111 protein-coding genes (1 of these 111 cut by a window edge) are annotated in these 103,274 nt (G+C 55.9%); 49 read left to right on the top strand and 62 right to left on the bottom strand.

The features are described from left to right. A partial coding sequence (locus tag QMZ18_RS24205) for a polymorphic toxin-type HINT domain-containing protein (RefSeq protein WP_282608937.1) occupies nucleotides 1-1,686 on the top strand: 1,686 nt, incomplete at its 5' end. A gap of 4 nt (nucleotides 1,687-1,690) precedes the next feature. Next, on the top strand, nucleotides 1,691-2,131 hold the full coding sequence (locus QMZ18_RS24200; protein WP_282608936.1) for a hypothetical protein: 441 nt from the start codon (nucleotides 1,691-1,693) through the stop codon (nucleotides 2,129-2,131). Between the two features lie 159 nt (nucleotides 2,132-2,290). Here the strand turns inward: QMZ18_RS24200 and QMZ18_RS24195 are convergent, their stop codons facing one another. Continuing rightward, nucleotides 2,291-2,746, bottom strand: a complete 456-nt coding sequence (locus tag QMZ18_RS24195) for a hypothetical protein (RefSeq protein ID WP_282608949.1) — start codon at nucleotides 2,744-2,746, stop codon at nucleotides 2,291-2,293. On the opposite strand from QMZ18_RS24195, the gene QMZ18_RS24190 reads away from it, so the two are divergent. Beyond that, entirely contained in the window at nucleotides 2,633-3,397 is a 765-nt protein-coding gene (locus tag QMZ18_RS24190) for a prepilin peptidase (RefSeq protein ID WP_322097269.1), read from the top strand. The genes QMZ18_RS24195 and QMZ18_RS24190 overlap by 114 nt on opposite strands. A 382-nt stretch (nucleotides 3,398-3,779) precedes the next feature. On the opposite strand, the gene phhA is transcribed toward QMZ18_RS24190, so the two are convergent. Together phhA and hppD are read right to left on the bottom strand one after the other, a co-directional pair. Continuing rightward, nucleotides 3,780-4,643, bottom strand: a complete 864-nt coding sequence (gene phhA, locus QMZ18_RS24185; RefSeq protein WP_282608935.1) for a phenylalanine 4-monooxygenase — start codon at nucleotides 4,641-4,643, stop codon at nucleotides 3,780-3,782. 224 nt (nucleotides 4,644-4,867) lie between these two features. Further along, nucleotides 4,868-5,938, bottom strand: coding sequence for a 4-hydroxyphenylpyruvate dioxygenase (hppD, locus tag QMZ18_RS24180; protein WP_282608934.1), 1,071 nt, complete (start codon nucleotides 5,936-5,938; stop codon nucleotides 4,868-4,870). 296 nt (nucleotides 5,939-6,234) lie between these two features. On the opposite strand from hppD, the gene QMZ18_RS24175 reads away from it, so the two are divergent. Both QMZ18_RS24175 and QMZ18_RS24170 read left to right on the top strand, forming a co-directional pair. Next, a complete protein-coding gene (locus QMZ18_RS24175) occupies nucleotides 6,235-6,717 on the top strand; it encodes an Lrp/AsnC family transcriptional regulator (protein ID WP_282608933.1) in 483 nt (160 codons plus the stop codon). A gap of 129 nt (nucleotides 6,718-6,846) precedes the next feature. Further along, nucleotides 6,847-8,862: an acyltransferase family protein gene (locus QMZ18_RS24170; protein ID WP_282608932.1), complete on the top strand. Its 2,016-nt coding sequence runs from the start codon at nucleotides 6,847-6,849 to the stop codon at nucleotides 8,860-8,862. Between the two features lie 28 nt (nucleotides 8,863-8,890). On the opposite strand, the gene QMZ18_RS24165 is transcribed toward QMZ18_RS24170, so the two are convergent. Continuing rightward, the gene (locus tag QMZ18_RS24165; protein WP_282608931.1) at nucleotides 8,891-9,751 is read right to left on the bottom strand and encodes a phytanoyl-CoA dioxygenase family protein; all 861 of its coding nucleotides are present in this window, start codon (nucleotides 9,749-9,751) and stop codon (nucleotides 8,891-8,893) included. Between the two features lie 508 nt (nucleotides 9,752-10,259). On the opposite strand from QMZ18_RS24165, the gene QMZ18_RS24160 reads away from it, so the two are divergent. After that, entirely contained in the window at nucleotides 10,260-11,243 is a 984-nt protein-coding gene (locus QMZ18_RS24160) for an ion transporter (RefSeq protein WP_282608930.1), read from the top strand. A gap of 9 nt (nucleotides 11,244-11,252) precedes the next feature. Here QMZ18_RS24160 and QMZ18_RS24155 read toward each other — a convergent pair whose 3' ends face one another. The 5 genes from QMZ18_RS24155 to QMZ18_RS24135 all read right to left on the bottom strand — a co-directional run bounded on the left by QMZ18_RS24155 (nucleotide 11,253) and on the right by QMZ18_RS24135 (nucleotide 14,891). Next, nucleotides 11,253-11,672 (bottom strand): hypothetical protein, encoded by a 420-nt coding sequence (locus QMZ18_RS24155; RefSeq protein WP_282608929.1) that lies wholly within the window; start codon nucleotides 11,670-11,672, stop codon nucleotides 11,253-11,255. Nucleotides 11,673-11,739: 67 nt separating this feature from the next. Next, complete coding sequence (locus tag QMZ18_RS24150) at nucleotides 11,740-12,543, bottom strand: phytanoyl-CoA dioxygenase family protein (RefSeq protein ID WP_282608928.1); 804 nt, start codon at nucleotides 12,541-12,543, stop codon at nucleotides 11,740-11,742. 121 nt (nucleotides 12,544-12,664) lie between these two features. Beyond that, the gene (locus QMZ18_RS24145) at nucleotides 12,665-13,336 is read right to left on the bottom strand and encodes a dienelactone hydrolase family protein (RefSeq protein ID WP_282608927.1); all 672 of its coding nucleotides are present in this window, start codon (nucleotides 13,334-13,336) and stop codon (nucleotides 12,665-12,667) included. Nucleotides 13,337-13,367: 31 nt separating this feature from the next. After that, complete coding sequence (locus tag QMZ18_RS24140) at nucleotides 13,368-14,258, bottom strand: NAD(P)-dependent oxidoreductase (protein WP_282608926.1); 891 nt, start codon at nucleotides 14,256-14,258, stop codon at nucleotides 13,368-13,370. A gap of 180 nt (nucleotides 14,259-14,438) precedes the next feature. Then, on the bottom strand, nucleotides 14,439-14,891 hold the full coding sequence (locus tag QMZ18_RS24135) for an Lrp/AsnC family transcriptional regulator (protein WP_322097271.1): 453 nt from the start codon (nucleotides 14,889-14,891) through the stop codon (nucleotides 14,439-14,441). 150 nt (nucleotides 14,892-15,041) lie between these two features. Here QMZ18_RS24135 and QMZ18_RS24130 point away from each other — a divergent pair, with 150 nt between their 5' ends. The 3 genes from QMZ18_RS24130 (at nucleotide 15,042) to QMZ18_RS24120 (ending at nucleotide 17,126) form a co-directional block, all read left to right on the top strand. After that, a complete protein-coding gene (locus tag QMZ18_RS24130; RefSeq protein ID WP_282608924.1) occupies nucleotides 15,042-15,308 on the top strand; it encodes a DUF6356 family protein in 267 nt (88 codons plus the stop codon). 180 nt (nucleotides 15,309-15,488) lie between these two features. Next, nucleotides 15,489-16,253: a class II glutamine amidotransferase gene (locus QMZ18_RS24125; RefSeq protein ID WP_282608923.1), complete on the top strand. Its 765-nt coding sequence runs from the start codon at nucleotides 15,489-15,491 to the stop codon at nucleotides 16,251-16,253. 111 nt (nucleotides 16,254-16,364) lie between these two features. Further along, nucleotides 16,365-17,126 (top strand): SDR family NAD(P)-dependent oxidoreductase, encoded by a 762-nt coding sequence (locus tag QMZ18_RS24120; RefSeq protein ID WP_282608922.1) that lies wholly within the window; start codon nucleotides 16,365-16,367, stop codon nucleotides 17,124-17,126. Nucleotides 17,127-17,138: 12 nt separating this feature from the next. Here QMZ18_RS24120 and QMZ18_RS24115 read toward each other — a convergent pair whose 3' ends face one another. From QMZ18_RS24115 to QMZ18_RS24090, 6 genes are all read right to left on the bottom strand, one after another. After that, nucleotides 17,139-18,215: a hypothetical protein gene (locus QMZ18_RS24115; protein WP_282608921.1), complete on the bottom strand. Its 1,077-nt coding sequence runs from the start codon at nucleotides 18,213-18,215 to the stop codon at nucleotides 17,139-17,141. Then, a complete protein-coding gene (locus QMZ18_RS24110; RefSeq protein ID WP_282608920.1) occupies nucleotides 18,212-18,802 on the bottom strand; it encodes an XRE family transcriptional regulator in 591 nt (196 codons plus the stop codon). The genes QMZ18_RS24115 and QMZ18_RS24110 overlap by 4 nt, the downstream gene beginning before the upstream one ends. A 5-nt stretch (nucleotides 18,803-18,807) precedes the next feature. Continuing rightward, the gene (locus QMZ18_RS24105) at nucleotides 18,808-19,773 is read right to left on the bottom strand and encodes an isopenicillin N synthase family oxygenase (protein WP_282608919.1); all 966 of its coding nucleotides are present in this window, start codon (nucleotides 19,771-19,773) and stop codon (nucleotides 18,808-18,810) included. A 62-nt stretch (nucleotides 19,774-19,835) separates the two neighbouring features. Continuing rightward, nucleotides 19,836-20,414, bottom strand: a complete 579-nt coding sequence (locus QMZ18_RS24100) for a carboxymuconolactone decarboxylase family protein (RefSeq protein ID WP_282608918.1) — start codon at nucleotides 20,412-20,414, stop codon at nucleotides 19,836-19,838. A 57-nt stretch (nucleotides 20,415-20,471) separates the two neighbouring features. After that, nucleotides 20,472-21,212, bottom strand: a complete 741-nt coding sequence (locus QMZ18_RS24095) for an amino acid ABC transporter permease (protein WP_282608917.1) — start codon at nucleotides 21,210-21,212, stop codon at nucleotides 20,472-20,474. 11 nt (nucleotides 21,213-21,223) lie between these two features. Further along, a complete protein-coding gene (locus tag QMZ18_RS24090) occupies nucleotides 21,224-21,973 on the bottom strand; it encodes an amino acid ABC transporter ATP-binding protein (RefSeq protein WP_282608916.1) in 750 nt (249 codons plus the stop codon). Between the two features lie 281 nt (nucleotides 21,974-22,254). Between QMZ18_RS24090 and QMZ18_RS24085 the strand changes: the two genes are divergently transcribed. The 4 genes from QMZ18_RS24085 to QMZ18_RS24070 all read left to right on the top strand — a co-directional run bounded on the left by QMZ18_RS24085 (nucleotide 22,255) and on the right by QMZ18_RS24070 (nucleotide 25,175). Next, a complete protein-coding gene (locus tag QMZ18_RS24085) occupies nucleotides 22,255-23,031 on the top strand; it encodes an ABC transporter substrate-binding protein (RefSeq protein WP_282608915.1) in 777 nt (258 codons plus the stop codon). Nucleotides 23,032-23,066: 35 nt separating this feature from the next. Beyond that, the gene (locus tag QMZ18_RS24080; protein WP_282608914.1) at nucleotides 23,067-23,714 is read left to right on the top strand and encodes a glutathione S-transferase family protein; all 648 of its coding nucleotides are present in this window, start codon (nucleotides 23,067-23,069) and stop codon (nucleotides 23,712-23,714) included. Next, nucleotides 23,711-24,448 (top strand): creatininase family protein, encoded by a 738-nt coding sequence (locus QMZ18_RS24075; protein WP_282608913.1) that lies wholly within the window; start codon nucleotides 23,711-23,713, stop codon nucleotides 24,446-24,448. The genes QMZ18_RS24080 and QMZ18_RS24075 overlap by 4 nt, the downstream gene beginning before the upstream one ends. A gap of 151 nt (nucleotides 24,449-24,599) precedes the next feature. Further along, nucleotides 24,600-25,175, top strand: coding sequence for a TlpA disulfide reductase family protein (locus QMZ18_RS24070; RefSeq protein ID WP_282608912.1), 576 nt, complete (start codon nucleotides 24,600-24,602; stop codon nucleotides 25,173-25,175). 244 nt (nucleotides 25,176-25,419) lie between these two features. Here the strand turns inward: QMZ18_RS24070 and QMZ18_RS37105 are convergent, their stop codons facing one another. After that, nucleotides 25,420-25,695 carry a nuclear transport factor 2 family protein gene (locus QMZ18_RS37105; protein ID WP_367575958.1) on the bottom strand — a complete coding sequence of 92 codons (276 nt, stop codon included), beginning with the start codon at nucleotides 25,693-25,695 and terminating at the stop codon, nucleotides 25,420-25,422. A 130-nt stretch (nucleotides 25,696-25,825) separates the two neighbouring features. After that, nucleotides 25,826-26,302 carry a PAS domain-containing protein gene (locus tag QMZ18_RS24065; protein ID WP_282608911.1) on the bottom strand — a complete coding sequence of 159 codons (477 nt, stop codon included), beginning with the start codon at nucleotides 26,300-26,302 and terminating at the stop codon, nucleotides 25,826-25,828. A 378-nt stretch (nucleotides 26,303-26,680) separates the two neighbouring features. Between QMZ18_RS24065 and QMZ18_RS24060 the strand changes: the two genes are divergently transcribed. Further along, nucleotides 26,681-27,883 (top strand): multidrug effflux MFS transporter, encoded by a 1,203-nt coding sequence (locus tag QMZ18_RS24060; protein WP_282608910.1) that lies wholly within the window; start codon nucleotides 26,681-26,683, stop codon nucleotides 27,881-27,883. Between the two features lie 50 nt (nucleotides 27,884-27,933). Here the strand turns inward: QMZ18_RS24060 and QMZ18_RS24055 are convergent, their stop codons facing one another. Beyond that, nucleotides 27,934-28,236, bottom strand: a complete 303-nt coding sequence (locus QMZ18_RS24055; protein WP_282608909.1) for a hypothetical protein — start codon at nucleotides 28,234-28,236, stop codon at nucleotides 27,934-27,936. 492 nt (nucleotides 28,237-28,728) lie between these two features. Here QMZ18_RS24055 and QMZ18_RS24050 point away from each other — a divergent pair, with 492 nt between their 5' ends. The 4 genes from QMZ18_RS24050 to QMZ18_RS24035 all read left to right on the top strand — a co-directional run bounded on the left by QMZ18_RS24050 (nucleotide 28,729) and on the right by QMZ18_RS24035 (nucleotide 33,010). Further along, on the top strand, nucleotides 28,729-29,997 hold the full coding sequence (locus QMZ18_RS24050; RefSeq protein ID WP_282608908.1) for a TIGR03862 family flavoprotein: 1,269 nt from the start codon (nucleotides 28,729-28,731) through the stop codon (nucleotides 29,995-29,997). Between the two features lie 204 nt (nucleotides 29,998-30,201). Next, the gene (locus QMZ18_RS24045) at nucleotides 30,202-30,444 is read left to right on the top strand and encodes a hypothetical protein (protein WP_282608907.1); all 243 of its coding nucleotides are present in this window, start codon (nucleotides 30,202-30,204) and stop codon (nucleotides 30,442-30,444) included. Between the two features lie 455 nt (nucleotides 30,445-30,899). Beyond that, a complete protein-coding gene (locus tag QMZ18_RS24040) occupies nucleotides 30,900-31,199 on the top strand; it encodes a hypothetical protein (RefSeq protein WP_282608906.1) in 300 nt (99 codons plus the stop codon). A gap of 182 nt (nucleotides 31,200-31,381) precedes the next feature. Continuing rightward, a complete protein-coding gene (locus QMZ18_RS24035) occupies nucleotides 31,382-33,010 on the top strand; it encodes a 3-(methylthio)propionyl-CoA ligase (protein WP_282608905.1) in 1,629 nt (542 codons plus the stop codon). A gap of 43 nt (nucleotides 33,011-33,053) precedes the next feature. On the opposite strand, the gene QMZ18_RS24030 is transcribed toward QMZ18_RS24035, so the two are convergent. The 8 genes from QMZ18_RS24030 to QMZ18_RS23995 form a co-directional block, all read right to left on the bottom strand. Next, nucleotides 33,054-33,854 carry a cyclic nucleotide-binding domain-containing protein gene (locus tag QMZ18_RS24030; protein WP_282608904.1) on the bottom strand — a complete coding sequence of 267 codons (801 nt, stop codon included), beginning with the start codon at nucleotides 33,852-33,854 and terminating at the stop codon, nucleotides 33,054-33,056. Nucleotides 33,855-33,979: 125 nt separating this feature from the next. Further along, nucleotides 33,980-34,552, bottom strand: coding sequence for a hypothetical protein (locus tag QMZ18_RS24025; protein WP_282608903.1), 573 nt, complete (start codon nucleotides 34,550-34,552; stop codon nucleotides 33,980-33,982). 34 nt (nucleotides 34,553-34,586) lie between these two features. Further along, complete coding sequence (locus QMZ18_RS24020; RefSeq protein ID WP_282608902.1) at nucleotides 34,587-35,195, bottom strand: hypothetical protein; 609 nt, start codon at nucleotides 35,193-35,195, stop codon at nucleotides 34,587-34,589. 102 nt (nucleotides 35,196-35,297) lie between these two features. After that, complete coding sequence (locus QMZ18_RS24015; RefSeq protein WP_282608901.1) at nucleotides 35,298-36,008, bottom strand: tetratricopeptide repeat protein; 711 nt, start codon at nucleotides 36,006-36,008, stop codon at nucleotides 35,298-35,300. Nucleotides 36,009-36,051: 43 nt separating this feature from the next. After that, nucleotides 36,052-36,519: a hypothetical protein gene (locus QMZ18_RS24010; protein ID WP_282608900.1), complete on the bottom strand. Its 468-nt coding sequence runs from the start codon at nucleotides 36,517-36,519 to the stop codon at nucleotides 36,052-36,054. A gap of 118 nt (nucleotides 36,520-36,637) precedes the next feature. Continuing rightward, nucleotides 36,638-37,240, bottom strand: coding sequence for a hypothetical protein (locus QMZ18_RS24005; RefSeq protein ID WP_282608899.1), 603 nt, complete (start codon nucleotides 37,238-37,240; stop codon nucleotides 36,638-36,640). A gap of 52 nt (nucleotides 37,241-37,292) precedes the next feature. Further along, nucleotides 37,293-37,715, bottom strand: a complete 423-nt coding sequence (locus tag QMZ18_RS24000) for a helix-turn-helix domain-containing protein (protein WP_282608898.1) — start codon at nucleotides 37,713-37,715, stop codon at nucleotides 37,293-37,295. Continuing rightward, on the bottom strand, nucleotides 37,712-38,083 hold the full coding sequence (locus QMZ18_RS23995; RefSeq protein ID WP_282608897.1) for a hypothetical protein: 372 nt from the start codon (nucleotides 38,081-38,083) through the stop codon (nucleotides 37,712-37,714). Before QMZ18_RS23995 ends, QMZ18_RS24000 begins: the two co-directional genes overlap by 4 nt. Before the next feature lie 242 nt (nucleotides 38,084-38,325). Here QMZ18_RS23995 and QMZ18_RS23990 point away from each other — a divergent pair, with 242 nt between their 5' ends. Further along, nucleotides 38,326-39,120 carry a helix-turn-helix domain-containing protein gene (locus QMZ18_RS23990; protein ID WP_282608896.1) on the top strand — a complete coding sequence of 265 codons (795 nt, stop codon included), beginning with the start codon at nucleotides 38,326-38,328 and terminating at the stop codon, nucleotides 39,118-39,120. Nucleotides 39,121-39,193: 73 nt separating this feature from the next. Then, nucleotides 39,194-39,658 carry a hypothetical protein gene (locus QMZ18_RS23985; protein WP_282608895.1) on the top strand — a complete coding sequence of 155 codons (465 nt, stop codon included), beginning with the start codon at nucleotides 39,194-39,196 and terminating at the stop codon, nucleotides 39,656-39,658. Between the two features lie 124 nt (nucleotides 39,659-39,782). Here QMZ18_RS23985 and QMZ18_RS23980 read toward each other — a convergent pair whose 3' ends face one another. Continuing rightward, a complete protein-coding gene (locus tag QMZ18_RS23980; RefSeq protein WP_282608894.1) occupies nucleotides 39,783-40,139 on the bottom strand; it encodes a hypothetical protein in 357 nt (118 codons plus the stop codon). A gap of 227 nt (nucleotides 40,140-40,366) precedes the next feature. Here QMZ18_RS23980 and QMZ18_RS23975 point away from each other — a divergent pair, with 227 nt between their 5' ends. Then, nucleotides 40,367-41,743 (top strand): MATE family efflux transporter, encoded by a 1,377-nt coding sequence (locus tag QMZ18_RS23975; protein WP_282608893.1) that lies wholly within the window; start codon nucleotides 40,367-40,369, stop codon nucleotides 41,741-41,743. A 148-nt stretch (nucleotides 41,744-41,891) separates the two neighbouring features. Further along, nucleotides 41,892-42,542, top strand: a complete 651-nt coding sequence (locus QMZ18_RS23970; protein WP_282608892.1) for a protocatechuate 3,4-dioxygenase — start codon at nucleotides 41,892-41,894, stop codon at nucleotides 42,540-42,542. A 172-nt stretch (nucleotides 42,543-42,714) separates the two neighbouring features. Here QMZ18_RS23970 and QMZ18_RS23965 read toward each other — a convergent pair whose 3' ends face one another. Both QMZ18_RS23965 and QMZ18_RS23960 read right to left on the bottom strand, forming a co-directional pair. Continuing rightward, nucleotides 42,715-42,987 carry a Usg family protein gene (locus QMZ18_RS23965; RefSeq protein WP_322097268.1) on the bottom strand — a complete coding sequence of 91 codons (273 nt, stop codon included), beginning with the start codon at nucleotides 42,985-42,987 and terminating at the stop codon, nucleotides 42,715-42,717. Between the two features lie 302 nt (nucleotides 42,988-43,289). Continuing rightward, complete coding sequence (locus tag QMZ18_RS23960; RefSeq protein WP_282608891.1) at nucleotides 43,290-43,502, bottom strand: hypothetical protein; 213 nt, start codon at nucleotides 43,500-43,502, stop codon at nucleotides 43,290-43,292. 427 nt (nucleotides 43,503-43,929) lie between these two features. On the opposite strand from QMZ18_RS23960, the gene QMZ18_RS23955 reads away from it, so the two are divergent. Continuing rightward, the gene (locus tag QMZ18_RS23955) at nucleotides 43,930-44,478 is read left to right on the top strand and encodes a hypothetical protein (protein ID WP_282608890.1); all 549 of its coding nucleotides are present in this window, start codon (nucleotides 43,930-43,932) and stop codon (nucleotides 44,476-44,478) included. A 93-nt stretch (nucleotides 44,479-44,571) separates the two neighbouring features. On the opposite strand, the gene QMZ18_RS23950 is transcribed toward QMZ18_RS23955, so the two are convergent. The 3 genes from QMZ18_RS23950 to QMZ18_RS23940 all read right to left on the bottom strand — a co-directional run bounded on the left by QMZ18_RS23950 (nucleotide 44,572) and on the right by QMZ18_RS23940 (nucleotide 47,707). Then, entirely contained in the window at nucleotides 44,572-45,039 is a 468-nt protein-coding gene (locus QMZ18_RS23950; protein ID WP_282608889.1) for a cell wall hydrolase, read from the bottom strand. A 563-nt stretch (nucleotides 45,040-45,602) separates the two neighbouring features. Beyond that, complete coding sequence (locus QMZ18_RS23945; RefSeq protein ID WP_282608888.1) at nucleotides 45,603-47,222, bottom strand: hypothetical protein; 1,620 nt, start codon at nucleotides 47,220-47,222, stop codon at nucleotides 45,603-45,605. Between the two features lie 314 nt (nucleotides 47,223-47,536). Further along, nucleotides 47,537-47,707: a hypothetical protein gene (locus QMZ18_RS23940; protein ID WP_282608887.1), complete on the bottom strand. Its 171-nt coding sequence runs from the start codon at nucleotides 47,705-47,707 to the stop codon at nucleotides 47,537-47,539. Nucleotides 47,708-47,910: 203 nt separating this feature from the next. Between QMZ18_RS23940 and QMZ18_RS23935 the strand changes: the two genes are divergently transcribed. After that, nucleotides 47,911-48,084, top strand: a complete 174-nt coding sequence (locus QMZ18_RS23935; RefSeq protein ID WP_282608886.1) for a hypothetical protein — start codon at nucleotides 47,911-47,913, stop codon at nucleotides 48,082-48,084. 4 nt (nucleotides 48,085-48,088) lie between these two features. On the opposite strand, the gene QMZ18_RS23930 is transcribed toward QMZ18_RS23935, so the two are convergent. From QMZ18_RS23930 to QMZ18_RS23920, 3 genes are all read right to left on the bottom strand, one after another. Further along, on the bottom strand, nucleotides 48,089-49,210 hold the full coding sequence (locus tag QMZ18_RS23930) for a S1C family serine protease (RefSeq protein WP_282608885.1): 1,122 nt from the start codon (nucleotides 49,208-49,210) through the stop codon (nucleotides 48,089-48,091). A gap of 230 nt (nucleotides 49,211-49,440) precedes the next feature. After that, nucleotides 49,441-50,136, bottom strand: coding sequence for a glutathione S-transferase family protein (locus QMZ18_RS23925; protein ID WP_282608884.1), 696 nt, complete (start codon nucleotides 50,134-50,136; stop codon nucleotides 49,441-49,443). A gap of 43 nt (nucleotides 50,137-50,179) precedes the next feature. Then, nucleotides 50,180-50,938, bottom strand: coding sequence for a sulfite exporter TauE/SafE family protein (locus QMZ18_RS23920; protein WP_282608883.1), 759 nt, complete (start codon nucleotides 50,936-50,938; stop codon nucleotides 50,180-50,182). Nucleotides 50,939-51,476: 538 nt separating this feature from the next. Here QMZ18_RS23920 and QMZ18_RS23915 point away from each other — a divergent pair. Beyond that, nucleotides 51,477-52,208 carry a PhoH family protein gene (locus QMZ18_RS23915; RefSeq protein WP_282608882.1) on the top strand — a complete coding sequence of 244 codons (732 nt, stop codon included), beginning with the start codon at nucleotides 51,477-51,479 and terminating at the stop codon, nucleotides 52,206-52,208. A gap of 5 nt (nucleotides 52,209-52,213) precedes the next feature. Here the strand turns inward: QMZ18_RS23915 and QMZ18_RS23910 are convergent, their stop codons facing one another. From QMZ18_RS23910 to QMZ18_RS23885, 6 genes are all read right to left on the bottom strand, one after another. Beyond that, nucleotides 52,214-53,074: an ABC transporter ATP-binding protein gene (locus tag QMZ18_RS23910; protein WP_282608881.1), complete on the bottom strand. Its 861-nt coding sequence runs from the start codon at nucleotides 53,072-53,074 to the stop codon at nucleotides 52,214-52,216. Continuing rightward, on the bottom strand, nucleotides 53,074-54,057 hold the full coding sequence (locus QMZ18_RS23905) for an ABC transporter ATP-binding protein (RefSeq protein ID WP_282608880.1): 984 nt from the start codon (nucleotides 54,055-54,057) through the stop codon (nucleotides 53,074-53,076). Before QMZ18_RS23905 ends, QMZ18_RS23910 begins: the two co-directional genes overlap by 1 nt. 2 nt (nucleotides 54,058-54,059) lie before the next feature. Next, entirely contained in the window at nucleotides 54,060-54,908 is an 849-nt protein-coding gene (locus QMZ18_RS23900; protein ID WP_282608879.1) for an ABC transporter permease, read from the bottom strand. Next, on the bottom strand, nucleotides 54,901-55,857 hold the full coding sequence (locus tag QMZ18_RS23895; RefSeq protein WP_282608878.1) for an ABC transporter permease: 957 nt from the start codon (nucleotides 55,855-55,857) through the stop codon (nucleotides 54,901-54,903). Before QMZ18_RS23895 ends, QMZ18_RS23900 begins: the two co-directional genes overlap by 8 nt. A gap of 65 nt (nucleotides 55,858-55,922) precedes the next feature. Next, on the bottom strand, nucleotides 55,923-57,401 hold the full coding sequence (locus QMZ18_RS23890; RefSeq protein ID WP_322097267.1) for an ABC transporter substrate-binding protein: 1,479 nt from the start codon (nucleotides 57,399-57,401) through the stop codon (nucleotides 55,923-55,925). A gap of 218 nt (nucleotides 57,402-57,619) precedes the next feature. Beyond that, complete coding sequence (locus QMZ18_RS23885; RefSeq protein WP_282608877.1) at nucleotides 57,620-58,720, bottom strand: ABC transporter ATP-binding protein; 1,101 nt, start codon at nucleotides 58,718-58,720, stop codon at nucleotides 57,620-57,622. A gap of 345 nt (nucleotides 58,721-59,065) precedes the next feature. Here QMZ18_RS23885 and QMZ18_RS23880 point away from each other — a divergent pair, with 345 nt between their 5' ends. The 3 genes from QMZ18_RS23880 to QMZ18_RS23870 are packed head-to-tail and all read left to right on the top strand — an operon-like array spanning nucleotide 59,066 to nucleotide 62,966. Next, on the top strand, nucleotides 59,066-59,944 hold the full coding sequence (locus QMZ18_RS23880; RefSeq protein WP_282608876.1) for a carbohydrate ABC transporter permease: 879 nt from the start codon (nucleotides 59,066-59,068) through the stop codon (nucleotides 59,942-59,944). Nucleotides 59,945-59,948: 4 nt separating this feature from the next. Continuing rightward, a complete protein-coding gene (locus tag QMZ18_RS23875; protein ID WP_282608875.1) occupies nucleotides 59,949-60,800 on the top strand; it encodes a carbohydrate ABC transporter permease in 852 nt (283 codons plus the stop codon). 9 nt (nucleotides 60,801-60,809) lie between these two features. Further along, nucleotides 60,810-62,966, top strand: coding sequence for an alpha-galactosidase (locus QMZ18_RS23870; protein WP_282608874.1), 2,157 nt, complete (start codon nucleotides 60,810-60,812; stop codon nucleotides 62,964-62,966). Nucleotides 62,967-62,976: 10 nt separating this feature from the next. On the opposite strand, the gene QMZ18_RS23865 is transcribed toward QMZ18_RS23870, so the two are convergent. Further along, nucleotides 62,977-63,885: an aldose 1-epimerase gene (locus QMZ18_RS23865; RefSeq protein ID WP_282608873.1), complete on the bottom strand. Its 909-nt coding sequence runs from the start codon at nucleotides 63,883-63,885 to the stop codon at nucleotides 62,977-62,979. A gap of 87 nt (nucleotides 63,886-63,972) precedes the next feature. Here QMZ18_RS23865 and QMZ18_RS23860 point away from each other — a divergent pair, with 87 nt between their 5' ends. The 7 genes from QMZ18_RS23860 to QMZ18_RS23830 all read left to right on the top strand — a co-directional run bounded on the left by QMZ18_RS23860 (nucleotide 63,973) and on the right by QMZ18_RS23830 (nucleotide 71,279). After that, a complete protein-coding gene (locus QMZ18_RS23860) occupies nucleotides 63,973-64,749 on the top strand; it encodes a DeoR/GlpR family DNA-binding transcription regulator (RefSeq protein WP_282608872.1) in 777 nt (258 codons plus the stop codon). Between the two features lie 60 nt (nucleotides 64,750-64,809). Next, nucleotides 64,810-66,765 carry a beta-galactosidase gene (locus tag QMZ18_RS23855; protein ID WP_282608871.1) on the top strand — a complete coding sequence of 652 codons (1,956 nt, stop codon included), beginning with the start codon at nucleotides 64,810-64,812 and terminating at the stop codon, nucleotides 66,763-66,765. Nucleotides 66,766-66,828: 63 nt separating this feature from the next. Next, a complete protein-coding gene (gene galK, locus QMZ18_RS23850) occupies nucleotides 66,829-67,968 on the top strand; it encodes a galactokinase (RefSeq protein WP_282608870.1) in 1,140 nt (379 codons plus the stop codon). Nucleotides 67,969-68,164: 196 nt separating this feature from the next. Continuing rightward, complete coding sequence (locus QMZ18_RS23845; protein ID WP_282608869.1) at nucleotides 68,165-69,394, top strand: ABC transporter substrate-binding protein; 1,230 nt, start codon at nucleotides 68,165-68,167, stop codon at nucleotides 69,392-69,394. 45 nt (nucleotides 69,395-69,439) lie between these two features. Then, complete coding sequence (locus QMZ18_RS23840; RefSeq protein ID WP_282608868.1) at nucleotides 69,440-69,685, top strand: hypothetical protein; 246 nt, start codon at nucleotides 69,440-69,442, stop codon at nucleotides 69,683-69,685. A gap of 9 nt (nucleotides 69,686-69,694) precedes the next feature. Then, nucleotides 69,695-70,267 (top strand): tautomerase family protein, encoded by a 573-nt coding sequence (locus QMZ18_RS23835; protein ID WP_282608867.1) that lies wholly within the window; start codon nucleotides 69,695-69,697, stop codon nucleotides 70,265-70,267. A gap of 388 nt (nucleotides 70,268-70,655) precedes the next feature. Next, nucleotides 70,656-71,279 (top strand): hypothetical protein, encoded by a 624-nt coding sequence (locus tag QMZ18_RS23830; RefSeq protein ID WP_282608866.1) that lies wholly within the window; start codon nucleotides 70,656-70,658, stop codon nucleotides 71,277-71,279. 117 nt (nucleotides 71,280-71,396) lie between these two features. On the opposite strand, the gene QMZ18_RS23825 is transcribed toward QMZ18_RS23830, so the two are convergent. After that, a complete protein-coding gene (locus QMZ18_RS23825; RefSeq protein ID WP_282608945.1) occupies nucleotides 71,397-72,479 on the bottom strand; it encodes a class I SAM-dependent methyltransferase in 1,083 nt (360 codons plus the stop codon). Nucleotides 72,480-72,617: 138 nt separating this feature from the next. Between QMZ18_RS23825 and QMZ18_RS23820 the strand changes: the two genes are divergently transcribed. Next, nucleotides 72,618-73,691, top strand: a complete 1,074-nt coding sequence (locus QMZ18_RS23820; protein WP_282608865.1) for a GlxA family transcriptional regulator — start codon at nucleotides 72,618-72,620, stop codon at nucleotides 73,689-73,691. Nucleotides 73,692-74,108: 417 nt separating this feature from the next. Here QMZ18_RS23820 and QMZ18_RS23815 read toward each other — a convergent pair whose 3' ends face one another. Then, the gene (locus QMZ18_RS23815) at nucleotides 74,109-75,641 is read right to left on the bottom strand and encodes a PAS domain-containing sensor histidine kinase (RefSeq protein WP_282608864.1); all 1,533 of its coding nucleotides are present in this window, start codon (nucleotides 75,639-75,641) and stop codon (nucleotides 74,109-74,111) included. A 124-nt stretch (nucleotides 75,642-75,765) separates the two neighbouring features. Between QMZ18_RS23815 and QMZ18_RS23810 the strand changes: the two genes are divergently transcribed. Then, nucleotides 75,766-76,017, top strand: coding sequence for a hypothetical protein (locus QMZ18_RS23810; RefSeq protein WP_282608863.1), 252 nt, complete (start codon nucleotides 75,766-75,768; stop codon nucleotides 76,015-76,017). A 134-nt stretch (nucleotides 76,018-76,151) separates the two neighbouring features. Here QMZ18_RS23810 and QMZ18_RS23805 read toward each other — a convergent pair whose 3' ends face one another. Next, complete coding sequence (locus QMZ18_RS23805) at nucleotides 76,152-76,286, bottom strand: hypothetical protein (RefSeq protein ID WP_282608862.1); 135 nt, start codon at nucleotides 76,284-76,286, stop codon at nucleotides 76,152-76,154. 212 nt (nucleotides 76,287-76,498) lie between these two features. Between QMZ18_RS23805 and QMZ18_RS23800 the strand changes: the two genes are divergently transcribed. Further along, nucleotides 76,499-77,641, top strand: coding sequence for a HEAT repeat domain-containing protein (locus QMZ18_RS23800; protein WP_282608861.1), 1,143 nt, complete (start codon nucleotides 76,499-76,501; stop codon nucleotides 77,639-77,641). A gap of 94 nt (nucleotides 77,642-77,735) precedes the next feature. On the opposite strand, the gene QMZ18_RS23795 is transcribed toward QMZ18_RS23800, so the two are convergent. Together QMZ18_RS23795 and QMZ18_RS23790 are read right to left on the bottom strand one after the other, a co-directional pair. Then, entirely contained in the window at nucleotides 77,736-78,782 is a 1,047-nt protein-coding gene (locus QMZ18_RS23795; protein WP_282608860.1) for a histone deacetylase family protein, read from the bottom strand. A gap of 200 nt (nucleotides 78,783-78,982) precedes the next feature. Beyond that, nucleotides 78,983-79,879: a LysR family transcriptional regulator gene (locus QMZ18_RS23790; protein ID WP_282608859.1), complete on the bottom strand. Its 897-nt coding sequence runs from the start codon at nucleotides 79,877-79,879 to the stop codon at nucleotides 78,983-78,985. 156 nt (nucleotides 79,880-80,035) lie between these two features. On the opposite strand from QMZ18_RS23790, the gene QMZ18_RS23785 reads away from it, so the two are divergent. Both QMZ18_RS23785 and QMZ18_RS23780 read left to right on the top strand, forming a co-directional pair. Continuing rightward, nucleotides 80,036-80,887: a hypothetical protein gene (locus QMZ18_RS23785; protein ID WP_282608858.1), complete on the top strand. Its 852-nt coding sequence runs from the start codon at nucleotides 80,036-80,038 to the stop codon at nucleotides 80,885-80,887. A gap of 32 nt (nucleotides 80,888-80,919) precedes the next feature. Further along, a complete protein-coding gene (locus QMZ18_RS23780) occupies nucleotides 80,920-81,468 on the top strand; it encodes a cysteine hydrolase family protein (protein WP_282608857.1) in 549 nt (182 codons plus the stop codon). Between the two features lie 73 nt (nucleotides 81,469-81,541). Here QMZ18_RS23780 and QMZ18_RS23775 read toward each other — a convergent pair whose 3' ends face one another. From QMZ18_RS23775 to QMZ18_RS23750, 6 genes are all read right to left on the bottom strand, one after another. Next, nucleotides 81,542-82,105 (bottom strand): ankyrin repeat domain-containing protein, encoded by a 564-nt coding sequence (locus tag QMZ18_RS23775; RefSeq protein ID WP_282608856.1) that lies wholly within the window; start codon nucleotides 82,103-82,105, stop codon nucleotides 81,542-81,544. A 194-nt stretch (nucleotides 82,106-82,299) separates the two neighbouring features. Next, on the bottom strand, nucleotides 82,300-82,692 hold the full coding sequence (locus QMZ18_RS23770) for a GFA family protein (RefSeq protein WP_282608855.1): 393 nt from the start codon (nucleotides 82,690-82,692) through the stop codon (nucleotides 82,300-82,302). Between the two features lie 189 nt (nucleotides 82,693-82,881). Beyond that, entirely contained in the window at nucleotides 82,882-83,457 is a 576-nt protein-coding gene (locus QMZ18_RS23765) for a DUF2269 family protein (RefSeq protein ID WP_282608854.1), read from the bottom strand. A 10-nt stretch (nucleotides 83,458-83,467) separates the two neighbouring features. Further along, a complete protein-coding gene (locus QMZ18_RS23760) occupies nucleotides 83,468-83,956 on the bottom strand; it encodes a DUF2269 family protein (RefSeq protein ID WP_282608853.1) in 489 nt (162 codons plus the stop codon). Between the two features lie 62 nt (nucleotides 83,957-84,018). Further along, on the bottom strand, nucleotides 84,019-84,558 hold the full coding sequence (locus QMZ18_RS23755) for a cytochrome b/b6 domain-containing protein (protein ID WP_322097266.1): 540 nt from the start codon (nucleotides 84,556-84,558) through the stop codon (nucleotides 84,019-84,021). Between the two features lie 29 nt (nucleotides 84,559-84,587). Further along, nucleotides 84,588-85,037 (bottom strand): MarR family winged helix-turn-helix transcriptional regulator, encoded by a 450-nt coding sequence (locus QMZ18_RS23750; RefSeq protein ID WP_282608852.1) that lies wholly within the window; start codon nucleotides 85,035-85,037, stop codon nucleotides 84,588-84,590. Nucleotides 85,038-85,360: 323 nt separating this feature from the next. On the opposite strand from QMZ18_RS23750, the gene QMZ18_RS23745 reads away from it, so the two are divergent. The 3 genes from QMZ18_RS23745 (at nucleotide 85,361) to QMZ18_RS23735 (ending at nucleotide 88,567) form a co-directional block, all read left to right on the top strand. After that, nucleotides 85,361-86,068 (top strand): response regulator transcription factor, encoded by a 708-nt coding sequence (locus QMZ18_RS23745; protein ID WP_282608851.1) that lies wholly within the window; start codon nucleotides 85,361-85,363, stop codon nucleotides 86,066-86,068. After that, a complete protein-coding gene (locus tag QMZ18_RS23740; protein ID WP_282608850.1) occupies nucleotides 86,065-87,576 on the top strand; it encodes a cell wall metabolism sensor histidine kinase WalK in 1,512 nt (503 codons plus the stop codon). Before QMZ18_RS23745 ends, QMZ18_RS23740 begins: the two co-directional genes overlap by 4 nt. A 295-nt stretch (nucleotides 87,577-87,871) precedes the next feature. After that, on the top strand, nucleotides 87,872-88,567 hold the full coding sequence (locus tag QMZ18_RS23735; RefSeq protein WP_282608849.1) for a response regulator transcription factor: 696 nt from the start codon (nucleotides 87,872-87,874) through the stop codon (nucleotides 88,565-88,567). Between the two features lie 464 nt (nucleotides 88,568-89,031). Here QMZ18_RS23735 and QMZ18_RS23730 read toward each other — a convergent pair whose 3' ends face one another. From QMZ18_RS23730 to QMZ18_RS23705, 6 genes are all read right to left on the bottom strand, one after another. Then, on the bottom strand, nucleotides 89,032-89,697 hold the full coding sequence (locus QMZ18_RS23730) for a GntR family transcriptional regulator (RefSeq protein ID WP_282608848.1): 666 nt from the start codon (nucleotides 89,695-89,697) through the stop codon (nucleotides 89,032-89,034). A gap of 5 nt (nucleotides 89,698-89,702) precedes the next feature. Continuing rightward, nucleotides 89,703-90,638 (bottom strand): aminotransferase class IV, encoded by a 936-nt coding sequence (locus tag QMZ18_RS23725; RefSeq protein WP_282608847.1) that lies wholly within the window; start codon nucleotides 90,636-90,638, stop codon nucleotides 89,703-89,705. 85 nt (nucleotides 90,639-90,723) lie between these two features. Next, entirely contained in the window at nucleotides 90,724-91,569 is an 846-nt protein-coding gene (locus QMZ18_RS23720; RefSeq protein WP_282608846.1) for a transporter substrate-binding domain-containing protein, read from the bottom strand. A gap of 37 nt (nucleotides 91,570-91,606) precedes the next feature. After that, nucleotides 91,607-92,380, bottom strand: coding sequence for an amino acid ABC transporter ATP-binding protein (locus QMZ18_RS23715; RefSeq protein WP_282608845.1), 774 nt, complete (start codon nucleotides 92,378-92,380; stop codon nucleotides 91,607-91,609). Between the two features lie 9 nt (nucleotides 92,381-92,389). Continuing rightward, on the bottom strand, nucleotides 92,390-93,055 hold the full coding sequence (locus QMZ18_RS23710; RefSeq protein WP_282608844.1) for an amino acid ABC transporter permease: 666 nt from the start codon (nucleotides 93,053-93,055) through the stop codon (nucleotides 92,390-92,392). Nucleotide 93,056: 1 nt separating this feature from the next. Further along, nucleotides 93,057-93,734 (bottom strand): amino acid ABC transporter permease, encoded by a 678-nt coding sequence (locus QMZ18_RS23705; RefSeq protein WP_282608843.1) that lies wholly within the window; start codon nucleotides 93,732-93,734, stop codon nucleotides 93,057-93,059. 251 nt (nucleotides 93,735-93,985) lie between these two features. Between QMZ18_RS23705 and betC the strand changes: the two genes are divergently transcribed. Together betC and QMZ18_RS23695 are read left to right on the top strand one after the other, a co-directional pair. Further along, nucleotides 93,986-95,500 carry a choline-sulfatase gene (betC, locus tag QMZ18_RS23700; protein WP_282608842.1) on the top strand — a complete coding sequence of 505 codons (1,515 nt, stop codon included), beginning with the start codon at nucleotides 93,986-93,988 and terminating at the stop codon, nucleotides 95,498-95,500. Between the two features lie 74 nt (nucleotides 95,501-95,574). Next, entirely contained in the window at nucleotides 95,575-96,042 is a 468-nt protein-coding gene (locus tag QMZ18_RS23695) for a DUF3592 domain-containing protein (protein ID WP_282608841.1), read from the top strand. Between the two features lie 100 nt (nucleotides 96,043-96,142). Here the strand turns inward: QMZ18_RS23695 and QMZ18_RS23690 are convergent, their stop codons facing one another. The 3 genes from QMZ18_RS23690 to QMZ18_RS23680 all read right to left on the bottom strand — a co-directional run bounded on the left by QMZ18_RS23690 (nucleotide 96,143) and on the right by QMZ18_RS23680 (nucleotide 97,954). After that, the gene (locus QMZ18_RS23690) at nucleotides 96,143-96,796 is read right to left on the bottom strand and encodes a peroxiredoxin (RefSeq protein ID WP_282608840.1); all 654 of its coding nucleotides are present in this window, start codon (nucleotides 96,794-96,796) and stop codon (nucleotides 96,143-96,145) included. A 223-nt stretch (nucleotides 96,797-97,019) separates the two neighbouring features. After that, a complete protein-coding gene (locus QMZ18_RS23685; protein WP_282608839.1) occupies nucleotides 97,020-97,325 on the bottom strand; it encodes an anti-sigma factor in 306 nt (101 codons plus the stop codon). Then, a complete protein-coding gene (locus QMZ18_RS23680; protein WP_282608838.1) occupies nucleotides 97,322-97,954 on the bottom strand; it encodes a sigma-70 family RNA polymerase sigma factor in 633 nt (210 codons plus the stop codon). Before QMZ18_RS23680 ends, QMZ18_RS23685 begins: the two co-directional genes overlap by 4 nt. A 179-nt stretch (nucleotides 97,955-98,133) precedes the next feature. Here QMZ18_RS23680 and QMZ18_RS23675 point away from each other — a divergent pair, with 179 nt between their 5' ends. The 4 genes in view from QMZ18_RS23675 to QMZ18_RS23660 are tightly spaced (at most 45 nt apart) and all read left to right on the top strand, a layout consistent with a single transcriptional unit that may run on beyond the window. Beyond that, entirely contained in the window at nucleotides 98,134-99,384 is a 1,251-nt protein-coding gene (locus QMZ18_RS23675; protein ID WP_282608837.1) for a sodium:proton antiporter, read from the top strand. A 45-nt stretch (nucleotides 99,385-99,429) separates the two neighbouring features. Further along, nucleotides 99,430-101,040: a glutamate synthase-related protein gene (locus QMZ18_RS23670; protein ID WP_282608836.1), complete on the top strand. Its 1,611-nt coding sequence runs from the start codon at nucleotides 99,430-99,432 to the stop codon at nucleotides 101,038-101,040. Between the two features lie 35 nt (nucleotides 101,041-101,075). Beyond that, nucleotides 101,076-103,052: a thiamine pyrophosphate-binding protein gene (locus QMZ18_RS23665; RefSeq protein ID WP_282608835.1), complete on the top strand. Its 1,977-nt coding sequence runs from the start codon at nucleotides 101,076-101,078 to the stop codon at nucleotides 103,050-103,052. A 39-nt stretch (nucleotides 103,053-103,091) separates the two neighbouring features. After that, on the top strand, nucleotides 103,092-103,274 hold the beginning of the coding sequence (locus QMZ18_RS23660; protein WP_282608834.1) for a hypothetical protein. 669 nt of this gene lie beyond the right edge of the window; 183 of the gene's 852 nt are visible here — the first part of the coding sequence; it begins with the start codon at nucleotides 103,092-103,094; the stop codon falls past the right edge of the window.

The following is a 103,274-nucleotide window of genomic DNA, read 5'->3' as shown; positions in this document are numbered from 1 at the left end:
ATGAACGGCCGAGTCTACGACCCGACCCTGGGACGTTTCCTCTCGGCCGATCCCAATGTGCAGGCGCCGGACGATACGCAATCCTTCAACCGCTACTCCTACGTCAAGAACAACCCGCTCAGCTATACCGATCCATCAGGGTTCTTCTTTAAGAAGATCTTCAAAAAGATCGCGAGCGTCTTTAAGAAGGCTTTCAAGGCGGTCAAGTCCTTCGTCAAGAAGGCCTTGCAGAACCAGTACGTCACAACGGCCATTCAGATCGGAATCAACTTTGTTCCTGGCTTGCAAGGTTGGGGGGCGGTGCTCGTATCGGCGGCCTTCTCGGGCCTTGTTTCGCTCGCCAATGGCGGCGATCTCGGTCAGGCGCTGATGTCGGCTGGGATAGCCGTGGCATCTGCAGCGGCCTTTAGTGCCGTCGGGGATCTACTCGGCCATGCAACGCCAAAATTCCTCTCCCCCCGACATATCGCTAAAATCGTTGCACATGGCGCTGTTGGTGGAGCCATCAGTAAGCTGCGTGGCGGCGAGTTCAAAAGCGGATTTCTGGCGGGCGCCTTTACGCAGTTTGCGGCACCCGGTTTGGCTTATGCCGATCAATATACACATCCAGCTGTTGGAGTCGCAGCCGCCGCAGTTGCTGGCGGCGTCGGTGAGGAGCTCGGTGGCGGAAAGTTCGCCAATGGAGCCATTACTGGCGCATTCTCGAGACTTTATAACGATCAGGAAAAGCTGGGCGACGAAGGCGAACCCGATAGCGGCGGTTGGCTAGACGGCTTTCAGCTCGGCCTGGATGTTGTTGGACTGATCCCCGTCGTCGGTAACGCCGCCGATGTACTCAACGGCATTATTTACACAGCCAGAGGAGACGCTGTTAACGCAGGTCTTAGCTTCGGTGCTGCGTTGCCAGGTGCCGGGCAAGGTGTCACTCTCGCTAAACTTGGACGCCGGGCACTTAGTAAGGTTTGCAGCTTTAAAGCCGGGACATTGGTTCACACCAAGGGTGGTCTGAAACCAATCGAAGCAATTCGAGTCGGAGATCTGGTTGCTTCAAAGGATGAGAAGACCGGTGAGCGTGGTTGGAAGCCGGTTCTTCATCTCTTCCAGAGCAAGGACAAGCCAATTCTGGATCTGACCTTGGTCGGTCCGGATGGTGAAGTAGACGTTATTGAAACAACCGCCGAGCATCCTTTCTGGGTGGAAGGTAAAGGTTGGGTTCAGACAAGCGCCCTCGCAGCCAATGACAAGATCGAGAGCCTTGAGGGCGACGACCTTGTCGTGCAGTCCATGTCGCTACGTGCAGGTACGTTCTCGGCCTATAATTTCGAAGTCGCCGACTTCCATACCTATTTTGTTGGTGATGACGGCGCTTGGGTGCACAATGATTGTTGGACAAGTGTTAGCTTTAAAGGTTTAGCCAAGAACCGAGCCCTAGGAAGCCTTACCGACGCCGAACTGAACAAAGCTTTTAACGGTACTGGCTATTCACTATCTGGCCACGCACTAAAACGACTAAGGGACCCAAGGTTGCAAGGATATGGATTTAATACCCTCTCGGATGTTAGCCAAGTTTTCAACAAAGGGGCCCCTTACGCTGCAGAACGTGGAGCTGTTGGAAGAGTCTACCGTGGTATTGCGGTTGTAATGGATCCAAAGACGAAGCGTATCATTACCATACGTCCAGAGTGAAGTTATGGTGCTACGGTTTAATTCTTCAAACGGAACTGTTGATCTCAATGTGGAAAGGTATGAATTCCAATCTGCGGAAGATCGGTTTGATGCGAACTGGCTTCAGGTATCTGCAAGGTACAGAACAAAGTTTGGGCAAGCGACGGTGTCGAGTGCATGCCTGTTAGCTTGGGAGTTAAAAGAAATTCGTAGTAATCTTGTCGAAAATCGATTTGGTGAGTTTTCATTGAGGTTCATGGAGCCAGAGATTTCATTCTATCGGAAAAATAATTTCGAAAAGTGCATCATTCTTTTGCGATTTAACCTAGTCGCACCATGGTTTGATGTTGAGGAGAGAAGAGCCGGGATCGAGTTTTTCTTAGAACCGTCGCAAGAAGAATGGATAAGACAACATCTGACGACTTTAGATAATTTATGTGCCAGATATCCAGAAAGGGTATTTTAGTCGTGTGATTGAGGGGCAGCCCCGATGCATGGTCGGCATCTGACTGTACGTCATCAATCTTCAAGCGCTATGGGCGGCTTTAGGCATCCACCACGTTGGTCAGGGGTCCTCCAACAAAAAACCGCCCCGGAGGGCGGCTTGTACTTGCTGGCTTAGTCCTTATTCCGGTCTTCGCATCGGTTCTGGATCTTGTGCCAGCGGATTGTACTGGTAGTCATTCCCGTACTGGTCTTTCGCCGTGATATCAGGCCCGAAGCTCAGGCCGTTATCGGTGATGATCTGGCGCAAGCCCGCAGTCTGCTGTTTGAGCTGCTTCACCATGGTTTCGTGCTGCACGTAGTCACGTGAAAGCTCCTCATAGAGGGTCTTATAGTCCGGCTCATCCTGAGCAACTGCATCTACAGGAAACAGCAACACGCCATGACAAGATAAGATAAGATTAATCAGATCCTTATCACAAAAGGCTGGCCCGAGGTTCGGTCCGGCAAGTAACCTCTCTGCGTGCCACACCAGAATATCTTCCTCCTCATTTTTGCGCCCTTCGTAGGCAGCTTTCTCGCTTTGCTGGTCGTGCGCTTGCCTGCTGGCCGAAGTGTGGTTTTCGGTCGCTCGCAATGTGACAGCTGCGGGATGCAGCTTGCGGCGTGGGATATGGTTCCTCTCGTGAGCTGGCTGTTTCTCAAAGGAGGTTGCCGCTACTGTGGAGCCCGGATCGGGATATTGGCACCCGGGGTCGAGCTCTCGGCTCTGGGAATAGCGTTTTGGGCTGTCCTGGTACTGCCGTCCGGCGGCGCACTGCCCTGGATAGGCGCGGCGCTGGGATGGACGTTGCTCACTCTGGCCTTGATCGACGCACGGCATTTCCTCTTGCCGGACGCGCTTACGCTCCCGCTGATCCCGGCTGGGTTGCTGGTCACATGGTGGGGCGATCAGAGCACGGCAGGCCCTGGTTTGTTGCTGCATCATCTGCCGGGCGCGGTGATCGGCTTCGGTGGACTCTACGGCATCGGCTGGCTCTATAAGCGCCTGCGTAACCGCGAGGGCCTGGGGCTCGGTGATGCCAAGCTGATGGCGGCGGCTGGGGCCTGGGTTGGCTGGGCCGGATTGGGCAGTGTTCTGCTTTGGGCGGCGCTGCCTGCGCTGGTTGCCGCGGTGATCTGGGGCCGGATGCGCGGGACGCTCTCGGCGAGCATGGCAGTGCCCTTCGGGACATTTCTGGCCTTCGGCTTCTGGTTGACCTGGCTTTACGGCCCGCTCGGTTTTTAGTCTTATGAGAACTCCCGTTTCCGCGGAATTTTTTACCTCTAAACGCGGCTGCGACTGGATCCATCATCGTCAAGCGGGGATGCGTCTTGAGCCGCAGCGGCTTGTCTTTATCCTCTCTCGGCGTTTGCTGCGCAATCGCCTGCCGGGCAATGATCGAATTGGCCGTCGCCAAGCTCAATGCACATCTGAGACGTATCAGAGCAGGGTCTCTCGAAACCCTTATGGCAACCGTCGGAAATGTCTGCCATCTCTTTTCAGAAAATCTGAATACCCAAACGACTTCAATGCCACCGGATATCTCGCAGATTAAATGGCAGCTGCTCTAGTGAACCTGCTCTTGCTATTCGACGTCGGCGGGGGGACGCTGAATTCCGATCAGACTCTATCGGTGATAGCTTCCGTCCCCACGACTTAGCACGTCATCGCTTTCGAGCAGCACACCCGGATCGTAGTCGGCACGCGCGTCGAGGCGTTGATAGATCGGGGCGAAGTCCTGGGCGGTAGAGTCAAACAAGTGCTTGAAGCTCTTGATTACGAAATAGCTTTCCTGAAAGTCATCGATGCGGTAGCGCGTCGACATGACCCGTTCCAGATCAAAAAGGATGCGGTTGGGCGAAGATGACTCCAGGGCGAAAATGCTTTCGCTTTTCGAAGAGACGATACCCGCACCGTAGATCCGCAATCCCTCCGGCGTCTGGATCAGACCGAACTCGACGCTGTACCAATAGAGCCGCGCCAGATATTGCAGCGCGCCCTTCCCCGAGGCCCGAAGACCACCCTTGCCATAGGCCTGCATGTAGTCGGCAAAAACCGGGTTGGCGAGCAACGGCACATGCCCGAAAACATCGTGAAACAGATCCGGTTCTTCCAGGTAGTCGAGCTGTGCGCGGCTGCGGATCCAGTTGGTCGCCGGGAAGCGGCGGTTGGCGAGATGCTCGAAGAAAACCTCGTCCGGTACCAGCCCGGGCACGGCGACGATCCGCCAACCCGTGGCCTTGCCGAGGAGCTCGTTCAGACGGTTGAAATCCGGAATGCCGTCCGCTGCGACCGAGAGAAACTCCAGCCCTTCCAGAAACTCCGGCACGACACGCCCCGGCAGCAGCTTTGCCTGCCGGTCAAAAAGCTCGCGCCAGATCGCATGATCTTCGGCGCTGTAGCCTTCCCAGCCCTGGTCGACCGTATAGTCGGCCCGAACGTTGGCCGCGGCCGCAATTACTGCTTCTGAACTACTCGGTGCTGGGAGCATGGTATCCTCCGGATCGCTTTCTGGCGTCCCCGTTCCCCACACCCCCGGTATCCGCTTGTGACACCGCGCGGGATCTATTGTCCCGCTTCCGGCTTATACCAAGGAGCATTGATAATGACCCATAGAGACGTCTTTGCACGGCTTTCGGACAGGAGCGTGCGGCGCAGCGATGTGGGGCATTATCAACGCTCCTTGGTATTACCTGTCCGTTAACGGCACGGCCGTCAGGCGACGTCGAGAACACCGCGGCGGATCTGGTCCTGTTCGATCGAATCAAACAGAGCCTTGAAGTTTCCTTCGCCAAAGCCTTCATCGCCTTTGCGCTGGATCAGCTCGAAGAACACCGGCCCGATGACGGTCTTGGTAAAGATCTGCAGCAAGCGCCCGCCGTCCTCGGTCGGTGCGCCGTCGATCAGAATGCGGTTGGCCATCAGGCGCTCGACATCCTCGCCGTGGCCGGGCAGCCGCTCGTCGATGTTGTCGTAGTAGGTCTCGGGCACATCGCGCTGAAAGTCGATGCCGCACTCGGTCAGGTGTTCGACCGACGCATAGATGTCGTCCGTGCCCAGGGCGATATGCTGGATGCCTTCGCCGTTATACTGCTCCAGATATTCTGCAATCTGCGACTTGTCGTCGGAGCTCTCGTTAATCGGGATCCGGATCTTGCCGCAGGGCGAGGTCATGGCGCGGGATTTCAGCCCGGTCAGCTTACCCTCGATATCGAAGTAGCGGATTTCACGGAAGTTGAAGAGGCGTTCGTAAAAGGACCCCCATTCATCCATGCGGCCGCGGTGCACGTTGTGGGTCAGATGGTCGATATAGGTCAGACCGGCGCCCTTGGGGTGCTGATCGACGCCCTTGATGGGCACGAAGTCGACATCATAGATCGAGCCATTGTCGCCGTAACGGTCAACCAGATAGATCAGGGAATCGCCGATGCCCTTTACGGAGGGGATGTTCAACTCCATGGGGCCAGCCTTGCTTTCGACGACCCAGCCACCCAGTTCGGTCGCCCGGTTGCAGGCTGCGGCTGCGTCCTTCACGCGAAAGGCGATAGCACAAACCGAAGGGCCGTGCAGCTGGCTGAACGCCCGCGGGAAACCTTCGCGCTCGGCGTTGATGATGAAGTTGACGTCGCCTTGCCGGTAGAGCGTGACATCCTTGGAACGATGGCGGGCAATTGCAGTGAAACCCAAGGTCTCAAACAGTGCCCCGAGCGCAACGGGATCGGGTGACGCATATTCAATGAATTCGAAGCCATCGGTGCCCATCGGGTTTTCCCAAACGTCGCTCATCGCTCTCTCCTCGAATTGGCGGGTCATCGCCAGGTGTTTCTGTTTGTTTCGGCATCGGCCGGCATCAGCCGCCTGCCGCGTTCGGCATCTTTTCGGCGCAGCAGCCGATTTTTCTGTTTGGCCATCAACTCAGTCGTCAAGCGGTCAAGCTGACGCCACGCAGCCGGTACGTGCCGAAGCCTTCGCCGACCCAGGAATTATGCCCAAAAAGGGGTGCAAGGTCCTTGCGAATTGCGGGTGGCAAATGCTAAGAAATGCATGATCCTTGCGCAAATCAGTCAAAGAAGGGGGATTTCATGCACGTTGATGCTATGGACGTTAAAATACTTTCGAGTCTCCAGTCCAACGCACGCCTCTCAAACGTCGAATTATCCGAAAAAGTAAATCTCTCCGCCTCTCAATGCTATCGTAGATTGAAACGCATGGAAGACGGCGGGATTATCCGCGGATATACGGCTCTTCTGGAGCCGGAAGCGCTCGGCTTTGGGGTTATGGCGCACGTCAACGTCTCCCTCGAGAAACATGGCGACAACCCGGTCCAGGCCTTCAGCGCGGCAATTCACGAGTATCCCGAAGTTCTGGAGTGCCATGCGGTGTCGGGCGACGCCGACTATGTGCTGCGCGTCGTCGCGCCCGATCTAAAGGCTTTCTCCGACTTTCTCATGCACCGCTTATTAATCCTGCCGTTCATCGCCACTGTCCGTTCCAGTATCTTTCTCGACGAATTGAAGAACACGACGACACTGCCGCTTCAGAGCGTCACGCCACAAACCCAGTAAAGCGCCCGTTTTCCCAGTCATGGAAATTTCACAGTGCATTACGGCTAATGTCTGTAGTCTTCAGTGCAAATCGCACGGCTATGCCGCGCGACAGCAGGAAGTTCGCCCAAATTCAGCCAGGTCATTCGAGTGCAGAAATACAGATCTGACATAGACGGCCTGCGCGCCCTCGCGGTGCTTCCGGTGGTCCTGTATCACGCTGGGTTTGAGGCCTTTTCGGGCGGCTTCATTGGCGTCGATGTCTTTTTCGTCATCTCCGGCTACTTGATCACTTCCATACTGATCTTCGAGCGCGAAGACGGACGCTTCTCGATCGTAGAGTTCTATGAGCGCCGCATCAGGAGGATCTTTCCGGCCCTCTTTACGGTCATCGCGTTCTGCGCGCTGGCCAGTCCCTTTCTTCTGTTTCCGAACGATCTGAAGGATTTCGGGCAGAGCGTCGTCGCAACGACCGGCTTTTCGTCGAACTTCCTGTTCTGGCTCGAAAGCGGATATTTCGACGCGCCGGCGGAACAGAAACCCCTCCTGCATACCTGGTCTCTGGCCGTCGAAGAACAGTTCTACATTTTCTTCCCGCTCTTGATCCTTCTAGTGGCGAAGTTCGCGAAGCGCCGCTATCTGCCCTACTTCGCCGGCACTGCCGTCCTGTCCTTTGCTGCCAGCCTCTACGGTGTCGCCTACGCGCCGGAAGCAACCTTCTATCTGCTGCCGACACGTGCCTGGGAACTTTTGATCGGCGCCATTCTGGCCTGTGGTGCCCTGCCGGTCACCAGCAACACCGCAGCGCGAAACCTTATAGCCCTCGCGGGTCTCCTGTTGATTACCTATGCGGTTTTCGGTTTTTCGGAAGTAACGCCATTTCCCGGTGCAAATGCACTGTTCCCCTGCCTCGGAACGGCCTTCATCATCTATGCGGGAAACACAACATCGGCCCCGGGCAGTCCGCTTCCTTTGGTCAATCGTGTCATGAGCCTGCAGGCCCTTGTCTTTCTGGGCCTCGTCTCCTACTCGCTCTACCTGTGGCATTGGCCGTTGCTGGTTTTCGCCAGGCTATTCGCATTGCGGCAGTTAACCGTGCCGGAAGCCTGGGGTGTGATCGCGGCAAGCCTGCTCCTGGCGATCCTCTCATGGCGCTACGTCGAACGACCATTCCGAGGCCGCAGCACCGCCATTGCCCGCCTCCCTCTGTTCGCGGGCGCCGGAAGCGTCATGGCAGCCTCCATCGCGTTCGGACTTGCTATTCACGTCAGCGGCGGCTTGCCGGGCCGAGTCCCCAAAGATCTGCTGGAGATCGCAAAGGTCGGCAGTGAAGTCAGTCCCTTTTACAAAGACTGCAGCTACATCACGCCGGAAGAAGTGAGGGCCGGCGCTCTCTGCAAGGTCGGAGCTTCGCAAGCGGCCCCGCCGTCGTTCGTGGTTTGGGGCGATTCTCATGCACTCGCGGCCGTTTACGGGGTCGACCAGCAGGCCAGCCGGGAAATGCAGTCAGGCCTCTTTGCCTATTACATCGGGTGTCCGCCGCTCACCGGTGTCAGTCGCCTCGACAAATCTGAAAGTCACTGGTGCCGCGACTTCAACGATGCAGTCATGGAGCAGGTCGAAACAATCGAAACAATCGAAAGCGTCGTGCTGGTTGCCCGATGGGCACTTTACAGCGAGGGCACAGGATACGGTTACGTCACCGGCAGATCCTACCTCGGGGATGACGACAGCGAAGATGACGGCACGGCTGATAATAAACCCGTATTCAGGCGCAGTCTGGAGCGGACCATTGAGCAGTTGCATGGATTGGGGAAGCGCGTTTTCATTCTGGCCCAGGTCCCCGAGGTCAAGTGGCTGGTTCCGGAAGTGATGTCACGCGGGGTCTACTACGACCGACCAATCGACATACGGCCCCAGTTCGATGCCTATGTCGAACGGCAGGCATTTGCGACAGAGACTTTCAACGCCATCGCGCAAAAATTTCCGATCGAAATTCTCCGTCCGGCTGACGTTCTCTGTGACCGGAGCCATTGTAAAATCGCGATCGATGGGCAACCGCTCTATCGGGATGACGATCATCTGTCGAGCTTAGGCTCGGAAACAGTATCCAGAGTCTTTGTGCCGGTCTTCGAAGACCGGGCAGAAACCTCGCGAAGCAATTAGCGTCTGATCGCCGTTTGCAGTTCGTCGTTTACCCGGCAGCCTGCTGGGCAAAGAACGAAGTGTCCTTCGGCACTTCCGGGATTTCCATTTCATAGGACGAACAGCGGATCCGGCCTGAGTCTTCGCCGCGCACCAGTTCATGGGTGAGAGCACTCGGCAAGGCATTCGGGCTGAGTTCCTTTGCATCCTCGGCATAATAGGTCGCGATGTAGAGCGTCCTCGATCTGTCTGACAGGTTGGGTGCCGAACCGTGCAAAAGGCACGAATGCATCAGGCAGACCGACCCTGCTTTACCGGTGCATTTAATAATATTGGCGCGGTGTTCTTCGAAAACTTCGTCGGCGACAGCGCCCGTAAAGACACCCTTGTGCCAAAGAGAATAGAGTGGGCCCTTGTGGGTAGCCGGGACAACTTCAAGCGGGCCATTTTCCAGCGTCACGTCGTCGACAAAAAGCAGAGCGGTGATCATGTCGTCGTTGGTCATGGGCTGAAAGGTAAAGTCCTGGTGAAATTTGACTTTCGTGGCCGCACCCGGAAGTTTGGAGTTGACCTTCCCGTGATGGAATCTCAACGACGGCCCAATTAAGTCGGATACGAAGTCCACCATCCCGGAATTGCGCATGACATTGCGGTAAACCTGTGAGATTTCTTCGGGCGACTGAACCCGGCGCAGAGCCGGTACAGTTGCGGTATGCCCTGGTTCCAAGTCAAACCGGGCGCGGCCATCCAGGGTTTCCCCATAGTCTTGCCCGTGTGCTTTGCTTTCGTCGACCCATTCCAAAAAGGCTTCACGCAAAGCCGCGAGCTCGGCGGATGTGACGGCTTCTTCGACAACGAGAACTCCGTCCCGCCAGAATTGATCCTTTTGCCTTTGCGAAAGTGCCGACATCTCAGTTAGTCCCTTTTGCGTGACATTGCCAATCTCTTTTGATCGGCTGTGCCAAGTGTTGAACCTGCCTTTAATTCAAGACAACCACCGCCCGGATTGCTCCCATATTTTGTGAACCTATTGCCCTGGCGCACCTATAGAAACTTCAAAGCGGAAACTCCAGATCCCCAGCCCCGATCCTGAGACCGCCAGCGTGACAAGCCCATTCCGGGAACGTCCATGCTTAGTCCCACGGCGACATTGCAGACCTGGAAATCCGTTGCATCCAATTTGGTTTGTCGGCGCCAAAGTTGCTGAATAGACCTTGTCCGGCTGCGAGCGATCCCCGACAGAGTTTCTTAGCCTGTTACACCGCCCCTGGCGTATGGTCTTAAGATAATAAACTGAGGGCAAAAGAGGTCACAGATCGCGGGCACATCACAATCATTTTTTCGACTAGAGTACGGTACCTGTCCTCGATTGTTTACCGAGAGAGCAAACGCACTCCCGACGCCCGATGGAGAGCAATATGGCCGAGCGAGAAAATACTGGATTGCGGCGGCGTATCTACGAAATTTTAGAGGTAGCGGAGTCTGGCGATAAGGCCAGTCGTTGGTGCGACTACGCACTGATTGTTTTAATCCTGATAAATATCATTGCAGTCATCCTGGAGACCGTACCACCGATACAACAGGCTTACGACGACGTGTTCGACAAGCTCGAACTGATCTCGGTCGGGATCTTCACAATCGAATATGGGTTGCGCGTATGGACCGCAGTTGAGCGTGTCGGGCAGCGTAGAGTACCTGCGTTAAAAAGCAGGTTTCGCTATCTGATGAGCCCGGTGGCGATCATCGATCTTCTGGCCATCCTGCCGTTCTACCTTTCCTTCATTATTGCCGTCGACCTGAGGTTCCTGCGTGTGCTGCGGTTGCTCAGAGTCTTCAAACTGACCCGCTACTCGGCAGCTATGACAATGCTGCTTAACGTTTTTCGCGAAGAAGCCAGCTCTTTCTACGCCGCATTTTTCGTTCTTATTATCGTCCTTATTTTAGCCTCCAGTGGAATCTACCTCTTTGAGCAGGACGCACAGCCGGAAGCCTTTGGTTCGATACCCCATGCGATGTGGTGGGCGATGGCAACGCTAACCACCGTCGGCTATGGAGATGTCACGCCAATCACGCCGTTCGGGAAACTCTTCGGTGCCTGCATCACGATCGTCGGCATCGGCATGGTCGCTCTGCCTGCCGGCATCCTGGCATCGGGTTTCGCCGATCAACTTCGGCGCCGCCGAGAGGCGCTCGAGCGCGAGTTCCAGATCGCACTTGAAGACGGAATCATCGATGAGGACGAAGAACGGGCGTTGGAAGTCCGACGTCAGGAACTAGGTGTCAGCAGCGATGCAGCAGAAGATATTCGCCGCTCGGCGACCAAAAGGAGTGGCACGCCGAACACTTCGAATTCCTGCCCTCACTGCGGTAGATCGATCTCACGCCGAGCGATGGACTCATAGAAGATGGGCTCATAAACAAGAGTTCAGTTGTTGTTCGCTGAGCTCCTCCTGCCTTTTCTCAACCTGTTTCCAGATCAGGTGCAAGGTCAGCCCGGCGACGGCCCCGATCGGGAAGATCCACCACCACATTAAAGCTATTGCAGCTAAGCAAATCATGACCAACATGGCTATCAGGTCGAATATCCCGTGGGGGATTGGATTAGAAATTGCAATGAGTATTGAGCCAAGCATCACGATCGGCAGTGACAAGAGCGCACAGAAAGCGCCGCATGCCGCCGCGATCAGGCTATTTGATTTTCGGCCGACAGCATCGGCCTGCAAGACCCACCCGAATGAACCGCCCGCAAAAACAGGCGGGAGCAGAAGGGCAATCGTAGGCCCATCCGAAAGCAGAATGGGCAAATCGGCGATACAGGCGAAGGCCGCCATCCAGGCTGCGGAAAGACCGCGTTTCGATGCTATTGGCGCCGGTTGAAACAACACGCGATCAATGGCGTCACGTCGTGCCCTGCGCGCGTCCAGTGCCCTGGGTCGCACGGTAGCTGGGCGCAAAGACTTTGCTATAGATCGTTGCTGGGTTCAGCCCGCTGTGCTTGATCCGATAGGGCATGAGTTCCGTCAACTTCCAGGGGTCAAAACTCCGCGCCATGCAATGGGCGCGCACGACACGACGGGTCGTTCCCGGCTTTAGAACCCCACCGGCATGCAGACCATCGGTGTCGAACACAATCAGCGTTCCTGCCTTCGCTTCGATGGAGGTGACGCGGGCGCGATGTTCGTCCGGCAGCGCGTTAGGAATGAGGCTCGGCACGCCGCCAAGCCGGGCAAACCACTTGCGATAGGCGTGGGTTTTCCTATGCGAGCCGGGGATAAAGCTGAATGCACCATTGGCAGCCGTGGTGTCGTCCAGATAAATCATGAACTTCAGGCATTGCAGAGTATCGAAATGCACTTCGGTCACCGGCATCGCGCGAAACTCGTTGGTCCCGAGAAGGCCATTGCAAAAGGGCGCGCCAGGCAGGTAAGCGGACGCCAGCTCTTTCATAGGGTCGTTAAAGAATGCGGAGGCAATGCAGGACTTCTTCAGATTTAATTCCCGAAGCGAAGGATCATCAAGAACGATGCGAAATGCCTTGCCGGGCGTATGCTCAACGTGCATCACACCCTCTTCCTCCTGGGCAAGATAACGCTCGAATTCTTCGCTGAGCTCGTCCAGCAGACCGCCCGCAATATAACCTTCGTGCACCGAGATACCATCCCGGCGAAGGTCCGCAAGTACGTGATCCGTGTTCAGGTCCATGACCTTGCCTCAAAACTCTGTTGTCACGCCTGCGTCCGCGGCAACAAGCAGAAAAACGATTCCGCAGGCACAGCCCAAAGGTGCCTGCTTCTGCTATATGCGGTTGTAAACGTGACTCTTTCTAAGCGAGATGTCGACCCAGAAACGACAAAGTGCGACTCTGGGCAAGCGCAGTGCTGTCGGCGTCAAAACCACCGCGTTCATCGCAGCTAAAACCGTGGCCGGCATCATAGAGATGAACCTCCACCGGCGCATCTGCCTGCGCCTGCTGAATGGACTCGACGTGCTCCGGCAGGATCATCGGGTCCGTGCGGCCGAAGTGCATCTGTACGGGGCAGTTCGGCATCTCATCCCTGAAATCGGCGATCTGTCCGCCGTAGTAACAGACACTTGCGGCCGGACGCAGCCGTGTTGCTCCGAGCCACGCCACGGATCCGCCATAGCAGTAGCCGACAACGCCAATCTTGCCGCTTCCCGACAGGTTGGACATGGCGGCATCGATATCTTTGACCGCATCGTCCCAGGGAATTTCGAGCTTCAGTTGACGTCCTCGCGCCGTTCCCTCCTCGTCATAGCCGAGTTCAAGGCCCGTCTCGATCCGGTCAAACAGTGCAGGTGCCAACGCCACATAACCTTCTGCCGCAAAGGCATCACAGAGGTTCCGGAAATGTCCGTTGACGCCGAAGATTTCCTGAACGACCACCAGCCCGCCCTTTGGCGTGCCGGCGGCTTCGGCACGGTAGCCCGACAGCTTGTGGCCGTCGGAAGCCATCAGTTCAACCACTTCGCCCATAATCTCTCTACCTCCCAGAAACCCGGTCTCATTAACCCTTATACTTCAATCCCAACTGCCGCAGGCGGCGGATCAGGCTGGAGGTATCCCAACGGCCGCCGCCAAGCACCTGGACATCGCCGTAAAATTGGTCGACCAGCGCCGTGACCGGCAGGCTGGTGCCCAAACGGTCTGCTTCCACCAGTGCGATACCCAAATCCTTGCGCATCCAGTCCACCGCGAAACCGAATTCAAACTTGTCGTCGACCATGGTGTCGAAGCGGTTTTCCATCTGCCACGACTGCGCGGCCCCCTTTGAAATAACTTCGGCCACCTGCTTGGCGTCCAAGCCGGCCTTCTGCGCGAAGTGCAGGCCCTCGGACAAACCTTGTACCACTCCGGCGATACAGATCTGATTGACCATCTTGGTCAATTGACCGGCCCCTACCGGCCCAAGCAGCGCTACCGCCCGCGCGTAAGAATCAATCGCCCCTTTTACTGAATCGAAGGTCGCCGCATCACCACCGCACATGACCGTCAAAATACCGTTTTCGGCACCCGCCTGCCCGCCCGAGACCGGCGCATCGATGAAACCAATACCGAGCCCTTCGCCGGCAGCAGCCAGTTCGCGAGCAACGTCGGCCGACGCAGTGGTGTGGTCGACGAACACGGTGCCCCCACCCATGCCGCTGAACGCACCGTCATCGCCGAGTACAACCGAACGCAGATCGTCGTCATTCCCAACACAAGCCATCACGATCTCCGCTTCCAGCGCGGCTTCGCGCGGCGTCGCGGCGGTCTTTCCCTTGTACTTTTCTGCCCAGGCCTGCGACTTGGCGGCGGTGCGGTTGTAAACGGTGACATCATAACCGTCGTTGGCAAGGTGCCCCGCCATAGGAAAACCCATCACACCGAGGCCGAGAAAAGCGACTTTCTTACTCATGAATAACTCCCACGGCGCGACGAAATCCCATGCCTTCAGCTTCGGACGCGCCTATATCTTTCGTTGAGATTGAATATTCCAGCAAACGAGCCGAAACCGAAGCTTCACCCATCCATCTGGAAGAGATCGTTGAATGATGCCGTATTACTACCGGACAGAACTGCCTGACCGCAAGCGCGCCTAACCAGCGTAGCCGAGCGGTAACGCTGTCGTGTATTTGATCTCTTCCATGGCAAAACTCGAGCTGACGTCGGTGAGATCGATTCGTTGGATCAAGCGCTGATAGAACGCGTCGTAGGCGGCAATATCGGGAACCACGACGCGCAGCATGTAGTCAACTTCGCCGCTCATGCGATAGAACTCAACAACTTCGGGGAAATTCACAACCGCTTTCGCAAATGTTTCCAACCACTTGACATCATGTTTGCTGGTTTTGACCCCGACAAAGACAGTCACACCCAGGTTCAGTTTATCGCGATCCAGCAAGGCAACCCGCCGCCGGATCATACCGCTTTCCTCCAGTTGACGGATCCTCCGCCAACAGGGGGTCTTGGATAATCCCACCCGCTCCGCTATCTCGGCCACGGCCAGGCCGGCATCCTCCTGGAGGCACTCCAGAATTTTTCGATCCATGGAATTCAAGGAACATAATTCCTTTTATTTTATTTTTTTTAGCACATTGTGACTACTTAATAGTCATAATAGCGCACAAAAAGAACCATTTTTCAAGAAGAACGCATTATCGTTTTGATATCGAACTGATAACGCAGGTTTCCCGTCGCTATGAAAACGCTTTTTACCGACCATCCCAATTCCGTCAACGAGACTTACGGCGAGCACATGGCCATGAGTGCCTCTTTCGGCTTTGCCATGCTTTGCGGTGCTTTCGCCGCGATGGTTCACGCCGTCTTTCCCTTTCTGTTCGAGAGGACAGGCAGCGCAATCATAACCCGCCTTCACGACCGCATGGTGACGAACCGCATTCGCGTATCTCCCCAAAGCAGCCCTCAGGCGGGACCATCCGCAGTCCATCCCGCAGCGGCCGAATAGCGATAAGCCGGCTTCCACCGGCCTGCGCGTTTCGCCCACTATGAGCGACAGGCCGGAATTACGGACACAGACGCTTGTGAACGGGTTCTGCCTCTCAATGCGGTTCGAATTAACCAAAACACCATAACTTCCCGCTGTAATGCAGCGGCTACAACGCCTTGGCGCGCAAGGACATCCGACATGTGCAGATGGCTGGCCTACAGCGGTTCTCCGATTTTTCCCGAGGACCTGATTTTCGAACCCGACAATTCTCTGGCAGCGCAGAGCCTGCATTCCTGTAAAGCCAAAGTTGCCGTCAACGGCGACGGCTTCGGTATCGGTTGGTACGGCGAACGTGAAATCCCAGGCGTTTACCGAGAGGTTCTACCCGCCTGGAGCGACTGCAATCTGCGCAGTCTCGCGGCAAACATCCGCACACATCATTTTTTTGCCCATATCCGCGCCTCAACAGGCACCGCAACCTCGCGCCCCAATTGCCATCCCTTTACGCACGGCAAATGGCTGTTCATGCACAACGGACAGATCGGCGATTACGACCGGCATCGCCGCCGGCTCGAGGCCCTCATTCCAGACGACCTCTACGCCTGCCGCCAGGGCTCGACCGACAGCGAACTGATCTTTTATCTGTTGTTCCACTTCGGCCTGGAAGACGATCCGCTGAAAGCCCTGCGCGCGACACTTAAGGAAGTGGCCAGAACTTCCGAGCATGGAGGAAAGGGCAAGGCCTTTCGCTGTACGGCGGCCCTCACCGACGGACAGACAACCTACGCAATCCGCTTCTCGACCGACAACCATCCACCGAGTCTTTACTGGCAAGAGACCTCCGGCCATACGCTCATCGTCTCGGAGCCTCTGGATACAGCGCTCGGTGAATGGCAACCGGTACCTCCGTCGACCATCCTGGTGACCGAGGGCGGCAACAGGATCTCAACCGAAGCCCTGTAAACGCCTCCTCCCGCATTCCTTAGCCAGCCGCCTTGCCCCGCCTGTGAGCTTGGACGACAATCGTCCACGGCCACACAGAACACCAAGTCGAAGGTAAGGGAAAGATCATCTATGCAAGAACTGTCGGGACAGGTTGCCATTGTCACCGGGGCTAGCCGTGGAATCGGAGAAGCGGCTGCGAAGACCCTCGGCGCCCTGGGCGTGAAGGTTGTGCTCGCGGCGCGGCGCGTAGAACTCTGCCAAGCCATTGCCAAGGACATTGAAGCTTCAGGAGGTCAGGCCATCGCAGTCGCCTGTGACGTTTCGGATTTTTCCGCCGTCACGGACCTTGCAGTTCAAACCCGGGAACGCTTTGGGCCACCCGGAATCCTGATCAACAACGCCGGCGTGATCGAGCCGATCGGCGGCATCCTGGACAGCCACCCTGACGAATGGGCAGCAAATGTCAGCATTAATCTGCTTGGCGTTTACCACTGCATCCGCGCGGTACTGCCGGGTCTCCTGGAAGCATGCGGCGTGGTGATCAACATCAGTTCCGGCGCCGCCCACACGCCGCTGGAAGGCTGGAGCGCCTATTGCTCGAGCAAAGCCGGCGTAGCGATGCTAACCCAGGCAACGGCCCTGGAATACGCCGGCCGCGGACTGCGGGTTTTCGGTTTCGCACCGGGCACGGTGGATACGGATATGCAGGTCAAGATCAAAGCGTCAGGGATTAATCCTGTCAGTCAGATGGCTCGGGAAGATCACGCTGCACCGGAAGTCCCCGCTCAGGTCATTGCCTATCTCTGCTCATCGGCCGCGTCCGACCTTGCCGGCAAGGAACTCACGATAAGGGATCCCATATTGCGCCAGCGTGCCGGTCTGCCCGACTAAAGCTGCGAAGCTTTAGATCCCGATGAGCGGCGACGGATTCTCGAAGATCGGGCGCAATTCAGGCCATTGATCCAGGCAACTGCTTGTTTGAGCGAACCTTTCTGGATGTATGGCCCCGTCTTCCCACAGCGCAACACCATCGATGCGCACTGTATGATCCATCAGCATCCAGCAGATTTCACCCGGTGCGTAGGCGCCGCAGGTGTGAAAGTGCAAAATCCGCGGATTGGTGAATACCGTATTCGACCAGCGGTCCGGATCGTCACCGGCCGCCTGGTCATACGAAGATCCGGGGTGGATACCCGCGTGCCAGGAATGTACGACCTGCGGGTCGATCCCAAACTGGTTCGAGACGCGTTCGTAATGTCTTTCGACCAGCCGAATGGTCTCGGTGTCACCAGAGAAAAATTCGATACGGCCTTGAGCAACATGGGCAAACGCCGTCGCGCCAATCTTTAAAAACGGCGGGTCGTAGACCCGTGACCCGGTCGGCGTCAGGTATCGCGACAATGCGACTCTGCCGCCAAATTCCAGAGCCTCGATAGGCTGTGGCACGCCCATAGGAAAGCGGCGAACGGAAACATCAGTGTCCGAGCTACGCGCAGCATCCGAGATCACGCCCGTAAGGTAGCTACCGAGCGGGCAGGTGATTTCGATCCGGTCCGCGTTCCTCAAGATTGCGTCAATGGCTTTCTTCAAAACCAGCATGGCTTCGTGGTTTGTGCGGCCGAATTCCGAAGCCAGCATCTCCGCGCTTCGGATATAGCTCATGACTTTCGTCTTGCCAGCTGGCACTTCGGCGAAGCGATCCTGGTCGCCAATGCGGGAAAAGAAGATGCAGTTATCGTATTGTTCGATCAGCGCCGTGGTCTCAGGCGCGAGGCGATCGGACGGCGCCCCCACTTTCACCAGCCTCGGCTTCAAACCGAGAGCTTCGGCTTCGGCCGCAACCGCCAGCGGCGCGGCGTTGTCGTACCAGCCAAACGCGGGATCTTCATGCACGATCAGGATCTCGCTCCCCGCAGTAAAGTCACCGCAATGCTGCAACAGATTGCGTGCTCCTTCGGAAAGATCGCTTCGACTGGTCATCGTCGCCGCTCTGCCTGAACCGTCAGAAAGGTGAATTTCTCTGTCAGCACCTTCCTGAACCCGTGGCTTAATTCAGAATCGAGACTTAGGCTGTCGCCCGACTTCAACGTCATTTCACGGTCGCCATAGCCATAAACGGCTTCACCTTCCATAACGTACACGAACACAACACCGTATCCGACGTAGACCGGCGGACGCGCATCCTGGCGGTGCAGCGTGACCAGCCGGGCTTCAAACTGCAGATCACGGCGAATATGAAAGGACAGATTGACGTACTCGTGTGAGTGTTCGCCGACGATCCGTGTCGAGCGCAATCCTTCGCCCTTTTTCACATGCGTGAAATCGGTGTGGTCCGACGCCGTTTCGCGGAACAGGCTTACAAGGGGGACGTTGAGCGTTCGGCTTAAGGCATTCAGTGTTGAAATCGAGGGTGAAACCTGACCGCTTTCAATACGGCTGACCATTGAGGCGGAGACGCCCGATTCCAGAGCAAGGTTTCGGGCCGACAGTCCCTGCTCTTCACGCAACGCCCGGAGCGCAATTCCGATCGCCAGGTCGGTCTCATCACTCGGTGAAACTTCCTTCATCCCAGTCAGGCCTTTCGATAGGAAAAGGCCTTTGCGAACCGCCAGACAAGATAGTCGCCACAGGTTGTGGGTTCCTCTTTCGCCTGATGTTCGCGGCCATAGATTTCCCGGGCATCGATCATGGTCTCCGGATCGGGGTCGAATGCGAGCACCAGCGAAAGGCGCTCCTTGCCGGAACTGTTGACGACGCGATGCGGGGTCGAGTTGTAGGCATGGTCGGTCCAGCGGGCCAGCAGATCACCGACATTGACGATCAAGGTTCCTTCAATCGGTGGCGCCTCGATCCAGTCCCCATTGACGTCCTGCACCTGCAGCCCGCCGACCGAATCCTGACAGAGAACTGTGAGCACTCCGAAATCGGTGTGAGGCCCGACGCCGAACTGTTCGCTGCCCATGTCCTCAGATTGGGGCGGGTAGTAGACGAAAGACGCGCGGCTCAGCGGCTGCGCGCAACTGCGCAAAAAGAAATCCTGCTCCAGGCCCAGCCCCAAAGCAAAGCCCCTCATCAGATGATGCGCGACGTCGTGTGCTCCATCAAAATAGGCCATTGCGCTCGCCTGCATGCCGGGCAGGAAATCGGGCCAGAGGTTCGGACCACGCAACGCATGATCCTCAGGTACGCAGCCCTCGGTATCCTGGTAACCCCAGATGAAGCTCTCCTTGAGATCGCTCTTGGCGTCGTCCTGCATCTTCGCGCCGCCCTGCGCCAGCCAGCCACGGTGCCGGGCAGATATTTTAACGCTGTCCTTTAACGAGGGGTCACTGCGAAAAAACGCGAGGGCCGTTTCGCGGGCGGCTTCGATCGCCTCGTCCGCAATGCCATGCCCTTTGATATAGATGAACCCAAGGCCCGTGCTGGCGGCATGGAGCGCCTCCCCCACCGCGACCGGGTCACTGCCGTCGCGCAGCGGCGAAATGTCGATGACGGGAATGAGGTCATCAGCATATCGCTTGGCCCGGGCGTAGTTCATAAGTGGTCTCCTGGAAATTGGTCGTTGCTTATAAATAAACTACTTGCCTTTTACGCAACATGTCAAGTTTCCGCGTAATAGCCGACGATATCGCCCGCTGTGGTGACGCCAAGCCCGTTCAACAATCGGTTCACGTAATTGAAATAGCCGACAATCTGGTTAGCTTCGAGGATCTCTCCGTCATCTACGCCCTGGGCGCGTAGAGCGGCTACATCGCTCTCAAGCATATTTCCGGGATCCAGCGTCAGCTTTGCGGCATATTGCAAAAGCACCAGTTCTCGTCCGTCGAACACCTCTTCCGGCCGACGGGCGTGTAGAGCAGCCTCAATGGCATCAGCGCGCTGCGCATCGCCGATCAGGTGCCGGGCATTGGACCAGTGATTGGCGAGCGAGTATTCGCAATTGTTGAGGATTGAGACGTAGGAGCTGATGGTCTCTTGCAACCACATGGGTAGGGTGTTGGCATCGTCATGCAAAGCCGCGCGATAGAGAATGACATGCCCGCGCATGGTATTGGGCCTGAGCGAATGCACACGCATGACGTTGTCGACGGTGCCGTGCGGGGTCCGCGCGAGCTTGAGCACCTCGAGCAGTTCGTCGTCGGCCTCCTGATCGGAAATCATGTTTATCCAGGCGGACATAAAGTGCTCCTCGGGGTCTAAAGGGTCTCATTCAATGAATTGGAATTGGGTCTCATCCTAGTTGCGTTCATCAGACTGCATACGCCGTTCCAGCCAGCGCACCCCTGCCGATACGATCAGAATCAGCACCAGATATTCGAGAACCAATATGGTGTAGATTTCGAGCGGACGGTATTCGCTGACCACAAGCTCGTTCGCCTTACGGGTCAGTTCCTGCATGCCGATCACGGACACCAGCGAAGACATCTTGAGCATATAGACCAGCTGATTGCCCAGTGCCGGCAGAATACGCCGGATCGCCTGCGGCAAGATCACAAAGCGCATGGTGTCGGCGTAGGACAGAGAAATCGAATGCGCCGCTTCGTACTGTCCCTTCGCAATAGACTGAATGCCCGCCCGAAAGATCTCGGCCTCGAAGGCGCTATCCGACAATGCCAGGGCAATCACACCGGCCCAGAACACTGTGATGGTCAGTCCCGACAACTGTGGCAGACCGTAGTAGACCCAGAGGATCAGCACGAGTATGGGGACCGCCCGGACGACTTCGACATAAGTGCGGCTGAACATGCGTAGCGGCCGCTTCGAAGATAACCCCGGCAGGGCAACGAGCAAACCGACAACGACTGAAATTACAATTGCAGTGACCGACAGCAGGATCGTGTAGTAAAGGCCGCTGATAAGAAAATTGAGATTTACTGCCCCTGAAGTCGTCGTTGGGTTAACGACGTACCAGCCCCATTTGTCCGAACAGCCGGACACCAGGGTCATCAGCAAAAGGCAGAGCGCTACTCTAAACATCTTCACTCTCCTCAGTGCTGAAGGATTTGCTGAAGGAAATCCTGGCATCTCTGGCTTTTCGGCGTGTTGAAAAAAGTCTCGGGGTCAGCCACTTCGACAATCTCGCCGTGATCCATGAACACCATTTTGTCCGCGACGCGCCGGGCAAATCCCATCTCGTGCGTCACACAGATCATGGTCATGCCGCTTTCGGCCAACTCCACCATGACATCGAGCACTTCGTTGATCATCTCGGGGTCAAGCGCCGAAGTCGGTTCGTCGAACAGCATGATCTTCGGTTCCATGCACAGCGACCGCGCAATTGCCACACGCTGTTGCTGCCCGCCCGAAAGCTGTCGCGGATATTTATCGGCCTGTTCAGGAATGCGGACCCGTTCCAGATAGCGAAGCGCGAGTTCGCGCGCCTCCTCTTTCGGGAGCTTCCGCGCGCGGGTCGGCCCGAGCATCAGGTTCTCAATGACGGTGAGATGTGGAAACAGATTGAACTGCTGAAACACCATACCGACACGTGAACGGATCTCATCGAGACCTTTCCGGCCGTCCTCATGGGTGACCCCTTCGACGGACAAGGTGCCGCCCTGATGCTGTTCCAACCCGTTGATGCAACGAATCAGTGTCGATTTACCTGAACCGGACGGCCCGCAAATCACAACACGTTCGCCAAGACTGACATCTAACGAAATATTCTTGAGCACCTGAAAACTGCCAAAGAACTTCTCGACGCCGGCAAAGCGGATAATCGGTTCCGCGACATCTCCCATCGACTGTCTCCCACCTTCTTCACGCCGTTCTGGCGAGAATTTTTCTTGGTAAAAGTCTATTCACATCATAACACCACATGCAATAAATTCATTTTCTTGCAATTTTTTTGCATCCATCTGATGATGTATGCTCAAACTCCTGGTGTGCTGCGGACCCGTTTTTGCTGCATAGTGTTCGGCAAATTTGCGGAGCTGAAGTACAGTTGGGTTTCAACGATGCGTGCCCTGAACCTAGGGTTCGCTTTGCCGAACCTTAGGTTCAGGGCAACAGGGAGAGAAAAATGAAACTGATTAAAATGGCTTCTACGGCCTTCGTGCTGTGTCTGGCAACGACGCAGGTCTATGCTCAATCAGCGCTCAAAGACATTCTGAGCGAGGGAGTGTTGAAGGTCGGGACGACGGGCGACTGGAATCCCATGACGATGAAAGACCCAGCGAGCAACAGCTACACCGGTTACGACATCGACGTCATGACCCAGCTTGCAACAGACCTCGGGGTCACCGTCGAATTCGTACCGACTGACTGGAAAACCCTGGTCAGCGGCGTAACAGCGGGCAAATACCACATCACCGGATCCGCATCGGTTTCGCCGGCCAGAGCCAAGGCTGCCGGTTATTCCTCCAGCTACTTCGCGCTTGCCACTGTGCCCCTCGTGAATGCAAAAAGCGGCGATAAGTACAAAGATTGGGCCGACCTGGATGTCGATGGCGTAACCGTTGCCGCAACACTCGGCACCACTCAGGAAAAGCAGGTAAAGCAGTTTTTCCCGAATGCCAATCACAGGATCGTAGAGGCTCCTGCCCGCGATTTTCAGGAGGTTCTCTCCGGCCGCGCGGACGCACACATCACGTCGAATGTTGAAGCTTTCAAACTGATCGAGAAGTATTCCGACCTTAAGATCGTACCGGTTTCGGCACCTCGGGCCCGCACGCCAATCGCGATGCTCCTGCCTCAGGACGATCAGGTCTGGATCAATTATGTAAACACCTGGATCACGCTGAAAAAGGAATCCGGGTTCTTCGATGAACTTGGCAAAAAGTGGCGTTTAACTGAGTAAACGGATAAAGGGGGCCTCGGCCCCCTTTTTTGCTCATGCTGACAATCTACTCCGTCCCGACAAGCCTCTACTGTGCCAAGCTGCGTGTGTTGCTTCGGCACAAAAGACTCGACTGGCGGGAGCTAGCGCCACCGGGCGGCTACGGGTCCGACGCCTATAAGCAGTTTGTCCCATCCGGAAACCTTCCGGCACTGGTTTACGACGACCTGCTTCTGACGGATTCCGAGGCCATTGCCGAATACCTGAACGAAAAACATCCCGAGCCACCGATGCTGCCCGGCCCTATTTCTGAGCGCGCCCGCATCCGCGAACGCAGCCGATTTCACGATACCCGTCTTGAGCCTGCTGTGCGCAGGCTGTTTTCCTACCTGGATGGGAAACTGCATCCACCAGAGACGTTCAGTGCGCTTGCAGACGATATCTCGACAAGGCTGACCCAGCTCGCTCAACTCCTCAAGCTCTCACCGCCCAGCAATGTCCTCACGCTTGGGGATTGCGGTTATCCGATTACCTTTGCCTGGATCGAGGCACTCATTCCCATTTTGGAACTGGAAATCTCCTGGCCTCCATCAGTCAGCCAGTGGTCGGTATCTTTAAGAGAACATCCCGCCGTTGCGGAAGAGCTGGTGAGCTATCGCCCAACAGTTACCGACTGGCTGAACAACAGCGGCGCCTGCGCATGAAGCTGCAGATGGCGACCTGGCTGGAAGTGGAGGAATACCTCAAGACCTCGCGCGGCATTATTATTCCCGTCGGCTCAACCGAACAACATGGGCCGATCGGGTTGATCGGAACAGATGCCTTTTGCGCCGAGAAGATCGCGGAGGACGCAGCCGAACAGGCAGGTGCAATCGTCGCCCCGACCCTGGCCCTGACGCCGGCACCATTCAATATGGATTTCCCAGGCACCATCTCCCTCTCCGAAGGACTCTTTAAGAGCCTCGTGAGCGAAGTGGTCGACGGCTTGATGCACCACGGCTTCGAGCAACTCTATTTTCTGAACGCGCACGGCGCGAACCTCGCCCCGTTGTCGGAGGTGGCGGCGGATCGAGCCGAAACCAAAATACGAGTTCGAAGTTGGTGGGATTTTGAGAACGTCAACAGCTTGCGCAATGAATATTACGGTCGCTGGGAAGGTATGCATGCCACGCCCTCTGAAGTCGCCATAACTCAGGCGGCGTTTCGACTGGTACCGCCCCATCCGCTTGCCGAAACACCACCGGAACTGCTGTCTGCGGAATACCTGCAGGCGCATTCAGGCGATCGGCACGGCCCGCCAGCGGAACATCGTGAGCGCTTTCCGGATGGCCGTGTCGGTGCACACTCGGCCATGGCGAAGCCGTCGCATGGCGAGCAGTTGTTAAAGGCGGCATCGAAAGCCGTCGCCAGGGACTATCAGAGCTTTCTCGGGATTTAAACCGGCTTAATCGACCCGTCCGCTTAAGACGATTTCACTACGTTTCCGGCGGTTTCCCGCAATAAACTCTGTGTGAACATAGCCTGTCGAGTGTTGACCTGAGTTCACGGGGCGACCATGTCTCACAGGAAGTCACGTGAGGACTGAATTTATGTCGCAAACCTATGGACGCAAGCTCCGCGCAGGATTGACTGTTCTTTTTGCCGCTGGGTTGTTTGCCGTCGCTTCCGCCGCATCGGCGGTCCGGGCTGAAACAGTAAACCTTGATGCAGTACAGCGAGAGGCGATCGCTGGCTTGCCTTCCTTAAGGGGCGAATCGCTCAATGCCGCGGACCTAGAAGGCCGCATAGTTGTCGTGGCCTTTTTCGCCAGCTGGTGCCCTCCCTGCAATCCCGAATTCGATCACCTAGAGGCCGTCCGGAGCAAGTACCCGGCCTCGCAGGTCGAAATCCTTGCCGTGAACATATTCGAGTCTTTCTCGGGATTGGGTAGCGACGATCGCCTGAAGGGCTTTCTAAAACTGAAGAACCCGAGTTTTGTGACACTGGGCAACGGAGAGATCATTTCCGAGGCCTTCGGAACAGTCAAACGGATCCCATCCGTTTACGTTTTCGACTCACGCGGACAACTCGCCTTCGACTTCATACATGGCGAAGGCGCGAAGAAAACCCATGTCGAAGAGGACGAACTGACTGAGGTCATAGAAAAGCTGCTCGCCAGCGGGTGACCCGACGGAGCGAATACCATGGGATCAGGAAGTATTCATCAGAAAAACACAATCCCGGCTTAAAGCGGACTGTGGACGATTTCGCAAAGTCACTTCCGAGAATAGGCGGGAAGCAGAACCTTTAAGGCAGCAGTGACCACCGCTACAGGCGGTAGGCATCCGCGATGGCAGCGGTATCCGTGAACTCGCGAAACCTGGCAATCTTTCCATCAATAACTGTGTGAACTTGAACCCAATATGTGGCTCACTCTTGGTGTGTCGCTTTTACGGCGAAGCGTTCTCTTCCCAGTGTTATCGCCGTCTCATTCTCGACGAATATTCTCTCGACAGCGAACTCTCTGACGTAAACAGAACTACCCACCGCGACAAAGAAATCTCGCACGGTGCCCAGGCCTTCAAAGAGACCTGAAAACGGTACTATTGCGGGAGCAGGAAACTCCCAAATCACGTCTTCAGCTATAGTTTGCAGGATGCCGGTCAGGTCTCTTCGCTTGATTGCTTCGTAGTGTGCCTGGACCACCCGTATTGTGTCGACTTGATGCAAAGCGTCTTAAGCTTGTTTTCCCGATTTTACCTTCGTCGCACGTCGGGACCGAAACAAGGGAAACGATACATCGACGGCTTTCGCAGTAAAAAGTCGCTTCCGTGCGCTAGACGTTTTCGAAAAACAAGGCGCCGAGGATCATGTCGACACGGCTACCGCTTTCCGATAGCGGCAGAAGCAAGCGCGCCAGTCTCACATAATCCTTGTCCGAGAATGGCGCAGTCGAATTATTTACGAAAGGCTCTCCGCTCCGGGTGACCTCGTTGTAGATCTCTGTCATCGGTCCGAGATTTGCTTCGTCGTAAAACGCCGAGAAGCTCCGGCCCGTCGGATCGGACCCTACGACTTCCGTAATTTTGCTCCCAACCAGACGAAAGCGAAACTCTGGTTCGTCGCCGCTTTCAATAACATCGATAAGGAAAATAATCGAAAGCAGGTCTGGTACATCGAGCGGATCGATCTGTGCACGGCTGGGTATCCGTCCTTGCGCCGACTTTGACAACCAGTAGTCATAAAGCCTTATTAGAGGCTCAGGTTTTATGGTGTCTCGAAAAGCAATAGACGATTGTTTGACATCAAACATAGAAATTCTTTATGGGAAACCGCAAGCGTGTTCGGCTATACACTTTGACAAATGGAAAGAAAAGAAAATTTGATTCCTATTGTATTTAATTTCTTTTCTAGTGATTAAATAAATAATCCCCGCGAGCATTTTTGCTCTTACCGGCACTCAAAAGTTTGTTTCCTAAGAACATACGCAAACAACGCAGGATTTCATCAAAGCGATGCTATGAGGTTCGAGCCGCAAGTCCTTTCGCAGAGCATAGCCGAGGGAAAGTCGTAAGTTTGGGGCGACAGGGCCGGGCACGGAATGTAGTGTCAGTATTCTGCGACCGTGAAAAAACCCACCGATAGCTGCGATCGACCAATCCACCTTTTGCCAAGGAGGCCCTCTCGCGACGTGACGACTGACTCCCCTCGTCCATCAATTATAAATCTGATTGCCGTAGCAGCGGTCGGCCCCTTGGCGCTGAATATTTTCACGCCCTCGATGCCTGGCATGCAAAGCGTTTTCAACGTCAGTTACGGTACAATCCAGCTGACGGTTACGCTGTATCTTATTGGCATGGCCATCGCGCAACTGCTGTACGGCCCACTCTCCGACCGATTCGGCAGGCGTCCGGTTCTCTTGGCAGGACTTTGTCTGTTTCTTATAGGAAGCATCGCGTCCGCGTTTGCAACTTCGATTTTTTGGCTGCTCCTCGGCAGAACCGTTCAAGCCGTTGGCGGTTGCGCCGGAATGGTTCTCAGCCGTGCCATCGTGCGCGATATGCACAGCCGCGAAAAGTCGGCAAGCATGATCGGTTACATCACGGTCGGCATGGTGGTCGTGCCCATGATCGCACCCTTGATAGGTGGTTTTCTGGACGAATGGTTCAGTTGGCGCGCAGGGTTTCTTTTTGTCGCCGTTGCAGGCTTCATTGTATTGCTTGCCACCTCATTAAAGCTTCCCGAAACCAACTTCGATCTTCGCCCAATACCTGGTCTTATGGGCATGGCATCCAGTTACGACAATCTGTTGAGATCGCGGAATTTCCGAAACTATGCCCTCAACGCAACCTTCACATCAGCCACATTTTTCGCGTTTTTGTCGGGCGGCCCTTTCGTCGCCATTGAGTTAATGGAGCAAACGAAGTCCACTTTCGGCATTTGTTTCATGGCCGTCGCGTTTGGATATATGTCTGGGAATTTTGTCACTGGGCGCGTTGCAGAGCGCGTAGGTACGGATCGCATGATTACGATCGGCTCCAGCGTTTCTCTCGTTGGCGCCTCGTCGATGTGTATCTTTGCGCTCTCGGATCACATAAACCTGATTACCATTTTCGGGCCAATGGCTATCATAACGTTCGGCAATGGATTGAGCTTGCCCAGTGCCACAGCGGGTGGCGTAAGCGTCAACCCCAGGATCGCAGGCGCCGCGGCCGGACTCTCGGGCTTCCTGCAGATGACGGTAGCGGCTGCCGTCTCGCTTTTGGTGGGTTATCTGCAGAGCGATAGTGCATTTCCAATGATATTCACGATTTTGATCACCAGTTTTACCGCTGTCGCAATTCACGCCCATGCAAGCTACAGGAAAGCGAATTCGCTACCTTCGACGTCCTGAGTGACCTCAAGCGAAGTCGGCCCCTTATCTCGCCATGTTGGCATCTACGATCACGCAGACGGCCGATTACGGCGGTTATGATCGGGAAGATACTCCTCCAGAACTGATGCAAGATTGGTCAAGACATTCCCTTCATCCGCCTGATGGGCACGACCGTCACGCGGATCTTCGATGATGTACCGTCCCAGGCTGTCGAGGTAGCGGATCGTGATACTGCGGCCTAATTCTTCGAACGCCAGAAAGACCTGCAACTCTTCGGCCTGGCCATTCATTTCGTTAGGTCCGACGTAGCGGAATGTCAAATCCGCATGGGTGTTGTGGAGCGATTCCAGGTACCGGAGTACAGGCAGCATTTTGCGATGAATTCGAGGCCGCAAGATCTCAGGTCGAGCAGCAAATTCATCCAACGCTTCTGATCGAAGCTCTGGCTGCTTTCTCCACCATTTCATGAGAAATCGCATGAGCCTTATGACCATCCCAAAATATCCGACCACAAAATAAGGTGTATACTAACATCTTTTCCGAGTAGAACGCACCTGCATCTAACCCAAATAGCTGTGACAAACGGGTGGCTATTTGTAGATTCCTCTCATCAAACCCCTCATCTGATCGATTGTCGCGGGGCTTGGAGCCCGAAAACTTGCATCCTGGTCGCGAGGGCGTGTAACAAGGCGCGGCAGCGCGCGCGGCAAAATACCTTGGACGTGATCGTTTCGCTTTCACGCGAAATGACGCCTTTCCAAGCTTCTCGTTCCGCAGATTGGAAGGTGTTTTGAGTTTTTGATTGATCCCAACAAGAACGCACGCGCTCGAGCACAACCGGATTGGTCTTGGAGGTCGTTTTAGTGGATGCTGCCGTTCCGAGAATTGCCATTGTCGGCGGCGGTCCAGCGGGCCTGATGGCGGCGCAGATTCTCTCTAGGAAAAACTTTACGGTCACGCTGTACGAAGCAAAAGCTTCGTTCGGTCGTAAATTTCTATTGGCGGGCCGCGGCGGGCTCAATCTGACTCATTCCGAGACCATTGAACAATTTTTAAAGCGTTATGGCCCGAATTTAGATTTCTTTCGCGGCAAAATTTCGCACTTCTCTCCAAACGACCTCCGAGCCTGGAGCGACGACCTTGGTGTCCCTACTTTCGTCGGCTCCAGTGGTCGTGTCTTCCCAACCTCACTCAAGGCCTCACCGTTGCTTCGCGCCTGGCTGGTGCGATTGCGCGACCAGGGCGTGGTTCTCAAGCCTGAGCATCGACTGACGAAGCTTGCTATCTCACGGGGACAAAGCCCCTCCCGATCAATCACTCTGGATTTGCTAGACCAGAATGGCGCCAGGCTGGAGGACGCGGCCGACGCAGTTCTCTTGGCATTGGGTGGCGCCAGCTGGCCGCGGATGGGGTCCGACGGGCGATGGTTGGAACATCTCAAGGCAATGGGTGTCGCGTGCGCTGATTTTCAGCCCAGCAACTGCGGCTTCGACGTGCAATGGAGTGAGATTTTTGCGCAACGTCATGCGGGTACAGCGTTGAAAAACCTGTTGTTGAAGACTGATGCCGCACAAGCTCGCGGTGAAATCATGATCGCCCGGTATGGTGTCGAGGGCGGCGGTATCTACGCCCTGGGCCGGACCTTAAGGGAAGAACTGAAGGCGGATGGCACGGCTCGTGTCGTGCTCGACCTCAAGCCCGATCTCGAGCAGGCAAAGATTGCGCAGCGATTAGCTACCCAACGTCCGAAGGACAGTCTCTCGAGCCGATTGAGGAAATCCATCAAGCTCTCACCAGCCGCAACCGCTCTGATACGGGAGTGCGTTCCTGCCGACTCCCTGACAACGCCCGATCTGATCGCACAGGCGGTTAAAGCCGTACCGCTTACGCTGACCGCCTCTCAATCGCTCGAGCGCGCGATTTCATCAACCGGCGGGGTTCAAATCGAAGGCTTGAGCCAGGATCTCATGATCAAGTCGCTGCCCGGTGTTTTCGCCGCGGGAGAAATGCTGGATTGGGATGCGCCAACGGGCGGATACCTATTGCAGGGAACCATCGCCACGGCTGTTTGTGCCGCCGAGGGCGTCGAACGCTGGATGTTGAGAAATTCCAATGGCAGCCTCAACTCCTGACGCACGAGAGTATGGGTTCGGCGGTGAACTGTGGAACAAACGGCCACGCCGATGTCACAGGATTTTTCTGTAGCTGCCATCGTATGGTCACAAATGAACCCTAATGTTCCGCCGCATACGATGGATCTCGTCCATTGTTCTGTGTAACTCAACTTTAGCGTTTCGCTCACGAAGCACTGAGCATGGCAGGGGGGACTGGCGACAATGCCCACTCTACAAGGTGCTGATCTGAATCACTTTAAACCAGCTGCGGAAGCGCCGGTTCATCTGTCTCACACGACTCAACCGGCTGAAGTTGACGCGCAGACAGAGATCGCCGTCAAAACCAAAAAGCTGCGCGGTTATTTTGCACTGATCACACTGTTTATGATTTCGGGGTCCGGCTACGTTCTTCTCTTCAAACTCCTTGATTACGTGATTTCAAGCGACCTCAATCTAGGCGGATGACGACACCTCTGCCGACTCGACCATATTGAATTCAACATTTTGAGACAGACCGATTCGGGTGAATCTGATGAACGGCATTCGCCGCATGAGTTATGTCGTGTATATGGCTCTAACTAACGAGAATCGATAATTTTTTCCGCTTGGCGATCAATCGTTCCTGCTCGTTTCGGTCGTAATTTCAGCCCATAATTGGTGATTGAATAAGCTTGCAACCTATTGATTTCGCGTTGTTAACCCTCGTCGATCCAGACTGTGTTATATTGTAGACTGTCTTTGTGTGAAGCGGTGAGGACGCGGGTTCGATCGGCGTGACAGAATCAGCGGGTAGTAGTTTCGGAATCGGCGGTGGGCAACTCATTTGCCCTGGCGTGCTTCTTTAAACGTCGTTCCACAAGCCTTTTGCTTTGTCACCGGCCCCCTCCCACGTTTCGCGTGAGCCTATCGCTGGGGGAACGATGAAATCAGGACAGCTGCCAAAAGAACTTGCCCGTATATGGGCGCGCCAGCTTAAACCTATGGCTTGGGAAAAACGCGTTCTCCTGATCAACGATTTTCACGAAAATCTCCAGGAAATGATTCCCGACTTTGAGGAGTTTTGCGATGTCTTTCCCGCGATCGTGATGGAAACGTTAAACCTGATCAGCGAAGACGAGATCACATGCGATGCCCAGGCGCATATCTTCGCGAATTCGGCCGACCAGGGTCACCGGCTCGTGGCCGGTGCCTGGTTCCGGTCACACGGCGGCGGCCACTAATCGCCCTCACTCTATCCTCCCCGTTGCCGGCGACGATTGCCGCAGGTTTGACGCTTTCGACCGTCTCACAATTCTACGAAGCTTGAAGCAAACGCGCGTTCCGTGTTCAAGTGAATGGACCCGGCACAAGACCGGTAGCAGGCTCGATCACGAGCAAAAAACAATGAGCGGGAGGCTAGGACATGCTCGGCTTGATGATGGGGAAACCCCTTCTGATCTCGTCGTTGTTGCGACACGGCGCTGAGGTTTATGCGGAGCAGGAAATTGTTTCCCGCAGGGTCGAGGGCGATCTTCATCGCTATAGTTACGCCGAAGCGCATCAACGTGCTCAACGGCTGGCCAATGTCTTGAACAAATTTGGGATCGAACGCGGCGACCGGATCGCGACCCTGGCCTGGAACGGCTATCGACACTTCGAAATCTACTACGGTGTTTCGGGCTTCGGGGCAGTCTGCCACACAGTCAATCCTCGCCTGCATCCGTCCCAGATTGCCTATATCCTGAACCATGCAGAAGACCGCTATCTGTTCGTCGACCTCACTTTTATGCCCCTGATCGAGGCCGTTCACGGGCAACTTGAAACGGTCCGCGGCATCGTGGTCTTGACCGATCGCGCCCATATGCCCGACAGCAAGATTCCGGGCTTGCTGTGCTACGAAGAACTGCTCGAACAGGTGTCCGAGACTTTCGATTGGCCGGAATTCGACGAGAACACAGCCTCTTCTCTCTGCTACACCTCCGGCACGACGGGAAATCCCAAGGGCGTACTCTACAGCCATCGATCAACCGTTCTCCACTCGCTCATCATTGCGCTTCCCGAAGTCATGAATTTTTCGGAAAAAGCCGCGGTGCTGCCCGTCGTTCCGATGTTCCATGTCAATGCCTGGGGCATCCCCTACGCAACGCCTTTCACCGGAACCAAGCTGGTCAACCCGGGCCCCAAACTCGACGGCGACAGCCTGTGGGATCTTATGGAATCCGAAGGCGTGACCGCGTCTGCCGGCGTCCCAACCATCTGGCTCGATCTCTTGCGGGCGATGCGTGATCACGGACGCGCTCCGAAAAAGCTGGAGTTCGTCGTCATCGGTGGCGCGGCAGTTCCGAAGTCGATGGTCGAAGCCTTCGAAAAGGACTTTGGCGTCGAAGTCCGGCAAGGCTGGGGTATGACCGAAACAAGCCCGGTCGGGACAATAAACGTCGTCAAACAGCGCCAGCGCAGCCTGCCCGACGACGATCGTTACGAACTGCAGACCAAACAGGGGCGCAAGCTTTTCGGTGTGGATCTCAAAATCGTCGACGAAGACGGCACTGCCCTGCCCCACGACGGCGAGGCACAGGGCGAGCTGAAAATCAGCGGGCCTTGGGTTTGCAAAGCTTACTTCAAACAGGACGACGACAACGCTCACCGAGAAGACGGCTGGTTCTCGACCGGGGACGTCGCGACAATCGACCCGAACGGCTACATGCAGATTACCGACCGGGTGAAGGATATGATCAAATCCGGCGGTGAATGGATCAGTTCGATCGATCTCGAAAATGCAGCGACGGGGCATCCTTCAGTCGCCATGGCCGCCGTCATTGGTGTGGCGCATCAAAAATGGGATGAACGGCCTCTATTGCTTGTCGTGCCAAGGCCCGAGGCAGAACCGGACAGCGAATCGATCCGCGCGTATCTAAGCGACCAGGTTGCGAAGTGGTGGCTTCCAGATGACATTATTTTTGTGGAATCCCTGCCACTTGGCGCCACAGGAAAAATTCTCAAGAACCGCCTGCGCGAAGAATACAAAAATCATCTATTGGACGATTCTTAAAACAAAGCCATCGACAATCATAATCCGGCTCGCCGGGCGTCCGTCACGTCCGGTGTGCTTCCTCAACCACAATGCGGAACCGGAAGGGTGAATCGTCACCACCGGCGATAACGCTGTTGGCGCCGGACTGCAGCAAAGTCACGTCTCGGGAAAAGTGCTCACCCAATGACACCGCATTGACTCGGGTTCCCAATTCAGTTCGAAAATCCCGAATGGCAAAACCCTTCGCCGTCTTGGCAATGGAGAAGTGGACCTTTGCCAGGCGGTAGGGCTCACTGTCGTGGAGTGGAAGATCGATTGTGATCGGCGGCAACGCCTCGTCGTCAACCGGATGCCGCCCGACGAAGAACGGCAGAATCTGTGGCGACAAGCCCTCGACAGGCAGCACTTTCGTAACGGCATCTGAATCAGCGAGAATTCTAATCTGCCCCGAACTCGGACGATCGCTGGGGGCTTCCTCAACAACCGGATCGGTCTTGCGGCGTCCGCCGACCACGACCGATGCCGCAAAGGCGTCGTCAAGCGTGTGCAGCCGCTCGCTTAGGCGCTGCATCAGCTCGAACGCCGTATCCGCATCCTCGCTGACACGCCGAAGAAAATCGTCGCGTTGTATGGTTTCGACTTCCAGCGCCACAACCGCTTTGACTGTCGCACTGCGCGGCCGCCCTTCAATGACACCCATTTCACCGAAATACTCACTGGGACCGACCCGCCCCAGAATCACATCCCTGCCACGCAGTTCCTTAATAATCTCGACTTCGCCGGAAATCAGACGAAAGACGCTGTCGCTCAGGTCGCCTTCGCGAAATACAATGTCTCCCTGCTCAAACCGTTGCCTATTCATGCAGCACTTCCCTCGTGACCCCCGATAACACTCACAATAAGTCTATGCCGATGCCCCTGACCGGCGCATACACTTTGTCGTTATAAATAACTATAGCCCGAAACATACCGTGCGCGCGGACTTCGTTATCCAGAAGCTCCAGCTTCCTTCAGCGCTGTCACACCGGTCTCGTCCCTTGCTTTTTTCTCCTTAACGAGGTTTCGGTAATCGCTCAATACACTCTCGGAAATTTCCAATCCTGCCGCAATCGCCCGGCGGATCGAGATACGATACGCGGACTTGCGCGCGATCACGCCGATAGGCGTGCAGGCCGGCAATCGTCCTACGCGTCCGCCACGCACAGAAAATCCGAAAATCTGCAGCTCGGTTGATAGCAAGGCGCCCCGATGCGGACGCCCAAGAAACAACAGGTTCTCGGAAAAAATGCCCGCAATCTCCCAAGCCGCCTGCGTATCGGCCGGCGGACTCCCCCTTCGGCCACTCCGGGCGAGCAGAAAAGCAGTGGCAAACCAGTCAGCGGCCAAAGCGTAACGACCATCACGCCCCGGCACGGGCGACAAAGTGTCCGGCCGCCATTGATCGGCATATGCCAATCGCAAGGCGCCCATATCCTGCTCTGCCGGACTTTCGGCCTGTTGCCGTCCCGCGTTATTCAGCGACAGAAATTCGTCGAGGGTCAATTCGTGAATGGCAGTCATGACGCTAAGGAACAAAATACGATGGGCACGGCCGTCACGCGACGTTTCGCATCTTTAGCTTCATTCCAACGATTTGATAGACATCAAGGCCCGTAATATTGGCAACCTCACGAAACGGCAAGGAGGTTTCACGCAAAAGAACGGCAGCATGACGATGTGGGTTCATACGTGCCTTTTTGTTTGAGCGATTAACGTGTATTTGTCTGCTCCTGCGCTCCGCAGCTCTACGTTCTTCTGCATCCAGGCCGCGATCCCTCGCCGCTTTCAATGCCGCTTCCCGCCGCGCCTTTTCCCGCCGGATCTCCTGATCCATCAGATGGGTTGCAGTGGCAAAGCGGCTATTGAATTCCTTCTCCCGCTCGGTCTCCGCGCGAGGGCTTTCCGGCTGGGGCTTTGCGGATGCAGCCTGAGTCCGCATCGCCGCTGCCTCGTCCAGCGTCAGCCCCTTACGATCGGCCATGCGTTTTGCCGCAGCCAAGGCATTGTTCCGCTCGCCCTCGAAGGGGCTTTCCGCGGCAAGCATCAGCAGGTTGTGGAACCGCTCACGCTCGGCATCTGTGAAGGTCTCAGGAATGACTGTCTCGCTGCTTCTCGGGTAATACTCAGGGTCAATGATGTACGCGCCGCCCTGACTGCAATCCACACCACTATACCATTGGCAGCGCAGCACTGCCTACAGTCGTTACAAAGAAAATCGCCAGATATCATATGCCTACATGGTATTTCTGGCGATAAGCCCGATACTCTATATGTTATTTTTCAGCCAGGATTCCGCCTGTTCGCGCGCCAGTATCAAATCATCTCTCGAAAGAACGTTTTCGATCCTCCCGAGAGGCTGGGCAACCTGACGCGCAAAGGTCTCATCCCTTTGGCTCACGATGTAGTACCAGGTATAGGCGTCAACCGGATTCGCCTGACCGCCCTGCCCCTTTTCATAGCGTTCGGCGACAGTGATCTGTGCAAAGACATGTCCTTGATCGGCGGCTGCTCGAAACCAGCGGGTGGCAAGCATCTGGTCCTGGCGAACACCTGCACCGCTGGCATAGCGTTCCGCCAACTCGAATTGGGCCCGGACCTCTCCGTTTTCCGCCGCAGCACGAAACCATTTTATGGCTTCCGCAAGATCTCTCTCGACTCCAAGTCCAGTGGCGTAGCTCGACGCCAAGCTGTACTGAGCGTCGGCATTCCCATTTTGAGCGGCCTTCAAATACCAGTCGGAAGCCAGGCGATGATTGACTGCAACATGCAAACCGCTGGAATAAGCGTTGCCTAGCGCGGTCTGAGCCCGCGTATCACCTGCGTTCGCCGAAGAACGCCACTCAGAGACGGCCAGAGCAAGATCTCCGCCGTCATAGGCTGCCAAACCAGCAGCGTAATCCGCCTGCGCCGCTCTGCCTGTCAACGCCAAAGATGCAGCCACAAGCAAAGTCACTGCGAGAATGCTTCTGCACTTCATCTTCCGTGATCCACTCCGATGCCCAAAACAGTTACTGAAGCACTCAGTGTTTGGTCACGCCTTCGCTATCCAGATCGAAAAAAGCGTCTTCAACGGTTTCGTCGTCATCGTCGAAAGTGATAACACCGCCCTCATCCGAAGCATGGCGCCGTTCCAACTCGCCGATCATTCCTTTGGCCTGTACCGCCGCCCACTCCATCTTGGCCGCTGCATTGAAATAACCACCAGTCGTGGCCTGTTCCGACATCACACGCATCCCAGCCTCCAGCATCGTAAAGGCGTAGCTGAGCGGAAGCGCCTGCTCATGGTCGAATTCGAACCCATTAGTGGTTTCGAAAGCATCCGCGAGTTCCGAGAAAACCCGCAACATCTGGTCGATATCGTCCGGCCCTTCTTCGACGTCCATCTTCGACAAATGATCGGCTACGCCGCGAATAATCCTTGCAAACACAACGCCTTCGCGATCCGTCTCGATCTCGGTCAAGCCGTCAGGCTCATCTTCGTTCGACATCGTCTTACCCTTTGAAACTATACATCGGCTTCCGGTCGCAATGTTATCAGCATTTCGTGAAGCGCTGCGACCTTTTCTCTTCGCCATGCCATAGAACTAAGCAGAAAGGGAAGATCACTCAAACAAAACCTCTGAGCTTCGCCAAAGCACTCAACCCATCATTCAGGGTCCTGCGAGAAGCCGGCATTTGATCATCGCAGCACAGTTTGCGCAGTGAGGCCCAATGTCCGCCCAAACTAAGCATCGTGTCGCGCAGAACGCGGAGATTCCAGGCTAACTCATCCGACATTTCTGGACCAAAACTTGACCGACCGCCATCCCGGTCAAAACCCAAATCGCCGTAGCGTGAAACACCTTCGCTAACTCGAGTACGCAGATAAAGTGATCGAAGCCACACACCCGCATCGTAAAGCTCAGGCTTAATGACTTCCTGATCCAGCAATTGGTCAAGCAAACACTCGTACCTGGCTTTAGCGCCGACCATGACGACGTTGCCCTGTACAGAGACTGAACGGGCCTCGACGAGAATACCGCCGTTGTGGCGTGCCCGGGCACTAACCCCCATATCACTTGCTGTGAGATCGCCATTGTGAAGCCTGCCACCCGCCAAACTCGGCGCCGCTGAAGCTCTCTGTGCGGACCGGCCCCCACTTTCTACCCCACCGGTAACAACCGGCTGCAAATCCGAGACCGTCAAGCGTTTCCGCCCAATTTTCTTCATAGCCAACTCTTATGCTCACTTTCGGAGTAAAAAAGGCCATCTAGACGCAGGGTCATAAGCCTTCGCAGTAGAGCCGATCAAACACGCGCTGTTGCAGGCCCTGAAGATCACGGTCACGGGTTAGCAGGTAATCCATGAGATCGCAGGCATGCATGACCGTCTTATGATCCCGCCCACCCACGTTTGCGCCGATTTTGGCGAGAGAAAGCTCAAAGCAAAGCTTTCGCATCAGGTACATTGCAAGCTGACGCGGACGCGCAATCTTACGATCACGCCGGGCACAAAGGAGCAGAGCCAGGGAAATCCCGCTTTCTTCCGCCACGGCATGCAAAATATCTTGAGGCGTGGCGGAACCCAAGGACCCGTTCCTGGGGGCCGAGAGATCGTGAGAGCGTGATGCCTCATCATCTTGCACTCGGACGCTTGAGCCCTCTGTACCTGACGCGTTCCGACGTTCCTCTTCACGGTAGCTCATACCTTGTCTCCTCGTGCTTTCTGATATTGCGTGTTAGGGGCTTGTGTCCGGCTATCTCGTGTGTTTCCGGCGCCGGTCTTGTGCCGCCGGTTAAGGAGATGCTGCGCTCTCCTGCGGGCGAAAGGCTTGCGCCTGCCTTGCAGGTGCGGCCAGCTCTCAGCGTTGGGTGTTTGTCCGCTCGTCTCCTGACCTGCCTTGCAGCCAGCCCCCTGCGCGGATATCAGTCCAAGAGCGACCGCATCGGCCGCGGAGAGCTGCAGCAATCTCCGAATGGCTGTTTCACTCATGCCGCGGTTCCGGCATTCAAGAACAAAGGCCTCGGTCTTCGTCAGAAAGAAAACCGGATAACGCTCGGTCCCATCATCCACTGAAATGCCCTCCTGTCGCGGCTGTGGCCCCTCTTTGACCACCAGCACTGCGGGCCTGGCAGATCAGTAATCTCGGTTGCATCAACGAAGGGCTGCAAAACAAAAAATCGACCACATTTCGACCTTCTTTTTTTCTACACATGATAGTAAAATTTTGTACCCATTACGTGGTCAGCAAGCAAGCTATAATTGTGCCCAATTTACACATTGTACCCAGTTTGGTGATACGATATATTCGCTTCATGACCAACCGCATCAAAGAACTGCGACGCCGACAAGGCTTGACCCAGGATGGCTTGGGAAAGCTTGTGGGCACCGGACGTTCGCAAATCGTCAAGCTGGAACGAGGCGAACGGCGTTTGACCGTGGAATGGATGCGCCGCCTGGCGCGCGCGTTGGAGTGTCATCCCGCAGAATTGATTGATACCGACGTCGGGACCGAAGATTTCGACGACACGGGAGACAGCGTTTCGGCCTCGACCGGCTATCCGAATCAAGTAGAGAACCGTATTTCCCGGCAACGCTACGACGCCTTGGCATCCGGCTTTGACGCACCTGAAAGCGATTTTGCACCCCGGTCCGGCGAGGCCGCCCCAGCATCGGTCGCGGTGCCCGCAACTGCCAACCTTCTACGCGATGTGGAGGTGCGTGGTGTTGCCGTGGGTGGGAACGAAAGCTGCTTTGAATTCAACGGCGAAGTCGTTGATCGTGTTCGTCGGCCGCCGGGTATCGCCGGCGCCTCGAACGTCTTTGCCATCTACGTCGTCGGGCAATCCATGTCGCCACGTTTCGAGGAAGGCGAAATTGTCTTTGTTCATCCCGGCCGGCCGGCAACCAGCGGCTGCGACGTAATCGTTGAATTGCATGGTCACGATGGTGATCCAGGTCAATGCTATATTAAGCGACTGGTTAAAAAGACGCCGACGCGAACAGTGTTGCAGCAGTTTAATCCCGCGCGGGACGACATCGCGTTTGATAACGATAATATCCGGGCGATGTATCGGATCCTGACGGCTTCGGAGTTACTCGGCGTGTAAGACGGCATGGCTGAGGTGGTGTTAGCTGCGGGAGCACCTCTGTAACACTCCCATTTCGGCTGCTATTCAATTTATGAAATATACATTTGTACCCATTTGGGTACTTTTTGTTGAATTACGTCCATTGATGGCCCAGTATTCCCCTCACGCACATCGCCCAAAGATTGCATACCTTGCATTCGTAGAAGCCATGAATACCAAGCAAAAGAGGAGTCTCATCATCGACGAACTTGAAACAACGGAAGCGCGCTATGACGCCATGCCGCCGGAAGTCGCTAGACAGATGTCCCGAACCTGCGGGGATCCGCTCACGAGCCGCCACCACTCCCTGAAAACTGAAGTGGCCTTCGCCCGGCGTATGTTTCGGGTCAACCGCCGGGCCTGCAAGAGCCAACGGCGGCAGGAAATGACAACTCGCAGACAGTATCGGGAGGATTGTCGTCACTGGTGGCATCGCTATCGCAAGGCGCAGGCCTCTGCGGCCGAAATCCGCGGATTGTTAGCCTTACGCAGCCTGAGCCGATCGATCATCGACTAAAGGCGTTGTGGCCGGAAAGGACTAGAGCACGCCAGTTCCCGGTCAAGCAGCCACAAGACTGACCCTACCCTAGTTACCTGATAAGATTATGCTTTTCCCTTACCCTGGGAAAGACAAGCAGATGCTAGCTGGGGATTTCCGACAACTCGGGATGCGGACCAAAGACATAGGGGAATACTGCCAGGACATCGTCCAAGGTTTCACCATGGCCCAGAACGCGGGAATCTGCATCGATCGCGCAGTAAATGGCGCCGATTTTGCCGAACGCGCAGAGAATGCGTTCGCCCTCGCAGTCCAGGACAGCGACAACCTGCTCTCCTGCGTCGGTCGCCAAAGGCACACAGTGACCTGCAAGTCCGAGCGCAATCATCTTTTCGCCCATGACCATCAAGCGCTGCACCTCATCTTCAGAGAGAACGGCGGGTTCAGCCGGCAATACTGGCGGTTGTTCCGGCAAAGGGCTTTTAAGCATTACTGACATCAACATTTTCCTGCGATACCGCATTGGTACAGCAAGTCTGACAGCGATCTATGACCGAAAGGTAAACGGGATTTTATATAAATTTCTGCTAATTCTTTCGAATCCCGACGAACCGGAGCCCGGTTGAAGTCATAAAAACCCGCAGTTGCTCGCGCAGCGTCGTCCTTTTACCTTGCCTTGAGCAAAGACAAACCGGGGAAAATCATGTTGCGTGTGGCGGATATTAAGTGACGGAATCAGGCGCACCTGCGAACAGCGGTCCTCAAACAACCGCCCGCCTGACCCAGGGCCCAACATTCCGCCACATCCTGGGTCTGACTCTGCCCATGGTATGGGGACTGTTCGCGACAATCGGCTTCAACGTGGCCGACACTTTCTTTGTAGCGCAGCTCGGCACCACCCAGCTCGCCGCCATCAGCTTCACCTTTCCCGTTGTCATGGTGCTCATCAGTCTGGCAATCGGTCTCGGTGCAGGTGCATCGGCTGTTGTCGCCCGTGCAATCGGTCAGAACGATCGCGGAAAAGTCGAAGAACTGGCAACCGACAGCCTGCTTCTCGCCGCTGCCGTCGTCAGCGTTTTCGTTGTCGTGGGCCTTTTGACCATTGATCCTCTGTTCCGTCTCTTAGGAGCAGAAGAGGCGTTACTGCCGCTGATCCGTGACTATATGGAAATCTGGTACCTCGGGATCGCCTTTTTGGTTATTCCGATGGTCGGAAACAACGTCATCCGAGCAAGCGGCGATGCCAGGTTTCCCAGCCTGATCATGGTAATCGCCGCATTGGTCAACATTGCCCTGGATCCTTTGTTGATCTTCGGTCTCGCCGGCTTTCCACGGCTCGAGCTGCAGGGCGCCGCCATCGCCACAGTGATTAGCCGCGCGATTACCTTTTTTGCCGCGATTGCGGTGCTGCATTATCGCGAGCGACTGATTCGCTGGTCGAAACCAGAGATGTCCAAAGTTCTCGCATCCTGGCGCAGTATCCTGCATGTCGGGCTACCGGCCGCGGGCACGCAGATGATCAACCCAATGGCTGTTGCCGTCATTACCCGCTTTGTCGCGGCTTACGGTTCCACGGCGGTCGCCGGTTTTGGACTGGCAACCCGGTTAGAAGCGCTCAGCCTTGTGTTCCTCTTCGCGCTTTCGTCGAGCACGGGTCCCATCGTCGGTCAAAATCTGGGCGCCGGGCTTGTCGATCGAATCAGATCGACATTGCGGGAAAGTTATCTTCTAAGTTTTGGATGGGGTGCAGTCGCTGCTGTTATTCTCGGCTTTTACGGTCCGGCACTTGCCGGCCTGTTCGATGACGATCCATCCGTAATCGCTATTGCCCGTGACTATCTCATCATCGTGCCGGTCAGCTATGGCTGTTACGGCGCCGTGATGGTTGCCGGCGCCGGGTTCAACGCGCTTGGCCGCCCCTTGAGCTCCACCATCCTGACGCTCTTGCGCATGATCGTACTCTACATTCCAGTCGCCTTTGTTGCGGGTGAGCTTTACGGGATCGTTGGAATATTCGTGGCTGCAGCCTTCGCGAACCTGACGACCGGCATCGTCTCATGTTTTTGGACTTCCCGGGCCTGTAACAACTGCCGGCAGGAATAAGTCTAGAATCGCCATCTGTTGAGCCTTCTATCCGACATACCCTGGGCGAACCGGTCTCAATTGAATTCCGGATGCCCATAACCCATGTGAATGCATAGGCATTGGTTGCGTCCAGGCCGAGAAAACGTCCCAACTGGGAGCTGGAATGATGTCCGGACTTGTAACAAGACGCCATATACTTCGGCGAACGGCCGGCTTTACGGCCGGGTCGGTAATTTCATTCACTGGATTATCAGCCTCTGCAACGACGCCAAATCTGACTCCGCGGCAGCCTCTGGGGCCCTTTTACCCTGATAAACTCCCCCTGGATCGCGACAACGATCTATTGAGCGTCAATGGCCGAACCGGTCGGGCCTTTGGTCAACCTACCGACATCTATGGTCAGGTTCGAGGACTGGATGGAAAACCACTAGGCGGCGTAACGGTCGAGATTTGGCAGTGTGATGCCTTCGGGCGCTATCTTCACAGCCGGGACGCCGGACGCGGACGGAGTGACAAGAATTTTCAAGGTTACGGACGGGCAGTTTCTGATAACGAAGGGCTCTATCGCTTTCGTACCATCAAACCGGTCGCTTATCCCGGTCGAACGCCACACATCCATTTCCTGGTAAATGGCGACGGCATTCAGCGCTTCGTCACTCAGATGTATGTCGAGGGCGAGCCCCAGAACCTCAGGGATGGCTTGCTGAACCAGGTTTCAGACCCTGAACAACGCAAGTCGCTAATCGTGCCCCTTACGCCCAGTCCGGAACTCGGAGAGAGCGCACTCAGCGGGCGTTTCGACATTACAGTGGGATAACACCTACATCGCCGGGGCATGTCCCCTTGCGTATGACCGCTCTTGGCGGGAATATTCAAGTTCCCGCATCACCCTCTGATACCAAGGAGCGTAAGGTGAAGGTTGAATCACCTTTGTCGCTAAATGACGACCAGCCACTACGTGCTTCCGGAAGCCAACTGCTTTATCATAATCAATGCAGAGTTAGCACGGCCTCTGCATTACGCCATTCACCCCGTTTGAACAGCTCTCGAGAGCCAACAGTCACTGAAACAAGCGGTCCATCCAGATTGTCGGTCCAAAAACGGAGAAAGCGCTGAAGCTCGGGATATTCCGGAACCAGGTCATATTCTTGCCAGATGTAGCTTTGGAGCAAATCCAAATGATCCGGCATGCGGTAGATAATTTCTGCCGTGGCCAATTTATAACCGGCAAGTTGACGTTCCATAATCGTCGGCTTTAACACAATGCGAAACCTCCTCGATTGCGAACATTCTGACCGTAAGAGGCTAAATCATAAATTTATCTAAACATAGAGAATTTTCATTACTTATATTTATTAGCAGCACAACCATACAAGTGCTAATAATATGTAGATTATTATAGCATATGCTTGGATAATGCACACGCAATAAACATTGAACAGCATTCAATGTTATAGTGATGTGAATTTAGCGCTGGAAAACGAGAAACAAGGAGGGAATTTGGACCAGCGAGGGCTTAACTGAGCCTGGGGCGCAATACACGCCCTTCAACTGCCAAATCTTGTCAGGCTGCTCTATCGCAGCTTGTGCTTTGGTCTATGTACTCGAGAATACGGTCGAGGCGTACTTCGAGAGCCCGGTGTTGATGAGATGTGTCATCGTGAATGGCCCGCAAACGCGTGCTCACGCGTTCCAGGCGTTTCTCCAAGCGGTCGATGCGCCACCACATCACTGCGATGATCGCGGCGAAACCCCCAAGCAAAATCCAATCCAACATATTCGGCTCCAAAACAAATATCCGACGCCACTCAGACTTCTACGGGCATCGTAAAAGCTCGCCGAGAAACACATTCAACTGCATAAATAAGTAAGCAACTCGCGTGCCAAACTCTTTTTGTGTTGAAATTCAGCGGGTTATATTTTTTTCATACTAATACTAACAAATTTTTGTAAACTTTGTCGACAAAGAAACGATGCGTTGTGTGGCTATTTTTTGTGATATTTTTCAGTCTGTTAAGGCCCTTCAATATCTTCAAAACCCAAAGACTCATGTAAAGATCGTCGACGGCGGCCCCTCACTGCATTCTGTGAACAGCGGGACGATTCAGCGGGATAATGTTCTTTCTGTGAGCCCAATGATGATGTAGCCAGTTTCAACAGTTAGCTGATGTATCCTTATTCGAGCCAAGGCACCGCAAAACGCAATGAATCTTTACCTAAAAGCCTTCCTCGCCATGTCGATCCCTTTCGCAGCTATGACCGGTTTCATCATTGCTGGCGACCAAGGCGTCGCCAATGGCATCGCGACGGGCGTTGCCGCAGGTGTCGCTTTCGGCGCCCTGGCGGCAATTATTCTCGTCACTCTCCACAATAAAGCCATCGCACGCCTGCCCTATCCCGAAGACGCCAAATCCAATGCCGTCAAGCAGGCAAAAAGTATCTTCGTCGACTGGGATTACGACACGGCTTTTACACGCTGCGCCCAGGCCATCAGCGAATACGGTTGCCGTCAGATCCAACCGGACCCGCTTCACGGGACGATCGTTTCCAAGTCAAAGCTGGATATCTTCTCAGCCCTGCAATCTATTGGTATGCGGGTCATAGAGCTTGAGCCGGGCCATTGCGAAATTCAGATCATCAGCCGCCCCAAGATGCCAACGACCCTGCTGGACTACGGCAGAAACCTGAAAAATGTCGAGGAACTTGCCAGGAATTTGCTGCGTTACAACGACCCCGAAGAAGAACAGGAATAACGCCTGAAACTTTATCGATCAGACAAAGCGCACCTCGAGAATCAGGCACGCCAGCTTCTGCCTTACACCCAGTCCCTCATCGCAACGGAAGCCTTAACGGTAGTAGATATGCCGGCCGATCTGCACGGTGCGCTCGCGTTTGCTGCGCCAGGGAACGGCGATATTAGAGGCGTGAAAGAACAGTCCACCCTGTGTCGGGTCTGATGGCCGCTCGGACAGCATGGCCGGCGCGAGTTCGCGGGCGGTTGCCCAAGCTTCGGCCTCACGCGGTTCGTCGCTTTTGCCATCGCACCACCAGGAAAACTGGCAGGGGGGTTTTTCACCGCCCTGCGTCACGACCGCACAGACGCTTCCCGGAAACTCTGCATGTTCAACGCGGTTAAGAACAACGGCTCCGACCGCCATCATACCCTCCGCTCCCTCTGCTTTCGCTTCCCAGTACATCGCCAGTGCGAGGCAACGTTCCTGCTTCGTCAAATCAGACGCCGCCATCACCGGTGCGCCTGACGACATAACAAATGCGGCAACCAAACAGGTTGCCGCGACAAACATCCGAGCCATATCGCTTCCCCTCCCAGAGCACAATCGTTCCTGATTTAAGCGATCAAGAACGTGAACTGTTCTCCAACTTAATGACCTAGAGGCTGATTCGGGATTATCTTTGAATCAAAGAAAAACGATCAGACTCTAGCGTCGGCGCATCCGGCCCGGGTTCCCTCAAGTGCGAAGGCGCCAAAGGGAGTTTTTCCTGAAAACGAACGTTACCGACACACGATCATGGCGTTGATATGCGAGCTCGACAGCGGTCCCTGAACTTGGCAGTTATTGATCGCCTGACGAATCTCGCGGCGATCAAACCCCGACTCGGAATACACCGGACTCGGCGAGAAAATTTGACCGAGAGCCAGAACCCAAATGCCAAGTGCAAGTACAGCTAGCAGAACACGATCCAAAGCCTTCATAACAGGATACCTTTCTCTTGGACGGAATTCATAGAAGAAAGAGCGCCGACAGTCCGCCGCAGCACTTCAACGCGACCCACTCCGCGCAAGCGGTCAGCTCGCCATGCACGCTTCGCCGTGTCGATCGCCTGCTTGATTAGGTTGGAAAGAACTCTCGCAGGATCAAGAGGGTGTGGTGCGTTTTCGCGCCCGGATAAGCCGTACGAAACGCGTCAGAGACGCCTCCGCCGGCGCATTCTCATAGGACTTTTTGGTCCGCCCACTGTTGGCTTCAGCGGGCGCATCCTCGATCTCACCGGGTTCGCAAGACAAGCGCAGATCCTTATAGGCCCGTAAATCCACCTCACGCCGGTCGGACTCCGTCACCTTCGCCCCCTCCGCTGGCCCGTGCTGACGCGAAAGCTTATGCGCCCCCCTATTAAGCCCCTGACTATCGTCACTCTTTTCGTCGTCGGGTCCGGTCAGGTCGATCATTTCTTCCAGGGAATCCGGTTCCGTCCGCCAGTCGGCAGGCTCCGTAAGCAATGCATCTTCGACGTCGGCACTTTCCGCATCATCAGCGGATAGCGTCTCTTCTGAAGCACGTGCTTCTTCGCTTTCCCGGTCTTCATCCGGCAACGCCGCAACCTCTGGTCGCGCGTTCATTGCCAGCATTTCGCGCCGCAGGTCCTGGCTGATCGGCCCCGTTATCTGAGATTCTGGCGTATCGGAATCTGACGTATCCAATTCTGCCCCGTCCGATCCTGCCGCGTCGGATTCAGCGGTCTCTTCAATTGGATCCGGGTCGTTTTCCGACCTCTGGAACGCAGGAAAATCACCAGTGACAACATTCCGTGTTGCCTCCGCTGTGGCTTTATCCTGACTACTGGGCATTGCTTGCGCTGAATCAGCCTCTTTATCAGCCCCCGGAACGATGGCTGGCGCAATGTTGGATGGGGCAATATCAACACGTGATACCTGCTCCAAACGTAGATCGTCGACGGCACGCTTAAGCCCGGCGATCTCACTAGCCCATTCAGCGGTCAGTCGGCCAACATGGGAATCCACGAGTCCGCGTAGCAGCGTCAGAGTCTGCCCCTGCATATCCTCCTGTTGGACCAACAGGTTCTGCATGGACTTCCCGACCTCGATAAGGCGGGTGTCGAGCAACGCTTTCGCATCCTTACGCTCGACCTCCAAAAACTCCTGTGTGCTCGACAGAACCTTTCCGTTCTCCTGCTTCATCTCCTGCACCAAGCCTTGAAGCTCAGCAGTCAAATCGGCGGTCAGCTCAGAAGAAAGGTTACTCGATTCAGGGCTTTCGGCAATCTGGTCCAGGCGCTTTTCCAGGCCCAGAACCATGCCGGATACCCGCTCCAGTTCTTCGCCCAACGGCGCAATCATCTTCCAAGTCGCGTTCGCGAATTCTTCGGAATTTATAGGACCTTGAGGACTTTCGTCACTGCCTCCACCGGCGAGTGCGGTCATACGCGCTTGAAGTTCGTCCATCTTTGACGATAGCCGGTCTTCCAGACCACTGCCCAAGTCTTTTACGACGTCCTGAAGGCCTTCGCGCAGGTTCGAAGTTTCGTCATCGCCGTCGGCACCGGTTGCCGCAGTCGCGTGCTCCACGAGGGACAGCTTCATCTGCTGAAGCTCGGTCTCAAGGGTCTTGCGGTGCTGCTGTTCACTCTCCTGGGAAGCGATAAGCCGCTCTACCAGTTCATAGAGGCGCCGCTTCTCGTCACGTAATGTTTCAACTTCAGGATTCTCGTCACTCTTGTCCGTAACGTCGTTATCCAATTGCCCATACCCCACATCTGGTCGCTACGGTATCATTACAGGCCCCAGTCATACGCTGCCGTGACGGGAACTCCGAGAGTCAAAATAATGGCCCGACACGTCTCTCGGCGCAATCTGTTGCCAAATTTATCGCAGGTTGTGCAACAGACGTCCGACCTTGGTGCCGAACCAATGAAAGCCGCATAAACCTTTATGCCAAGCGCTGTAACAGGACAATTCTGATCCTGCGGCCCCTATACTACACCGGACCGGGCTTCAATTCGAGCCCCAGCCCTATGAACTTGCTATCACCCCCTCAAGCGCGTTCGCTACTCTCAATCGGCGCCTTGCGGCAGGAACCGATCTGCAACCGCCCAATCGTGATCAGGGTAGCGTTGCCGGAGACGTTGAGTGAATTTCGCAAGGACAGATGGTGGCAGCATGATTAGCTTGCTGGGTTCGCCGTCGCAACGGATGACAAACTCATGGTTTTTCTCGGCAGCCATTGTAACCTCCATGAACAAGAGCGTCATAGAGAATGAAAAGCAACATTCGCGCCAACTCTGTTATTTAAACTATATCAATAACTTGCAGAGTTCACGGAATACCGAAACCGGACGGCTGTAAGGTATTTCGACGGATAATGGTGGTTACTGGCAACATCTGTAATAAATTTCGACAGTACACGAATGATTAACAGGATTGCTTAATGCGCATTGGGCGCCTCTACGCAGGTTGCAGTGCAACGTTATGCCAAGCCTGGGTCGAAGACGACACCTACTGCAACCGTGACTTCACACACACCAGCGGACCACCAAGGCCCCACGCTATACCAACCTTTACCGTCGACCGGCATCCGCAGGACGACCAGAGTACTTCGTGATGACTTACTGTGATCTTTGTTCCAACCGGAGGTACTGGTAACGGTCACCCGAGGTAATCTCCACGCCAACCACCTTGGTGCCGCGGAGGATTTTCAAAGAAATGGTGGCTCCCGGATTCCCTTGGCTCCAAACCGTCCGGAAGAGTTTAGCCATGCTCGGCACCTCCTCTCCGTTCACCTCCAGCAAAACATCTCCAGGCACGACCCCAGCCTGAGCCGACGGCCCCTCAGGCGTCACGCTGGTTACAATAACCCGACCATAAGTTTCGGCCGTGAACATACCCAGCCAGGGTTTACGTGGGGCCGATGACCGGCCGGAATCCAAGAGGTCTGCGAAAATCGGCTTCAAGAGGTTGATTGGAACGAACATATTGCCGGGAAGTGCGCCATTTGCGTCCGCAGCGTCGTTGACGATCAGCGATCCAATCCCAACCAGTTCTCCGGAGGGGTTGACCAACGCGGCACCTCCCCAATTCGGATGAGGCGGAACCGTGTAAATCGCATTGTCGAGCAGATACTCCCAATAACCAGCAAACTCCCGACGAGATGCGATAACTGCGGCAAGCGTGCTAGAGATGCCGCCGTGACCGATGACCAGAACGCGATCATGCTCAGCCAATGCAGCGGAATCGCCCAATGCAACATATCCGCCGCCGAGCGGGCCGGATGCCCGCAGCAGTCCAAATCCGCTCTCGTGGTCGTAGGCCAGGATTTTCGCCGCAATCTCCTCACCATCCACAGCAAACAGCGAGACCGATTGTGCTTCTAGGATCAGGTATCCGATGGTCAACACGAGACCATGATCGTCAATAACGACGGCATTACCCTCGCGGACCTGTCCCAGCGACGCCGCGGTACGTGCATCGCGCGGTACTTCGGCACGCAGACGCACCACCGACGACAACACCTTTTCCATCCGCTGTTGTGCAATGGCCTCGATAGAGGGCAAAGCCATGAGAAAAGTAAGCAAAAGGGTCAGCGCGAAGCTTCGGCAAAAAGCCCAAGCACCGATTTTCTCTGCAGGTGTTACATTAAAGCGAGAGAACGAGCCGCCCCCAAAATCGAGCCAGTTGGGGCGCAAGGCCTTCGGCCCCGAGGGACAGGCCTCTCTACAATAAGGTCGCATCGCTCAGTCTCCTCTTTGGCTTTCTGCCCAAGACCTGGCGAACCTCCCAACATCAATCGTGGCGTATGCGTTCCGTTTCGCAGCCCTTCCCGAACCAATTACGGTTGCTCAGGAACGCATTTTCCAGACCGCGCGGCCCAGGCCTCCTGCCCTTTCAGTCTACCAGAGTCGCCAACTCAATGGTACAGGCGTTCAATCACCGCGCGGTTCTCAGTCCTACCGGCGACCAATCATGCAGCAGGCCGTTTGGCATTTGCGGCCATGCCGTCGTGCATTTCCAACAGGCGTTGCCGCCAGGCTTTTACTGAATCATCTTTCACCAGAACCTCGGTTGCCGAAGAGCAGCGTGCCCACTGGAACGCTCCAAAAACGATGTAGTCTGCGAAACTTGGGGAGCTTCCACCAAGAAAAGGTTGCGCATCCAGCGTCGCACGCAAAGGAGCAAGGCCTTTACCCAGGGTTTCGAGATGTGTCTCGCGATCCTCGCAAACAGCCTCCAGGCTCGTCCCGAGCATCTTTTCCCGGCTTGTGCGGAAATAATCTTTGTCTTTTTCATGCAGGCCATCATGAACATCGGTCAGGATCAACCGCATTAACAGGGGGTGGAGAACCCGCTCCGTCCAGAACTTTAAGAACAGCGTCGCTGCCTTCGCTTCCTCATTGGGGAACAAGGCGGGACCATCCTGATAGGTTTCATCGAGGTAGTTTGCGATCTCCCAAGAATCGTGTAATGAGCGATCATTATCCTCCATCACCGGTACAGAGCCCTGCCCGGAAGCGGCGATCCGATCCTTTTCGGTAAAGCGCCAGGGAAGCGTCTCAAAAGCAATGCCCTTGTGTGCCAGAGCCATCTTGACCCGCCAGCAATAGGGACTGAAACGATGATCGTCCTCGGCACCTGCAAGATCGTAAAGTTTTATCGCCATAAGTAGCCAGTTCCTTATCGTAAGTTTTATCGTGTCGTTCGCATTACAAAATCCCTGAAACCCCGTCGTAGAGCAGCTTCAAGCCGGTCAGAAACAGAAAACCGTAGCAGAGACTGTAAAAGAGTTTTTCCGGCACCCGGCTGTGCAGCCAGATACCGCTGACGATGCCAACAATCGCCAACGGAAGGATGGCAAGCGATGTCATCAGATTTTCAGAGGATAGCTGACCGAGCCATGCATAGGGAATCAACTTCACGTAATTGATCACCATGAAGAAAATCACCGTTGTCGCCTGAAAAACTGTCTTGTGAAGCTTCAGCGGCAGGAGATAGACATTCAGCGGCGCACCACCGGCGTGCGCCGCGAAGCTCGTAAAACCTGCGATCAGCGACCAGAAACCGCCGCGCAGGACACTGGATGTGAGAGCTTCATCGTCCTTGCTGCGCCGCCGCAGCCAGTAATTACCGCTGAAACCGAGCGCGACCACGCTGATCAATACCTTGATCATGTGTTCATCGAGGTATTTGAAGCTCGCCGTGCCGATCGCGATGCCCACGACTGCGCCACATATTATGATCTTCGTGTTGGCCTTGTCCCACTTGCCGCGAAACGACCAGAAACCGAAAAGGTCCATAAAACAGAGAATTGGCAACATGACCGCAGCCGCTTGCACGGGCGATATGGCGAGTGACAACAGCGGTACTGCGGCCACGCCCAGCCCGCCACCGAAACCACCTTTGGAGATACCCATGATCAGGAGCGCCGGCACGGCGAGTAAATAGAACAGCGGATCTTCAATCATGCACAGAAACAATCAAAAGCAAGGCCCATGCAGGAGGGAACTTTTATCAGCGGCATCAATTTAATTGTCGCAATCTGAGGACAGATACTGGGAAGATGAAAGCCTCCGTTGACCGGGTGCTTTCCCTTATCTTGTATGATTGTTTCGTGAAAGACACAAAAAGTAGAAGCGTCCGGGAACGAATCGCGCTAGCCTTCGCTTTGTAAAGTACCGCAGTCCAAGGGAGATCGCATCATCCTATGACCGCGCCATTGGCGAATAGGACCAGCCGATCGGGTGATCGGCTCAGTCCGGCGAACATGGGAAGTCCCGGTACTTTTCAGGCCGTGCAAACCTCGACGAACAGTCCGGGTTTGCGGCCAATGACGGACAAGATGTCGGACACCCGGCGGTCCGTCCGGACGAACCTTCCAAGCAAAACGCCTCCTTTCGCGGAGGCGTTTGTCGTTTCAGCACTTGGTGATCCGATCCCGGACTATCCCTTTTTACGGATCAGGATGAACGGCTCACCACTTTGTTCAAGAAATCGGAGGCCTTTATGGCAAAGCGTTCCTCGCGCAGAGCGTCCCGCAGCGACAGCAACATACGTCCTCTCTATCCCGAGCAAGACGCATGGTCACCGCTGGACGAACCGCGAAGAGACAAGAGCTATCTACGCAAGGTTCGTCCCTATAACGACAATCAGGCCGCGCTGCTCGATGCCATCGACAGCCGTAACATGGTTCTCGCACTTGGCCCTGCCGGTACCGGAAAAACCTATCTCGCGATCGCCAAGGCCGTCGAAGCACTGGAAAAGGGAACTGTCGGTAAAATCATGCTCTCACGGCCCGCGGTGGAAGCGGGTGAAAGCCTGGGCTACCTGCCTGGCGATCTGGAGGACAAGCTTGCTCCCTATCTGCGCCCGCTCTATGACGCGCTGAACGACCGGCTGGGAGCAAAGCAACTCAAATCACTGCTGAGTGACGGCTCGATTGAGATCGCGCCGGTCGCGTACATGCGTGGCCGCACCCTGAACAACGCTTTTGTAGTGATCGACGAGGCACAGAACTGCACCTTCGGGCAGATCAAGATGCTGTTGACCCGGCTGGGTTGGCATTCGACGATGGTTTTGACCGGTGACCCGGATCAGAGCGATCTTTTGCCTGGCATCTCCGGCCTCTCTGAAATCGCCAACAGACTAGATCCGCTTGACGACATTTCGGTGGTTCGCCTGCGCGACGAAGACATCGTGCGCCATCCTCTCGTCGCCAGCATGCTCTCAGTTCTTTAGCGGCTTTATCCAATTCCCCCGGCTGGTTGCGAGGCACGGCGAAGCCTCCGGCTACGCCGGGGGTCCGGGTGAGGCACAGCGTCGATAAGGGATCTCGTATAGCTGTGCTGGGGATCTGCAAAAACTTTGTGCGTCGGACCCGTCTCGACGATTTCACCTGCGTACATGACCGCAACTTCGTCGGTGATATGCCGGACAACCGAAAGATCGTGACTGATAAACAAAAAGGTCAGACCGCGGCGTTCCTGTAGCTCCATAATAAGATTGAGCACCTGCGCCTGGACAGAGACATCGAGCGCAGAGACCGGCTCGTCAGCCACGATCAACTCGGGCTCGGTGATCAAAGCCCGAGCAATAGCAATTCTTTGGCGCTGCCCCCCCGAAAATTCATGAGGATAGCGATCCGCATCGACGGGCTTGAGGCCAACCGAATCCAGGGTCTCTCCAACTCTCTCTCTTCGCTCGCGCCGGTTCAAACCCGGCAACAGGACTTCGAGCGGTTCGGCGATGACCCGTTCCACCTTGAAACGCGGATCGAGCGATCCGTAGGGGTCTTGAAACACCATCTGGAACTTTTGCCGCAAACGCCTCAAAGCAAGCGCCGGCAAAGCAAATAGATCCTGCCCATCCAGCAGGACACGCCCGGAGACAGGCGTCTCCAGCCCCATAACCGTACGCGCCAATGTCGACTTTCCGCAGCCGGATTCCCCAACAATCCCGAAACTCTTGCCACGATCCACGCTAAAGCTAACACCGTTTACCGCCCGAACACTCTCGGGCCGGCCAAACAGGCTTTTCCGTGGGAGCCGGTAATCACGCACAAGGTCTTCGACCTGCAGCAGCGGCTTTGAATCCGCACCTGTCATCACAGCCCCTCGACACGCGAGAGATTGAAACAAGACGCACTATGCCGATGCGCAAGCCTCTCCAGGGGTGGTGGCGCATCGCTGCATTGATCCGTCGCGAAGCTGCAGCGCGCGACGAAAGGGCATCCGGATGGTCGTGATGAAGCGTCCGGCACCCGGCCGGGGATTGTCGTCAGCCTTTTGCGTGTGGCATCAAGGTCTGACGAATGGCTTGGCATAGCAGCGAAAAGCCCTCTGGTGTAGGGATGAGCCATCCGCTGGAACACTTCATCCGTCGGACCGTCCTCGACCACCTTGCCTGCATACATCACCGACATGGTGTCCGTTGATTCAGCCACAACTCCCAGGTCATGAGTGATCAGAACGAGCCCCATGTCGAACTCCTCGACCAGTTCGGCGATCAGATCCAGGATCTGAGCCTGCACCGTTACGTCAAGCGCGGTAGTTGGTTCGTCCGCGACCAACAGATCGGGCCCGCAAGTCAAAGCCATGGCGATGACCACCCGCTGCCGCTGGCCACCGGAAAGCTGATGTGGAAACAAGCCGAGCGGAAAGCGTTCAACCGGCAAACCGACCCTCGCCAGCATCTTTCCAGCACGCAACTCGGCTTCGTGCCGCGTCAGTCCGAGGTGCAACCGCAAACCCTCGGCCACCTGCCGGCCGATCGGGACGACTGGATTCAGTGCCGTCATCGGCTCCTGGAAAACCATCGCCATCTTTCGTCCGCGCAAACCGCAAAGCCGGTCCTCGCCGATCGAAAGCAGATCCTCCCCCTCCAGAAGAATGCGCCCGCTTGCCCGCATACCACGCGGCAGGAGTCCCATGATCGCCAGCGCCGTCATGGATTTCCCGCAGCCCGACTCGCCAACAAGACCGAGACACCGCCCCTTCGAAAGGAACAAGTTAACGTCGTCGAGCAAGCGCAAAGTTCCGTCCGGCCCGTCCAATTCCACGCAGAGGTTTTCAATCGCGAGCAGCGTCATGACTACCTCTCGCGCCGCAAACGGGGATCGAGCACGTCGCGCAGACCATCGCCGAAGAGGTTCAGGCCCAGCACCGTCAGCGCAATTGCCATGCCGGGAAAGATCGCCAGCTGAGGTGCCAGAAACATCAGTGTCTGCGCTTCATTCAGCATCTTGCCCCAGCTTGGCTGAGGGGGCTGGGTGCCGAGCCCAAGATAACTCAATCCGGCTTCGGCAAGGATCGCGAGCGCGAACTGAATTGTTGCCTGAACAATCAGCACTGAAGCAATGTTCGGCAAAACATGTTCGACGGATATGCGAAGCGGCCCCTTCCCAGAAACTCGCGCTGCAAGAATGAACTCGCGCTTCCAGACCACCAGCGCAGCGCCGCGGGTCAGGCGGGCGAACACGGGAATATTAAAAATACCGATAGCGATGATCGAGTTGACTGCGCCCGGCCCCGCCAATGCCGTGATCATCACCGCCGACAGGAGTGCCGGGAAAGCAAAAGCAAAATCATTGGCACGCATCACGATCTCATCGAGCCATCCCTGGCGTGCGGCAGCCAATGCCCCTAGCGGCACACCTATCCCCATACCGAGGCCGACCGCGACAATGGCCACGGCAACCGAGTTGACTGCGCCCGCCATCAACAACGACACAAGGTCTCGGCCAAATTGATCCGTTCCCAGCCAATGCGCCGCGGATATCCCCTGAAAGCGCCGGCTCACAACAATCTCGGCCACCGGGTAAGGTGTCCAGATCAGTGCAGAAACCGCGATCAGGATAAAGATCAGGGTAACGACACCGCCAATCACGAAACCCCGGCTGCGCAGTCCCATTCGCCAGACTTCAGCCCAACCTTCAGACATGCCCACCCCCGCTGCGCAAGCGTGGATCCAGCACCGCATAACCCAGATCGACAACGAAATTGACCACGACCACAGTTCCTGCCAGCAGAACCACCAGATCCTTGACCACGATCAGATCGCGCTGCGCGATGGCTTGAAACAGCAAACGGCCGAGACCAGGGAGGTAGAAGACGTTCTCTATGATGATCGTTCCAGCCAGCAGAAAAGAGAACTGTAGGCCCAGGATCGTAATCACCGGGATCAGGGCATTACGCACCGCATGCCGCCAGAGCGCGGCGCGCCTTGACAAACCCTTGGCGCGCGCGGTCCTGACGAAGTCTTCTTGGAGCACCTCCAGCACCGACGAGCGAGTCACGCGCGTCAGGATCGCCGCTTGCGGCAGAGCCAAGGCGATAGCAGGCAGCAGCAGCGACTGAATGGCCGGCCAGAAGCCGGCATCCCAACCGGCAAAGCCACCAGCAGGGACCCAGCGCAGTGTGACTGAAAACAGGAGTATCAAAAGGATCGCAAACCAGAAATTCGAAATGGCGATGCCGATCTGCGCCGCTCCCGTCAAGGCAATGTCGGTCGTACGATTATGGCGGGAGGCCGCAATCACCCCAAGAGGAATCGCTATTACGGTTGATAGTGTCAGAGCCATCACAGCGAGTGGCAGGCTGACCACCACCCGCTCGCCAATCAATTCGGAAACCGGCACGTCATAGGTATAGCTGCGACCAAGCTCACCGGTAACCACGCCGCCGATCCAGTTTGTAAAACGCTGCCACGCCGGCAGGTCGAGCCCCATCTCTGCACGCAACGCCGCCAGGGTATCAGCTTGCGCTGAGACTCCGAGCATGACCAGAGCCGGGTCGCCCGGCAGGATTTCCAGAACAAAGAAGACCACGACGGCGGCGACCAGTAACGTCGCCGCCAGCATGATCAGGCGTTTGACGAGAAACAGCGTCATGAGCCGTCAGCAAAACCCGTTACTAAACACCGCGAGATCCGACATGAGCGCATTGTCAGAGCGGATCATTTTTCCCATGAAACCGCAGTCAGATCGTTGGCTTGAACAGGGCTGTTTTCCCACAAGCCTTTTACCTTCGCATTCCAGACACCGTGCTTCGCAAGCTGAAACAGGAATCCGTTCACCGCATCCTCAGCGAGCCTTTTCTGCGCGTCGGCCATCACCGCGTAGCGCGCCTTTTCGTCGACTTCGGCAGCCAGCTTGTCCATCAGTCCGTTGAAGGCTCCACTGTGGTAGTCGAAGTAATAGCTGTCGCGGGCGTATATGCCGATATCCATCGGCTCCGTGTGGGAGACGATCGTAAGATCGAAATCCTTGCCTCGAAACGCCTGCTCCAGCCACTGCGCCCACTCTACGGGGATAATCTCCAGTTCGATCCCGATCTCTTGCAGTTGAGATGCGATGATCTCACCACCGCGCCGCGCATAGCTCGGAGGCGGCAGTTTCAGCGTCGCCTTGAAACCACCCGCGTGACCGGCTTCGGCCAACAGTGCTTTGGCTTTCTCCAAATCGAGCGGATAGCGGTTCGTCAGATCAACATAGGCCGGGTGATGTGGCGCAAAGTGGCTGCCGATCGGCGTGCCGTAGCCGAACATGGCACCGTCGATGATAGCCTTGCGGTCGATCGCATGAGCGATCGCCTGGCGGACCCGAATATCGTCAAACGGCGGCCGTCCGTTATTGGTCGAGAGAATGGTTTCACCCTCTGTGCTGCCGATGAAGACCGTAAAACGCGGGTCGGCTTCGAACTGCACCATGCTCTCGGGCGCGGGAAAGTTCGCGAAGGCATCGACATCTCCGGCCATCATCGCTGAAACAGCAGCGGCAGGATCCGGAATGAACCGGAAAGTCGCTGTCGCCAGCTGCGCCGGTTCACCCCAATAGGCGTCATTGCGCTGCAGTTCGACCCGATCGCCTTTGACCCAACGCTTGAAGGCAAAAGGTCCGGTACCGGTCGGATTGACTTTGTTTCCGGCCGCAGATTCCTCGTCAACCACGATTGCATCGCCCCAGCCAAGGTTGAACAGGAAATGCCCGGTCGGGCGTTTCAGCGTGACAATGACCGTCCCAGCGCCCTCAGCTGCGACGGATTCAATGGGCTCGAATAAAGCCTTCTGCGCGTTCACACTGTCTTCGGCGATGGCGCGCTGGATCGAGAAGATCACATCCGACGAATCCATCGACGTGCCATCGTGGAACGTCACGCCTTCACGCAGCGTAAAGCGATAGATCTTGCCATCGTCAGAGACTTCCCAGCTCGAAGCCAAACCGGGCTTAACTTCGCCGTTGCGGTCGATACGGGTCAAGCCTTCAAAGACATTGGCATAGACCACTTCATCAATTGCCGCCGCCGCCCCCGCGGTAGGATCGAGATGAGGCGGCTCCAACACCATGCCCATATTGAGGTGATCGCCCGCTGCCTGAAGCTGGAGCGGGATCAACCCAGCTAAACTGGCTGCCAAGAACAGGAATATCCGCTTCATGTCACACTCTCCACTGCCTGTGTTCCGGCGAAGGCCGCCGGAGGAACGCATCGTCCGCAAGGTTAAAACCTGTAAAAGACGCCGCGCTTTATGATTTATGGAGAGACTTTATACCTGAAGGCGCGAGATGGCTACGCTTCCCGCACAGCGGAAAGAAGAGCGGAATAAAGCCATCGGGTTTCCGATTTCAGCGGTTCACTGCCAAAGAACGGCTCACTCTATTCAGCCCATTGAAGGCGTTTGAAGGCCTTACCTTCATCGTCAAAGAGGTGGCAGTAGCTGGGCGGCAGCGCCAAAGAGAGAGCTTCGCCGGGTTTTGCACGGTTTGAGCCGGAAGCCTCGACAACCATCGGCTCTCCGCCACCTGCACGTCCGTAGAGAAAGGACGTGCCGCCAAGATGCTCGGCTACTTCAACGTTGAACTCCATGCGCGGATTGCCATCGGCCTGTTCGGAAAAGTGTTCTGGGCGAATTCCCAGTTTGACCTTCTGCCCGATTTCAGCGCCATTCATCGCAACCGGCAAATCCGCCTTGTCGCCACCTGGAAGTGCAACGGTTACGGCGGCTTCATTCTTGGCAACGATTTCACTCGCAACGAAGTTCATTTTCGGCGACCCGATAAAACCGGCCACGAACTCGTTGCAGGGGTGATGATAGAGCTCCAGCGGCGCCCCGACCTGCTCGACATACCCACCGCGCAGCACGACAATCTTGTCCGCCATGGTCATCGCCTCGACCTGATCATGGGTCACGTAGATCATGGTGGCGTCCAGCTGCTGATGAAGTTTTGCGATCTCGACACGCATCTGAACCCGCAGTTCGGCATCCAAGTTTGAAAGCGGTTCATCAAACAAAAAGACTTTTGGATTGCGCACAATCGCCCGGCCGATGGCCACACGCTGACGCTGTCCCCCTGACAAAGCCTTTGGCCGCCGCTCCAACAGCGGATCCAGCTGAAGAATGCGCGACGCCTCGCCTACCTTCTCGTCGATTTCAGCTTTCGGTCGGTTCGACATGCGCAGACCGAAGCCCATGTTCTCGGCCACTGTCATATGGGGATAAAGCGCGTAGGACTGAAACACCATTGCGATGCCGCGGTCCACAGCCTCGACATTGGTGACGTCGTTGTCGTCGATGAAAATCTGGCCTTCGGTAATATCTTCCAGCCCGGCAACCAGGCGCAGGAGAGTCGATTTGCCGCAGCCCGACGGTCCGACAAAGACGACGAACTCCCGATGCTTCAATTCCAGATCGACACCGTGGATAATCTCCACATCGCCAAAGCGCTTGACGACAGATTTCAGTCGTACGTCGGCCATTCGTCCAACCCTCCCTAGGGACCAACAGGGTCTTGTCGTATTCTTATTATTGGCTGCATGGCGCGCTCAGTCGAGCCCGCCGCAGTCTCCAGACAGTCTGATCAGAGCTTTTGCCTTCGTCAAGCAACCTCTTTCTTTTTTTTTCGATTCCTTTCTTTCCGTTTGACAAGATCAGAGCTCTGGCGAAATACTCAACGCTATCGGTTTTAAAGGCCGTTTGTTGCAATCGAACCAGGTGAATGAAAGACCCTCTCTAAAATTTCACCTGGAATGCACGGCAAATCGGCTCTCTATCGAAATTAAAAGAAAGTCGACCGTCAGGGCATCACAAAAGGGGAAAGGTTCATGTCGCAATACTGGCGCAAGAACCAAGTCAAGATCGCGCCGTGGCTGTTTCTCGCACCGGCCTTTCTGGTGTTCGCCCTCTATGTTCTGAATCCGATCGCGCAAAGCGTTTGGATCAGCTTTCATGAATGGGATGGTCTCGGCGAAAAAACCTTCATTGGATTAGCCAACTACGAGGAGCTGTTCGAAGACGAGCAGTTCTGGATCTCGCTTGAGAACAACGTCTACTGGCTGGTGCTCTACATGCTGGCGCCACCGATCGGCCTGGCCATTGCTCTCTTCCTGAACCAGAACGTTCCGGGAATCCGGCTGGTCAAGTCGCTGTTCTTTTTCCCCTTCGTCATCTCCCAGGTCGTGGTAGGCCTGATCTTCGCGTGGTTCTACGATCCCCACAACGGCTTGCTGACACTTCTACTGGGCAGCATCGGTATCGAACCGATCGCGATCCTTTCCGATGAAGACCTTGTGACTTACGGCATTATTGCCGCCGGCCTCTGGCCGCAAGTCGCCTACTGCATGATCCTTTATCTCACCGGGCTTAACTCCCTGAGCCCGGACCAGATCGAGGCTGCGCGCCTCGACGGTGCGAAAGGTCTTCGTATGCTCTGGCACGTCATCCTGCCACAGCTGATGCCGGCCACTTTCATTGCCATCGTCGTCACCGTCATCGGGGCTCTGCGCAGTTTCGATCTGGTCGCCATCATGACCGACGGCGGTCCTTACGGCAGTTCCAGCGTGCTGGCCTACTTCATGTACGAGCAGTCCATGTTCAATTACCGCATGGGTTACGGTGCCGCGATTGCGACCGTCCTGTTTCTGATCATGGACATCTATATCGCCTTCTTCCTGTGGCGCATGATTCGCGCTGAGCGGAGCTGAAGCTATGTTTCCAAGACCAATTGAAAAAGCCCCCCGCTCCAGGCAGATCGCTTACAAGACACTGTTGCCAATCGCGCTTATTGCCTGGCTGTTGCCGCTGGTTGCCGTGATGATGACCTCGGCACGTTCGATTGACGACCTCAACAAAGGCAACTACTGGGGCTTGCCCGAAAAGTGGATGCTGATCGAAAATTATGCCGAGATCTTCCGGGTAACGCCGATGGCGACCTACATGTTGAACTCTGTGATCATCACGCTGCCGACGGTGATCGTATCGGTCGCCTTCGCGACCATGGCAGGGTTTGCACTGGCAAAGTACAACATCCGTTTCCGGATCCTGCTGTTCGCGATTTTTGTCGGCGGAAACTTCATTCCCTTCCAGATCTTGATGATTCCGGTTCGCACCTTGACCATAGATCTCGGTTTCTACGATACGCCCTGGGCCTTGATTGTATTTCACACCGCGTTCCAGACCGGTTTCTGCACGCTCTTCATGCGGAACTTCATCGCCGCCCTGCCCAACGAACTGATCGAGGCGGCGCGGGTCGAGGGTGTCAGCGAATGGAAGATCTTCCGGCACATCATCGTGCCCCTGGTCCGCCCTGCCCTTGCGGCACTCTCGGTCTTGATCTTCACCTTCGTGTGGAACGACTACTTCTGGTCCCTGGTTCTGGTTCAGAGTGACGAAGTCCGGCCGATTACCGCCGGCCTTAACGCACTCAAAGGCCAGTGGCTCGCATCCTGGCAACTGATATCCGCCGGCTCCATCATTGCGGCCCTGCCCCCGGTTGCCCTGTTTTTCCTTATGCAGCGCCACTTCATTGCGGGCCTTACGCTCGGGGCGACCAAAGGGTAAAATCGATAAATGACGAGTAGCTATCGACGGCTGGACTCCAGCTGCAGCACGGTCTTGCTCGAGGTTCCGGGGCAAGAACCGCCGAGCGGATTGCCGCGTATTCTCTACTGGGGCGCCAGTCTGGCCGAAAACGAGCAGCCGGAGAATCTGGCGCGCGCACTGAACCGGCCCGCGTTACAGGGCGGACTGGATGACGCGGTACCGCTGACGCTGAGCCCGTCGCTCGCCAACGGGTTTCCCGGCCAACCAGCGTTGATCGGTCACAGAAAAGGCCGCGACGCACTGCCCGGCTTCCATGAGGTAGACCTCATCGAGACCGGCAACAGCTGGAAGATCGAGGCGAAGGATGCGAAGGCCGGCTTGTCACTCGACATCGTCATTTCGCTGACGGGCGACAGCAACGTACTGACAATGACTACACGCCTCTCCAACATCGGCGCGACGGATTACGATCTGCAGTGGTGCGCTGCTGCGACCCTGCCCGTTCCCGCCAGCTACCAGGAAATTCTTAGCTTCAACGGCCGCTGGTGCGGAGAGTTTCAGACCGCGCGGCGCAAGGTACCTATGGGTACGCTAATGCGCGAGAACCGGCGCGGCCGGACCTCTCACGACAGCTTTCCGGCCATGATCCTGGGTACCGAAGGTTTCGACGAGGTCTGTGGTGCGGTGTTGGGTGCCCACCTAGCCTGGAGCGGCAATCACCGCGTCCTGCATGAACGCTTGCCGGACGGCACGCGTCAGCTGCAGATGGGCGAGCTCTTGCTTCCCGGTGAAGTCATATTGGCCCCAGGCGAGACCTACAGTTCACCCGAAGTCTGTTTCAGCTTCAGCGAGGAAGGCCTGGGAGGTCTTTCCCACAATTTTCACAGTTTTCTGCGGTCCGAGGTTCTGCCCGAGCAAACGCGCAGCCCAAGACCGGTGACCCTCAACACCTGGGAAGCCGTCTACTTCGACCACGCGCCCGAAAAACTTGCCCGCCTTGCAGACCTGGCAGCACAGGTCGGTGTGGAACGCTTCGTGCTCGACGACGGCTGGTTCAAGGATCGCAATAGCGAACGCACGGCACTTGGCGACTGGGTTCTCGACGAACAAAAGTACCCGCAAGGTCTGGACCCCCTGATCGCGCAGGTGGAAGGTTTGGGTATGGAGTTCGGGCTCTGGGTCGAACCTGAAATGGTCAGCCCGGACAGTGATCTCTTCCGGGCACACCCGGACTGGATTCTCCATCTGGAAGCTCTTCAGGAGCCGACAGGCCGTTACCAGCATGTCCTCAATCTCACCAAACCGGAAGCTGCGAACTACCTGTTCGATAGCCTCGATACACTATTGAAGAGGTATCCTATCCGTTATCTCAAGTGGGACATGAACCGGGATCTCAGCCACCAAGCAGATGGACGCAGTTTCGTCACCGGACAACAGACCAAAGCGCTCTATGCATTAATCGACCGCCTGCGCGCCCGTCACCCGCTTGTCGAAATCGAAAGCTGTGCTTCGGGTGGCGGACGTGCCGATTTCGGCATCCTACGCAGGACCCACCGAATCTGGGCATCTGATTCCAACGACGCCCATGACCGACAGTCCATTCAGCAGGGCTTCAGCCTGTTCTTTCCGCCCGAAATCATGGGCGCCCACATCGGTCCCATGCATTGCCATACTACGGGACGCCGACTCGACCTCGATTTCCGGGCCATCACAGCCTTTTTCGGTCATTTCGGCCTGGAAGCCGATCTCACCCAGTTGACGGCAGACGAGCTCGATAAAGTGGCCAACTATATCGCGCTGCATAAAGACTGCCGGCCGATTCTGCATGGCGGCAAGGTTCTCCGGCAGGTGTTGGAAGGTGGCCGCGTGCTAGTCTTCGGCGCGATTTCCAATGACCGCACGGAAGCTATGGTCAGTTACGCTGTCCTGGAACAGACCCGCGACGGCCTCACTGCGCCACTACGTCTCACGGGCCTAAGGTCGGGTGCCACCTATCGGGTTCGCGCCATTAATCGTCCGCGCGATCCAGGGCGCAGGATGAAAAACATGCCCGATGCACTCTTCAATGGCGAGTTGCTGATGTCCGGCAGCGCGCTTGCCTCCGCTGGATTACAGATCCCCGTTCTCGACCCCGATACGGCCCTGTTGCTGCAAGTCTCAATAGCTGCCACAAAGAAGCAATAAAGACAAACCGTTAGGGCTCGACCTTAAATGGCTGAAACAGCACAGAAGCCGCAAGAGTTTCAGAGGGTGCGAGATGGACAAGTCCCGTTTCCCCCCAATCGCTCCCCTCAAGGTTCACGGCATTGATACAATGACTGACGGGTTCCACGCAGAAGAAATCTTCTCCTGGGGGCGTAAAGACCACAAGATGCTTCAGTTCGCGGCTTGCAGTTATCCGCAGGCCGCACGCCTCTTCAGGCCATAGAATTTCGGCACACCCGTCCCATCCGCCGAAACACAGATCAAGGTCTTCAGGCAAATTCCCTCCCTCTCGCAGAGGACCGATCGCGTCATGAACGCAACTCTGCCCAACCGGCAAGAGGGTCTCGTCACTCAGATGGGCAGCGGCAACCGTCGCCAGAACGCAGACTTCTCCATTTAAGGGAAAATGCGGGTGTAATCCGAAACCAGCAGGCATAGCCATATCGCTGAGGTTGGACAGGGTCATTTCGACCTTCAGCCCCTTTTCATCAAGCGAGAAACGCTGACTTGCCTCATAGCTCCAAGGCCAGCTGTCAGCGGTATGCCGATACCGCAACGTAATCGCTGCGGCGGAATGCTCACTCACCTGCCAGACAGCCCGCCAGCCATGGCCGTGAATAGCATGAGGCGGCAACAGAGGATCCGGTGGCAATACGACATCCTGCCCGCCATAGGTAAAGCGCCCGTAGGCTATCCGGTTTGAAAAGGGCACAAGAGGATAGCAGGCGGCGGCGAAGGCACTCTCGCGCCGCAGTGCGTCAAGCGAAACCTCACGCATCCAGTGCCTGACCTTGCCACCTTCTTGAGAGAGGAAACCGGTCATCACGCCGCCGGCTTCCGGTGCCAAGCGAACCTGGCACCCACCGAACTGTATGACTTCTATTTGCGGGTCATCCATAACGGCACTCTCCAAAAGGCTTCATCTTTTCTTTCTATCACTGTAGTTTGGCTTAGCAACGCAAGAAAAGGAAAGAGAACGAAGATTATGCTCCCGTCACTTGATGCCCAGCTCAGGCATGAGCATATCCGTTCGCGGCTCTTAAAGGACGGCAACGTCCGGGTCACCGAATTGGCCGACGACCTAAGTGTGTCGGTGGTAACCATTAGAGCTGATTTGGGTTATCTGGAAGAACGAAGCGAATTGAGACGTAATCGCGGCGGTGCTGTTCAGATGCCACCGAACCGTTACGAACAGGCGGTGGAGGTCACCAGCCTCGCCTGCCACGACGAAAAAGAAAGAATTGCGAAACGGGCAGTGCGGCTGATCGAAGACAACGACACCGTCATTATCGATGTCGGCAGTACGTTGACAGCCCTCGCCAAGGCGTTCTCGCCGGATCTGCGCAACGTTGTGGTCATCACCAATGCTCTGAACATTGCCATGATTCTGGAGACCCATCCAGGTGTGACGGTTATCGTAACCGGAGGAACACTAAGGCCGCTGCAGCATTCTCTCGTGAATCCTCTAGGTGGCGGACTGCTCTCGCACATCAACGCTGACAAGGCTTTTATCGGCTGTAACGGCGTTCACCCGGAAAAAGGGTTCACCAACTCCAATCTTCAGGAAGCAGAAATCAAGCAGGCCATGCTGGCCGCGAGCACCCGGGTCTACTTCCTGGCCGACCACACAAAACTCAACGCGGTCTCGACGGCGGCCATTGCCCCCTTGAGCTGCGCCGAGATGCTAATCACTGACAACGCTGCGGCCCGGGAACACATAAAGCTTTTGAAAAGCAACGGCCTTGCCGTAGACGTCGCCTGACAGCAGGTACATAAAATCAACCTATTCAACCAAGTTATCTCGTGATCGAAAGTATCCGTCGTGGCGAAACTGGGCGTCTGCTACTACCCTGAACATTGGCCACAAAACCGCTGGCGCGAGGATGCCGCGGCTATGGTCGATCTTGGCCTCAGTATCGTTCGCATCGGCGAATTCGCCTGGTCACGACTTGAACCCAGCGCAGGCAACTATCACTGGGATTGGCTGGATAGCGCAGTCACCACCTTGGGCGAAGCAGGCTTGCAGGTTGTACTGGGAACGCCAACGGCAACGCCGCCGCACTGGCTGGTCAAGCAGCACCCGGAAATCCTGGCAGTGGACGCGGACGGGCAGCCGCGCAAGTTCGGCTCGCGTCGTCACTATTGCTTTTCCAGCCAAGTGTATCGCGATCTTGCCTGTAGTTTTGTCGAGCGCATGGCGCAGCGCTACGGTGAAAATCCGCATGTCGCCGCGTGGCAGATCGACAACGAATACGGCTGCCACGACACGACACTCAGTTATTCTCCGGCAGCGGCGGCGGCCTTTAGACTTTGGCTGGCCAAACATTACGGGACGATTGAGAAGCTGAATCAAGCCTGGGGAACGGTTTTCTGGAGCCAGGAATACGGTGAATTCGGCGACATCGATCCGCCCAACCTGACGGTGACGGAAGCGAACCCGTCACACCAACTGGACTATCGGCGCTTTTCCTCGGATCAGGTCGTCGCCTTCAACTACGCCCAGGCGCAAATCTTGAAGCGCCTTTCACCAGGGCGAGACCTGATACACAACTTCATGGGCTTCGAAACCAGCTTCGATCACTTCGATGTCTCCGCCGATCTGGACGTCGCGAGTTGGGACAGTTATCCGCTCGGGTTCTTGGATCGAAGCTGGTTCGATCATGAAGCCAAAACACGCTATCAACGCCAGGGTCATCCGGATTTCGCCGCCTTTCATCACGACCTCTACAATGCCTGCGGGCAAGGCCGCTTCTGGGTCATGGAGCAGCAACCGGGACCAGTCAACTGGGCGCCTCATAACCCCGCCCCGCTGGATGGGATGCTGCGCCTTTGGGCCTGGGAGTGTTTTGCCCACGGCGGCGAAGTTTCCTCCTTCTTTCGTTGGCGGCAGGCTCCTTTTGCGCAGGAACAAATGCACGCCGGCCTCTTAAGGCCGGATGGCAAACAGGATGTCGGCGCCGCCGAAGTGGCTCAGGTTGCAGCGGAACTCGCCAGTGTCGAGCTTTCGGACCCTGTGCAGAGCGATATCGCCTTGATGCTCGACTACGACGCGATCTGGAACCTCGAGATCCAGCCGCAAGGTCGCGAGTTTTCTGCGCTGCGCTGGCTTTTCGAAATCTATCAGTCCCTGCGCGAACGTGGTCTTAACGTTGATATCGTTCCGCCAACGCATCCTCTGGCAGGTTACAAGGCGCTAATCCTTCCCTGCCAACCCTTTGTAAGCGAAGAACTCGCCCAGCACCTAAGTGCTTTTCCGGGAAAAGTTCTGATTGGTCCACGCAGCGGCAGCAAGACTCAAGACTTCGCAATCCCTGCAAAGTTGGCCCCCGGCCCCCTGCGCGACCTTCTCGGCATCACGGTGGTTCGAGTCGAATCCCTCGCGCCCGAAAACCTAGAGCCTGTGCAGCTAGGTAACGGGCTCTTTGAAGCCGCACTCTGGCGAGAGGAACTCGAAACTGAAAATCGGGTTCTGGCAAGCTTCGCCGGTGATTTTCGTCCTGGCGCCCCAGCACTGGTGGAACGGGGGAACTTCCGCTACCTCGCCTGCTTGGCGACAAAGCCGCTTCTCGATAAACTCACCTCCGACTTTTGCAATTGGTCGGGGATCGAGATGGCTTCCCCCCTTGGCGATGTCAGGTTGCGCAGGCGTGGCGAACTTCAGTTTGCGTTTAACTACGGGAGCGCTCCAGCCGACTCACCAGCGCCGGCAGATGCTGAATTCGTCTTGGGAAGCCGTAGGCTTTCGACCGCTGGTGTTGCCGCCTGGATCGTCCGCTGAGCGCTGAAACACTGGCTCGATTTGCACCGGGCCAACGCATAGGACGTTAGAGGGCTAGAGAACATGACAGTCCCCAGCGGCGCGACCGGATCTGACTATTACGCCCAAGTCTTTTCGGACTCCCCGACCGTCGTCGCCAGTGCCCTGTCCAGGGTCGATATTATTGGCGGACACACCGACTACAATCAGGGTTTCGTTCTTGCAGCGCCCATGCCCCTGGCCACTACCGTCGAACTGTCGGCCGTTCAGGACGACGTCGAACGCAGCAACGGAAGGATCCGGATCGAAGGGTTTTCGACAATGACCGGGGACCGGGTCGCCCGTAGTGTCCCGTCCAGCCCAGACCTTTCCAGTCACGACCGCCGAGGTGATTGGCTGGACTACGTGGTTGGTGCTGTTAGAGAACTGCAGACAGCGGGCGCAACGGTCACGTCATTCCGGCTCGCGGTTTCCGGCAATGTTCCGATTGGCGCCGGACTGGCCAGTTCCGCCTCTTTATCCGTCGCATTGCTTCGTGGGCTGGGCCAACTCTTCAGCCATATGCTTGAAGGCGAAATCCTCGCCAAGACCGCACAGCGGATTGAACGCATCCATGTCGGCGTCAACTGCGGCATCATGGACCCGCTGATCCTGGCCGACGGTTCATTGGAAAACGCTCTCTATATCGACACCCTGAGTCTGGAGCGCCATGCCGTCCGCCTTGACCCCGACTATAGTCTGGAGGTGATTGACTCCGGGGAACGCCGGCGCCTTGCCGAAGTCGGCTATAACCTGCGGCGCGATGAATGCCAGCGTGCCGCGCGGGCACTTGGCGTCAATAGCCTGCGCGAACTCAAGGGCGACGAACAGGATCTGAGCGACCTTCCGCCCCCGCTCGACCGAAGGGTGCGGCACATCCTCAATGAAAATCTCAGAGTTCAGCAGGCACGCAGAGCCCTCGAAGCCGGAAACTACCAGATGCTTGGGCGCCTCATGCACGACTCACATCTTTCGCTGCGCGACCATTACGAGGTTTCGGTTCCCGCATTGGACCGTCTGGTCGATGAATGTCTCTCCAGCGGCGCACTTGGCGCAAGGTTGGCGGGGGCAGGTTTTGGCGGTTGCGTTGTGGCGCTGGTCGAAAGGTCTGAAAGAGGCGCCTGGTGCGCCCGAATCGCCAGCCTGAACGCCAAGGCGCACATTTTCGATTCCTGTTCAAATTAACCCCTTTCGAAAGAAAGGATAATCATTGACAACAAATCGAAACCTCCGGACAATCTCTGAAATTCGGACGTAATACTGCGGTTCTACAACCACACAAAGGCGTTCGATTTCTGGGGAGGTACGGGTCAGGACGGCGAGAGATCGTTCAATTCGATCAAAAGAGCCTTCGATGGCCGAACAAGGGAGAAATACCACCATGTCCTTTTTCCGCAGCCTAATGAGTGGAATTGCAGTTTCTGCAATGATGTCGGCTTCGGCACTTGCCGGAACGCTGGTCATCAACTCGGATCAGGCCGACCCGGCCCCGAAACGCGCTTTCGAGGAAGTGATCGAGCAATTCAAGAAAGACAATCCTGATATCGAGATTCAATTCAATACTTTCGAAAAAGAAGGTTACAAAACCGCCATCCGCAACTGGCTGACCAGCGAGCCACCGGATGTGGTTTTCTGGTATGCCGGAAACCGCATGAAGACCTTTGTCGATCGCGGACTGCTCGAAGATGTCAGCGACCTTTGGTCAGAGCACGGACTGCATGAAAAGCTGTCGCCTGCACGCAGTTCTATGACCATCGACGAAAAACAGTGGGGTATCCCCTACACCTACTATCAGTGGGGCGTTTACTACCGAAAAGACGTCTTCGAAAAAGCGGGCCTGAAAGAACCCAAAACCTGGGACGAGTTTCTAGCAGTTTGCGCCAAACTCAAGGCGGATGGGATCGCGCCCATCGCGATCGGGACCAAATACCTCTGGACCGCCGCCGGTTGGTTCGACTACCTGAACATGCGAGTCAACGGCCTCGATTTCCATATCGAGCTGATGGATGGCAAAGTTCCCTACACCGATCCGCGGGTTCGCGAAGTCTTCGACGTCTGGAAACAGCTTGTCGAGCCCGGTTATTACCTGGAAAACCACGCGTCCTATTCATGGCAGGAAGCACAGCCGTTTCTCTACAACGGTAAGGCGGCCATGTACTTGATCGGCAACTTCATTACGCCGAACTTTCCGGACGAGATCAGGGATCAAATGGGGTTCTTCCAGTTCCCAATCATTAAGGAAGGCGTTGGGATCGGCGAAGACGCACCAACCGACACGGTGCATATTCCCGCGAAGGCAAAAAACAAGGAAGACGCCCGTAAATTTCTGGCTTACCTGTCGGAAAAAGACGTTCAGCAAAAGATCAACGAAACCATTCTCCAGCTTCCGGTCAATGTCGACGCCAAAGCCAAGGATGATCCTTTTCTGAACATCGGCGCCGAAATGCTCTCGACAGCCGGCACCGCCCAGTTCTACGACCGCGATACTACGCCGGAGATGGCAAAGGTTGGGATGAAAGGCTTCCAGGAGTTCATGGTCAAACCTGATCGTGTAGACAAGATCCTTAAGCGCATCGAAAAAGCACGGAAACGGATTTTTAAGGTCAAGTGACGTTTCGCAGGAGCACTTACGCGCCGGGACTTTTCCCAAGCGTAAATGTTGGCTAGTTTTAGGGCGGCGGGAATTCCAGCCGCCCTATTTTTTTCTTGCCATCCCGTACGCTTGTTCAGCAGCGTAGATCACATAGACGCCTATCTCTCCGGTCTGATTGAACATGTTCCTGTTGTGCCCATAGATCTGATCCGCACCGCCACACCTGCGGGTATTGACTATGTAGTATCGGTAAGCCTACGTGAAGGTCATGTCAGCCTGACCGGTGGTGTCGTTCTAACTTCTGCCTGAGAGATATTCATGCCTGTTATCACCGTCACATTGATCGAAGGTTATGATGAAGCGACCCGCGAGCGCCTCGCTAAAGGGCTCACCCAGGTCGCACAGACAGTCATCGGCGCGCCCCTGGACGGCGTTACGGTCGCACTGCACGAATTGAAACCGGCAAACTACATGCGCGGCGGACGCCAGCGCACTCCGGGCAAAGCCCCGACGCCGCCGAGCACCATCGTCCAGTCGTATCTTACTGCGATGGAAGCACGGGATCTGAAAGCAGCAAGTCAGTGGCTCGCCAAAGACGCCTGCCTGACTTTCCCCGGCGGCAAGACTTTTACCACTCTGGATACGATGATTGCATGGGCGCAAACCCGCTACCGGCATATCGCAAAAAGCTATGAGCGTTTCGACGAAGCCGGCACAGAAGACGGGGCTGTCGTGATTTGCCAAGGGACGCTTCATGGAGAATGGCTGAACGGGGTCGGCTTTGACGGCATACGCTTCGTTGACTGGTTCCTGATTCGTGACGAAATGATCATGGAGCAGAAGGTATGGAATGATCTAGCTGAGACGATACTCAATCCAGCAAAAGGATAGTCCACTTGGAGCAGTTAGAGTGCTCAGAACGGCTGCCCTGATCCGTTTGTCGTGACCGTAACATTGCGACCTGTACGTCGCGCCCCCCTCTGATTATGCCTCTGTATGGCGCGAACTCTCTTCATCAAGTAGAGGGTGACGCACCTTTGAATGGACACAAAATGTAACAATTCGACACTAGCACTAAGTCAAATTTATCCAAATAGTCGAAGCAACATCCAGAAAAACACACCAAAAAGAAGCATTTAACATGTAGATTTATTGGTTCGGTTTTTTGACATATTCATTAACGATCATCATATGATTAAATTGTGACTGAGAAAATTATGCCTATATGAAAGGAAAACACGGTCTTTTATTTTCAAATATTGGTTTGATGAAATGAGCAATGATTGACAATGTAAACTCCTCGATGGATCGCGCGAAATCGGCAGGCTTCGTTTTCGGGAAAAATCGATCTGTCGAGGCTGAGACATGGGCCGGAACCGCAACGGCCTGGTGTCTCCTCTCTGAATCCTATGAGCGCCCCCCCGATGGGGATGGTCCGCTGTTACGGCCACAATTTCTCAAAATGCATGAATATCTGCAAAGCGTGGCTCCGGCCGGCAGCCTCCCCGGACGGCAGCACATCGATCCGCTGGATTTTCACGATGTCCTGACCTTCATAAACTTGGTCGATGTCGAACGGGACCGAGGCTATCCGAGGTTCCGGTTTCGCCTTGTCGGCACGACACAAACCATAATGGCCAAACGCGACATCTGCGGTCTCTATGTCGAAGACGCTGTACTTCCACACTTCGCGGGACGGATCATCGGTAACCTCAACAGGGTCGTGGACAGTGCATCGCCGCTTTACGATCGCTTTTCCATGCCTCACCCCAACAGAGAATTCATAGATTCTGAGCGTGTTTACTTTCCGCTCGCAGGCGATGGAGCTCTTGTAGACATGATCCTGATTTTGAACGGCTATTACGGCGTCAGTGGTCTCGACCCATTCGACAAGAAAAAGTGACCTCCCAAGGACTGGTTCTTATTGAGCAGGTGTGAACGGTCAGAACCGTTTCCGTCAAAAACCGATCACACACCAGGCCTGGTTTGGGAACTAAATTCACCGACAGAAGAATTTCCGCTAACCGTTTTTCCGCGAGACAAACCAGACATTCATGGGATCATGGGGCAGAACATGCCGCTCGGGTTCGGAAAAGCCTGCGATCTTAAGCATCTCTTCTGCGGTTTCCCAACCCCACATAGTTCCTAATCCCTGCCCCCCTTGCCCGATCGAAACCGGCATGCAGTGCATGCAGGAGATCATGTAGAGGAACGAAGCCATAGGGAAATCCATGTTCTTTTCCAAATGCGCCGAGCCGCCAATGTCCTGCATCAGATAAACACCATCCTGCCGCAATGACTTGTACAGACCGGTTAAGAGCGACTGGGGATCCTTCTGGTCATGCACGGCATCGAAGGAGGTCACAAAGTCAAAACTATTCGGGCTGTCAAAATCCGTCAGGTCCCTGACTTCGAAGGTCGTGTTATGCAAGCCGGCCGCGCTTGCCGACCGCTTCGCCGACTCGATGGCATCTTTGGAAAGATCGTAGCCAGTGAAATGGCTGGCGGAATAGCGCGCCGCCAGCGCCACCAGCGCCCGGCCCGACCCACAGCCTGCATCCAAAACATCGATCCCCTGCTCCAGGCGATCTTGCAGCTCGGGGACCAGCGGCAGAATGATATCAAACAGCTGCGCGACCACCGTCTGTGCTGAATCCTCAGCCATCATGTGATGGAAACAGGGGTAGTCTCCGTATTGCGTTCCTTCGCCGGTTTCGAAACAGGAGAGAATTCTGTCCTCGACCCCACCCACCAAAGGGATCGCCAAGGCCGCGACAGAAAAATTACCGAGCGGCGCACCGCGCGTCAGACAAGCGGCATGTTCAGGCGGAAAGTGGTAACTCCCGGTTTCAGGGTCATAATTGACGATGCCGCCAGTGACCATCACTGCGAGCCACTCACGGACGTAACGTTCGGTGAGTTGTGCCGCCTCAGCGATCTGTCCGGAACGGCTCGGTTTCAAGCCGGCCATAACGTCGAACAAACCGGTTCTGTGGCCGACGGATATCATGATGGCAACAGCCGCCGCGTCTATGGTCTCGGCGACTGTTGCCGAAAAGGCTTCGGCCGTGTTCTCGTCAAAGGGCGGCAGAGCCGCAGACATATCATTCACTTTGCATCTCCAATTACTCTTGAATCAGGCCAAAGGCTGCGTTGCCTATATGCAGCCCCTCGATTGAAGCGAACTTGCGCCAAACAGATCAAAAGCGTAAGAGGTGGAAAGGTCAAAAAAGAGGCTTTTATGCCAACATCAATCAATGCGACCACCTCTGATACGCGTCCTCTCCGCATCGGCCTGCTTGCCCTTCCGGAGAGTTCGGCATCTGTTCTTTACGGCCTTTACGACGTACTCCGCTCGGTGGGAGACCTCTGGTCAGAACTGACCGGTGACCCGCCTGCGAAGAACGGATTCGAGGTCAGCATACTGTCACCTTCCAAAGAGGGCTTTCACTGTTGGGGCGGCGTACCGGTCTCGCCACACACGAATTTGGGTGAGGCGGGCACCTGCGATATCGTCATCGTCTCCGACCTGGCCATTTCCGTCGAGTTGGATCCACGCGGCAGGTGGCCTGAAATCACTGAATGGCTCTGTACTCAACAAAAGGATGGCGCCCTGATTTGCGCTGTGTGCACGGGAAGCGTCCTACTTGCGGAGAGCGGTCTGCTCGATGGCAGGGAAGCCACGACCCATTGGGCCATTCAAACGCTGTTTGCCAGCCACTATCCAAGTGTCAAGCTACGAATGGAGCAGGTTTTGGTGACCGACGGCCCCGATCACCAGATCATCACCGCCGGCGGTGCAAGTTCCTGGGAAGATCTCGCGCTGTACCTTATCAACCGCTTTCTCGGGAGAGCTGAGACGATCAGGACTGCCAAGATTTTCCTTCTGGGGGATCGGAGCGACGGGCAATTGCCCTATGCCGCCATTTCAAAGCCTAAGCCTCACAGTGATGCCGCGATCTCCGAGTGCCAGACTTGGATCGCCGACCACTATCCCAACCCAAAGCCGGTCGCTCATATGGCAGAACGCGCCAATATGACAGAGCGAACCTTCAAGCGCCGCTTCAGAGCCGCCACTGGTTATACGCCAGTTACCTACGTCCAAACCTTACGTGTGGAGGAAGCCAAACAGCTTTTGGAGACCACGGCCGCACCGAGCGATGAGATTGCAGCCAGCGTCGGTTATGAAGATCCAGCTTTCTTTCGCCGTTTGTTTAAGCGGCAAACAGGTCTCACACCAGGCCGCTATCGCCAGCGGTTTCAATCTCTTGGCCGATCCCCCACCGAGAGGTCGCAAGATAATCCGAATGTCTGAAAGTCTGAATTGAATAACCTACCTTCAGTTCACGGCGCAAAGGTCTGTTATTAAAAATTAATTACACGTGACGCAAAGGCGCCATCGGCCAATTTCTGTTGAGAGGGTCCAGCTTGATCTAGCGGGCGCGAAGCGCTTTGGCTATGATGCAGCATGGCATTCCTTCTTCGACATATTGTGCGTTACGCAGCACAAAAAATCGCTTCGGACCCTCAGGCTAGGGAAAAAGCAGCCAGGGCGGCGCGAGTCGTGGTTAACGAAGCTAAGCAGATTGCGCGCGAGGAAGATCGCGCGGAGGCTGCCGGGCGAGCCTTCAGACGGGCGCTCAACAAGCTGCAAGGCGACGACCGTTAAGCGGCCGAGCAGATCTAAATTTATCGAGAAGCTGCCGCCCACGACCAAGATGAAGCTCCAACGTCAGGCGACGACGGTGCGCTCCAACGGGAATTGCAGAGTGACCGTGGTACCCGCCCCCACTTCGCTCTCGATGCTCAAGGTCCCGCCGTGTAATTCAGTTAACATCTTGCTGAGGGACAATCCGAGGCCAGTGCCTGCATGGGCCTGATGCGCGCCTGAACGAACCTGCCCAAAAGGTTCCAGAACCTTCGGAATATCCTCAGCAGCGATGCCGCAACCACGGTCCGCAACTTCCAGAACAACCCGTCCCCCCTCATCCAGCGTTACCGAGACCTCAATAGCCTTTTCGGCGGGCGTAAACTTGGTTGCGTTGGACAGCAGATTGAGAATGACCTGCTTAACAATCCGTTCGTCACCGTTGAACTGGCGTACATTTGCCACAGCTTTGAAGTCAATCCGGTCTTCGGGCTCACCGGCCTGTCCCGTGACCATCTCGATACAAGACGCAATGGCGTCCAGGAGGTCAAAGGTCGTCTCTTCCAGCGTGATCTCGCCTGATTCGACTTTGGAGATATCCAGAATGTCGGTTATCAGATCGAGCAGATGCTGACCTGAATGGTTCACGTTCACTGCATAGTCGAGATATTTGGCATCACCGAGAGGACCGAAGACCTGTTCCTTCATAACCTGGGTGAATCCCAATATGGAATTGAGTGGCGTCCGCAGCTCATGACTCATGTGGGCCAGAAACTCCGATTTGGCGCGATTAGCCGTCAGCGCTTCATCCTTGGCCGCCGAAATCGCAGCTTCCGCTCGTTTGAGTTCGGTAATATCGCTCTGGATGCTAACGATGCCGCCCCTGTCGGTCTTACGGTCGCTCAGCAGCAATATCCGTCCGTCCTTCAATTTGACCACAAAGGATTCAGGCGGCCCTGCCAACATGTCTTCGCGGCGATTGACATAATCCTGCGCCAGCTCCTCCTCAACGATGACCGCGTTGCGTTCGATATCGAGAAGACCGAGATCACGCCGATGGGCACCTGGCACGGCTTCGTCGTCGCTGTAGCCGTAGAACTCCTTAAACTTGGAATTGCAGATGATCAGGCGGCCGTCCGGGTCGTAAAGAACAAACCCCTCGTTAATGGATTCAAGAGCGTCAATCAACAGAGCCCTGGAGGTCCGCACGGCCTGTTCCGCACTGCTGTCGTTTGTCACTTCGTATGCGGTGAAAAGGAGCAAGTCTTCGTCGCGGACACGAAGCAGGCGAAGCGTCGCGGTACAGTCGTGCAACCGGCCGTCTTTCCCGCGCAGTGCCGTATCAAAGTTCTCGACAACCTTCTCGTCTTTCAGTTGACGCATGACCTTAGTGCGGACAGCCGGTTCAACCCAAACCGCGAGCTCCTCTGCGGTCTTCCCGACAACCTCATCGAGCTCGAACCCAAGCACCTCCAGCCAAACTGCGTTGACCGCCAGGCAGCGACCGTCATCAAGTGTACTGACCGACATAAGGTCACGGCCGGCATCAAAGACGGCCCGGAAAAGTTCTGTAGAATCCAACAGAGAGTCTGTAGCTAAAGTTTTCAAAAAGTTCATTAAAACCAATCCAACATCACGCAAAGCTATCGAAGGAATCCGGTCTGCGACGATAGCCTTGGACTGACGCCAAAAAACCGCAGACACACTCCAGATAGTTCAGAACTTCAACAAACAGGATTGCATGTTTTGGGCAGGTATTCCATCGCCGCGCGCCTTCAAAGGTTATCGCAGCCAAGGTGCCTTGGTCTCTACGGCACGTCATTCCCGCAAATCGGTAGCACTGACTTTGTTTTTTCAATCTTTAGTCCATCTCATTGATTTTTTCTCACGCGTGTTCGAAACCCGTCAAAGCGTTGACGGCAATTATACCGATTTCCGAGGCGGCATAACCGTCTTCCATGATGAAAAAGTACAGGCACCCCCGATAGCTTGATGGCCGTGTCGATCAGCGCACCATGTTCGGCGAAGCCGTCACTTCCCAGCTGAAAAGCTTATGTGATTTTGCTCGAAGACTGTGACGCTCAGAGCGATCACTAGCAGGCCGAGTTGGGAACCGACAAAACCGCATCAGGGCACCAACGAGCGCATCACGCCGGCGGGATAGCCGGTGCCCGGCAACAGGCGAAAGTTGAGATTGAAGCCCTTGCCCGCATCCTCGCTAAATTCGCAGGTATGACTGAGGCGGACGTCAAGGACCTTCATGGGGATGGCCGTAAAGCGAGACGTGGCGGGGCGAGGCGTTCATGCATCGCCGACTTTTGCGGATTGTACAGCTTCTTCAAACCTCAGTAGGTTTGAATGTGCGAGCAGTTCATGCCAGTTGTGTCGTATGCACGGAAGCATAATTGAATGATGCCCGCCAATGTATTACACCAAGCGTCAAATAATAAATTTGGATTGAAGGATTATGTTTTGTGAAAAAAGCAGCATTAATATTGATCTCTTCTTTGGTTGCCGCATGTGGGCCTGAAAAAAATTTAGCGCCGCACCAGGCGCCTATCCAATCCAGCACCGAAACAGCCGCCAAATCAGACAAGAACGCCGATCTTCGTTGGCAGGAACATAAGTGGAAGTCTGCAAAAAACCGCTTTCTGGAAAAACGGCTCCGCGACCACGGTTCGCTTATAGCATTTATTCGGGATTACCCCGACAGCAAGCATGTTCCGGATGCACGGGCGCTGCTGGAAAGCTCAAAGATCAAATATCCTGCAACGCTTCCACCCAATCAACCAGGCTGCCTAGCGCAAATTCAGCGCTACGCGGAAAATCATGTAAAAAAAACTAACGACTATAGAACGAAACGCCATCAGGAGAATGGCGCCGAACTCTTACAATACGACTTCAACATGCCGGAAAATCCATTTTCGAGTTCATCGACAATGGAGCTTCTTCCGCGAAACAGCGTTGCTTCCGAGGTCAAGACAGAAGATCGGTTACATTTTGACCTGATCGGGCGCTTCAACTACGACCAATCTGGCAATTTCGAGAAATCCTGTAGTCTCACCTATAGATTCAGCGGCTATGGACAGGGGCTCCCCCAATGCACCTGCGATCTCGCTTATGCCGTGACTGAAAAGAGCAAACTCCTGAGTAAGCTCGGCAGCCAGCACAAAACACTCAGAGACAACACGGTACGTGAACTCATCGATACGAACGCATCCGATTCGAATCTGGTATTGGCCGAAATCTTAAGAGAGGGTCATGGCTTCCAGGTTTCTCATGGCGCTGCGAAAGTTCTGTCCGAAGTCAAGGACACCGCCACGGCCGAACTCTTGATTGATACGCTGAGATCCGGGGCGACGAACGATAAATCACAAGCGGCGATGGTTTTAGGCGCATTGCAGGACAGGCGTGCCGTCGAACCAATGCTTTCGATCCTTGCGGAGAAGGACGACAGCATGCTGCACAACGGCCTGAAAATGTCGGTCAACAGAGCATTAGCCAAGATAAAGGACCCAAGGGCGCTTCCTGTGCTGCAAGAACTGGCCGATAACCACGATAATCAAGAGGTTCGCTCCACTGCAGCCTTCGCTATCAAGGCCATTAATGAAGGTTGAGCGACAGTCTGGATCGGGGCGCGCAAAGAGAGCCCGATCAATCTGGGGTGCAATCGGAAGAGATCGATAGAGGCAACACGTGCGGTGCTTGCTTCTACACGCCCCCGAAACCGCTCAACACGTTCACCGTATTGACCCCGATTTCTGAGACAGCGTAACCGCCCTCCATGACGAAAAGCACGGGCATGCCGCCCCCCTTCGCGGCGGCACCGATGCGCGCGCCGTAGTCGGCAAAGTTGTCGCTCTTCAGCTTGAAGAAGCTGATGGGATCCTCCTCGAAGGTATCCACACCCAGGGAGACCACCAGCAGGCCCGGTCTGAAGGCGAGAATGCGCTCCAGGGCTTCATCGAGGGCGTCGCGCCAGCGGAGATAGTCAGTGCCCGGCGGCAAGGGAAAGTTGAGATTGAAGCCCTCGCCAGCTCCCTCACCAAATTCGTCAGCATGGCCGAGGAAGTGGGGAAAGGCCTCCATGGGATCGCCGTGCAACGAGGCGAAGAAAACATCGTCACGGCGATAGAAGATGTTCTGCGTACCGTTGCCGTGGTGAAAATCGACATCCAGTACTGCAACCCGCCCAATGCCATTATCCCGTGCGAACTGAGCCGCGATCGCTGCGTTGTTCAGGAAGCAGTAGCCGCCGTACTGGTCCGTGGCGGCATGGTGCCCCGGCGGTCGGCTGAGTGCGAAGGCCGACGTCCCCTGCCCTTCGAGGAGATGTTGCGCTGCCGTCAGCACCACGTCGGCGCCAGCCCGCACCGCCTCCCAGGTCCCCTCCGAAATCGAGGTTTCGGCGGCCAGCGCGTAATAGCCCAACTTGCCGTCGATGTGATTGGGAATCCGCCTGCCTGCCATGGTTCGGGTGGGCCAAATGTTCGGGAGCGCTTCACCTTCCCCACCGGCCGCCACCCAGTCGTTCCAGCAGTTCTCCAGGAAACGGACAAAGTCGGAATCATGCACCTTAAGCACCGGCGCCAGCCCGAAATCCTTCGGCGCTACCACCTCACCCAACCCTTCCTGCCGAACCCGAGCGAGCACGATCTCCGCGCGCTCCGGACATTCGAACGGCCGCACGAAGGTGCCGCCATGGAGCTCAGTCTGGGCGTCGCGCAAGCGGTGTTTCTCGGAATAGACGGTGAGCATAAAAGGGCCTTGAGAGTTGGTTGAAACGTTGGCGGAAAACACGCGCAGGCGTGGGGACTCTTTATCGCTTGATTCGCGGAGGATGGTCCAGAGTCTCTGGAGATTACGATATCTATCCTGTTAAGGCCGGTCTCCAGACATCTCAAGCAGTAAAAACTTCATCGTGCGTGTGCTGTTAGTACGAAAGCCCGAAGCTGACGCTACTGCGGATTTGCGTGAAACAGTACTCGCAGCCAGTCTTTAAAGACTTCCGCTGCAGGATGAATTTTTTTCGCGCCCCCCCTTTCCACGAGATAATGCGATTGTCCCAGGGGGATGCGGTCTCCCACAAGCGCGACCGGCCGACCGGCTTCAATGGCGTTCATCGCAAAGCGTTCAATCACTACCGCAGAGCCAAGATCCGCTGCAACCAGTTCACATGCGGCGACCGAAGTATCCACCATCAGACGCGTTGCGTTGACGTCATGCTGTAAACCGAAGGCTGCCATGTAGCGCGACCAATGATCGTCGAATCCCAGAATGTGTATTGGGTTTGTCTTTGACAGATCTTCGACAGATTGGATCGCTTTGGCAGCGCTCACACTGCAAATCGGCACCAGGTATTCATCCGATAGCTTTTCCGACACCCCAGCGGCGCGGTTGTCCGGTGCCAGGGTGATGTCCACATCCACGTTCTGCGTATCCGGACTGTCCGCCCAAATTGAGGTCACAAGCTTGATTCCGATGTTCGGATGCCGTTGCCGAAAGTCGCCCAGTCTGGGCGCGAGCCACATGACCGCGGCCATCGAGGCGCGGACGATAACTGTGCTTTTCAGATCGGGACCAAAGAGCCCGTTGGTGGAAAGGGTCAGCGCTTCGAGGGCGTCCCGGACCGACGGCAGATAGGCTTTACCAATCTCAGTAAGCTGAAGGCTCTTGGCACGGCGAATAAAGAGATCGTGCCCAAGCTGTGTCTCCAGCGCCTTAATATGGAGGCTGACGGCAGTTTGAGTGAGGCCCAGCTCTCTGCTGGCAGCCGTGAAGCCTGAGAGGCGGGCAACCGCCTCAAAACTCCGCAGCCAGTTGAGATTGAGGTGATGCTTTAGCTTTGTATCCATAAATTTAATTGGTTCATGAAGCCATTTTATCTCATTTTTCTTTTGCAACATGAAATGACACAGTCAGCTGGAACTTGTCAATCGAGGCGGTGGCGTAAAGCGGCGCGGCGTGCAGGCAAGAGACTTCTAGAACGGTGGATTGTTGGAGGCATTCTGATGGCGGCGTCTTTAACTGGTGATCGAGACATGCTTCTGAAACTGATCGACCTGGAGCGCTATCCGCTCGACGACATGGAGCGCGGGAAAGGTGCAGAATTTTTGCTTGAGTGCCAAAAGCACATGCGCGAGCAAGGCTGGTGCAATTTCGACAGCTTTATCCGGCCCGATGCTCTCGAGTCGCTGACGGCGGAAGCAAACAATCTGCTACCAACTGCTGAAGCACTGACGATCAAGCGCACGATCTATCAAGGCGACATCGACCCTTCCCTACCTGAAGACGATCCAAGACGCCGCGAATACATCCATCGTGCGCTTCAACTGGCGAATGACCAGATTCCGGCCGGCAGCCTGATCCAACAGCTCTACCGGTCCGAACTGCTCACCGATTTCATTCGTCGCGTGCAGGGTAAGGCGACTCTTTTCCGCTACGCCGATGACTTCCAGGCCTTAAACATCGTCGCACTGCAACCGGGTAGCTGGCATGCCTGGCACTACGACGTCAACGAATGCACAGTCACTCTTCTGCTGCAGGCGGCGGAACAGGGCGGCGAATTCACGTTCATTGCGAACTCCCGCACAAAGAGCGAGGAAAACCGCGAAGTGGTCGATCGCTTTCTGTCGGGTGACATGACACAAGCACAGAGCTTTCCACGTGGGGCCGGCACCTTGACCCTATTCCGCGGCGGGTATTCTCTGCACGGCGTCACCGAAGTTGGCGGCAACCAGCCACGCGTGACCGCGATCCTGACCTATGACGAAAAACCTGGATGCGTTGCCAGCGATGAGATCAACGTCCGAATTTACGGCCCAAGAGTCGAAAAGATTCTGGCCGAAAAAAGATCACACTAGAACTTACTTGGCAGTTGAATGGAGATAAAAGGATGAAAACCGCATTACTGGTCATCGACGTACAGATGGCCTTCGTGCATGACGACGCAGAAGGGACAGCACGCTCCTGCCGGGAAGCGGAAGAGAACGTGGCGGTGCTGCTGGCGGCCTTTCGACAGCGTGGCGATAAGGTGGTTCATATTCACCACCACGCCCTTGATCCGAACGATCCCTTTAACGCGGACGCACCAGGATCGGCCGTGCAACCTTTTGCCGAACCGGCCGAGGGCGAAGCGGTAGTCGTCAAACACGTCAGCAGCGGATTTGTCGGTACTTCGCTGGAGTCCGATCTGCGCGAAGCGGGAATAGAGCGCCTGGTCCTCTGTGGCGCGACGGCAAATCACTGCGTAGAGTCCACCACTCGCTCTGCAGGGAACCTTGGCTTTGATACCTACTATGCGTCAGATGCGGTTTGGGCCTACGGCGCGACCGGGCCGGACGGCGTAAGGCATGAAGCTGAACAGGTGCATTCAATGACCCTGAGTAATCTGGAAGGCGAGTTCGCGACCGTATTGCCGGCCGCTCAGATACTGGCACTTTAATACAGATACTGGCGCTTCAATTTAACCCTCTTGTTGCTTGAGTTAAGAGGCGCGTTTTCAAGCTTAGCAGGAGTCAATTCTCCTGTGCCGATGCCCCAGCGTCGATCAGGAGATTCACTAAAACTTCGTCTCCAGTTTCGCGGGCATGAGACAGCGCAGATTGGTTCCTGTTGTCCTTCGCATTTGGGTTTGCGCCCGCCGATAAAAGTGCGCGGACCATCTGTTCACCGTCAGCTCTGATAAGATGCGCTAGTAACGGTGTAAACCCCACCTCATCTTTCAGTTCAAGATTTGCTCCGGCGTCGAGAACAGGCTGCAAAAACTCTGAATCGATCAAGATATGAAGAAGTGCACTACCATCATCGTTTTGGGCATTGATGTTTGCGCCATATTGCAGAAGAAGCGTTAGAATTTGGTCGAAATTATTGTAATCCAAAACATGTATGGCTTGAAATTCGAATCTGTCCTTTGCAGTTGCAAAGCCGGGATCTGCCTTCAGCATTCGCTCAACATTCGAGCTATCACCCAACTGAACATATTTAAAAAACTGTTCTATATTATCGGGCGTTATCGGAGTTTGCGCCGCTGACCCATTACACAATCCGAAAATAGAAAGAATAGTAAGTAATCGACGCAAAGCGCTTCCTTGAAAATAACAGCCTTATGTTCAGCCGAACACCAGAACAATAACCAAACCCGCATTAACCGCAAGTGCCCAAGGCTAGACAAAGCTCGAATGTGGACAGTCCCACCATCACCATCCTCCCCCTCAGACCGTCCTGGGCCTCCATTGCCTCAAGGAGATGGGAAACCTCTGTGGATGGTGGCACCCTACTCCTCTGAGCGACCCGTGGCTTCACGATCGCGCTCGTATCGACTCTTGAGCGGAAACGGCGGTAGCCAGGACTCACGACGGATGATCCAGCTCTCGTAGGTTGGCATCAGTTGGTCAGGAGCATCCAGCGACCCTAGGTTCACTTCGATTTCGTCTGCCGAGCGTGCGAAAATGGACGAGCCGCAATGGGGACAGAAAAACCGCCCGGCGTAGTCGCGAGTTTCGCCGTCGATCGTCACTGCGTCCTCAGGGAATATCGCGGAAGCGTGAAAAAGGGCTCCTTGATGCTTGCGGCAGTCGAGACAGTGACAAAGCCCGACCCGGTATGGGGATCCTGACGCCACAATTCGTACTTTTCCGCAGAGGCAACTGCCCGTGTATCGGTCCATGCTGCATTTCCTGTAAAATCAAACAGTCGGAATGTTTACAACGAACCCCGTCGGGCTGCCATAAAGATGCGTCAGCTTTTCGGTTGTAACCTTTACAGCAACGAGAAAATATTTCTTCGACTGCGCCAACCGCTGGCTCAGTGCTTTGTACGCCTACCAAACTCCATCGGTCTGGCGCAGCTATTGAGATCACGATGCATTTCGGCGCGCCAGACGCGGCACAAGGATTGTTAGCCCCCCCGCAACAGACACGCCGATCACAAAGGCAGTGAGGACATGAGCCCAGCTGTCGGGTCTTACAGTGCCGCAGTAAACGATCACCGTGAACAAGGGAACATCGAGAAAGTGGACGATCTGATTGAGCAGGCTTCGGGCGTCATCTCGGATATCGTCAGTGAGCGCCGCGCCGTTTTCAAGCGCATCGCGTGAATGACGCAAGGTCCTGCGGAACTGGAGGCGTGTTATTGTATTGCCTTCGATAAACTCGAACAGAAACAAAGCCCACATACCGACAACCCACGGCTCCTCGAAAAAACCCAGCCCAAGCTCTAAAATGAGGAAGAAGCCCGTTACGCCTACCAGCAGGGCGCCGGGCACGGCAATGGAGTCGTAAAAGATCGCCGTATAGCGCGCAGCTTCGGCAAATGCCTTCATATCGTTGGTTCGGTAAGCCTGATACTCAGAAACGAAGACAGCCAGCAGCCCTCCGCCCAGCAGAATGAAACCGATGATATGTCCGAATTTAAGAAGCGTGTAGGTGTCCATTGGGATCTCTCTAAGCTTTCGCCCTGGCTGATCCGAAACCCGGTTTCAGCACGGCGACGAATACCGTCATCAAAGTGAGGGCCACGTTGATCGGACCAAATGTGCGCTCAAGGGCTGCGACGGCGTGAAACTGTTCCCAGGAAAGCGCCCCTTGAACGACTTGCCCCGCCGCGATAGCAAGCTCGCCACCTGCTGGGTAGAGTATGAAGGCCGCATTGAGGATGATAAGCACCCCCAGAACCTGATGGAGGGTAAGCCAGCGAATCTTGAAAACTCCAAACCTTCCGGAGACCGTCAGAACCACGCCCGTCACAAGCAGGAGGATCAGGCCTGGGAGCGTCACATAGATGATTGCCACCTCGATCGCCTGGCGCGCAAAAAGTAGGGTCTCCGGGTCTTGATCCGCGCCTGCGTTCAACGATATCGCGATGTGTCCAAAGACACTGCCAAGGAACATCGCGAGCCCAATCAAATGAAGGGCTTTGACGAATTTGCGCATTTCTCTTCGGCTCCTAAAATGTTACCCGGCTTCGAGACGCTGGCCGCACGTTCGCAATAACATCAACCTGCGGCGAACCACATGCGTCGCAGCAGCCCATCCCGCTTTAAAATCTGGTGATAAAGCGCCGCACCAGCGTGGACGACAAATAGTGCGATCATCGCCCGGGCACCGATCCCGTGCGGAACACGCGGCAGGTAATCCCAAAAGTCCGGCAAGGTTTCAGCCGAAGCCCCGAAGATGATGGCGCCGGCCCCGGAGAGCACCATCATGCCGATGCCACTCGCCGTCATACCTAAAATCACGACGTAGAACAGGAAGTGCACAGCGCGTGAAAATTGAACCTGCCATGTCGGCATCGGTATCGACGCGGGTTTCCTATCCGCGAACAACCACCAAATGACACGCGCAAGGGTCAACAGCAGGATCGTTATGCCCAGCGGAACATGCACTTGTAAAATTGCCGCTTTCGCGGCGGTATCTTCCATCCCGCCTGCACGAAATCCCGAAGCAATGAGCACGAGGATCAGGAAGGCGCTGAGCCAATGAATGGATACGGCGACAGTGCCGTATTGAGTGTCTGAGCTTTTCATCGGCATCATTGTTTTCCTGTCGTCAGTCTTTCAAGCTGCTACGGGTCGTCCGCTTCGAGGCGCTGGTGGAAGGTTCGTAAGACCGTTAGTGCCTCTTCGATCTCTTCCACGGGCAGTCCTTTGGCGTGACGGTTTGACCATTCGATCTGGCGCTGATTGACCTGTTCGAGAGCGCCCTTCCCTTCGGAAGTCAGTCGCACGAGCTGCGCACGGCGGTGGTTCGGGTTCTCTTCAAATCTGACCAGTCCCTCATCGGCCAGGACATTGGCCACCCGTTGGACGGCCTGCCTGGTCAATCCCATATTCCGGGCTATCTGCGCTACTGGCAGCGGTGCCTCTTCAATTGCACCAACGACTTGCCATCTCGCGCTCGTTAGTCCGAGATCCTTGGTCAGGTGATCACCGGCCGCCAGAAGGCGCCCGTTCAGGCGGAAAGTTTCCAGTATAAGTTCCGTTAAAACAGCTCCTGCTGCGGTGTGGGTCGTCATCGTCGGTTTATCCTTACGACAACATGTAGTCAATACGACAATATGTTGTCAATATGAATTTAAGCCAATGTTGCGACAGTGCCCGGGAGCAGCGGCGCACGGCCGTCAGATTAAAACTCTGACCTTGTTATATGTCGCCTCATGTCAGAACGCAGCGTTTTGATTACCCGCGGACAATCACGGATTTGTTTAACAACAGCGGTGAACCAGATATGGAGGCACAAGGTGATTTAGGCGTGATACTCTCGTGATCATTCTTTGGGAAGGTTGCTGATAACTTGGAAAATCACCAGCTTTCGTCGATCGACACACATGGACCAAGTATGCCGCGCAACATTCTACTGATCGAGGATAATGCCGATCTTGCGCATCTGTTACCGCTTCATCTCGTCGATTTGGACTGTAACGTCGACTCGGCTCGCGACGGCGCCGTCGGCCTGCAGAAGGCTCTGACCGGGCAGTATGAACTGATCATTCTCGATCTGCTGTTACCGCAAATCAACGGTATCGATCTATGCCAGCGCGTCAGGCGCGAGAACATCACGACCCCGATTCTCATGCTGACGTCCAAATCATCGGAGCTCGATCGCGTTCTGGGCCTAGAGGTCGGCGCCGATGATTACCTAACAAAGCCGTTCAGCATGCGCGAGCTCTTAGCAAGAGTTAAAGCGATTCTGCGCCGACAGGAAGTCTACCTCACTAAGCATTCAGGCAGCACGCCAACCTTGCGCATCGGTTCGATCGTGATCAATACAGATGAACGCACGATCGAATTGGATCGAGAACGGATTGAGTTGACTGCGAAAGAGTTCGATCTCTTGCTACATTTTGCAAGCAATCCGAACCGTGTGTTCACCCGCTCGCAGCTTTTGGACGCAGTCTGGGGTTACAATCACGATGGCTACGAGCACACCGTGAACTCCCATATTAACCGGCTGCGTGCCAAGATCGAGTCTGATCCGCGCAACCCAGATGTTATCGTGACTGTTTGGGGTATTGGCTACAAGCTTGGCCTATCAGAGAACTCATGATTCATCCGCTTCGAGGTTTTACCGTCAAGCTGATCGCATTGCTCGTGTTTTTGATTGCGTTGCTTGGCGTTTTCCAAGTCGTGCTTACGATCAAGACCACGCGGCTGCACTTGATGCAGGTGGATCAAAGCCTCAATCGCGAGTTGGCTGCACATATTGTTCAGGATAAATGGTTCTCGTCAGGTACCGATCTCTTGGGCGGCGAGTTTAAACCGATTGTCGATCGGCTTATGAGTATCAATCCAACTGCCGAAATCTACCTGCTCGACCGCGAAGGGACCATCCTTCGCTATTCGGCGCCACCCGAGCAAATCAAACTGGATAAAATCGCGATTGAACCGATCGAGACGCTCATAGCAGGCAAGACCGATCTTCCCATCGTCGGCGATGATCCGCGCGATCCCTCATCGCCAAAAGCCTTCTCTACAGCACCAATTGAGATCGATGGTCAGCTTTCAGGCTATCTTTACGTGGTGTTGGGTGGTCACGCCTATCAATCGGCAACCGACATGTTCGTGGGCAATCAGATCCTCCGTCTCAGTCTGTTGATCATGGTCGTAGGACTGGGACTGGCAATCGTATTCGGCGCCCTCGTCTCGCACCTGCTTGTACGCCGTCTTCGCCGCCTCTCAGATTCGATGATCGCGTTTGCGGACAATGAATTCCGACTCGCGCCGGAGCCGGCGACGTTGGCGAGCGGTGACGAAGTAGACGCTCTAACCGCGGCTTTCCATGGCATGGCCCGGCGGATCCAGGAACAACTGTCCGACTTGGAGGCAATCGACCTATCACGTCGCGAGCTGATTATGCATATCTCCCATGATCTGAAGACGCCACTTGCTGGGCTGAATGGCTACCTTGAAACATTGAAAATGAAATGGGAGCAACTCGATCAAGGCGAACGTCAAACCTATCTCGATTCATCGTTGGCGCTTAGTCGTCAACTCGAACAGATGATCGCGGATCTGTTCGAGCTGGCCCGACTGAATACGGCCGAGGCACCGCTCACGCCGGAAACCTTCTCGATGGATGAATTGGTACAGGACGTCTGCATGCGTTTTCAGTTCGAGGCGAAGGCTGGCGAGATAACCCTCGACGCCCTGGTCGCAGCCCCGGGCCATTTCGTTACGGCTGATATCGGTCTGGTCGAGCGCGCTCTTACCAACATAATCGACAATGCAATCAAGTTTACACCAACGGGTGGCTCAGTCAGCGTGTCCGTCAGTCGGCGCGACGAGAAGGTCGTGACGAAGGTTGTCGACACTGGCGTCGGTATGCCTGAGTGCGAGCATGCCAATATCTTTGATCGCTTTTACCGCATTGAACACGGGCGGACCGAAACCAGTGGTACCGGCCTTGGTCTGGCGATCGCCAAACGCATCATCGAGTTGCATGACGGGCAGATCGACGTAACGAGCAAGATCAAGAAGGGCACGACGTTGTCCTTCCGTTTACCCATCGCCCTTCCAGCACCAGTCGAGCAAACCGCCTCTCCGTCACCTTTGTGACGGCTTATCAGTCTGCGCGTTTCGGTGAATGCTCAGCGAAGCAATCCCCAATGATTTCTAAATGTTACGGCTCAATGCCGTAACAAAACCTTGCACCTTCCCTTCGAACAAAAAAAAGCGCGGAAATTCAACGGCCTCCGACGCGATCGAATCAATGTTATGCCGTGATACATTCGTGATTTTTTGGCGTGATAATGGCCGCAATCTTGATCAGACGTATTTAGCTTTCTCACTCTCGATCTCGAGTGGCAAGCACGGCAAATTTTACTAAAAATAAGAAACTCGGAGAAAACTGATGCGACCCAAAATCTCGGGGAAGGTCCTCGTCGCTGTCGATGACTTGGACTTACGCAGATCTGTGGCCACTCATTTGGAGCTTTACGAAGGCCTCGTTGCGATCCAAACGGATAGCGGCAAACAAGCACTCGAACTCGTTAAGGACATGTGCGTGGCGACGGTCCTGATCGACGCAGACTTGCCAGACATTGACGGTGAAGATCTCTGTAGCCTCATGCGGCGCCGCGGCGTGAAGATTCCGATAGTCCTGTTGAGTGCCCGTGACGATGATGCCGATGTCATTCTCGGTCTGGACAGTGGCGCCAGCGATTACATCATAAAGCCAATTCATATGGGCGTACTGTTGGCGAGAATTCGCGCTCAACATCGTCATTTCGCTCAGCTCTATAACGCGGTTTTCCCGATCGGCCCTTACGTTTTTTGCCCCAATGCCAGAATCCTGGCTCACAGGGAGACGGACCAAAAGATCCGTCTCACCGAAAGAGAATCGTCGATCCTCAACAGTCTTTATCGCATGGGCGGGAAGCCGGTCCCGGCTGAATGGATTATCGGCGAAGTCTGGGGCGAACAGGTAAACGTCAACCCTCACGTCGTCGAAACCCATATTTATCGCCTTCGGCAAAAACTCGAACCGGACCCAACCAATCTGCAGATGTTGGTTACCGACTCAGGCGGCTATCGGTTGATCCAATAGTGCCTTCATTTTTATCGCCCTTAACGCATCTTCCTGAACGCCATGTAATGAAAAATTCGAAATGTAAGTTAACAGATCAATTGTCGTATTGATTCTGGCCAATGGCAACTCGTTAGATGGGAAAGTGAATACGAGTTTACAGATATTCCTGGTCTGGATCGGCCACGCATTTTGATCCCAAACGCGACCTTAGGCTTGATGCGCCGCGCCCGCTGATTCTTACTAAGAATGCCGTCGAATACCTCTTTCGAATCCCTGGTTGCTTTATACTCCTGTGCTTGATTTCCGGCAGGACTATGGCGTCTTGTCCAGAGCACACCCTTCTCGCGACGATGCCTTTTCTCTAAGGGATCGCGTTCTGTTTTTACATTGCGATGACCACACTTGGCATCCCAGTTTTCGTGATAATCGCGGAGAGTAAATCTAATGAAGAACGTGTTTTCAAATCGAGCGGCTATCCACCCTCAAGCCTCCGGCACGGCCGCAATCACCATATCGAGACCCTGCTTCATGTGTTCGCCGATGTGCACCTGCATGGCCGCCAAGTCGTCGCCGGTCGCGATCTTGAGGTACTCGGTGGTCATGTGGCCGAATTCTCCCTGGGCGCCGTGCATACGGTGATGCAAGGAGAGATAGATTTGGACCAGGGGAACCAGACGCTGCCAATGGGATTGCAGCAAAGAATGCCCGGAGACATCGTAGATCCAGGAGTGGAAGTTGGTTTCCAGTTCGATGGCCATGGCCTGATCGTTTTGAGCGTGAACGGCAATCAGCGCGTCGTAGCGTCTTTGCAGATCGGCACAGGCCTCGGGCGTGCGTTTGTCCCAGGCCAGGCGGAAGGCAAACTGCTCCAGCTCGGTACGCATGGAGTAGAGCTCCCGCAGGTCCGTGACACTGACCGACCGGACGAAGAGGCCCTTATAGGGCTGGCTGATGAGAACGCCCCGGTCGACCAGCTCGCGAATGGCTTCGCGTAACGGCGCGCGGCTGACATGGAGCTGGTTGGCAAGGGCAGTTTCGGTCAGGCGTTCGCCGGGCGCAAAGTGGCCGCCGGTGATCATGGCGTGCAGCTGCCGGGTGATCTGTGCCCGAAGGGTTCCATCTTCCACCGGCTGGAGTTTGGCATTCATCACCGTCATTTACCCTGTTGTACTGCCTGCCTGATCAAGGATTTGTAGAGTTCGCGCAGGCGCAGGAAGACTGGCCCGGCTTTGCGCCCGCCGATGATTCTGCCGTCGATTTCGAAGACCGGCGTCTGGGCACCGAAGGTTCCGGTGAGAAAGACTTCGTCCGCGCCGTAGCTGTCAACAAGGGAATAGTTTCGTTCATAAACCGGAATGCCGTTATCACGGCAGAGATCGATGACCTTTTGCCGTGTAATGCCATTCATGCAGTAGTCGCCCGTTGAGGTCCATACCTCTCCTTTCCGCACAATGAAAAAGTTGCAGGCATTGGTCGTGTTCACGAATCCGAAGGGATCGAGCATCAAGGCTTCGTCAGCCCCTGCCCGCAGCGCGTGGTTGAGCGCGATGATGCAATTCAGCTTGGAATGCGAATTGAGTTTTGCGTCCTGGGTCAGCGGCAGTCCGCGATGGTGCGGGACCGTATGAAGCCTGATTCCCTTATGAATGACATCTTCACTGGGCCTGGAGTGTTCTGCAATGATGACGATGGTTGAGCCGAAAACACTGAGGTGGGGATGCTGGAACGGCTTGCGCTTCCGCCCCCGTGTGACCATGAGGCGGATGTGGACGTCGGTCTGCATGTTATTGGCATCCAGTGTGTCCTGAATTGCCTGAGTCAGTTGCTCCCGAGTCTTGCCAATCTCGAGATCGATGTAGAGGGCAGCCTCGTAGAGCCTGTCCAGGTGATCCTCGAGAAAATAGACGACACCGTCCTGCAGACGCAGGCCTTCCCAGATACCGTCGCCAAGCATGAAGCCGCTGTCATAGACCGAAACCTTGGCATCGTCCCGACGTAGAATTTCGCCGTCAACATAGATACGGATATCAGCATTGCGCTCATCCTCGAGCGCCTCGTGTGTCGAAGACTTCTGTTGGTTATCGGCCATCGGCCATTACGTCCTTCTGCTATCTGCTGCCGTTACTGAATCCCAAATCCTGGCGGTGCGTTGAAGCACCGCCAGGTTCGGCAGGTCAACGGGCGAACAGAAGCTCACGCTGGATAACCGGAGACGCCTTGGGATCCAGTCCGAATTCGGTCAGGAACTCCTCGTACCAACGCTGGGTCCGGCCGGTCTCGTAGTAATAGTAGATCGTGTGGCTGATCCAGTCGCGGAAGGTCTTGTCGGCTTCCCGCCGCACAGCCATGGACGACGGCGAACTGAAGGCCGGCGTCGGGATCACCAGCTTGCCGGCGCCGAACTTCTTCCGAGCCGCCAGCAGTGGTGGATGGAAAAGGGATACAGCATCGACACGGCCGGACTGGAAAGCCGCCAGGGCCGCACCGTTATCCGGGAAGCGCTGGATATCCGCGTTGGGAATGTTACGGGTCAGAAAGGCGTCCATGCTGGTTGCCTGCGGAACCGCAACTTTCACATCAGCCTTGTTCAGATCTTCCCAGCGCTCCGCAGGAAGATCGTCCCGGGCCAGAACCGCCAGTGAAATATACAGCAACGGCTGGAAGGGATAGTCGACCACAAGGGCGCGCTTTGGAGTGGCGTCCAGGAACATCATGTCGATCTTGTTGGCCTGGAGAGCAGCAATGGCTGTGGCCCAGGTTACCTCGACCGTCTCCAACTCGACGCCCATATCCTCGGCCATCGATTTGCCGACTGAAACGATCAGTCCGCTGTCCCATTCTCCGGTCGTGGGATTTTTCGAGTACCAGGGTGGCGCCTGGGTAACGCCCATGCGTAACTTTCCGCTCGCCTGAATGGCTTCCCAGGTCGATTGGGCTTCCGCGTTATGGCTCAATCCCAGTGTGAAAACGGCTGCTATGACTGCAATCGAACGCAACAGCCAGGTTCCAAGTTTTGTCATTGTTATTCTCCTCTCCCCTTTATTGATTCGGTTTTCCTCAATCCGGCAATTTAAACAGCGAATGCCCCTCCAGGAATTCGCGCATCCTGGTGGTTTCCGGATCCTTTAAAACTTTTTGCGGCTCGCCCTGCTCCAGGATCGTGCCTTCGTGCAGGAACAGAACCCTGTTTGCCACGTGATAGGCGAAGCCAAGCTCATGGGTGACCACGAGCATAGTCATTCCCTCCTCCGCCAATTGGCGCATGGTCTTCAGCACTTCGCCGACCAGCTCCGGGTCCAGAGCCGAGGTGACTTCGTCGAACAGCATGACGTCCGGATCCATGGCGAGGGCGCGGGCAATGGCCACGCGCTGCTTCTGACCGCCCGACAGCCGAGCGGGATACTCTTCCGCTTTGTCCGCCAGCCCGACTCTTTCGAGCTGCTGGCGGGCTTTATCTTCCGCCTCAGGCTTGCTGCGCCCCAGGACGGTGACCTGCCCTTCCATCACATTACCAAGCACCGTCATGTGCGGGAACAGATTGAAGTGCTGGAACACCATTCCGATCCGGGTACGCAGCTTGCAGAGCTCGCGTTCGCGGTACTGCATTCCGCCGTTGTTTTCGCTTCCAACCAATTCACCGTGCAATGACACCTGCCCTTCACTCGGTGTCTCCATGAAGTTGACGCAGCGCAGCAGCGTACTTTTACCCGAGCCGCTGGAGCCCAGAAGCACGACCGTCTCGCCGGAATCCACCGTCAGGTCGATGCCCTTGAGAACCTCAAGCGGGCCAAAGCTTTTGTGCAGGTTTTCGATTCTGACAATCTCAGTCATGGCTGTTCATCAATCGCTTTTTCGTAAGGTCCGTTCCAAGGCATAGGTCGCCTGGACCACCGGATAGAGGACGACAAAGAAAATCAAGGCGACCGCGGTGTAGGATTCGATAGGATTGAAATTCAAATCTGCAATCAGCTTGGCCTGGTTGAGGGTCTCCACGTAGGCCACCACGGAAGCCAGGGTGGACATCTTGAAGACCTCGATACCCCTGTTGGTCAGCGCCGGCAGGATCCGCTTGATCGCCACGGGCATGATAATTCGCCGCAGCGTCTGCCCATAGGTCATACCGATGGCCTTGCCGGCTTCCCACTGGCCCGGCTCGATTGACTGGATTCCGGCACGGTAGATCTCGGCCGAGAAGGCCATGGTGTTAAGGGAGATACCTAAAACCGCGGCCAGGAAGGGATTGACCTCGATCCCGGTGAGGATCGGAAAGGCGTAGTAGAACCAGATGATCTGAACCAGGACCGGCGTGTTGCGGAAAATCTCGACGAATGCGGTTGCCGGCCAGCGCAAAGCGCTGTTTTGCGCATAGCGCCCCATACCCACGACAAGTCCGCCGCTCAGCCCCAGGACGACAGTCACCAGGAACATCACGACCGTGCCCTTCAGGCCGACCCAGAGGACCTCCCAGTTCTGAAAGATAGTGGCGAAGTCCCAAGTGTGCTGCATGTCAGCGCACCGTGCTTTCACCGGACCGCGCCAGGCGGTGTTCGACGGCGATGGAGATCTGACTGAAGGTGAAGATCAGCAAGAAGTAGATCACCGCAACGACCGTGTAGACCTCCAGCGGGCGGAATGTCTTTTGCGCCAGATCGTTGGCCTGGAACATGAGATCGGCGTAGGCAACGGTGGAGACGAGCGTGGTCGTCTTCAACAGTTCGATCGAGCGTTCCATAAAGGCCGGTATCATGCGCTTGACCGCCTGTGGCAGCACGATCCGACGCAGGGACTGACCGTAAGTCATGCCGATCGCCTTGGCCCCCTCCCACTGCCCCTTGTCGATCGAGAGAATGCCGCCGCGAAAAACCTCGGCAAAGAACGCGGAGGATTGGATCGAGAAAGTCACGATTGCCGCGATGAAGGGTGTCATGCGCACGTCGATCAGAATGGGCAGCGCAAAGAAAAACCAAAAGAGCTGAACCAGCGGTGGCGTGGTCCGGAAGAACTCGATGATGAAAGCTGATCCGACGGACAGCGGCCGTATGGTGGAAAGACGCGACAACGCGAGAAACAGGCCGAGCGGAATACCGAAAGCCAACGCAAGCGCCGTAACAACGAGCGTGTTGCCCAGACCAAGCAGCAGCAGGTCGATATCGCTCAAGACCGCTAAAAAATTCCACTCGACCATTGGGTCCCCCTCGGAGCGGTATTTGCTGGAAGCCAGCCACTGATCGGCGCCACTTCCCGCCTCTCCTCCCGAAGCCGCGGTACTGCTCCGACAACTCGTACCGGCGTCTGATCTGACGCCCAAACTGACATCCCCTAAGACGTCACTCCGATGTCTCGAGTCTTTTCTGTTACATCTTTAATATCTCAATTTAGTAGTATTGTCGACAATCTTATTATAGGATTTTGCGCATCATAGAGGGGAAGCTAATCATGACCCAGCCCAACATCCTGTTCATCATGGCCGATCAAATGAGCGCAAAGGCCCTGCCAATGTACGGTCATCCGGTGGTGCAGGCCCCTGCCCTCAGCAGGCTGGCGGAAGAGGGCGTGGTCTTTGAGACGGCCTATTGCAACTCACCGCTTTGCGGTCCCTCCCGCCTCTCAATGATGTCGGGTCTGCTGCCGCACAAGGTCGGCGCCTACGACAACGCGCCTGAATTCGCAGCCACAATTCCGACCTTCGCCCACTATCTGCGCTTGTCCGGATATCTGACCTGCCTGAGCGGCAAGATGCACTTTGCCGGTCCGGATCAGCTGCACGGCTTCGAGGAGCGTCTGACCACGGACATCTACCCCTCGGACTTCAGTTGGACGCCCAACTGGTCGGAACCGGAGGCCAGAGTGCGCTTTCAGGACATGCAGAACGTGGTGGAAACGGGACCCTGTGCCCGCTCCCTTCAAATCGACTACGATGATGAGGTGGAGTATCAGGCAAAACGCTGGCTGTTCGATCAGGCGCGCAAGAAAGACGACCAACCTTTTATGCTCACCGTCTCCTTCACCTCGCCGCACGACCCCTACGTCGCCGAGCCGCGATTCTGGGACCTTTACAAAGACGAGGAGATCGACCTGCCCACAGTCGGGCCGATCTCGCACAATGAGCGCGACGCCCACAGCGCGCGCATCTTCGAGCACTACTCGGTCGGGGAAATCGAGGTCACCGAGGCCATGCTCCGGCGCATGCGGCACGGCTACTATGCCTCGATCAGCTATATCGACGCGAAGGTCGCAAACCTTATGGCGACGCTGGAGCAGGCCGGCCTGCAAGATGACACCATCGTGATCTTTACCTCCGACCACGGCGACATGATGGGCGAGCGCGGGCTGTACTACAAAAAGACCTTCTTCGAGTGGGCTCTGCGCGTGCCACTGATTTTCCGGGGGCCGAAACACTTCGGTCCGGGACGGGTCAAGCCGCCGGTTTCTCTGCTCGATATGCTAGCGACGCTGCAGGAGCTCGGCGGTGGATCCGTCGGAGACATTCTGGAGACCGATGGTCAGTCTCTGGCCGGCGCACTGAAGGGCGAGTCCTTACCTAGCCGGATGGTGGCCGGGGAATTTCTGGCCGAAGGTGTGTTCGACCCCACCTTCATGCTGCGCGACGACACCTACAAATACTTCCACAGCGAAACCGATCCCCCCCTTCTGTTCGATCTGAATCAGGATCCTGACGAGCGAAATAACCTGGCCAGCGAAGAGACCCACAAACCGGACGTGGCGGCCTTCAGGAAAGTGGCATCGGAGCTCTGGAATGCCGAGGAAATCAAGGCACAAATCCTTGCAGATCAAAACCGTCGCCGTCTTGTCGCGCGCGCTCACACCATCGGCCGTCCACCGGTTTGGGATTACCAGCCGATGACAGATGCCTCCCAGCAATGGGTGCGGACCGGGAAATGGACCACGGAGGTGGAGGGCGAAGCGCATCTGGGGGTGCAGGTTACATGATCCCTTAGCGCAACCCTACGCGCCGACGACGATACTCTGGCAGTAGAGTTGCTCGTCGCTTAGACTTACCAGCCATGACGATACTCTCTCGATCTCAATTTGACCCGACACACATCGCCTGGATCGTGCCTTACATCGCGATGGTGGTCGGTACGGCCTTGTACTACGCGGGCAACCAACTGCGTTCTGAACAAAGTGACTTCGCGCAGCATTCGCAGGAAGTATCTTTGATGGTCGTCTTCGTTTTCTCGGAGATCGATGAGGACGGTGGCCAGCGGTTCACACCGGTTTTTGAGACGGTTACAAGCGATGGACAGACCATTCGCTACCGCTCGAAGGTTTCAACATTCCCAGCCCTCCATCAGGTTGGAGATGTGGTGCCCGGGCGCTACGCACCCGAAACCGGCGAACTGAAGAGTTACGACACCATGGAAACGTCCAGCGAAGTCGGTTGGAGCTTCACCATTCTGGGAGGCTTTTTCGCGATCGGGGGAATGTACCTGGCTGTTCGCCGGTATTTGCAAGACAAGCAAGTGCCGTAAGGTCAAAGCGCAAAAGACGAGGATACAGGTAAAAACGGCCCCCCCGCATGGAGGAGGCCGTTTGTTTCTACCTGAACCGAAGCTCGGATATCGCTCGTGATCAGGTGCCTGGCTGCTTGGTGAAGCGCAGGTAAGGCTTGGGTTGCTCGTAGCTGCCGAAGGTTTCTTTGGCTTCGTCGTCGGAAACAGCCGGCGTGATGATCACCTTGTCGCCCTGCTTCCACTGCGCCGGCGTCGCAACCTTGTGGGCGGCGGTCAGCTGCATGGAATCGATTACCCGCAGGATCTCGTCAAAGTTCCGGCCGGTGGTCATGGGATAGGTTAGTGACAGCTTGATCTTCTTGTCCGGACCGACAACGAAGACCGAACGCACCGTGGCATTGTCCGCCGGCGTGCGGCCATCGGAGCTATCTCCCGCTTCGGCCGGCAGCATGCCATAGAGTTTCGCGACTTTAAGTTCCGGATCGCCGATAAGCGGGTAGTCCACCGCGTTCCCGGTGACGTCCTTGATGTCCTGTTTCCATTTGTGATGATTGTCGACCGGATCAACCGATATGCCGATAATCTTGCAGTTCCGGGCTTGGAATTCACCGGCCAGACCGGCCATGTAGCCGAGCTCAGTCGTACAAACCGGTGTAAAATCCTTGGGATGCGAGAACAACACGCCCCAGCTGTCACCCAGCCAGTCGTGAAAGGTGATCTCACCGGCAGTCGTGTCGGCGGTAAAATTGGGAGCTTCATCGTTGATACGCATGGCGAAGTCTTCCTCGTTAGATTTTTGAATCGTGAATCAGTGTTGGTAGGCGCTGTACCGGGAACCGGTGACAATGATTACTTAAGTGCGCGTCGGGAAACTAAAATAGAAAAAATTGCTTTCCCAGTCCCAAAAACGACAGCAACCAATTCTATTCGTAACGATCAGCACGAAGTTCCGCAAGAACGTGTGTGTAAAAACAATTTGATCAGAGATCCTTCCTTCAAGCGTTACGCGCCGCCAGGACCGCCGCAACCAGATCCTGCGGAACACTCTCGGGCAGATCCGTTTCCTCCGTCTTCAAACTGGCTTTGGTCAGCGTCATCGAAGCTTCGTAGGCTCGCAGGTACTCACGGCACTCACGGCAGACCTTCAGGTGCATCTTAAAGATCGTGCATTGATGGGCCGGGAGTTCCTCTTCCAGATAGGCCAGGACAAAGTCCTCGAACTCGTTACAAGTGATCATCAACGGCAGCTTAAACATGGTGCCGTGGATCCGCCGTTTGATGGTTTTTCTGGGAGCAGTCATAGTTCTTGCCCTCTGATCAACGGTTCCAAAAGTTTCTTCAGCGCCGCGCGGGCCCGATGAAGCCTGACTTTCACATTTGCCTCGCTCAGTTCCAAAGCATTTGCGACTTCGCCCGTGGTCATTTCCTCGATATCCCGCAATACCAGTACGACGCGGTAGGCATCCGGCAGTTTGTCGATCTGCGCTGCGACATGCGCCTTGGTTTGGGTCCGTTGCAGCAGTTGTTCCGGAGTTTCGAAATTAGCCCAAGGCGCCTCAATCCGGCAGCCGTTGTCATCGAAGACCGGAAGCCACTCGTCGATGGATTCATCTTTTTGTGTCCGGTTACGGCGAAAAACCGTCAAGGCCTCATTGACCAAAATGCGATGCATCCAGGTCTTAAGTCCTGAGCGTCCTTCGAAGCTGTCGAGGTTGCCGAATATCTTGACGAAGGCGTTCTGGACCGCGTCCTCAGCGTGCCCCTCGTCACGCAAGATGCGCCGCGCGACCGCCAGCATCCAGGTAACGTTCGTTCGTACAAAGTCTGCGGTGACGGCCGCATTACCAGCGCGCAGCAATTCAACCTCGCCACTCTCGCTGACGGGGGTTTCTTCGCGCGGCGGCTGAGGTTCGGGCAGGCAGGCATTCACGGCACAGGTCGCTCGCTAAGCGGACGGCAAAATTGTGTCAAATCGGAGTGCCCCCGGAACCCGCCAAAATAATATCCCGAAAGACTGTAACCTAATTCCGGCTCAATGCATCTGACAAATGAACGGCCGGTGTTTCTAACCAAGATCGCGCGGCCGCGTTTTTGTCTGAACGGATTCTCATGGCCTTACTGATTTTGACCGTTTTTACCGTTGGTTTTTGCATGATTGCGCGACGCTTGTCGTCGACGGTTCTGACCGCGCCGATGGTCTTTATTGCGCTGGGAATCCTGTTCGCCGAAACCGGTTTTCTGCCACAGGCCGACGCTGAAACAAGCCTGCACCTGGTCGCTGAGGTCGCTCTAATCCTGTTGCTGTTTCTGGATGCAGCCCAGACAGACCTCTCCGCCTTGCGGGCCCGCCACACCTGGCCATTGCGGATGCTGATCATCGGGCTGCCGCTGTCCATTCTGCTCGGCACGCTCGCTGCCCTCCCCCTACTGGACGGCTGGCCGATCTTCGCAGTGGCATTGATGGCCGCCATCCTTGCGCCGACCGATGCTGCACTGGGACAGGCAGTAGTCACCAACCCCATCGTACCGGAACGAGTGCGTCGGGCGCTAACCGTGGAGAGCGGCCTCAACGACGGTCTCGCACTACCGGTCGTGTTGTTGTTTGCCAGCCTCACGGCGCAAGAAATGGGGCAGGACGACACGAACTGGATTCTGTTCGGTGCCATGCAGCTGCTGCTCGGACCGCTGGCGGGTGTGTTTGTTGGTTACCTCGGCGGCAAGTTGCTGATCGCGGCTCAGACGCGCCAGTGGACTTCGGAAATATACGAAGGCATTGCCGCAGTCGCGCTCGCCGGCATGGCCTACCTTGGCGCAGATGTCATCGGCGGTAATGGCTTTATCGCCGCCTTCGTCGCCGGGCTCAGTTTTGGGAATGTGCTCAAAGGGCGCTGCAAATTCGTCTACGAGTTCACTGAGAGCGACGGTCAAATCGTCACCTGGGCCGCATTCTTTCTCCTCGGTCTGGCATTGGTGCCGGAGGCCATAGCTCACCTGACCTGGCCGGTGTTCGCACTTATCCTGATTTCACTTTTCATCGTGCGACCCCTGGCTATCTGGCTGTCGCTGCTGGGCAGCGACGCCTCGCCGACCACCCGCATCTTTTTCGGCTGGTTCGGTCCGCGCGGCCTGGCCACCGCCCTCTTCGCCCTTTTGGTGGTGCAGAAGATCGATCACGACTTTGCCAAGCCTGTTCTGTTCCTCGCGGTCAACGCAGTCTGGATCAGTGCCCTTTTACACGGCATCAGCGCTGTGCCGGGCGCGAAACTCTTCGCCGCAAAAATCAGCAAGCTAGGCGACTGCCCGGAGACGGAAGCCATCACGGTTTCCGCGAAGCCGCTGATTACACGCCACCATCATTGAAATCACAATCCCATTCAAATCACTGAGTAAAGAAACAGGGAAGTCATGAAAAAAGTCACCGTTGCCTACCTGAAAGATCTCAAAGACCGCAAACCCACTTACGCGCTGGTCGGCGAGGTCGACCTGGTTGTTGTCCGTTTCGACGAGGAAGTTTCGGTCTTCTACGGCCGTTGCCTGCATCGCGGCGCGCTGATGTCGGACGGTTTCGTCAAAGGCAACAACCTAATTTGCGGTGTGCATTACTGGGACTACCGGCTGGACAGCGGGGTCTCGGAATATAACAACGCCGAGGTTCTGCCGAAGTTCGCGTCTTGGATCGAAGACGGCGAAATACTGGTCGATGCCGACGAAATCGCTAACTGGGCGGAAGAGAACCCTCAACCCTTTAACCGGGACGACTACCTCGGTCTCTATTCGGACACCAGTCACGGCACTGAGGAAGAACCCTACAACGGTCTGATCCAACGCTACGCCAAAGAGGGCCTGTCCAAGACCGGGCATCACGGTCAAGTCGACGCGATGGGCGTGCCGCGCGCCCAATTGCCCGACTGGGACGACATTCAGATCCTGACCGCACAGCTGCACAAAATGCCACTGCTCGACGAACACAAGATCGGCACCGATGTGATTATCGGTCCCAACGCGCAACGGCCCCTGCATCTGAAGATACCGCTTTTCGTTTCCGACATGAGTTTCGGCGCACTTTCGGAACCGGCAAAGGTTGCGCTCGCGCGCGGGGCCGAACTTGCAGGCACCGGTATCTGTTCCGGCGAGGGTGGCATGCTGCCTGATGAGCAGGAAGCCAATTCGCGCTACTTCTACGAGCTGGCTTCGGCGCGCTTCGGATTTGATTGGGAAAAGCTCTCCAAGGTGCAGGCCTTTCATTTCAAGGGCGGACAGGGCGCAAAGACCGGTACGGGCGGTCACCTGCCTGGTCCCAAGGTCAAAGGCAAGATTGCTGCTGTACGCGGCCTTGACGAAGGACAAGCCGCTATTTCGCCGTCGCGCTTTCCAGACTGGACGGACATTAAACAGATCCGTTCCTTCGCTGACGAGGTCCGCAGCCGGACCGGGGGTATTCCGATCGGTTACAAACTCTCGGCCCAGCACATTGAAAAGGACATCGACGCGGCGCTTGAGGTCGGCGTCGACTACATCATCCTGGACGGACGCGGCGGCGGCACTGGCGCGGCACCGATCATTTTTCGCGACAACATTTCTGTACCTACCATCCCTGCCCTCGCCCGTGCACGGATGCACCTGGACGATTTGGAACGCGGCGACGTCTCGCTGATTATCACCGGGGGCTTACGCAAACCTGCCGACTTCGTCAAAGCCATGGCATTGGGTGCCGATGCCATCGCGGTCTCTAACGCGGCTATGCAGGCGATCGGCTGTATCGCCATGCGAGCCTGCCACACCAATAACTGCCCCGTCGGTATCGCAACCCAGAAACCGCACCTGGTCAGCCGCTTGATAGTCGAAAAATCCGCCGAGCAACTAAAAAACTTCTTTGAAGCCTCTGTTGAGCTGATGCAGGTGATGGCGCGGGCCTGCGGCCATGATCACCTCTCGCAGTTTTCGATCGAGGATCTGACCACCTGGAAAAAAGAAATGTCGGAACTCTCCGCCGTCGCTTACGGCGGCGTCAGGTGACTGGACCGGCAATACGCATTTACGAGGGATAAGAGATGACTACTGAAAAATTGGAGTGGGTATCGGTCGGCCAGGTCGGCGATCTGCCCGAAGGACGGGTCAAGACCGTGACCGCGCGGACCAACTCAATCTGCCTATCCCGCTTCGACGGCCACTGGGCAGCCATGGACAATCGTTGTCCGCATCAGGGCGGTCCGCTGGGCGAAGGCTCGATCGAACGTGGCACGGAAGGGCAATGCTGGATCCGTTGCCCCTGGCACGGTTGGGACTTCGATCCTCTCACGGGCGCACCTCCGGGCGGGCATGAGGATAGCGGCCAGAAGCTCTATCCTGTCGAAATCCGCAAAGGCGAGATCTTCGTCGGGCTGGAGCCGGAACCCGAGCGTGAACGCACGGTCACCGACGTGGTCGCCGAGACGCTGGTGAACTGGGGCGTGAAGCGCGTCTTCGGCATGGTCGGCCATTCCAATCTCGGCCTGTCGGACGCGATCCGCCTGAGGGTGGCCGCCGGGCAGATGAGCTTTGTCGGCGTCCGGCACGAGGGCGCGGCTGCCTTCGCCGCCTCCGCCTACGGCAAGCTGACAGGCAAACCCGCCGCCTGCCTGACGATTGCAGGCCCCGGAGCGACCAACCTGCTGACCGGAATGTGGGATGCCAAGGTCGACCGCGCACCGGTTCTGGCATTGACGGGTCAGGTCCAGACGCAGGTTTTCGGACCCGGTGCCTTTCAGGACATCGACCTGAAATCGGCCTTCGAAGCTGTCTCGAAGTTCTCCCAACCGGTGCTCGGCAGTTCCAATCATGCCGAGCTGGCCTCGCTGGCCTGCAAGACTGCATTGTTGGAGCGCGACGTCGCGCATCTGGTCTTTCCCGACGATGTTCAGACACTACCCAGCGAAGCGAAGGCGACCACCCCAAGCGGACGCACCGGCGGTGCGGTAGTGGTCCCCGCGAAAAACGATCTCGATGCCGCCGCTCAGATGATCCATGCCGCCAAACGGCCGGTCATCGTCATGGGCCATGGGGCGGTCGAGGCTCGCGAGGCGGTTATTGCCCTGGCGGAAAAGCTTGGCGCTCCGGTACTCACCACCTTCAAGGGCAAGGGCCTCATTCCCGACAATCACCCCAACGCAGGCGGCGTGCTGGGTCGCTCAGGTACGCCCATCGCGAGCTGGTTCATGAACGAAGCGGATCTGATCATCGCGCTGGGCTCGTCCTTTGCAAACCACACCGGCATCGAATCCTCGAAGCCGATCATCCAGGTCGATTTCGAGCGTATGCAGCTCGGGAAGTTCCATCCAGTCGCTCTGCCGGTGTGGGGTGAGATCGGCGCATTCTGCGCCGCGATCTCGCCACAACTCAATCGACCCGCGGACGCACCGGACCAGGTCGCCGAACTCGCCGAGCGCTGGGTCATCTGGCGAACAGAGAAAACCAGCCGGTTGGCTGAGCAAAGAGGTGAAGGCGTGCATTCCTCCGCGGTCTTCGATTCCCTCAGCCGGCTCTGCCCCGAGGATGCCATCATTGCCTGCGACGTGGGCAACAATACCTATTCCTTCGGGCGTTACTTTGAGAGCAAGGGACAGCGTGTCCTGATGTCGGGTTATCTGGGTTCCATTGGCTTTGGCTTTCCCGCGGCCATGGGTGCCTGGGCGGCGACCCAGGACTTCGAGGAATACGCCGGTCGCCAGGTGGTCTCAATCTCCGGCGACGGCGGCTTCGGTCAATACCCGATGGACTTCACCACCGCCGTCAAGTACGGCATGAACATCACCCACATCCTGCTGAACAACAGCCAGCTCGGAAAGATCTCCAAGGAGCAGCGCGCGGGCGAGTGGCCGGTCTGGGAAACCGACCTGCACAACCCTTCCTTCTCGGCCTACGCGCGGCTCTGCGGCGGAAAGGGTATCCGCGTGACCGATGCGGAAGAACTGGACAGTGAAATCGCCAAGGCCCTGGCCTTCGAGGGTCCGGCGCTGGTCGAAATCATCACCGATGCCGAGCTGGTTTGAACGGCACGCCCCAAAAAGAACGAAGAGGAACAACATTTAATGTCTGCTACCTGCGAACTACGCGCCCTGGCCCCGACCGAGTTGTGCAGCGCCCGCGCGATCGCGCACAAAGCCGTTCAGCTTGCCACCAAGGCAGCGCGCGCCAACCTGGACCCCGCACCCGACGATAGTCATTCGAACCTGGGTTGGGACCCTGTCAGCAAGCAATTCCTGTCTCAGCCG

The organism is Pelagibius sp. Alg239-R121 (assembly GCF_947331435.1).
Lineage (GTDB): Bacteria > Pseudomonadota > Alphaproteobacteria > Kiloniellales > Kiloniellaceae > Denitrobaculum.
The sequence above is the reverse complement of the archived record's forward strand: the minus strand, read 5'-3'. Positions and strand labels throughout refer to the sequence as shown.

Coding starts and splice junctions, on each gene's coding strand:
- QMZ18_RS23730 (WP_282608848.1), bottom strand. CDS start 89,697: ATGAATGCCAAACTCCAGCCGGTGGAAGATGGAACCCTTCGGGCACAG.
- QMZ18_RS23705 (WP_282608843.1), bottom strand. CDS start 93,734: ATGGTCGAGTGGAATTTTTTAGCGGTCTTGAGCGATATCGACCTGCTG.
- QMZ18_RS23815 (WP_282608864.1), bottom strand. CDS start 75,641: ATGAACTTTTTGAAAACTTTAGCTACAGACTCTCTGTTGGATTCTACA.
- QMZ18_RS23745 (WP_282608851.1), top strand. CDS start 85,361: ATGCCGCGCAACATTCTACTGATCGAGGATAATGCCGATCTTGCGCAT.
- QMZ18_RS24115 (WP_282608921.1), bottom strand. CDS start 18,215: ATGACCAGTCGAAGCGATCTTTCCGAAGGAGCACGCAATCTGTTGCAG.
- QMZ18_RS23780 (WP_282608857.1), top strand. CDS start 80,920: ATGAAAACCGCATTACTGGTCATCGACGTACAGATGGCCTTCGTGCAT.
- QMZ18_RS24140 (WP_282608926.1), bottom strand. CDS start 14,258: ATGAGTAAGAAAGTCGCTTTTCTCGGCCTCGGTGTGATGGGTTTTCCT.
- QMZ18_RS24090 (WP_282608916.1), bottom strand. CDS start 21,973: ATGGGAGATGTCGCGGAACCGATTATCCGCTTTGCCGGCGTCGAGAAG.
- QMZ18_RS23915 (WP_282608882.1), top strand. CDS start 51,477: ATGGCAAAGCGTTCCTCGCGCAGAGCGTCCCGCAGCGACAGCAACATA.
- QMZ18_RS24155 (WP_282608929.1), bottom strand. CDS start 11,672: ATGGCGGCCTTCGCCTGTATCGCCGATTTGCCCATTCTGCTTTCGGAT.
- QMZ18_RS24105 (WP_282608919.1), bottom strand. CDS start 19,773: ATGAACTACGCCCGGGCCAAGCGATATGCTGATGACCTCATTCCCGTC.
- QMZ18_RS24175 (WP_282608933.1), top strand. CDS start 6,235: ATGCACGTTGATGCTATGGACGTTAAAATACTTTCGAGTCTCCAGTCC.
- QMZ18_RS23970 (WP_282608892.1), top strand. CDS start 41,892: ATGTCCGGACTTGTAACAAGACGCCATATACTTCGGCGAACGGCCGGC.
- QMZ18_RS23870 (WP_282608874.1), top strand. CDS start 60,810: ATGACGAGTAGCTATCGACGGCTGGACTCCAGCTGCAGCACGGTCTTG.
- QMZ18_RS23825 (WP_282608945.1), bottom strand. CDS start 72,479: ATGTCTGCGGCTCTGCCGCCCTTTGACGAGAACACGGCCGAAGCCTTT.
- QMZ18_RS23810 (WP_282608863.1), top strand. CDS start 75,766: ATGTTTTGGGCAGGTATTCCATCGCCGCGCGCCTTCAAAGGTTATCGC.
- QMZ18_RS24130 (WP_282608924.1), top strand. CDS start 15,042: ATGAAAACGCTTTTTACCGACCATCCCAATTCCGTCAACGAGACTTAC.
- QMZ18_RS23835 (WP_282608867.1), top strand. CDS start 69,695: ATGCCTGTTATCACCGTCACATTGATCGAAGGTTATGATGAAGCGACC.
- hppD (WP_282608934.1), bottom strand. CDS start 5,938: ATGAGCGACGTTTGGGAAAACCCGATGGGCACCGATGGCTTCGAATTC.
- QMZ18_RS23740 (WP_282608850.1), top strand. CDS start 86,065: ATGATTCATCCGCTTCGAGGTTTTACCGTCAAGCTGATCGCATTGCTC.
- QMZ18_RS24010 (WP_282608900.1), bottom strand. CDS start 36,519: ATGTCGAACGAAGATGAGCCTGACGGCTTGACCGAGATCGAGACGGAT.
- QMZ18_RS23735 (WP_282608849.1), top strand. CDS start 87,872: ATGCGACCCAAAATCTCGGGGAAGGTCCTCGTCGCTGTCGATGACTTG.
- galK (WP_282608870.1), top strand. CDS start 66,829: ATGACAGTCCCCAGCGGCGCGACCGGATCTGACTATTACGCCCAAGTC.
- QMZ18_RS23880 (WP_282608876.1), top strand. CDS start 59,066: ATGTCGCAATACTGGCGCAAGAACCAAGTCAAGATCGCGCCGTGGCTG.
- QMZ18_RS24120 (WP_282608922.1), top strand. CDS start 16,365: ATGCAAGAACTGTCGGGACAGGTTGCCATTGTCACCGGGGCTAGCCGT.
- QMZ18_RS23675 (WP_282608837.1), top strand. CDS start 98,134: ATGGCCTTACTGATTTTGACCGTTTTTACCGTTGGTTTTTGCATGATT.
- QMZ18_RS23790 (WP_282608859.1), bottom strand. CDS start 79,879: ATGGATACAAAGCTAAAGCATCACCTCAATCTCAACTGGCTGCGGAGT.
- QMZ18_RS24100 (WP_282608918.1), bottom strand. CDS start 20,414: ATGTCCGCCTGGATAAACATGATTTCCGATCAGGAGGCCGACGACGAA.
- QMZ18_RS24030 (WP_282608904.1), bottom strand. CDS start 33,854: ATGAATAGGCAACGGTTTGAGCAGGGAGACATTGTATTTCGCGAAGGC.
- QMZ18_RS24055 (WP_282608909.1), bottom strand. CDS start 28,236: ATGCTGCCTGTACTCCGGTACCTGGAATCGCTCCACAACACCCATGCG.
- QMZ18_RS23935 (WP_282608886.1), top strand. CDS start 47,911: ATGCGCATTGGGCGCCTCTACGCAGGTTGCAGTGCAACGTTATGCCAA.
- QMZ18_RS24070 (WP_282608912.1), top strand. CDS start 24,600: ATGTCGCAAACCTATGGACGCAAGCTCCGCGCAGGATTGACTGTTCTT.
- phhA (WP_282608935.1), bottom strand. CDS start 4,643: ATGCTCCCAGCACCGAGTAGTTCAGAAGCAGTAATTGCGGCCGCGGCC.
- QMZ18_RS23980 (WP_282608894.1), bottom strand. CDS start 40,139: ATGTCAGTAATGCTTAAAAGCCCTTTGCCGGAACAACCGCCAGTATTG.
- QMZ18_RS23900 (WP_282608879.1), bottom strand. CDS start 54,908: ATGTCTGAAGGTTGGGCTGAAGTCTGGCGAATGGGACTGCGCAGCCGG.
- QMZ18_RS23985 (WP_282608895.1), top strand. CDS start 39,194: ATGAAATATACATTTGTACCCATTTGGGTACTTTTTGTTGAATTACGT.
- QMZ18_RS24095 (WP_282608917.1), bottom strand. CDS start 21,212: ATGTTTAGAGTAGCGCTCTGCCTTTTGCTGATGACCCTGGTGTCCGGC.
- QMZ18_RS23905 (WP_282608880.1), bottom strand. CDS start 54,057: ATGACGCTGCTCGCGATTGAAAACCTCTGCGTGGAATTGGACGGGCCG.
- QMZ18_RS24150 (WP_282608928.1), bottom strand. CDS start 12,543: ATGGACCTGAACACGGATCACGTACTTGCGGACCTTCGCCGGGATGGT.
- QMZ18_RS24165 (WP_282608931.1), bottom strand. CDS start 9,751: ATGTCGGCACTTTCGCAAAGGCAAAAGGATCAATTCTGGCGGGACGGA.
- QMZ18_RS23910 (WP_282608881.1), bottom strand. CDS start 53,074: ATGACAGGTGCGGATTCAAAGCCGCTGCTGCAGGTCGAAGACCTTGTG.
- QMZ18_RS23670 (WP_282608836.1), top strand. CDS start 99,430: ATGAAAAAAGTCACCGTTGCCTACCTGAAAGATCTCAAAGACCGCAAA.
- QMZ18_RS23760 (WP_282608853.1), bottom strand. CDS start 83,956: ATGCGCAAATTCGTCAAAGCCCTTCATTTGATTGGGCTCGCGATGTTC.
- QMZ18_RS23710 (WP_282608844.1), bottom strand. CDS start 93,055: ATGCAGCACACTTGGGACTTCGCCACTATCTTTCAGAACTGGGAGGTC.
- QMZ18_RS23820 (WP_282608865.1), top strand. CDS start 72,618: ATGCCAACATCAATCAATGCGACCACCTCTGATACGCGTCCTCTCCGC.
- QMZ18_RS23990 (WP_282608896.1), top strand. CDS start 38,326: ATGACCAACCGCATCAAAGAACTGCGACGCCGACAAGGCTTGACCCAG.
- QMZ18_RS23865 (WP_282608873.1), bottom strand. CDS start 63,885: ATGGATGACCCGCAAATAGAAGTCATACAGTTCGGTGGGTGCCAGGTT.
- QMZ18_RS23765 (WP_282608854.1), bottom strand. CDS start 83,457: ATGGACACCTACACGCTTCTTAAATTCGGACATATCATCGGTTTCATT.
- QMZ18_RS23890 (WP_322097267.1), bottom strand. CDS start 57,401: ATGAAGCGGATATTCCTGTTCTTGGCAGCCAGTTTAGCTGGGTTGATC.
- QMZ18_RS24080 (WP_282608914.1), top strand. CDS start 23,067: ATGCTGACAATCTACTCCGTCCCGACAAGCCTCTACTGTGCCAAGCTG.
- QMZ18_RS23805 (WP_282608862.1), bottom strand. CDS start 76,286: ATGAAGGTCCTTGACGTCCGCCTCAGTCATACCTGCGAATTTAGCGAG.
- QMZ18_RS24125 (WP_282608923.1), top strand. CDS start 15,489: ATGTGCAGATGGCTGGCCTACAGCGGTTCTCCGATTTTTCCCGAGGAC.
- QMZ18_RS23690 (WP_282608840.1), bottom strand. CDS start 96,796: ATGCGTATCAACGATGAAGCTCCCAATTTTACCGCCGACACGACTGCC.
- QMZ18_RS24075 (WP_282608913.1), top strand. CDS start 23,711: ATGAAGCTGCAGATGGCGACCTGGCTGGAAGTGGAGGAATACCTCAAG.
- QMZ18_RS23685 (WP_282608839.1), bottom strand. CDS start 97,325: ATGACTGCTCCCAGAAAAACCATCAAACGGCGGATCCACGGCACCATG.
- QMZ18_RS23695 (WP_282608841.1), top strand. CDS start 95,575: ATGACGATACTCTCTCGATCTCAATTTGACCCGACACACATCGCCTGG.
- QMZ18_RS24065 (WP_282608911.1), bottom strand. CDS start 26,302: ATGTTTGATGTCAAACAATCGTCTATTGCTTTTCGAGACACCATAAAA.
- QMZ18_RS24085 (WP_282608915.1), top strand. CDS start 22,255: ATGAAACTGATTAAAATGGCTTCTACGGCCTTCGTGCTGTGTCTGGCA.
- QMZ18_RS23755 (WP_322097266.1), bottom strand. CDS start 84,558: ATGATGCCGATGAAAAGCTCAGACACTCAATACGGCACTGTCGCCGTA.
- QMZ18_RS23920 (WP_282608883.1), bottom strand. CDS start 50,938: ATGATTGAAGATCCGCTGTTCTATTTACTCGCCGTGCCGGCGCTCCTG.
- QMZ18_RS23720 (WP_282608846.1), bottom strand. CDS start 91,569: ATGACAAAACTTGGAACCTGGCTGTTGCGTTCGATTGCAGTCATAGCA.
- QMZ18_RS23940 (WP_282608887.1), bottom strand. CDS start 47,707: ATGGCTGCCGAGAAAAACCATGAGTTTGTCATCCGTTGCGACGGCGAA.
- QMZ18_RS24025 (WP_282608903.1), bottom strand. CDS start 34,552: ATGACTGCCATTCACGAATTGACCCTCGACGAATTTCTGTCGCTGAAT.
- QMZ18_RS23725 (WP_282608847.1), bottom strand. CDS start 90,638: ATGGCCGATAACCAACAGAAGTCTTCGACACACGAGGCGCTCGAGGAT.
- QMZ18_RS24015 (WP_282608901.1), bottom strand. CDS start 36,008: ATGAAGTGCAGAAGCATTCTCGCAGTGACTTTGCTTGTGGCTGCATCT.
- QMZ18_RS23860 (WP_282608872.1), top strand. CDS start 63,973: ATGCTCCCGTCACTTGATGCCCAGCTCAGGCATGAGCATATCCGTTCG.
- QMZ18_RS24035 (WP_282608905.1), top strand. CDS start 31,382: ATGCTCGGCTTGATGATGGGGAAACCCCTTCTGATCTCGTCGTTGTTG.
- QMZ18_RS23715 (WP_282608845.1), bottom strand. CDS start 92,380: ATGACTGAGATTGTCAGAATCGAAAACCTGCACAAAAGCTTTGGCCCG.
- QMZ18_RS24200 (WP_282608936.1), top strand. CDS start 1,691: ATGGTGCTACGGTTTAATTCTTCAAACGGAACTGTTGATCTCAATGTG.
- QMZ18_RS23665 (WP_282608835.1), top strand. CDS start 101,076: ATGACTACTGAAAAATTGGAGTGGGTATCGGTCGGCCAGGTCGGCGAT.
- QMZ18_RS24000 (WP_282608898.1), bottom strand. CDS start 37,715: ATGAGCTACCGTGAAGAGGAACGTCGGAACGCGTCAGGTACAGAGGGC.
- QMZ18_RS23845 (WP_282608869.1), top strand. CDS start 68,165: ATGTCCTTTTTCCGCAGCCTAATGAGTGGAATTGCAGTTTCTGCAATG.
- QMZ18_RS23770 (WP_282608855.1), bottom strand. CDS start 82,692: ATGGACCGATACACGGGCAGTTGCCTCTGCGGAAAAGTACGAATTGTG.
- QMZ18_RS24045 (WP_282608907.1), top strand. CDS start 30,202: ATGCCCACTCTACAAGGTGCTGATCTGAATCACTTTAAACCAGCTGCG.
- QMZ18_RS24145 (WP_282608927.1), bottom strand. CDS start 13,336: ATGGGCGAAGTGGTTGAACTGATGGCTTCCGACGGCCACAAGCTGTCG.
- QMZ18_RS24040 (WP_282608906.1), top strand. CDS start 30,900: ATGAAATCAGGACAGCTGCCAAAAGAACTTGCCCGTATATGGGCGCGC.
- QMZ18_RS23885 (WP_282608877.1), bottom strand. CDS start 58,720: ATGGCCGACGTACGACTGAAATCTGTCGTCAAGCGCTTTGGCGATGTG.
- QMZ18_RS23950 (WP_282608889.1), bottom strand. CDS start 45,039: ATGGCTCGGATGTTTGTCGCGGCAACCTGTTTGGTTGCCGCATTTGTT.
- QMZ18_RS23875 (WP_282608875.1), top strand. CDS start 59,949: ATGTTTCCAAGACCAATTGAAAAAGCCCCCCGCTCCAGGCAGATCGCT.
- QMZ18_RS23960 (WP_282608891.1), bottom strand. CDS start 43,502: ATGTTGGATTGGATTTTGCTTGGGGGTTTCGCCGCGATCATCGCAGTG.
- QMZ18_RS23830 (WP_282608866.1), top strand. CDS start 70,656: ATGATTGACAATGTAAACTCCTCGATGGATCGCGCGAAATCGGCAGGC.
- QMZ18_RS24135 (WP_322097271.1), bottom strand. CDS start 14,891: ATGGATCGAAAAATTCTGGAGTGCCTCCAGGAGGATGCCGGCCTGGCC.
- QMZ18_RS24110 (WP_282608920.1), bottom strand. CDS start 18,802: ATGAAGGAAGTTTCACCGAGTGATGAGACCGACCTGGCGATCGGAATT.
- QMZ18_RS23750 (WP_282608852.1), bottom strand. CDS start 85,037: ATGACGACCCACACCGCAGCAGGAGCTGTTTTAACGGAACTTATACTG.
- QMZ18_RS23930 (WP_282608885.1), bottom strand. CDS start 49,210: ATGCGACCTTATTGTAGAGAGGCCTGTCCCTCGGGGCCGAAGGCCTTG.
- QMZ18_RS23895 (WP_282608878.1), bottom strand. CDS start 55,857: ATGACGCTGTTTCTCGTCAAACGCCTGATCATGCTGGCGGCGACGTTA.
- QMZ18_RS23785 (WP_282608858.1), top strand. CDS start 80,036: ATGGCGGCGTCTTTAACTGGTGATCGAGACATGCTTCTGAAACTGATC.
- QMZ18_RS23795 (WP_282608860.1), bottom strand. CDS start 78,782: ATGCTCACCGTCTATTCCGAGAAACACCGCTTGCGCGACGCCCAGACT.
- QMZ18_RS23925 (WP_282608884.1), bottom strand. CDS start 50,136: ATGGCGATAAAACTTTACGATCTTGCAGGTGCCGAGGACGATCATCGT.
- betC (WP_282608842.1), top strand. CDS start 93,986: ATGACCCAGCCCAACATCCTGTTCATCATGGCCGATCAAATGAGCGCA.
- QMZ18_RS24005 (WP_282608899.1), bottom strand. CDS start 37,240: ATGAAGAAAATTGGGCGGAAACGCTTGACGGTCTCGGATTTGCAGCCG.
- QMZ18_RS23840 (WP_282608868.1), top strand. CDS start 69,440: ATGTTGGCTAGTTTTAGGGCGGCGGGAATTCCAGCCGCCCTATTTTTT.
- QMZ18_RS24160 (WP_282608930.1), top strand. CDS start 10,260: ATGGCCGAGCGAGAAAATACTGGATTGCGGCGGCGTATCTACGAAATT.
- QMZ18_RS23955 (WP_282608890.1), top strand. CDS start 43,930: ATGAATCTTTACCTAAAAGCCTTCCTCGCCATGTCGATCCCTTTCGCA.